Source organism: Agarivorans sp. TSD2052 (genome assembly GCF_023238625.1).
Classification (GTDB): domain Bacteria; phylum Pseudomonadota; class Gammaproteobacteria; order Enterobacterales; family Celerinatantimonadaceae; genus Agarivorans.
Genome location: NZ_CP096670.1, coordinates 2564947 through 2680289, shown reverse-complemented (window position 1 = coordinate 2680289; position 115343 = coordinate 2564947). Strand labels below are relative to the sequence as shown.

At 43.8% G+C, this 115343-nt stretch carries 98 protein-coding genes (2 of these 98 only partly in view); 53 read left to right on the top strand and 45 right to left on the bottom strand.

Features of this window, described 5'->3' with window-relative positions:
- The 5 genes from M0C34_RS12105 to M0C34_RS12085 form a co-directional block, all read left to right on the top strand.
- Nucleotides 1-2258: the 3' portion of a PAS domain S-box protein gene (locus M0C34_RS12105; protein ID WP_248711945.1), read on the top strand. The gene continues 850 nt to the left of window position 1, outside the view; only the last 2258 of its 3108 coding nucleotides appear in the window; its start codon lies beyond the left edge, outside the window; the stop codon is at nt 2256-2258.
- 14 nt (nt 2259-2272) lie between these two features.
- The gene (locus tag M0C34_RS12100; protein ID WP_248711944.1) at nt 2273-3703 is read left to right on the top strand and encodes a sigma-54-dependent transcriptional regulator; all 1431 of its coding nucleotides are present in this window, start codon (nt 2273-2275) and stop codon (nt 3701-3703) included.
- Nucleotides 3704-3987: 284 nt separating this feature from the next.
- On the top strand, nt 3988-6108 hold the full coding sequence (locus tag M0C34_RS12095) for an LruC domain-containing protein (RefSeq protein ID WP_248711943.1): 2121 nt from the start codon (nt 3988-3990) through the stop codon (nt 6106-6108).
- Between the two features lie 4 nt (nt 6109-6112).
- Complete coding sequence (locus M0C34_RS12090) at nt 6113-6655, top strand: hypothetical protein (protein WP_248711942.1); 543 nt, start codon at nt 6113-6115, stop codon at nt 6653-6655.
- A 15-nt stretch (nt 6656-6670) separates the two neighbouring features.
- The gene (locus tag M0C34_RS12085) at nt 6671-7723 is read left to right on the top strand and encodes a glycosyltransferase family 4 protein (protein ID WP_248711941.1); all 1053 of its coding nucleotides are present in this window, start codon (nt 6671-6673) and stop codon (nt 7721-7723) included.
- A gap of 147 nt (nt 7724-7870) precedes the next feature.
- Here M0C34_RS12085 and M0C34_RS12080 read toward each other — a convergent pair whose 3' ends face one another.
- On the bottom strand, nt 7871-8830 hold the full coding sequence (locus M0C34_RS12080; protein WP_248711940.1) for a GGDEF domain-containing protein: 960 nt from the start codon (nt 8828-8830) through the stop codon (nt 7871-7873).
- A complete protein-coding gene (locus tag M0C34_RS12075) occupies nt 8811-9872 on the bottom strand; it encodes a response regulator (protein ID WP_248711939.1) in 1062 nt (353 codons plus the stop codon). Before M0C34_RS12075 ends, M0C34_RS12080 begins: the two co-directional genes overlap by 20 nt.
- Nucleotides 9873-10163: 291 nt before the next feature.
- Between M0C34_RS12075 and M0C34_RS12070 the strand changes: the two genes are divergently transcribed.
- Nucleotides 10164-10736 (top strand): DUF922 domain-containing protein, encoded by a 573-nt coding sequence (locus M0C34_RS12070; RefSeq protein WP_248711938.1) that lies wholly within the window; start codon nt 10164-10166, stop codon nt 10734-10736.
- Here the strand turns inward: M0C34_RS12070 and mnmC are convergent.
- Nucleotides 10722-12749: a bifunctional tRNA (5-methylaminomethyl-2-thiouridine)(34)-methyltransferase MnmC2/FAD-dependent 5-carboxymethylaminomethyl-2-thiouridine(34) oxidoreductase MnmC1 gene (mnmC, locus tag M0C34_RS12065; protein WP_248711937.1), complete on the bottom strand. Its 2028-nt coding sequence runs from the start codon at nt 12747-12749 to the stop codon at nt 10722-10724. The genes M0C34_RS12070 and mnmC overlap by 15 nt on opposite strands.
- 114 nt (nt 12750-12863) lie before the next feature.
- Here mnmC and fabB point away from each other — a divergent pair, with 114 nt between their 5' ends.
- From fabB to purF, 10 genes are all read left to right on the top strand, one after another.
- Entirely contained in the window at nt 12864-14081 is a 1218-nt protein-coding gene (fabB, locus tag M0C34_RS12060) for a beta-ketoacyl-ACP synthase I (protein WP_248711936.1), read from the top strand.
- A 112-nt stretch (nt 14082-14193) separates the two neighbouring features.
- A complete protein-coding gene (locus M0C34_RS12055) occupies nt 14194-15318 on the top strand; it encodes a 4-phosphoerythronate dehydrogenase (RefSeq protein WP_248711935.1) in 1125 nt (374 codons plus the stop codon).
- On the top strand, nt 15318-16346 hold the full coding sequence (locus M0C34_RS12050; RefSeq protein WP_248711934.1) for an Asd/ArgC dimerization domain-containing protein: 1029 nt from the start codon (nt 15318-15320) through the stop codon (nt 16344-16346). The genes M0C34_RS12055 and M0C34_RS12050 overlap by 1 nt, the downstream gene beginning before the upstream one ends.
- Nucleotides 16347-16531: 185 nt before the next feature.
- Entirely contained in the window at nt 16532-18793 is a 2262-nt protein-coding gene (locus M0C34_RS12045; RefSeq protein WP_248711933.1) for a FimV/HubP family polar landmark protein, read from the top strand.
- A gap of 147 nt (nt 18794-18940) precedes the next feature.
- Nucleotides 18941-19729, top strand: coding sequence for a tRNA pseudouridine(38-40) synthase TruA (gene truA, locus M0C34_RS12040; RefSeq protein WP_248711932.1), 789 nt, complete (start codon nt 18941-18943; stop codon nt 19727-19729).
- Nucleotides 19730-19862: 133 nt separating this feature from the next.
- Nucleotides 19863-20795 (top strand): acetyl-CoA carboxylase, carboxyltransferase subunit beta, encoded by a 933-nt coding sequence (accD, locus tag M0C34_RS12035; RefSeq protein ID WP_248711931.1) that lies wholly within the window; start codon nt 19863-19865, stop codon nt 20793-20795.
- Between the two features lies 1 nt (nt 20796).
- A complete protein-coding gene (gene folC, locus M0C34_RS12030) occupies nt 20797-22059 on the top strand; it encodes a bifunctional tetrahydrofolate synthase/dihydrofolate synthase (protein ID WP_248711930.1) in 1263 nt (420 codons plus the stop codon).
- A 13-nt stretch (nt 22060-22072) separates the two neighbouring features.
- Nucleotides 22073-22600, top strand: coding sequence for an SPOR domain-containing protein (locus M0C34_RS12025; protein WP_248711929.1), 528 nt, complete (start codon nt 22073-22075; stop codon nt 22598-22600).
- Between the two features lie 75 nt (nt 22601-22675).
- Nucleotides 22676-23167 carry a CvpA family protein gene (locus tag M0C34_RS12020; protein ID WP_248711928.1) on the top strand — a complete coding sequence of 164 codons (492 nt, stop codon included), beginning with the start codon at nt 22676-22678 and terminating at the stop codon, nt 23165-23167.
- A 14-nt stretch (nt 23168-23181) separates the two neighbouring features.
- Nucleotides 23182-24705, top strand: coding sequence for an amidophosphoribosyltransferase (gene purF, locus M0C34_RS12015; protein ID WP_248711927.1), 1524 nt, complete (start codon nt 23182-23184; stop codon nt 24703-24705).
- Nucleotides 24706-24778: 73 nt separating this feature from the next.
- Here the strand turns inward: purF and M0C34_RS12010 are convergent, their stop codons facing one another.
- From M0C34_RS12010 to M0C34_RS11990, 5 genes are all read right to left on the bottom strand, one after another.
- Nucleotides 24779-25735: an alpha-L-glutamate ligase-like protein gene (locus M0C34_RS12010; RefSeq protein ID WP_248711926.1), complete on the bottom strand. Its 957-nt coding sequence runs from the start codon at nt 25733-25735 to the stop codon at nt 24779-24781.
- The gene (locus M0C34_RS12005; protein WP_371923072.1) at nt 25735-27258 is read right to left on the bottom strand and encodes an inactive transglutaminase family protein; all 1524 of its coding nucleotides are present in this window, start codon (nt 27256-27258) and stop codon (nt 25735-25737) included. Before M0C34_RS12005 ends, M0C34_RS12010 begins: the two co-directional genes overlap by 1 nt.
- 5 nt (nt 27259-27263) lie before the next feature.
- On the bottom strand, nt 27264-27980 hold the full coding sequence (locus M0C34_RS12000; RefSeq protein ID WP_248711924.1) for an ATP-dependent zinc protease family protein: 717 nt from the start codon (nt 27978-27980) through the stop codon (nt 27264-27266).
- 72 nt (nt 27981-28052) lie between these two features.
- The gene (gene cmoB, locus M0C34_RS11995; RefSeq protein ID WP_248711923.1) at nt 28053-29027 is read right to left on the bottom strand and encodes a tRNA 5-methoxyuridine(34)/uridine 5-oxyacetic acid(34) synthase CmoB; all 975 of its coding nucleotides are present in this window, start codon (nt 29025-29027) and stop codon (nt 28053-28055) included.
- Between the two features lie 121 nt (nt 29028-29148).
- On the bottom strand, nt 29149-29862 hold the full coding sequence (locus M0C34_RS11990; RefSeq protein WP_248711922.1) for a hypothetical protein: 714 nt from the start codon (nt 29860-29862) through the stop codon (nt 29149-29151).
- A 103-nt stretch (nt 29863-29965) separates the two neighbouring features.
- On the opposite strand from M0C34_RS11990, the gene M0C34_RS11985 reads away from it, so the two are divergent.
- Nucleotides 29966-31837: a methyl-accepting chemotaxis protein gene (locus M0C34_RS11985; RefSeq protein ID WP_248711921.1), complete on the top strand. Its 1872-nt coding sequence runs from the start codon at nt 29966-29968 to the stop codon at nt 31835-31837.
- A gap of 66 nt (nt 31838-31903) precedes the next feature.
- Here M0C34_RS11985 and chrA read toward each other — a convergent pair whose 3' ends face one another.
- Complete coding sequence (chrA, locus tag M0C34_RS11980) at nt 31904-33067, bottom strand: chromate efflux transporter (RefSeq protein WP_248711920.1); 1164 nt, start codon at nt 33065-33067, stop codon at nt 31904-31906.
- 139 nt (nt 33068-33206) lie between these two features.
- Here chrA and M0C34_RS11975 point away from each other — a divergent pair, with 139 nt between their 5' ends.
- Nucleotides 33207-34658 (top strand): hypothetical protein, encoded by a 1452-nt coding sequence (locus M0C34_RS11975; RefSeq protein ID WP_248711919.1) that lies wholly within the window; start codon nt 33207-33209, stop codon nt 34656-34658.
- A 52-nt stretch (nt 34659-34710) separates the two neighbouring features.
- Nucleotides 34711-35130 (top strand): HIT family protein, encoded by a 420-nt coding sequence (locus tag M0C34_RS11970; protein WP_248711918.1) that lies wholly within the window; start codon nt 34711-34713, stop codon nt 35128-35130.
- 72 nt (nt 35131-35202) lie between these two features.
- On the opposite strand, the gene cmoA is transcribed toward M0C34_RS11970, so the two are convergent.
- On the bottom strand, nt 35203-35931 hold the full coding sequence (gene cmoA / locus M0C34_RS11965) for a carboxy-S-adenosyl-L-methionine synthase CmoA (RefSeq protein ID WP_248711917.1): 729 nt from the start codon (nt 35929-35931) through the stop codon (nt 35203-35205).
- 250 nt (nt 35932-36181) lie between these two features.
- Between cmoA and aspS the strand changes: the two genes are divergently transcribed.
- Nucleotides 36182-37942 (top strand): aspartate--tRNA ligase, encoded by a 1761-nt coding sequence (aspS, locus tag M0C34_RS11960; RefSeq protein WP_248711916.1) that lies wholly within the window; start codon nt 36182-36184, stop codon nt 37940-37942.
- Nucleotides 37943-38037: 95 nt separating this feature from the next.
- Here the strand turns inward: aspS and M0C34_RS11955 are convergent, their stop codons facing one another.
- The 3 genes from M0C34_RS11955 to M0C34_RS11945 form a co-directional block, all read right to left on the bottom strand.
- A complete protein-coding gene (locus M0C34_RS11955; protein ID WP_248711915.1) occupies nt 38038-40509 on the bottom strand; it encodes a putative bifunctional diguanylate cyclase/phosphodiesterase in 2472 nt (823 codons plus the stop codon).
- A gap of 84 nt (nt 40510-40593) precedes the next feature.
- On the bottom strand, nt 40594-41799 hold the full coding sequence (locus M0C34_RS11950; RefSeq protein ID WP_248711914.1) for a TonB-dependent receptor: 1206 nt from the start codon (nt 41797-41799) through the stop codon (nt 40594-40596).
- Complete coding sequence (locus M0C34_RS11945; protein ID WP_248711913.1) at nt 41768-42232, bottom strand: type 2 periplasmic-binding domain-containing protein; 465 nt, start codon at nt 42230-42232, stop codon at nt 41768-41770. The genes M0C34_RS11950 and M0C34_RS11945 overlap by 32 nt, the downstream gene beginning before the upstream one ends.
- 375 nt (nt 42233-42607) lie before the next feature.
- On the opposite strand from M0C34_RS11945, the gene M0C34_RS11940 reads away from it, so the two are divergent.
- From M0C34_RS11940 to M0C34_RS11915, 6 genes are all read left to right on the top strand, one after another.
- Nucleotides 42608-43351 carry a YebC/PmpR family DNA-binding transcriptional regulator gene (locus M0C34_RS11940; protein ID WP_248711912.1) on the top strand — a complete coding sequence of 248 codons (744 nt, stop codon included), beginning with the start codon at nt 42608-42610 and terminating at the stop codon, nt 43349-43351.
- Between the two features lie 5 nt (nt 43352-43356).
- Complete coding sequence (gene ruvC, locus M0C34_RS11935; RefSeq protein ID WP_248711911.1) at nt 43357-43878, top strand: crossover junction endodeoxyribonuclease RuvC; 522 nt, start codon at nt 43357-43359, stop codon at nt 43876-43878.
- Nucleotides 43879-44008: 130 nt separating this feature from the next.
- On the top strand, nt 44009-46357 hold the full coding sequence (gene lon / locus M0C34_RS11930; RefSeq protein ID WP_248711910.1) for an endopeptidase La: 2349 nt from the start codon (nt 44009-44011) through the stop codon (nt 46355-46357).
- 213 nt (nt 46358-46570) lie between these two features.
- On the top strand, nt 46571-46843 hold the full coding sequence (gene hupB / locus M0C34_RS11925; protein WP_248711909.1) for a nucleoid-associated protein HU-beta: 273 nt from the start codon (nt 46571-46573) through the stop codon (nt 46841-46843).
- An 89-nt stretch (nt 46844-46932) separates the two neighbouring features.
- Nucleotides 46933-48822: a SurA N-terminal domain-containing protein gene (locus M0C34_RS11920; protein ID WP_248711908.1), complete on the top strand. Its 1890-nt coding sequence runs from the start codon at nt 46933-46935 to the stop codon at nt 48820-48822.
- 66 nt (nt 48823-48888) lie between these two features.
- Nucleotides 48889-49251: a DUF2850 domain-containing protein gene (locus tag M0C34_RS11915; protein WP_248711907.1), complete on the top strand. Its 363-nt coding sequence runs from the start codon at nt 48889-48891 to the stop codon at nt 49249-49251.
- A 52-nt stretch (nt 49252-49303) separates the two neighbouring features.
- On the opposite strand, the gene fabV is transcribed toward M0C34_RS11915, so the two are convergent.
- Nucleotides 49304-50509, bottom strand: coding sequence for an enoyl-ACP reductase FabV (gene fabV, locus M0C34_RS11910; RefSeq protein ID WP_248711906.1), 1206 nt, complete (start codon nt 50507-50509; stop codon nt 49304-49306).
- A gap of 386 nt (nt 50510-50895) precedes the next feature.
- Here fabV and M0C34_RS11905 point away from each other — a divergent pair, with 386 nt between their 5' ends.
- Complete coding sequence (locus M0C34_RS11905; RefSeq protein ID WP_248711905.1) at nt 50896-51756, top strand: PEP-CTERM/exosortase system-associated acyltransferase; 861 nt, start codon at nt 50896-50898, stop codon at nt 51754-51756.
- 6 nt (nt 51757-51762) lie between these two features.
- Here M0C34_RS11905 and M0C34_RS11900 read toward each other — a convergent pair whose 3' ends face one another.
- The 6 genes from M0C34_RS11900 to pspF all read right to left on the bottom strand — a co-directional run bounded on the left by M0C34_RS11900 (nt 51763) and on the right by pspF (nt 58036).
- Nucleotides 51763-52542 (bottom strand): peptide ABC transporter ATP-binding protein, encoded by a 780-nt coding sequence (locus tag M0C34_RS11900; RefSeq protein WP_248711904.1) that lies wholly within the window; start codon nt 52540-52542, stop codon nt 51763-51765.
- Entirely contained in the window at nt 52535-53542 is a 1008-nt protein-coding gene (locus M0C34_RS11895; RefSeq protein WP_248711903.1) for a peptide ABC transporter ATP-binding protein, read from the bottom strand. Before M0C34_RS11895 ends, M0C34_RS11900 begins: the two co-directional genes overlap by 8 nt.
- Nucleotides 53542-54429 carry an ABC transporter permease subunit gene (locus M0C34_RS11890; RefSeq protein ID WP_248711902.1) on the bottom strand — a complete coding sequence of 296 codons (888 nt, stop codon included), beginning with the start codon at nt 54427-54429 and terminating at the stop codon, nt 53542-53544. Before M0C34_RS11890 ends, M0C34_RS11895 begins: the two co-directional genes overlap by 1 nt.
- Complete coding sequence (locus M0C34_RS11885) at nt 54416-55381, bottom strand: ABC transporter permease (protein WP_248711901.1); 966 nt, start codon at nt 55379-55381, stop codon at nt 54416-54418. The genes M0C34_RS11890 and M0C34_RS11885 overlap by 14 nt, the downstream gene beginning before the upstream one ends.
- A gap of 3 nt (nt 55382-55384) precedes the next feature.
- A complete protein-coding gene (locus M0C34_RS11880; protein WP_248711900.1) occupies nt 55385-56983 on the bottom strand; it encodes an ABC transporter substrate-binding protein in 1599 nt (532 codons plus the stop codon).
- A 72-nt stretch (nt 56984-57055) separates the two neighbouring features.
- Complete coding sequence (gene pspF / locus M0C34_RS11875; protein ID WP_248711899.1) at nt 57056-58036, bottom strand: phage shock protein operon transcriptional activator; 981 nt, start codon at nt 58034-58036, stop codon at nt 57056-57058.
- Between the two features lie 169 nt (nt 58037-58205).
- Here pspF and pspA point away from each other — a divergent pair, with 169 nt between their 5' ends.
- The 7 genes from pspA (at nt 58206) to M0C34_RS11840 (ending at nt 65032) form a co-directional block, all read left to right on the top strand.
- Nucleotides 58206-58868, top strand: a complete 663-nt coding sequence (gene pspA / locus M0C34_RS11870) for a phage shock protein PspA (protein ID WP_248711898.1) — start codon at nt 58206-58208, stop codon at nt 58866-58868.
- Between the two features lie 8 nt (nt 58869-58876).
- Complete coding sequence (gene pspB / locus M0C34_RS11865) at nt 58877-59104, top strand: envelope stress response membrane protein PspB (RefSeq protein ID WP_248711897.1); 228 nt, start codon at nt 58877-58879, stop codon at nt 59102-59104.
- Nucleotides 59104-59478, top strand: a complete 375-nt coding sequence (pspC, locus tag M0C34_RS11860; protein WP_248711896.1) for an envelope stress response membrane protein PspC — start codon at nt 59104-59106, stop codon at nt 59476-59478. Before pspB ends, pspC begins: the two co-directional genes overlap by 1 nt.
- 259 nt (nt 59479-59737) lie before the next feature.
- A complete protein-coding gene (locus M0C34_RS11855; protein WP_248711895.1) occupies nt 59738-61210 on the top strand; it encodes a TyrR/PhhR family helix-turn-helix DNA-binding protein in 1473 nt (490 codons plus the stop codon).
- Nucleotides 61211-61440: 230 nt separating this feature from the next.
- Nucleotides 61441-62547, top strand: a complete 1107-nt coding sequence (leuB, locus tag M0C34_RS11850; protein ID WP_248711894.1) for a 3-isopropylmalate dehydrogenase — start codon at nt 61441-61443, stop codon at nt 62545-62547.
- A gap of 68 nt (nt 62548-62615) precedes the next feature.
- Nucleotides 62616-63794 (top strand): cystathionine beta-lyase, encoded by a 1179-nt coding sequence (locus M0C34_RS11845; protein ID WP_248711893.1) that lies wholly within the window; start codon nt 62616-62618, stop codon nt 63792-63794.
- A gap of 158 nt (nt 63795-63952) precedes the next feature.
- Nucleotides 63953-65032: a DM13 domain-containing protein gene (locus M0C34_RS11840; protein ID WP_248711892.1), complete on the top strand. Its 1080-nt coding sequence runs from the start codon at nt 63953-63955 to the stop codon at nt 65030-65032.
- A gap of 97 nt (nt 65033-65129) precedes the next feature.
- Here M0C34_RS11840 and M0C34_RS11835 read toward each other — a convergent pair whose 3' ends face one another.
- Nucleotides 65130-67970 (bottom strand): EAL domain-containing protein, encoded by a 2841-nt coding sequence (locus M0C34_RS11835; protein ID WP_248711891.1) that lies wholly within the window; start codon nt 67968-67970, stop codon nt 65130-65132.
- 243 nt (nt 67971-68213) lie between these two features.
- On the opposite strand from M0C34_RS11835, the gene M0C34_RS11830 reads away from it, so the two are divergent.
- Nucleotides 68214-69152: a DUF808 domain-containing protein gene (locus M0C34_RS11830; protein WP_248711890.1), complete on the top strand. Its 939-nt coding sequence runs from the start codon at nt 68214-68216 to the stop codon at nt 69150-69152.
- A gap of 169 nt (nt 69153-69321) precedes the next feature.
- Here the strand turns inward: M0C34_RS11830 and M0C34_RS11825 are convergent, their stop codons facing one another.
- The 4 genes from M0C34_RS11825 to pdsR all read right to left on the bottom strand — a co-directional run bounded on the left by M0C34_RS11825 (nt 69322) and on the right by pdsR (nt 73676).
- Complete coding sequence (locus M0C34_RS11825) at nt 69322-69954, bottom strand: hypothetical protein (RefSeq protein WP_248711889.1); 633 nt, start codon at nt 69952-69954, stop codon at nt 69322-69324.
- Nucleotides 69955-70067: 113 nt separating this feature from the next.
- The gene (locus M0C34_RS11820; protein WP_248711888.1) at nt 70068-70448 is read right to left on the bottom strand and encodes a hypothetical protein; all 381 of its coding nucleotides are present in this window, start codon (nt 70446-70448) and stop codon (nt 70068-70070) included.
- A 373-nt stretch (nt 70449-70821) separates the two neighbouring features.
- The gene (pdsS, locus tag M0C34_RS11815) at nt 70822-72984 is read right to left on the bottom strand and encodes a proteobacterial dedicated sortase system histidine kinase (RefSeq protein ID WP_248711887.1); all 2163 of its coding nucleotides are present in this window, start codon (nt 72982-72984) and stop codon (nt 70822-70824) included.
- Nucleotides 72984-73676: a proteobacterial dedicated sortase system response regulator gene (gene pdsR, locus M0C34_RS11810; protein WP_248711886.1), complete on the bottom strand. Its 693-nt coding sequence runs from the start codon at nt 73674-73676 to the stop codon at nt 72984-72986. The genes pdsS and pdsR overlap by 1 nt, the downstream gene beginning before the upstream one ends.
- A 233-nt stretch (nt 73677-73909) precedes the next feature.
- Here pdsR and pdsO point away from each other — a divergent pair, with 233 nt between their 5' ends.
- The 3 genes from pdsO to M0C34_RS11795 all read left to right on the top strand — a co-directional run bounded on the left by pdsO (nt 73910) and on the right by M0C34_RS11795 (nt 77631).
- Nucleotides 73910-74653 carry a sortase-associated OmpA-like protein PdsO gene (pdsO, locus tag M0C34_RS11805; RefSeq protein ID WP_248711885.1) on the top strand — a complete coding sequence of 248 codons (744 nt, stop codon included), beginning with the start codon at nt 73910-73912 and terminating at the stop codon, nt 74651-74653.
- A 26-nt stretch (nt 74654-74679) separates the two neighbouring features.
- On the top strand, nt 74680-76896 hold the full coding sequence (locus M0C34_RS11800; RefSeq protein WP_248711884.1) for a marine proteobacterial sortase target protein: 2217 nt from the start codon (nt 74680-74682) through the stop codon (nt 76894-76896).
- A gap of 114 nt (nt 76897-77010) precedes the next feature.
- Nucleotides 77011-77631, top strand: a complete 621-nt coding sequence (locus tag M0C34_RS11795) for a class GN sortase (RefSeq protein ID WP_248711883.1) — start codon at nt 77011-77013, stop codon at nt 77629-77631.
- A 117-nt stretch (nt 77632-77748) separates the two neighbouring features.
- Here M0C34_RS11795 and M0C34_RS11790 read toward each other — a convergent pair whose 3' ends face one another.
- The 3 genes from M0C34_RS11790 to M0C34_RS11780 all read right to left on the bottom strand — a co-directional run bounded on the left by M0C34_RS11790 (nt 77749) and on the right by M0C34_RS11780 (nt 80269).
- Nucleotides 77749-78975, bottom strand: coding sequence for a carbohydrate porin (locus tag M0C34_RS11790; protein WP_248711882.1), 1227 nt, complete (start codon nt 78973-78975; stop codon nt 77749-77751).
- A 434-nt stretch (nt 78976-79409) separates the two neighbouring features.
- A complete protein-coding gene (locus tag M0C34_RS11785) occupies nt 79410-80042 on the bottom strand; it encodes a DUF2959 domain-containing protein (RefSeq protein ID WP_248711881.1) in 633 nt (210 codons plus the stop codon).
- Entirely contained in the window at nt 80042-80269 is a 228-nt protein-coding gene (locus tag M0C34_RS11780; RefSeq protein WP_248711880.1) for a hypothetical protein, read from the bottom strand. Before M0C34_RS11780 ends, M0C34_RS11785 begins: the two co-directional genes overlap by 1 nt.
- A 224-nt stretch (nt 80270-80493) precedes the next feature.
- Here M0C34_RS11780 and M0C34_RS11775 point away from each other — a divergent pair, with 224 nt between their 5' ends.
- Nucleotides 80494-81627: an exonuclease SbcCD subunit D gene (locus M0C34_RS11775; RefSeq protein ID WP_248711879.1), complete on the top strand. Its 1134-nt coding sequence runs from the start codon at nt 80494-80496 to the stop codon at nt 81625-81627.
- Nucleotides 81627-84683 (top strand): AAA family ATPase, encoded by a 3057-nt coding sequence (locus tag M0C34_RS11770; protein WP_248711878.1) that lies wholly within the window; start codon nt 81627-81629, stop codon nt 84681-84683. The genes M0C34_RS11775 and M0C34_RS11770 overlap by 1 nt, the downstream gene beginning before the upstream one ends.
- A 49-nt stretch (nt 84684-84732) precedes the next feature.
- On the opposite strand, the gene M0C34_RS11765 is transcribed toward M0C34_RS11770, so the two are convergent.
- The 6 genes from M0C34_RS11765 to dinG all read right to left on the bottom strand — a co-directional run bounded on the left by M0C34_RS11765 (nt 84733) and on the right by dinG (nt 90183).
- Nucleotides 84733-85476, bottom strand: a complete 744-nt coding sequence (locus tag M0C34_RS11765) for an outer membrane protein OmpK (protein ID WP_248711877.1) — start codon at nt 85474-85476, stop codon at nt 84733-84735.
- A 315-nt stretch (nt 85477-85791) separates the two neighbouring features.
- Entirely contained in the window at nt 85792-85980 is a 189-nt protein-coding gene (locus M0C34_RS11760) for a DUF2496 domain-containing protein (protein WP_248711876.1), read from the bottom strand.
- 66 nt (nt 85981-86046) lie between these two features.
- Nucleotides 86047-86781, bottom strand: a complete 735-nt coding sequence (locus M0C34_RS11755; protein WP_248711875.1) for a YccT family protein — start codon at nt 86779-86781, stop codon at nt 86047-86049.
- Between the two features lie 11 nt (nt 86782-86792).
- Nucleotides 86793-87401, bottom strand: coding sequence for a primosomal replication protein PriC (priC, locus tag M0C34_RS11750; protein WP_248711874.1), 609 nt, complete (start codon nt 87399-87401; stop codon nt 86793-86795).
- Nucleotides 87380-88159: a TSUP family transporter gene (locus M0C34_RS11745; RefSeq protein ID WP_248711873.1), complete on the bottom strand. Its 780-nt coding sequence runs from the start codon at nt 88157-88159 to the stop codon at nt 87380-87382. Before M0C34_RS11745 ends, priC begins: the two co-directional genes overlap by 22 nt.
- The gene (gene dinG / locus M0C34_RS11740; protein ID WP_248711872.1) at nt 88159-90183 is read right to left on the bottom strand and encodes an ATP-dependent DNA helicase DinG; all 2025 of its coding nucleotides are present in this window, start codon (nt 90181-90183) and stop codon (nt 88159-88161) included. The genes M0C34_RS11745 and dinG overlap by 1 nt, the downstream gene beginning before the upstream one ends.
- Nucleotides 90184-90532: 349 nt before the next feature.
- Between dinG and M0C34_RS11735 the strand changes: the two genes are divergently transcribed.
- Nucleotides 90533-91504, top strand: a complete 972-nt coding sequence (locus M0C34_RS11735; RefSeq protein ID WP_248711871.1) for a porin — start codon at nt 90533-90535, stop codon at nt 91502-91504.
- A gap of 397 nt (nt 91505-91901) precedes the next feature.
- Nucleotides 91902-92981: a porin gene (locus tag M0C34_RS11730; protein ID WP_248711870.1), complete on the top strand. Its 1080-nt coding sequence runs from the start codon at nt 91902-91904 to the stop codon at nt 92979-92981.
- Nucleotides 92982-93044: 63 nt separating this feature from the next.
- Here the strand turns inward: M0C34_RS11730 and M0C34_RS11725 are convergent, their stop codons facing one another.
- Nucleotides 93045-93419: a TraR/DksA family transcriptional regulator gene (locus M0C34_RS11725; protein WP_248711869.1), complete on the bottom strand. Its 375-nt coding sequence runs from the start codon at nt 93417-93419 to the stop codon at nt 93045-93047.
- 188 nt (nt 93420-93607) lie between these two features.
- Complete coding sequence (locus M0C34_RS11720; RefSeq protein ID WP_248711868.1) at nt 93608-94546, bottom strand: tRNA-dihydrouridine synthase; 939 nt, start codon at nt 94544-94546, stop codon at nt 93608-93610.
- A gap of 431 nt (nt 94547-94977) precedes the next feature.
- Here M0C34_RS11720 and apt point away from each other — a divergent pair, with 431 nt between their 5' ends.
- The 4 genes from apt to M0C34_RS11700 all read left to right on the top strand — a co-directional run bounded on the left by apt (nt 94978) and on the right by M0C34_RS11700 (nt 98884).
- The gene (gene apt, locus M0C34_RS11715) at nt 94978-95523 is read left to right on the top strand and encodes an adenine phosphoribosyltransferase (protein WP_248711867.1); all 546 of its coding nucleotides are present in this window, start codon (nt 94978-94980) and stop codon (nt 95521-95523) included.
- A gap of 14 nt (nt 95524-95537) precedes the next feature.
- A complete protein-coding gene (dnaX, locus tag M0C34_RS11710) occupies nt 95538-97772 on the top strand; it encodes a DNA polymerase III subunit gamma/tau (protein WP_248711866.1) in 2235 nt (744 codons plus the stop codon).
- Nucleotides 97773-97843: 71 nt separating this feature from the next.
- Nucleotides 97844-98170, top strand: coding sequence for a YbaB/EbfC family nucleoid-associated protein (locus M0C34_RS11705; protein ID WP_248711865.1), 327 nt, complete (start codon nt 97844-97846; stop codon nt 98168-98170).
- A 288-nt stretch (nt 98171-98458) separates the two neighbouring features.
- Nucleotides 98459-98884 (top strand): DUF3010 family protein, encoded by a 426-nt coding sequence (locus M0C34_RS11700; RefSeq protein WP_248711864.1) that lies wholly within the window; start codon nt 98459-98461, stop codon nt 98882-98884.
- Nucleotides 98885-98965: 81 nt separating this feature from the next.
- Here the strand turns inward: M0C34_RS11700 and asnB are convergent, their stop codons facing one another.
- The 3 genes from asnB to M0C34_RS11685 all read right to left on the bottom strand — a co-directional run bounded on the left by asnB (nt 98966) and on the right by M0C34_RS11685 (nt 103189).
- Nucleotides 98966-100633 carry an asparagine synthase B gene (asnB, locus tag M0C34_RS11695; protein WP_248711863.1) on the bottom strand — a complete coding sequence of 556 codons (1668 nt, stop codon included), beginning with the start codon at nt 100631-100633 and terminating at the stop codon, nt 98966-98968.
- Nucleotides 100634-100827: 194 nt separating this feature from the next.
- Nucleotides 100828-102420, bottom strand: coding sequence for a cation:proton antiporter family protein (locus M0C34_RS11690; RefSeq protein ID WP_248711862.1), 1593 nt, complete (start codon nt 102418-102420; stop codon nt 100828-100830).
- Between the two features lie 19 nt (nt 102421-102439).
- Nucleotides 102440-103189 (bottom strand): HAD-IIA family hydrolase, encoded by a 750-nt coding sequence (locus tag M0C34_RS11685; RefSeq protein WP_305883127.1) that lies wholly within the window; start codon nt 103187-103189, stop codon nt 102440-102442.
- A gap of 132 nt (nt 103190-103321) precedes the next feature.
- On the opposite strand from M0C34_RS11685, the gene M0C34_RS11680 reads away from it, so the two are divergent.
- From M0C34_RS11680 to lpxM, 3 genes are all read left to right on the top strand, one after another.
- Complete coding sequence (locus M0C34_RS11680; protein ID WP_248711861.1) at nt 103322-104338, top strand: adenosine deaminase; 1017 nt, start codon at nt 103322-103324, stop codon at nt 104336-104338.
- A 67-nt stretch (nt 104339-104405) separates the two neighbouring features.
- The gene (locus M0C34_RS11675; RefSeq protein WP_248711860.1) at nt 104406-104735 is read left to right on the top strand and encodes an antibiotic biosynthesis monooxygenase family protein; all 330 of its coding nucleotides are present in this window, start codon (nt 104406-104408) and stop codon (nt 104733-104735) included.
- Nucleotides 104736-104825: 90 nt separating this feature from the next.
- On the top strand, nt 104826-105773 hold the full coding sequence (lpxM, locus tag M0C34_RS11670) for a lauroyl-Kdo(2)-lipid IV(A) myristoyltransferase (protein WP_248711859.1): 948 nt from the start codon (nt 104826-104828) through the stop codon (nt 105771-105773).
- 38 nt (nt 105774-105811) lie between these two features.
- Here lpxM and M0C34_RS11665 read toward each other — a convergent pair whose 3' ends face one another.
- The 3 genes from M0C34_RS11665 to M0C34_RS11655 form a co-directional block, all read right to left on the bottom strand.
- Nucleotides 105812-106495, bottom strand: a complete 684-nt coding sequence (locus M0C34_RS11665; protein ID WP_248711858.1) for a DUF2982 domain-containing protein — start codon at nt 106493-106495, stop codon at nt 105812-105814.
- 98 nt (nt 106496-106593) lie between these two features.
- A complete protein-coding gene (locus M0C34_RS11660; protein ID WP_248711857.1) occupies nt 106594-106890 on the bottom strand; it encodes a DUF1244 domain-containing protein in 297 nt (98 codons plus the stop codon).
- 140 nt (nt 106891-107030) lie between these two features.
- Complete coding sequence (locus M0C34_RS11655; RefSeq protein WP_248711856.1) at nt 107031-108020, bottom strand: DUF2333 family protein; 990 nt, start codon at nt 108018-108020, stop codon at nt 107031-107033.
- Between the two features lie 336 nt (nt 108021-108356).
- Between M0C34_RS11655 and M0C34_RS11650 the strand changes: the two genes are divergently transcribed.
- Nucleotides 108357-108911: a porin family protein gene (locus M0C34_RS11650; RefSeq protein ID WP_248711855.1), complete on the top strand. Its 555-nt coding sequence runs from the start codon at nt 108357-108359 to the stop codon at nt 108909-108911.
- 41 nt (nt 108912-108952) lie between these two features.
- On the opposite strand, the gene M0C34_RS11645 is transcribed toward M0C34_RS11650, so the two are convergent.
- Nucleotides 108953-109255, bottom strand: coding sequence for an ArsR/SmtB family transcription factor (locus M0C34_RS11645; protein WP_248711854.1), 303 nt, complete (start codon nt 109253-109255; stop codon nt 108953-108955).
- 106 nt (nt 109256-109361) lie between these two features.
- On the opposite strand from M0C34_RS11645, the gene M0C34_RS11640 reads away from it, so the two are divergent.
- Nucleotides 109362-110282 (top strand): permease, encoded by a 921-nt coding sequence (locus tag M0C34_RS11640; RefSeq protein ID WP_248711853.1) that lies wholly within the window; start codon nt 109362-109364, stop codon nt 110280-110282.
- 240 nt (nt 110283-110522) lie between these two features.
- Here M0C34_RS11640 and M0C34_RS11635 read toward each other — a convergent pair whose 3' ends face one another.
- Complete coding sequence (locus tag M0C34_RS11635) at nt 110523-111839, bottom strand: ferredoxin reductase family protein (protein WP_248711852.1); 1317 nt, start codon at nt 111837-111839, stop codon at nt 110523-110525.
- 312 nt (nt 111840-112151) lie between these two features.
- Complete coding sequence (locus M0C34_RS11630; RefSeq protein WP_248711851.1) at nt 112152-113822, bottom strand: SulP family inorganic anion transporter; 1671 nt, start codon at nt 113820-113822, stop codon at nt 112152-112154.
- A 307-nt stretch (nt 113823-114129) separates the two neighbouring features.
- On the opposite strand from M0C34_RS11630, the gene M0C34_RS11625 reads away from it, so the two are divergent.
- Together M0C34_RS11625 and M0C34_RS11620 are read left to right on the top strand one after the other, a co-directional pair.
- On the top strand, nt 114130-114309 hold the full coding sequence (locus M0C34_RS11625; RefSeq protein ID WP_248711850.1) for a hypothetical protein: 180 nt from the start codon (nt 114130-114132) through the stop codon (nt 114307-114309).
- A 9-nt stretch (nt 114310-114318) separates the two neighbouring features.
- Nucleotides 114319-115343 carry the 5' portion of an MFS transporter gene (locus tag M0C34_RS11620; RefSeq protein WP_248711849.1) on the top strand. 181 nt of this gene lie beyond the right edge of the window, so 1025 of the gene's 1206 nt are visible here — the first part of the coding sequence; the start codon lies at nt 114319-114321; its stop codon lies beyond the right edge, outside the window.

The window sequence follows — 115343 nt, the reverse complement described above, 5'->3', positions numbered from 1 at the left end:
ATGAAATTGTTGGCCAAGAACTGGCTAGTTTTATTGTGCCTGAAGCCTTTAGAGAAATGCATCGAAATGGCATGCAGCATTATAGAGATACCGGTGAAGCTCCCGTACTAGGGCAACGACTTGAGCTACCCGCACTACACAAAGAGGGGCATGAGTTTTTATCTGAGTTGACCATAAGTTCGGTAGAGGTGGGGGATGATACAATCTTTACTGCCTTTATGCGGGATATCTCCGATAGAAAGCGTACTGAGCAAGAGTTGAAGCTGGCCGCAGAAGCGTTTGATGCCAATGAGGCTATTTTTATCACTAACCATAATGCTCAAATCGTGCGAGTTAATCACGCATTTACTCGAATAACCGGTTACACAGAAGCAGAAGCTATCGGTCAGAAACCTTCCATTTTAAGCTCAGGCGAGCACGGCAAAGACTTTTATGACGACATGTGGGACAGCCTTAGAGAGCGCGGCGAATGGTCAGGAGAAATTGTTAATCGACGTAAAAATGGTGACTTATTACCTGAGTGGCTAAGTGTTTCATCAGTCAAAGATAACGAGGGTAAGCTGAGCCATTATGTCGCTCATTTTACCGATTTAAGTGCCCAAAAAGCAGTTGAAAAATCACTTGAGCGCGCTAAGCATGATGCCGAAGCGGCTAGTCTGGCTAAAAGCCGGTTTTTAGCCAGTATGAGTCACGAGATTCGCACCCCACTAAACGCTATCATCAATATGTATCAAATTCTTAAAGAAACTGACCTTAGCCTTGAGCAACAAGGGTTTGTTGATACGGGTAATGAAGCAGGCCATACCTTAATGGCTTTAGTGAACAATGTGCTTGATTTTTCTAAAATTGAAGCAGGGCAACTTGAATTTAATAATGAGTGGTTTTCGGCATCAGAAACGCTTAATAGTATAGTCAAATTGTTTAGTACTTCCGCTCAGCAAAAAGCTTTGCAGTTTGAACTGCACATTGATGATGACATCTTGCCTGAGTACTTTGGAGAGCCGCTCCGCTTTAGACAAATTGTATTTAACCTGATGGGGAATGCGATTAAGTTTACCCAAGAAGGAGGGGTGACTTTAGCCTTAAGCTCCACCCATCCTTATGGTATCGAATTGTTAGTAAAAGACACGGGAATTGGGATTGAGAAGGAAGATAAAGAACGCCTTTTTGAGGAGTTTTTCCAAGTAGAAAGTGGTGTCAGTAAACGCTATTCTGGTACAGGCTTGGGTTTAGCCATTACTCGTCAATTGGTTGAGAAAATGGGGGGCGAGATTCATGTGGACAGTGAGGTAGGGCGGGGAACAACATTTACTGTTAAGTTTCCATTTAGAGGGCGACATGCCCCTGCAATTCAACTTGATGAGGCGTTCGAACAACCCGTGCCGAGTGACCGTTCGGCTAACAACGCAACCGTGTTGTTAGTGGAAGACAGCGCGATGAATCGGACGGTAGTCACCCAGGTGTTAAAGGATTTTGTTAAAGAGTTGAGTTGTGCTGAAAACGGTCAAATCGCCGTCGAACTTTGTGCTGAGAACCACTATGATGTCATCCTTATGGATATGGCGATGCCAGTTATGGATGGTTTATCTGCCACCCGAAATATTCGGGAAATGGAAGGGCCTAATCAACATACTCCGATCCTGGCGATGACCGCCAACGCCTTTGCCGAAGATAAGCAAGCCTGTTTTTCTGCAGGTATGAATGATTTTATCACCAAGCCTATCGACATTCCTTTACTTAGGGCTAAACTGGTTCAGTGGTTTAATGATAAACCACAAATATTAGCGCCAGTTCAACCTCGTTTAGGCAATGATGATGGATCTGAAGCTATCGAACTTAAAGATGAACAGATGCTTATCGCGTCATCTTCTTCAGACTTGGTGTCGGTTGAACCCGAACAAGATTTATCGTTGCTACTTGATAGGCAGGTACTGAATCAACTGGTTAAAGATGCTGGCACCGAAGCATTGCCATTAATGCTATCGTTGCTGTATCAAGAAACCGAGCAGCAGTTAAGCAGTATTCAGCATGCACATCAACGGCGGGCTTTTAATGATATAACGCTAGCCGCACATACCATGAAAGGAAACGTGGCGACCTTTGGCGGTGAACGTTTACGCAAATTAGCGTTGGTCATAGAGCTTGCAGGCAAAGCGTCTGACCTGAAGGCTTTAGATGAACAAATACCAAAATTAGCTAACACCGTAGAGCAAACTATTGCCGCGATTAAGCAGTTTGAAAAAACAGTAATAGCATAGCCTAGGGAGATACTATGGGAACTGAGTTAAAAGCCTCGGTGTTGTTGGTAGAGGACAGTGAAACATTAGCCGCTACCTATAAAGCGTATCTTAGTAAAGAAAACTTAAAGTTGGAACGTGTCGCCACTGGCGGTGCTGCCATCGAATTTTTGTCTAAGCAGTCACCACAAGTGATGCTACTGGACTTAAACCTTCCTGATATGGGAGGCATGCAAGTTCTAGAATGGATGGTGGAACGTAGCCTGCCTACCTCGGTGATTATTATTACCGCGTATGGTTCGGTAGATATAGCGGTTGATTCTATGCGTTTGGGCGTGGTTGATTTCATTGAGAAACCCTTCGATGCGAGCCGCTTAAAGGTAACCGTTAATAATGCGCTCAACTTACACAAACTCAAATCTCTAGTCGAAGACTACCAAGCTGACGCTGGTCGCGACAGTTTTCATGGTTTTATCGGTGCGAGCTTGTCGATGCAGAATGTTTACCGAATGATTGAAGCGGTAGCACCTAGCAAAGCCACAGTGTTTATTACCGGTGAAAGTGGCACTGGTAAAGAAGTGTGCGCTGAAGCAATTCACAAACAAGGAGGGCGTGCTGAAAAGCCGTTTGTTGCGATCAACTGCGGTGCGATACCTAAAGATCTAATGGAAAGCGAAATTTTTGGTCATGTTAAAGGCGCCTTTACCGGAGCGTCAGCACAGCGCGCAGGGGCCGCTTCACAGGCCCATGGCGGTACCTTGTTCTTAGATGAAATCGGCGAAATGGACATGGATTTGCAAACCAAGCTGTTACGTTTTGTGCAAACGGGGCGTTTTCAAAAGGTGGGTGGAAGCCAAGAAGAGCAGGTGGATGTACGCTTTTTATGCGCCACAAACCGCGACCCATGGGAGGAAGTGCAAGCAGGGCGTTTTAGAGAAGATCTTTATTATCGTTTATACGTTGTGCCGATCCATCTTCCCCCTTTACGCGAGCGCGGTTTAGATGTGCCAGGCATCGCTCAAAAGTTCTTACGTCGTTATGCCAAAGAAGAGGGGAAACAGTTTCGTCGTTTTTCTAGTCTTACCGCCACCGTGATGAGCAATTATGATTGGCCCGGTAATGTACGCCAATTACAGAATGTTATTCGTAACATCTGCGTATTACATGATGGAAAAGAGGTATTGGCCAGCCAGCTTCCCCCTCCTCTTAATGTACTTGTACCCGAAGGTACCATTGGCAAAGATGGTCGCCATGCAGAAGAGTTAGAGGACCTAAGCAATAATGCGCAACTCACCGGGACTAGCCAATATCAAATCCAACCTTTATGGATCACTGAAAAAGAGGCGATAGAGCATGCCATTGATCATTGTGATGGCAATATCCCCAAAGCCGCTGAGTTATTAGATGTAAGCCCTTCAACCATTTATCGTAAAAAACAAGCTTGGGAAGAGGCTGAAGTCTCATAAGCCCTATGGCGAGTAATCATCTGTAAATAACGCCCTTTAATAGGGCTTTTTTGTAGGTCTAACATGGTTAGCGTTAGGCTGATGAGTATGGCTGGTTTTTACTTTAAGCCTTGCTCTTTTCGAGAATACCTCACTGTGTCATCACCTATTTGCAACTTGCGAATGGGCGCTTATTTCATTCTTTACCTATCTAATAATTCATAAAAATCATATGGTTATATTTTTGGCCTGGCTTTTGCTGAGTAGGTGTAATTGGCACTGTCCCCTAAACGATAGGATTGATTATGAAACTATGGAAACCACTGGCTTTTGCCGTTATCTGCTCGCCGTTGAGTAGTTACGGTGCTGCATTTTCAAGTTGCCCCACTCAAGCATTTTTAGTTCAACAAAATGTCGCTCAGTTATTTGGTGTAAACCTCGCCACTGGTTTTTATCAAACATTATCTACCGATATGGGCACCAGCGGTAAGCTAAATGCTATTGGTTTTAACCTACATGATGACTACTTATATGCCTGGAGTTATCAGCATGGAACCTTAGCAAGAATCGGTAACGACTACCAAGTAGAGCCCTTAGCATTAAACTGGAATGGCATTGATAGCAATGTGAACTTCTATGTGGGTGATGTGGCAGTAGACAATAATGCCCACTATCTCTATAGCAGTGGCTCTTCGCGTGGCTTATATCGTGTTCCGCTTGATGAAGGTGCTCCTGATTATCTTCAAATGGAGAGGGTGGTTGATGGTAGTACGTTAAATCTACGCATCTTCGACATGGCGTTCCATCCAGATAATGGGATGTTATATAGCGTAGATAACCGAGGCATATTATGGAAAGTGAATCCCAGTACAGGGGCCAGTGAAAACTTAGCCAATGTGGGGCAAACCGGCACCTTTGGCGCCGTATATTTCGATGTAGACGGTAACTTGTATATAAGCCGTAATAACGATGGGCTAGTATTTCAAATTGATATTGCTCAAGCCCAGCCCACGGCTGAACTGTATGCTCAGGGGCCAGCTTCAAGCAATAACGATGGCGCGCGTTGTGCCATTGCACCGATTGTTGCTGTTGACGATGCCACGATTGATTTTGGTGATGCGCCTGATAGTTTTGGCACGTCTTTAGCCAGCAATGGAGCGAGGCATCAATTGGTGGAAGGTGGTATTCGCTTAGGCAGCTACGTCGATGGTGAAGCTGATGCTTATGTTTACCCCAAAAGTGATGACAGCTCGCGGCTATTTGATGATGAAGATGGCATAGCTTTTGTGACTGATGTGCAAGTAGGCTTAGACTTTGTGATTCAAGTTGATAGCTCGGCCAGCGGTTACTTGAGCGCCTGGATTGACCTGAACGGTAACGGTGTATTTGATCTAGACGAACAGCTTATCACTGACCAAGCCGTCGTCGCTGGGGTTCAATCATTGTTAGTGACGGTGCCTGAAGGCTACGAAAGTGGAGACCGTTGGGCGCGTTTTCGAATTAGCTCGGCGGGTGGCAATGCCGCAACGGGCGGTGCACCTGACGGTGAAGTGGAAGATGTTCAGATATATGTAGGTGACTCGGCAACGCAAGTGAGTTATTACCCCAGTGCCGATGGTTATGCCACCGTAGCGTTTGAAGACAATTGGCCAGCAGCTGGCGATTACGACCTCAACGACTTAGTGGTTAATTTGCAAACCAAAGTACTCAGCTTTAGCAATGGCGATGTCGCGCGTATTGAGTTACAAGGCGAAGTAAGAGCGGTGGGGGCTAGCTTCCATAATGGCTTTGCTATACGCATACCAGGTATTGATAAATCTTTGGTAGACAGCGCTGCCATTCGTTATGAAATCAACGGCGAGTTGCAGCCAAGTAGTGTGCTAGACGCGAATACTAGCGATATAACCGCCATTATTGCTAGTGATGTACGTGACTATATTAATGATCAAAACCAATGTGATTTTTATAAAACGCAAGCAGATTGTCGTGGCGTTGGTCAATTACATTTTAAAGTACTGTTACCGATGTTGGAGGGGCTAGCTTCAAGCTCATTACCCAGTGCTCCTTTTGATCCCTTTATTTATGCTACCGAGCATAGTCGAGCGCCTTATTTTGCAAGCTCTCCGGGTCGTGGCTTAGAAATCCACGTTAAGAATCAACTGCCTACAGCTATGGCTAGCGATAGCTTGTGGGGCAGCTTTGATGATGTCTCCAACCCGTCGGCGAGCAGTTACTACCAAAATGAAAATGGCTTACCTTGGGCAATCATAGTGCCTTACAACTGGCAGTATCCTTTTGAACGAATCAGCATTGGTGATGCCTATCCGCTGTTTTTGGAATATGCGCAAAGTGAAGGCCAAGAAAATAGCCAATGGTATCTATTAGAAAACGCTCGTAGCGATTTAATCTACCAAGAACAGGACTAAAACCATGAACAAGAATCTAATAAATCCGATTAAGAAAACAGCATGTTGTATTGCACTTATGACCAGTTGTTCATTGTTATTGGCCTGTGGTGGCGGTGGCGGTGGCAGCGGTGCGGCAGAAATAATTGATAGTACCGAATCAAACCCTGTGCCAGATACACCGCCGATTGAAGAGATCGTTGTAGCGCCGAGCCCAGAGCCAGTGGTCACTCGACTGGAAGAGCTTCAAGTCGCAGAAAGCTTTACCTTTTCTAATCAACAAGAGATACAACTTACGGTTTATTATCCTTATCAAGCTTCTGAAAGAGCCTACCTAAATATCTGTACTCAATGGAAAAATGCTGAACAGAACGCGGTGGATTATGACTCTTGTTTGTGGCGTGGCCAGATAAGCCAAACGCAGTCAGACGTGTATTTTAGCTTACCCGCTCATGCCTCCTATTTGGTTGCAGAGGTATGGCAGGTTTCATCCGGAGATATGAGCAGCACTAGACAAACGCTCGATCTGAACGGTAGTAACTTGCAGGCGTTGACCTTTAGTTTTTAAATTGAGAACAGATTTATGCGTCCATATACCACCAGTGTTGTCCTCCCAAAGCCGCAGTGCATTTGGCTTTTTATAGACTCGCAAGCGGTTGGGGGGATAGAAACCCATGTTGCCAATTTGGCTCTGGCTTTAGCGAAAAGAGATCACTCTGTGTCTGTGGTTTTTTGGCAGTCGTACCAAGTACAGCACCCAATGATAGAATTGTTAAACCAACATCACATTGCTTGGGTGATGTTAGATGGAAGCATCGGTTCAATCATGCATGCTATGAACGACTATCCACCATGTTTAATTCATAGCCATGGCTATAAAGCGAGCATCATTAGTAGAATGCTTAGATTAATTAAACCCTTAAAATTGGTGTCTAGTTTTCATGCGGGTGAGATAAGCAAAGGCCGAATGGCGCTTTATGATTTTATAGACCGTTATAGCGCGTTACTGTCGCATAAACGGGTCGCGATAAGTACAGATATCGCGAATAGGATTGGCGCGCCTAGTAAGGTTATCGATAACTTTATTGATGTTCCAGCGAGTGCAGTATGCCAGTTGTCTAAGCGAGAGAAACCTACCATTGCTTTTGTCGGAAGGTTAACAGCAGTTAAGGGGCCTGACCGATTTTATCAGTTAGCTAAGCGCTTACCACAGTTTGATTTTGTGGTGTTTGGTGAAGGCGAGATGCGACCCAAAGAAGATGTCCTCGCGCTTAACAATTTGGTATTCCATGGGCAAAAAAATAGCATGGAATTACATTGGCGAAACATAGACTTATTGTGTATGCCGTCGCGTAATGAAGGCTTACCTATGGCGGCTTTAGAAGCGATGGGCAGAGGTATCCCAGTAATCGCGACTAATGTTGGGGGGCTGAGCCGGCTAATTGAGCACCAAGTTAATGGCTTTTTATTTAGTGGTTTTAATCTTGATTGCTGGCAAGCCTGTATCGTTGATTGGCATCAAGATAGATCTATGCAGGCTGCCATTGCGCGGCAAGCAAAGCGAACGATAAAGCAGCGCTTTTCGGCAGACGCAGTGTTACCGCAATTTGAGTTACTTTATCAGCAGCTGATTTAAACAGAAACAATCCAAATGAAGGTGAGTGACTCTTCTCTGGCACAAAATTCAACACGCGATACATGTGTAGATGTTAGAGTCACTTCTCAGCTTAATACCCTGCCTATATAGGCTCTATTTTAGACCCCCTATAGAGCCAACGCATTATTAGGGTTGGTATAAACTGGTTTGATTACGTCCATTATGCTTACTTTTATATAGCGCTTGATCTGTTTTAGCTAACCACTCTTTGGCACTGGCCGTTTGCTCGTTTAGTTCTGCGCTGCCTAAACTAATAGTGAAGGGGATTTCAACACCGTCGATTACCGGTTTAAGTTGCTCAATACTGACTCGCAAGCGCTCGCAAAATATGCTGGCATGTTGAGAATCTGTATCTGTGAGAATAACCCCGAACTCCTCACCGCCGTAGCGTCCAGCGATGTCAGTTTTACGCATCACCTTGCGTAAGGTATCGCCCACTAAAGAAATAATGACATCTCCGGCAGGGTGGCCATAGGTATCATTGACTTTTTTAAAGTGGTCAATATCGAACATCACTAAAGAGCTTGCTCTGGTATTACGTACCGAGCGATTAAATTCTTGCTCTAACCGATCTTGCCAGTAGCCTCGGTTATAAAGCTGAGTTAGCTTGTCGGTGCGGCTCAGAACTTTTAGCTCTTCGTTGACTTTTATCGCTTCGAGTTTGTTAACCGCGTTATCGGTAACATCATAAATGATTAAACTAATATGAGTGACAATACCGGTTAATGAGGTAAGCGGTATAATAGTGATATTTTGATACATAAAATCTACCGTGCCTGTAATAGGGCGGTAGTTTTTAAATGGGAATACATGGGGGCGTTGCTCCCAAGTAGTAAAGGCTCGATTCTTTAAGAAAAAAACCGAATCAATCTTATGTCTCAGCCAGTCTTCAGGTAAGTTGGGGAATAAGGTAAACAAGCCTTTACCTTGAGCTTGGTCAGGTCGCAAGCCGCTATGCGCTTCCATGAAATTGTTCCAAACTTGAACCTGATAGTTTTTATCTAGCACCACTAAGCCGACATCGATAGTTTGTATCATGTCTAGCATCCAGTGGAACTCATTCATTTCATTTTGGTGTTGGCTCATGATGCTCAAATAAGTAAGAAATTTTATTATTAAGTGTTGGCAAAGAATCTTCGGTAATCAACAGCAATAAATCACATTGAATATTGTGCTTTTCGATAGTGTAGTTGATTTCAATTGCTAAGGTTTTCTGCCAACGATGGGTATTATTATTGATTAAGTCGCCAATGTTACAGTGTTGCCCTAAAACAACGGGATGCCCTTGAGAGAATGAAAGATCAAGTTGGTCAGAGACGCCCTTCAAACAAGCCCCTATCAGAATATTGGCAATATCCATTAATACTTCTAACTGACCGTTATCGTCCAGTTCACCTTGATAGTTCATTAGCTTAGACATATCGCTAAAGCTAGAGTCATGGAAAAGTAATAGGGCTTCGCCGGCGATCCCTGAACCGATAAAACCTTGGCAAACCGCAGACATTTGTTCGTTTTCTTCGACTGAACTCAGAGCCATATGTAATTCACTGGTTTCAAGGATATTTACATTAGGGATGGGCAACACGATAAACGTATCTAGTAAACGCGCCAGTAAATCTGCCGCTCTACCCATAGCAACGTTAGCGATTTCTTGATAATGGTCTCGATAATCGACAATTTTAGGGCTAAGCGTATCGTTGACTGGTGCAGGCATTTTATCGAGAGCGGCTAAATCATTCTCGAGTTCGAGTAATTGCTGTGACTCTACGATGCCATAAGCAACCAAAATTTCGCCGATTTTTGCTTTATTGGTTGGCTTTTTAATAAAATCTAAAGCGCCCAGTTGTTTAACTCGCGCGTGAGCTTCAGGTTGGATATCACCAGACACGACAATGACAAGTGCCGGAAGGTCGTTACTTTGTACTTGTTCAAGTACCTCGTAGCCGTCCATAACGGGCATGTTTAAATCAAGAAAAACCACATCCCCTTTGCCTTCTCGGATCAAAGCTAGACCTTCCTGACCATTCTCAGCAAAGCTTATCTCCACGTCCCATCCCGGAGGGAGGCTTCGTGCCATTTGTTTTCTTGCGAGATTAGAGTCATCGCATATTAGAATCGGTAAGGGCATAATTTACTAGTAACTCTCCTTGTAGAGTGCATAGTATGAAGGTAAACCGCTGTGATGCTAAGAGTTAATAAAAAATATTCACTTTTCGTCTACGGCGCTTTGAGGTAATTCACAAAAACAGTTTTGTTATTAACCATAAAGGTAAGTTTAGTCGAGAAGTCATTGATTATTCGTTAAAGTTCATTGCAGATTACGTTATCCGCAAACTGCGAAATCAAATTACAATTCAGTATATAATAAACCTAGCTCAAGCTAGCAGAAAACGGAAATGGATTATTCAGAGGGTCGAATGTGAAACCAGGTAAATGGACTAAACACGGAATAATGCTTGTTTGCGTGTTGTTTTCGACCATTGGCCAAGCGGCGTCAGTACAAAGTCGAATTGAGTATTATGATGTGGGTGCTCATGATATGGGCCAACTTAGGGCTCAAATAAATAATCAAGGTCCCGAAAAGCAAGGGCGCCGATACAGCATCGCAGCTGAATATAGCTTCACTTGGACAGCAAGAGTTCAAGTGAGGGATCAGCGTTGCGAAGCCTTAGAACCAGATTTAGAATTGACGGCTGATTTAATCATGCCGCGCTGGATAAGCCAAAGCAAGGCTGAGTTTGGCGCTCAGCAGTCTTGGATCTCTTACATTGCTGCTGCTCAGCAATATCACCAACAAATTACCCGCCTTATTGAGCAAAGCGCTGGCAGGTTTGTGCAGCAGACTAGGGGCTTGAATGCCCCTGAATGTGAAAAGCTGGAAGCTCTAATTAATGCCAAAGGGCGCGCTGCCTTGGCGAATGCGCAGCAAAAAATACGCACTTACCAGCGTAAAACTCGTTATGGTCGCTCACTGGGCTTAACGGTACCTTAACTCTAAGGGGCGGTTTTTGATCAATCGACGGTTCCAAAATCGATGTGGATGTAAGCTGTCTAAGCTAGATTGTTTTAGCGGGATTGCTTCTCCGCAAAGCTGAGCTGCCAATAGTTCGGTTGCAAACGGAGCGCTGCAGATACCGCGCGAGCCAAAGCCTACGGCAATAAAGCAACGCTCATAATAGGGCGGTGTTTGCTGTTGCCATTGCTGTAAGTACTGTGGGGCATAAATGTTTTCAATGTCAGGCAGTGCTCCCAACAAGGGGAAATGGTCTCTTACCGCACAACGGATCGCAACTCGGCCTGCCACTTTGGCAAAACTGAGTTGTTGATTCCAAGCTTGAGCTTGGCAGTTTTGTAAGGATTGTAGATTGTCTAATCCTTCTTGCTCATCCATTATTTTACTGACCCCATTTCTTACGTAACTGGCTCCAATACAGTGTTGTTGTTGACTTGCAGGGGTTAAGTACCCTTCATAACAGAGCACTTTTGTTAGCGCACCTATTTTCGGGTTACTGTCTATATGGCTGACTTGTCCACGCACCGGCGTTAGCGGCAAATGCTTAGCTTGCTCGAGTTCTAGTAGCGAATGAGATTGACAGAAAACCACGTTGTCGTGTTGCTGAAGACCCTCTTTAAAGGTTAGCTCTACATGATGTTCAGTAGTATTCATAGCAACTAACTGCTGTTGATACTGGATGTCAAGTAAGCCGCTAAGGCTGGCGACCTTGAGTAAAGTATTTACAAGCTGTTTGGGGTTGACCCAACCAGCGAGAGGGTAATACAGGGCCTCATTGCTTAAGCTTACCCCCGCCAGTGAGCTGGCTTGTTTGCTGCTGACTAAGTGCACCAGTTCTACTGGGTAGGCTGCATCCAGTATGTTTTGATTTTTTTGCGCCGCTTTTTGATTGTAACTTAGCTGCAGTAAGCCACAGCGTTGCTGATCTAGCGGATAGCCTTGTTGTTCTAATTGGTCAGCAAGATGACGGTGGTAATTAAAAGCATGTTGAAAAAACTCGCTAACATTGGGTTGGTTTGGGCTAAGAAGGGGATAAACCGCCCCTTGTTTATTGCCCGATGCCTCGGCCGCAGCGGCGCAAGCTTGATCGTATATGGTGACCTTTACACCGCGCTTAACCAGTGCATAAGCGAGGCTAGCACCGGCAATTCCAGCCCCGATAATAGCAACACTTTCACCGGGTCTTATCGCCACTCGATGATATAAACGTTGATGTAACTCTGCCGGTTGCTTTGGCCCTATAAACTGACCCACTAACATTTCGCGTTTTCGGCCAAAGCCCTTGGCTCTTTTGGCTGCAAATCCTGCGCTGATTAATCCCCTTCGAACAAAGCCTGCAGCAGTGAAAGTGGCTACACTGGCATTGGCGGCTGATAGTTTTGCCATACCGTTGAACAGTTGTTGTGACCACATGTCGGGGTTTTTACTGGGGGCAAAGCCATCAAGGAACCAGCTATCTACCAAGCCGCTTCGAGTATTTGGAACTTCAGGCATATTTTCATGCACATCACCAATCCATAGGTCGAGTGTTATAGGTAGTGGCGAGTGAAAAGTTATGCGATGACACCCGAGTGTCATAATCGCGGGATAAAATTGAATCAATTGTTTTGAATATTCCGCCAATTCGGGCCACTGTTTGAGTGCTTGGCTTAGATCTTTTAGTGCTAAGGGGTGTTTTTCAAAACTAACAAAGTGCAGTCTTTTAACTGCTGAATTGGGGTTGTCAGCTAAGTGCTGTTGGTAATGCTGCCATGTTGCAAGAAAGTTTAAGCCGGTGCCAAATCCGGTTTCAGCTATTGTGTAGCAAGGGCTTGGATGGTTTAGCCATCTTTCAGATAATTGATTTTGTTCAATAAATACATAGCGACTTTCAGCTAAACCATTATCCACTGAGAAATATACATCGTCGTAATCGGTCGCCACAGGCGTACCTTCAGGGTTCCAATGGATGGTGGCGGTTGTGGCATTATTCACATTATCCGTTGAAGACAAAATTTAACCTCGAGTTTTACTAGAAAATTTAAGCGTACACGTGTACTCTCATCCGACCAGATTAGGCTGCAAAATCGGTAACATAGCAGCAAATACAACCCGTGAGACCATCTGATGAAAAGAGCAGTTATCACCGGGCTAGGCATTATATCTAGTATCGGTAACAATAAAGAAGAAGTATTAGCATCCCTTAAAGCAGGTAAATCGGGAATTACCCATTCGCCTGAGTTTGCAGAGCTAAAACTCCGCAGCCAAGTGTGGGGTGATCTCAAAATTAACCCTGCAGAACATGTCGACCGCAAAACAATGCGCTTCATGGGTGATGCTGCGGCGTTTTCTTATCTTTCAATGCAGCAAGCTATTGACGATGCAAACCTTGCCGATGAATTAGTATCCAACGAGCGAACAGGCTTGGTGGTTGGTTCAGGTGGCGCATCGTCTAAAAACCAAGTTGAAGCTGCAGATATTTTGCGTGCAAAAGGTGTACGTCGTGTTGGGCCTTATATGGTACCAAGAACGATGTCGAGCACTACCTCTGCGTGTTTAGCTACTCCGTTTAAAATCAAAGGTGTCAATTACTCAATTAGTAGTGCTTGTGCTACAAGCGCACACTGTATTGGCCATGCGCTTGAACTTATCCAACTGGGTAAGCAAGATGTTGTATTTGCGGGTGGTGGTGAAGAGTTGCATTGGACTTTAGCGATGGAATTTGACGCTATGGGTGCTTTGTCTACCAAGTATAACGATAACCCAGAACTTGCCTCACGTACTTATGATGCTGATCGTGATGGTTTCGTCATCTCTGGCGGCGGCGGTATGGTTGTAGTTGAAGAACTAGAGCATGCCTTAGCTCGCGGTGCTAAAATCTATGGTGAAATTGTAGGTTACGGCGCAACTTCTGACGGTTACGACATGGTGGCACCATCAGGCGAGGGCGCAGTTCGTTGTATGCGTCAAGCCATGCAGGGTTTGAAGGGTGATATCGATTATGTGAACACTCACGGTACCTCAACACCAGTGGGCGACGTTAAAGAATTGGGCGCTATTCAAGAAGTATTTGGCGGCAATAGCCCATTAATCAGTGCCACTAAAGCGATGACGGGTCATGCCTTAGGAGCTGCTGGTGTGCATGAAGCCATTTATTCATTGTTGATGATGGAAAATGATTTTGTTGCGCCAAGCATTAATATCGACAACTTAGATGAAAAAGCGGAAGGTTTAAACATTGTGGCTAACCAAGCCCAAACGGCTAAACTGGACCGCGTAATGTCTAACAGCTTTGGTTTTGGTGGCACCAATGCCACGCTGGTTATTGAACGTTTCCAAGACTAAATCAAGTTTGTTTAAAAAAAGCTGCCTTTAGGCAGCTTTTTTTTTATCGAATTTGTTACCCGTGTTAAGATTGCCGACCTTGAAATTCAGCATAGCTTTTATCACCTAGCCTATGAAAATAGTTGTAGACGAAAATATTCCCTTTGCCCAACAAATCTTAAGCCAACATGGCGATGTTATCGCTGTGGATGGCCGAACGATGTCGCCTGAACAACTGGTGGGTGCTGACGCTTTGTTAGTGCGTTCAGTGACAAAAGTGAACGCTCGGCTATTGGGTCAAGCCCAACAATTAAAGTTTGTGGGAACGGCTACCATTGGTACCGAACATATCGACCAAGCCTACCTCACCAGCCATCACATCGCTTTTGCTAGCGCGCCTGGCTGTAATGCCGTTGCAGTGGGGGAATATGTCACAACCGCATTGTTGGCGGCATCTGAACATCAGCAATCTAGTTTAGTCGGTAAAAGCATCGCCATTGTTGGTGCGGGTAATACAGGGAGCCAAGTGGCCAAGCGGGCCTCCGCTTTAGGTATGAACGTTATGTTGTACGATCCCCCTTTAGCAAAGCAGGGCTTATGTGACGGTTCGGTCAGTTTCGAGCAAGTATTAGCCGCAGATGTGATCAGTTTACATGTACCTTCAACCAAAGGTGGTGAACATGCTACCTACCATTTATTCGATAAAGCCGCTTTAGCTCAGTTGTCGGCAGAACAAATTTTGGTTAATGCTTGCCGTGGCGAAGTGATCGATAACAACGCTTTGTTAGCCTTGGCCGAGGCGGGCAAAGCACCGCTGCTGATATTAGATGTGTGGGAAGGCGAGCCGACGATAGTTAAGCCTCTGGTTCAGTATGCGTTTATCGCGACTCCACATATTGCCGGCTATAGCCTTGAAGGAAAAATGCGTGGTACCAGTATGATTTACCATGCCATGTGTCAAGCGTTGGGGCTTAACAGCAATGATATTAGCCAACAATTGTTACCTGTGGCTGACTTCTCTGAAATAAGCCTTAATGGTGAGCTAAGTGAAGCGCAACTGACTAAACTCACTCAACTGGTATATGACATATTTGCCGACGACCGACGATTTAGGTTGTACGGTTCAAACCCTCAGGGCTTTGATAAATTAAGAAAATTTTACCCGCAACGCCGAGAATTTAAGGTGTTACAGGTGGTCAACCAACATAATCAAGCCGCTTTAAGCCAGCTTGGTTTCAACCTTCGAGAGAACAAATAATGCAACAGTTTCATCATGTCGCAATCATTGGCGCTGAGAGTGAACAAAGCCAGCAACTTTTAAGCTTGTTAGAGCAGCGCGAGTTTCCGGCAGCTCAGATATTCCCTATTAATATTGACATTGTTGAACAAGATGATGATCAAGAGGATTTAGACGGGGGGCTAAAATGGCAAGGCGAAACCCTTGATTCAGCCGATGCAACGATGCTTAATTGGTCAGAGGTGAGTGTGGCTTGGCTACTATCAACTGAACAAGCAGCCATCGATATCGCTGAGCAGGCTCGCCAGTTGGGTTGTGTTGTGATTGACATGGTCAATGCTAATGAAAACGCGCTAAGCTGGGTTCATGCAGAGGTAAACCCAGAGCAAATTGCAGAGGGTTTAACCGAGCGTTGGTTGAATTGTCCAATTAGCCTAGCTGGCCAGTTGTCACTTCTGTTGCATATTATTCAGCAAGACGTTGAGCTAGAACGGGTTGAAGTGAACGCCATGCTAAGCGCTGCGAATAAAGGTAAGCCCGGTGTGGATGAACTTGCAGGACAGACGGCTAGATTACTTAATGGCTTGCCGGTAGAGCCCAAATTATTTAGCCAACAATTAGCGTTTAATTTGTTGCCCGAGCAAGGAGAAGAGTCTCTTCACGGAACGGGGAAATTTGAAGCCGATTTAGCAGAGCAATCTAAAGCCATGCTGCAAAGTCCTGAGTTAAACATAAATGTGAGTGCACAGCATGTGCCGGTTTTCTATGGCGATAGTTTAGCGCTGCACCTCTATGCGACATACTCCTTAGACCTTCTCAGTATTAAAGAGTGGTTAAGTAATCATCCAGCCTTTGAATTGGTTGAACAAGATATGGTTACTCCAGTGAGCAATATCGCTAACAATGACACAGTGGTATTAAGTCGACTACGTCAAAATCCAAACACTGAAAGTGGTGTTAATTTGACCTTGATGGCGAATAACCCGCTCTCTGGGGTAGTGGCAAACGCAGCCAAAATCGCAGAAACGTTAGTGAAACAATACATTTAAGCGAATTAGCGGTTTAGATTATTGGAGAGATGCCGATACTTTAGCTGAGGAAAAACGCAATAAAATGCGATCTACGTGTAAACTGTTAATAGTTTAGCTAGATCGCAATTTGTTAGCTGGTTATATTACAACAATAACAACGGATTGAAGTTATTCAGTCTAACGGAAGAACACAAGGAAAAACTATGGGGCGTAAGATTTCCCTCGTTGCGTTGTCAGCTGTTATATCGCTCACTACTCTCAACCCAGCAATTGGTCAAGAAAATGGAACCTTTTATGTGGAGCTTGTTGGGCCAGACGAAGTGGTCGGTGAGCCCGAGCAGCAGGTCTATGGGCCAGTTAGAAGTAACGACACGTTATGGGCTATTGCTAGTTTAAACAGACCTTCTCGCTCGGTTAGCGTATATCAAATGATGTATGCGATTTTGCAAAAAAATCCTCAAGCCTTTAATAACGGTAATGTAAACTCGGTTATTAATGGCAGTTATCTTACCTTACCTACACTTGATGAAGCTCAGTCGGTAAGCCATCAGATGGCCGTAGCAGCTATTGCACCGAAGAAAAAGGCGGTGGTAGCGACAACTCCCCCAGCAACAACTACTGCGACGACGGTGGTTGCTGTAGCGCCAGCTGCCACACAAGCAGTGACTAAACCTGCTGATGCTGCGGCATTAGAACAAACTCAACAAAATTTAGATACGCTTCGCGATAGGCTCGAATCGAGAATCGATGAATTAGAGCAGTTAAAACGTCAAGAGTTTGATGTGTTAAAACAGCAGATGGACGAGTCTAGCCAACAAATGGTAGGACTGGCTGAAGTCAACCATCGAATGAAAATGCGTATTCAAGAGTTAAGCGATGAACTGGCCAGTATTCGCGATGAGCTCAACGAGAACAGACGTAATCAAACCCAAATATTGCAATTATTGGAAAAACCAAAGCTAGAAGAATCTGAAATGAATAAAGATGCTTCTGGATTATCTAGTTTCTTGTCATCGCCATTGAACATTGGTTTAGCTATCTTTATCCCTCTATTGCTTATTGCCCTAGTCATTACTTTGATGTTTAGGCGTAAGGCGAAGCGTGAGCTAGAAGAGCAAGATAAAGAAATGGCAGAATCGACCCTCAATTTGATGGACGATGAAAATGATGAATTCTCACAGTTGTTTAGTGACAACCTAGAGCCTGAAGATGAACAAGCTCCAGACTTGAATGAGCAATTTGAAAATGACCAATTCGACAGTGAACCGGACCTAAGTCTTGACGAACCCATCGCCGAAACCAACAGCTTTGAAGATGACGTCGATGATCTAGAGCCCGAGATTGAAGAAGCAAGTTTCGAAGATTTTGCCGCTATTCAAGAAGACTCGATACCTGAAATCTCATTGGATGACAGTGAGATGTCAGCATTAGATGCCTTTGAGTCCGATGATTTAGTGCCATCTTTAGATGATGCAGAACCGGCTGGTAATGAACAAGTCGAAGACGATCTTAACTCGGTGATTAGTGCCGATGATTTAGCCGCTGCATTGTCGATGGACGATGAACAAGACTTATTTGAAGTATCAAGTAGCGATGACATTGATGATGCCGATGAGCTTTCATTTGAAGATGCTTTGAAGCAGCAACAAAACATGGAAGCTGAGTTATCAGAGGTCAGTCAACAAGAGAAATTTGACCTCGATAATATCGACTTGTCAGATTCAACAGAAGACGATGATTTTGACAGTTTATCTGCTGATGAAAGTAGCCTTGAAGACCTCACTGCAGAACTTGAAGATACCATTGAAAGTGCTTCTAGTAGTGACGAGAATGAGTCAGCAAGCTTTGATTTAGATGACGATGTCGTTGATTTATCTAGCATCGAGTTAGACGATCCGAGTGCGGTAGCTGATGATTTTGCTAGTCAGCTTGACAATGAAGAACCTACAACCGAACCCGATGTGTCTGAGCTTCATTTAACACCGAAAGGTGACGACACCGCCGAGCTAGCAGAGCTTGAAAAAGCCAATGAAGACGATTCAGCCCCCGTTACTGATGACGACATTGACAGTATGTTTGCCAGTTTTGGCAGTGATGCATTTAGTGAATCAGCCGAACCTAATGCATCCGATGACCTTCCTTCGCGAAGTGATATAGAAGAGCGAGAGTTTGTTGATATCGATATGTTATTAAATGAAGCCGACGAAGGGGCTAGTGATGATTCAGACCCTTACGACCAACCCAGCTTAGACGTTGAGCTTGACTCGTTCCCAGATATTTTACCTGAAGGCAAGTCTGTGGACGTTGATATGAATGCCGAGCTGGCTTCAAAATTGGATCTCGCCAGAGCCTATTTAGAGATCGACGACCAAGATGGAGCTAAAAAAATTCTCCAAGAAGTGTTGGTTAGTGACGATCAAAAACTGAAACAAGAAGCAGAGGAGTTATTAGCTCGTTTTAGTTAATTGTTATTGCTGTGGTCAAATCGTGGCCACAGCAAGCTCCTTTCACTATTTCTTTTCCTTGGAAAACGCTCACCTAAAGATAAAGCGGTGACTTTATACCGCCATTTTTTTATCATGTGCGGCAACAGACATTATTAGTGGTTTTTTATGCGCATCGCTTTAGGCATCGAATACGATGGTGCCGATTATTATGGTTGGCAACGTCAGTTAGACGTTCGCTCTATTCAGCAAGAGTTAGAGTCAAGTTTATCTATTGTGGCCAATTGCCCGATCCAGGTTCAGTGCGCAGGTAGGACCGATGCCGGTGTGCATGCTACCGGTCAAGTTGTCCACTTTGACTCGCCAGTTGAACGTAAAATGGCAGCGTGGACCTTAGGTGTAAACGCTAATCTCCCCAAAAATGTTGCAGTACGTTGGGCTCAGCCAGTGGGTGATGAATTTCATGCGCGCTTTAGTGCAACAGCACGTCGCTATCGTTATGTGATTTATAACGGCCGTTTTCGGCCTGCTATTTTAGGCCAAGGCTTGAGTTTCTATCATCAGCCTTTAGATATAGAATTGATGGAGCAAGCAGGTAAGGCCTTGTTAGGTGAGCAAGACTATACCTCATTTCGGGCTCTTCACTGCCAAAGTCACAGCCCTCGCCGTCGAATGGAGCACCTTACAGTAACGCGTTATAACGACTACGTAGTGGTCGATGTTAAAGCCAATGCTTTTCTTCATCATATGGTGCGAAATATAGTGGGCAGTTTAATTAAAATTGGCCAAGGAGATCGCCCGGTAGAATGGATAGCCGAGCTACTGGCCCTAAAAGACCGCTCTCAAGCTGCAGCAACCGCTAAAGCCGGGGGCTTGTATTTAGTGCAAGTCGATTACCCTAGCGAATTTAATTTGCCACAGTTGCCTATTGGCCCGCTATTTTTGCCAGCGAGTTAAAAAAACTGTACGAGAATTAAGGGTTAGACCAGTTTTAAGTAAAAAAGTGTGGCCAATTGTGGTTTAATTGCGGCCATTCAATGCATTCTGTTATTACGGCGTTATGAACGCCTACTGAGAAGTAAGGTTCCCGATGAGTTGGTTAGAGAAAATTCTTCCTAAAAGCAAAAGTGCTTCTGTTAAGCGACGCAATATTCCAGAAGGTGTGTGGACTAAGTGTCCATCATGTGAGCAAACCTTATACCGTGCAGAGGTCGAGCGTAATCATAATGTTTGCCCTAAGTGTGACCATCATATGCGGATTGGTGCGCGTGACCGTTTAGAAGCTTTCCTCGATCAGGATGGCCGTGAAGAGTTGGCCGGTGATTTAGAGCCGCGTGACAAACTTAAATTTAAAGATAGTAAGAAATATAAAGACCGTATCGCTGCTGCACAGCGTAATACCGGTGAAAAAGATGCCTTAGTGGTAATGAAAGGTGAATTGAAAGGTTTACCGGTTGTTGCTTGTGCCTTCGAATTCGCCTTTATGGGCGGTTCTATGGGGTCAGTTGTAGGGGCGAGATTTGTTGCTGCGGTTGATAAGTGCTTAGCCGAAGATCGTGCGCTTATTTGTTTTTCAGCAAGTGGTGGTGCGCGCATGCAAGAAGCCTTGTTTTCGTTAATGCAAATGGCTAAAACGTCTGCTGCTTTGGCTAGAATGCGCGAAAAAGGCTTACCTTATTTCTCTGTGTTAACCGATCCTACCATGGGTGGGGTGTCTGCTAGTTTTGCTATGTTGGGTGATATCAATATTGCTGAACCAAAAGCCCTAATTGGTTTTGCTGGCCCGCGTGTGATTGAGCAAACCGTGCGTGAAAAATTACCTGAAGGTTTTCAACGCAGTGAGTTTCTTTTAGAAAAAGGCGCTATCGACATCATCATTGACCGTCGCAATATGCGAGATCGAATTGCTGGCTTGGTGTCAAAAATGATGGGCATTGTTGAGGCTGAAGTAGAAGTGCTGGTAGCGACTGCAGAACCTACCGAAGATTTAGGCAAAGCGCTATCGGCTAACGAAAAAGAATAACATGCCAGAGTCAACACCTGCACAAAGCCGGTCTCTTACAGACTGGCTTTGTTATTTAGAAACTCAGCATCATAGTGCTATAGATTTAGGGCTAGAAAGAGTGGCTAAGGTAGCCAGTAGCGGGCAGTTATGTCATTCAAAGGCCACCGTCATTACCGTTGCGGGTACTAACGGCAAAGGCTCAACTTGTGCACTATTAGAACAAATACTCTTAGCCCAAGGCTATAAAGTCGGTGTTTATAGTTCTCCACATATCTTGGATTACCGAGAGCGAGTTCGTATCAATGGTCAGTTGCCAGAAGAACGCGAATTTTGTCGCTCTTTTACTGCGATTGAAGCGTTACGCGAAGATACCAGCCTAAGCTATTTTGAATTTGGCACTTTAGCCGCTATTTGGTTGTTTGCTGAATATAGTCTCGATTACGTTATTCTGGAAGTCGGCCTCGGTGGCCGCCTAGATGCGACCAATATTGTTGAACCTGACGTGAGTGTAGTGACCACCGTTGCCATCGATCATATTGACTGGTTAGGTGATGATTTAGCCCATATAGGCAGAGAAAAAGCCGGTATCTTTCGCCAGAATGGCAAAGTGGTTATTGGTGATGCAAATATCGTGTCTAGCGTACTAGAGTGCGCTCAACAACTTCGGTGTCAGCAATTGGCTGCGGGCATAGACTATAACGTTGAGTGTTTAGCTAATAGCTGGAGTTATACCAGCCAGGCATTGAGTTACCACAATTTACCTTATCCTTTATTGCCGCTCAGTAATGCGGCGACAGCAATAGCCACCTTGGAACAGCTAGGCCTTGATCTTGATATCGCATCACTTCAGCGCGCAATCAGTCAGTGGCAGTTAGCTGGGCGCTTACAAACCTTATCACAGCAACCTTTGGTTATCGCTGATGTTGCTCATAACCCTCAATCAGCAGATTATTTAGCCAAACAATTAACCCTTTTAGCCAAAGGGCGAAAGATTGTAGCGTTGTGTGCGATGCTCAATGATAAAGATATGCAGCAAACAGTGAGGCCGCTGTTATCGCTGGTTGATCATTGGTATGTCAGTGGCTTATCTGGCCCTAGAGGGGACGATGGCTCAGCATTGGCTGCCTGTTTAACGTCAGCGGCTAATGTGGTGCGGTTTGAAACCGTTGATATGGCTTATAATGCAGCATTGAGTGATCTAGATGAGCAGTCAATGTTAATTGTATTTGGTTCTTTTTTTACCGTAGCAGAAGCGATAAAATTGTCTTCAGCTCAAGCATAGCAGAGAGTATCTTTTGACTGCACAGTTTAAAAATCGTTTAGTGGGCACGATTATTTTGGTCGCATTAGGCGTGATCGTCATTCCTGATGTTCTGGACGGTAAAAAAAATCGTATTGAAGAAGAGTTTAATGCGATTCCTTTTGCGCCAAAGGTTGATTCTCTGCCTCCGCTATTAATTGACTTGCCTAGCGAACAGGGCCAAAAGGACAACTCATCTGAGTCAAATAATAGTGAAAAAGTGGCAAGCAACCAACAGCTTGAGCCCGAGGTGATACGCACTATAGACTTTGATAAACCAGCCTATATCGTGCAACTCGGTACCTTTAAGAACGCTGATAACGTCAGCCGTTTGGTGGCCAAATTGCGAGATGCAGGTTTTCAAGCCCATTCTTACCCCGAGCCTGCGGTAGAAGGGGAGTTGAACCGAGTGTTTGTTGGACCAAATGTGTCTCAAAAAACACTTGAACAGCAGCAGGCTAAATTAAAAGAACTCACCGGGCTGAGCGGCACGATTCGCCAATTTGACCCTTTATTCAAATAAGCCGGGAAATACTTAGACGCATTTTATTTTTGTTTCTGGTAGAATTCGCAGCGTTTTTCAACAAGTAGAAAATTTATGGCTTGGGTAGACTACGTCATTATCGGCGTAATAGTATTGTCGGCATTAATCAGCTTGGTTCGAGGCTTTGTCAAAGAGGCGCTTTCTTTAGTCTCTTGGGTAGCCGCGTTCTTTGTCGCTAGTCAGTTTTATCACGATCTATCCAGTTATTTTACTCTCATCGAAAATCCCTATTATCGCAGTGGCGTAGCCATTGTTCTGCTTTTCATAGCCACCTTGGTATTAGGTGCCTTAGTTAATTATTTATTTGGTCATCTTGTTAACTCCACAGGACTCACTGGTACCGATAGGGTACTGGGGATTTGTTTTGGAGCAATACGTGGTGCCTTAGTGGTAAGCGCATTACTGTTTGTACTGTCGTTTACTGGTTTTCCTGAGTCTTCTTGGTGGAAGGGCTCAATATTGATCCCCGAATTTACCGTGATTGTTCAGTGGTTTTTTGAGTTTTTAAAAGATTCTTCTAGTTTTTTAGATAACTACCAATCTTAATAAGGAAAAGCTTCATGTGTGGTATTGTCGGCATTGTCGGTGCTAGTCCCGTTAACCAGGCGATTTATGATGCACTAACTGTTTTACAGCATCGTGGTCAAGACGCTGCGGGTATCGTAACAATTACTGAAGGCATGTTTAAACAACGCAAAGCCAATGGATTGGTAAGAGATGTGTTTGAAGTGAAACACATGCAGCGTTTACGTGGCAACTTAGGTATTGGTCATGTTCGTTATCCAACTGCGGGCAGTTCTAGCGCAGCTGAAGCACAGCCTTTTTACGTTAATTCACCCTTTGGTTTAGCCCTAGCGCACAATGGTAATTTGACGAATGCTAAAGAACTACGCGAGCAAATGGCTAAAACGGCTCGTCGCCACATCAACACGACTTCTGACTCTGAAGTATTACTTAACGTGTTAGCTCATGAATTAGACCGTATTGTTAAAGATGAGCTGTGCGAGAAGCAAGTGTTTACCGCAATACGTGCGGTACATAAGCAAGTGCGTGGAGCGTATGCAGTGGCTGCCTTAATCATTGGTCAAGGCATGGTAGCGTTTCGCGACCCTAACGGCATTCGCCCCTTAGTATTGGGTAAAAAAGTGTGCGATGTCGATGCCAGCAAAATGGAGTACATGGTTGCTTCTGAAAGCGTTGCGTTAGACGCGGTCGGCTTTGAGTTTGTGCGTAGTGTTGCTCCTGGTGAAGCAATTTATATTACTGAAGATGGGCAATTATTCACTCAACAATGTGCTGAAAACCCAGCGCATAACCCGTGTATTTTTGAGTATGTGTATTTTGCTCGTCCTGATTCAATTATTGATAAAATTTCAGTATATGGTGCTCGCGTAAACATGGGGACCAAACTGGGTGAAAAAATTGAGCGCGAGTGGGATGATCTCGATATTGACGTGGTGATACCGATTCCTGAAACGTCTTGCGATACGGCCCTACAAATTGCTATGCACCTAGATTTACCTTACCGCCAAGGTTTCGTTAAAAACCGTTACATCGGTCGAACCTTTATTATGCCGGGGCAAACCCAGCGTCGTAAATCAGTGCGTCGTAAGCTAAACGCCATTGATGTTGAGTTTAAAGGCAAGAACGTATTGTTAGTTGATGATTCAATTGTTCGCGGCACAACCTCAGAACAAATTATTGAAATGGCGAGAGATGCGGGCGCTAAGAAAGTTTATTTTGCCTCTGCTTCACCTGAAATCCGTTTTCCTAATGTTTACGGCATCGATATGCCTTCGGCTAACGAATTAGTTGCTCATGGTAGAGAAGTTGACGAAATTTGCGAGCTGATAGGTGCAGATGGCCTAATTTTCCAAGACTTGGAAGACTTAATTGAAGCTTGTCGTCAAAGTAACCCTGAAATTCATACTTTTGAAACCTCAGTATTTAATGGTAAGTATGTGACCAATGATATTGATCAGGACTATTTGAACTACTTAGATCAACTACGAAATAATGATGCACAAGCGCTTCAAGCTCATGAAGAAGTAGCAAGTTTAGAGTTGCACAACGAAGATAGCTAAAGCCTATCATCGCTCAATAAAAAAGCACCTCATGGTGCTTTTTTTATTTGAGTTGACTGGTCTAAAACGAGGCTTAGCGAGAGAACTCTAGCTTACTGAACTCGACACGTTCGTTGGGCGTGCGTTGTATATTCAACCGTTGTTGTTCTTCAACAAGCTTTAAGCGTGGCAGAATACCTTCACCATTTGCTATCTGAATAGCCAGGCCAGGGCGGGCGTTTAGCTCCAGTAACATTGGACCATTTGAGCTGTCTAAGACCATATCAGTACCAAGGTAGCCCATGCCAGACATTTCATAGCAACTAGACGCTAGTTCAAGTAAACGCTGCCAATGTGGCACTATCAGCTCTTTTAACGGACGGTCGGTGTCTGGGTGTTTATCAATTGGCCTATCAAACTGAACCGCGTGTAAGGCTTTACCGGTTCCAATATCGATACCTACCCCAACAGCGCCTTGGTGCAAGTTGGCCTTGCCGTCAGAAGCCGCGGTGGATAAACGCATCATCGCCATCACCGGATAGCCTTGGAACACGATCACTCGCACGTCAGGTACGCCTTCGAAGCTAAACCCATCAAAACAAGGGTCAAACTCAATGAGTGCTTCAATTACCGCTACATCAGGGCTGCCCCCTAAAGAAAACAAACCAGCCAAAATATTCGAACAATGACGTTTTACATCTTCTTCGTGAGTAGGAGCGCCACTGGGTTTAAAAAACACCCCAGATTCTTGCTTAGTGATAACTAAAATACCTTTGCCACCAGAGCCCTTAGCGGGCTTGATAACGAAACCAGAGTGTTTATGCAACAATGGAATGATTGACTCAATGTCATGCTGAGTACGTACCACTCCTATCAATGCAGGAATGGTCACATTATCACGTTGGGCAATAATTTTTGTTTTTAACTTATTATCCACTAGCGGATAAAGTTTCCGCGGGTTATACCGGCTAATGTAGCCGGTATTACGTTGATTCATGCCCATGATGCCTTTGCGGGCTAACTTAAAGGGACTGGAAAATGGATTTATCATCAGTCCTCCTTATCCGCTAAAGGCTTAAAACGACGCAATTCTAATAGGCGGTAGCCAGTGTAGTTACCTAACACTAAAATAATACCCAAAACAATGAATTGGATACCCATAAAGTTGAAGGTGAGATGGCGAACATAATCGTTATTCATCGCCATAAATGCCAGTACCGCAACAAGTAGGCTGCCTCCGCCTTGCAATACTACTTCTTTAGGGCCTTCCTCTTCCCACAATATCGACATCCTCTCAATGGTCCAAGATAAAATAATCATCGGGAAGAAAGTGATTTTTAAACCTTCGGTTAAGCCCACTTTAAAGCTCATTACGCTGAAAATGGAGATAATCCCAATTACCGTAATAATCACTGCCGATATTCGCGAGACCAATAACAAGTTTAAATGAGAGAGGTAACCACGAATAACCAAGCCTACGCCGACGACGAGTATGAAACCGACTAAGCCTGTCACCAGCGAAGTTTGCATAAATGCCATTGCTATGAGCACAGGCATAAAGGTTCCAGAGGTTTTCAGGCCAATAAGCACACGAAGTAATACGACAATAAGCACCCCGATAGGGATAAGCAAAATGCCTTTAAATAGCGCTTGTTCTTCTAGAGGTAGGCTGTCAATGGAGAAGTTTAAGAAATCCGCTTCGCTAATTTTAGGGGCGACAGCTGCTTGAGCGCTTTGCTCAACTAGAAGCATAGAGAAGGTGACTTGTGAATCTTGGCCGCCAACCACTTCTAACATGCTATTGCCGTTGTATTCCCATAGCAGGGTATTATCTGGTCTACCTTGCGTACCGGTTTTTAAGTCGAAAACTTGCCAGTCATTTTCATCTTTAAATACTTGAATATATTCGGTGATACTTTGACGACGACGGCCGTCTTCTAGTTGTAAGCCACGAACAATTCTCGCTGGTACGTTGGCGTTATTTAGTAGGTCTACTACCAGTCGATTTTTCGGTTTGTAATCGAGAATCAGCCCGGTATTTTGGTTGCTTGTTGCTGTTTCGCCGGTTAATGCTTTAATCAGCTCACGGGTAAAGCTGTAGGCATCAGCCGACACTTCTTCTGCTTGTTTCGATAAGTGATTGGCCGCCGTTAGGTAAGGTTCTGGGTATTCAACGAACGGTGTATCTGGCATTTGCGGTTGGTAAATGTCAGCGGCTTTTGGGTCGACTAGAAAATCGACCTTGTAGTACATTTCTTGATGGCCGCTCGCTTCTCGCTTGGTCCAAATCGCTCTAGGATTATCTTGGTCATTAACAAATGACAAGCCATAAGCTAAAGAAGCGGTTGATTCATGAATACGGGTATAGCCCTGTTGGGTTTGGGGTAGGGCTAATACAGTCTCAACGCTATCGCCTTTAGCATCAAATTCTACTTTGGCTTCAATCGACCAAATTTGACGTTTTTCACCGGGAAACCAAGGCACTTCAAATTGAGTGTGGCGGTACATGGTCATGCTTATTCCTATCAGCATGCACAGGGTTACGATGAAATAGAATATATTGCGGGAGCTCATTGGCATTAATCCTTAAATGTCGGCTTTGCTTGAGTAAATTTTTGGCTTATATCAACCACACTAATGTCTCTTAAGAAACTACGCCCTAATAATACTGGATAACTTAGGTGGCTGCGGTCGGTTAGAGTAAATTGAGCATTTTCCGAAATAGGTCCAAGTTTAACTAGCATGGAAACTACTGGACGCTTATCTATGGTGTTGGTTGATGCTTGCGTGACTTCCGCGGTACGTATCACCGGGCGCTCAACCATAATATCGCTATCTATAGTTTTATGACGTAAGTTAAAACGAACCCAATTTTTACCATCTCGTTCAAACTTCACAATGTTGGTCGCATTTAATGAAGAGGTCGCCGCGCCAGTATCTATGCGCGCTTGAAAAGCCTGATTTTGTCCCTGAAGGCTCACCCACTCAGACTCCCCGAGTACCGTTTTGTTGCCTAACTTATAAGCGCTTTGTTTGTTACAAGATTGTGCTGAAGACTTACTATTAACGGCTACAGGAGCAGGCACTATTGCGACTATTTTCTCTTCCAGTTGGTCAAAACGCTGTTGATTAGTGGCGAGTTGCTCTGACATCGCTTCACATTGGCTAAGCACGTTAGTTTGTTGTGCAGAAAGCTGAGAGAGTTGCTCTAGTGCTTGATCATTTTGCTGGGACGTTGGTTGATTGGCGCAAGCTGATAGCGCGAGCGAGACTGCAATAACTGAAAGCTTTTTCATAGTATAAATCCATTAGGCAAAAGTAATAATAGCGGTTGATTCGTTTTTGTTAGCATAGCGTAACAACCTTGATTAGTCTGGGTTAATTGCAATAAAAACAGCACGTTTAGGCGCGGGTAACCCCTCAACTGTGAGCGTTTTGTCGCCTGGGTCAAGATAATCATCAAGAGACTCATGCGTCATCCAAGAGGTGCTACGTTGTTCTTCGGTGGACGTTACATCAACATCTACCACTCTTACATCAACAAAGCCCACTTTCTCAAGCCACAATTTTAATGCAGCGGTGCTTGGCAGAAACCATACATTGGGCATTTTTCCATAGCGCCCTGCAGGCACGAGAACTTGATTTTCGTCACCATCAACGACTAGCGTTTCTAGGACCAGCTCGCCGCCAGTGTGTAACTGGTCTTTTAATTGAATTAAATGGTCCATGGGTGAGCGTCGGTGGTAAAGCACGCCCATTGAAAATACCGTATCAAAGGCTCTTAACTTGGGTAATTCTTGAATGCCTAATGGCAACAAATGAACCCGTTGCTCGTTATTGGCGAAGTTGCGAATGGCTTCAAATTGCATGAGAAATAGGGTGGATGGGTCGATACCTACTACAAACTCAGCGTCATCGCCGAGCATACGCCACATGTGATAACCACTGCCGCATCCTACATCTAATACATAGCGGTGTTTTAGCGGTGAAATATGTTGACGAAGGCGTTCCCACTTCCAATCAGAGCGCCACTCGGTGTCAATGTGGATGCCATAGATGTCGAATGGGCCTTTTCGCCAGGGATGCAAATGGCGCAGCAAACTTTCAACTTTCTTTCTTTCTCCGGCCGGCATATCTTCGGCTTGACCAATACTGACTTTATCTTTCAGCTCGATATGAGTGGTAGTTTGTTGAGGGAGTTTATTCAGCACTCGCTGCCAACGAGGAAAATCGCCGTGGGCATGCTCTTTCTGCCAATCGCCCAATTGAGCGGGTAGCGTGTAGAGCCAATGTTTTAAACGGTTTTTAGCGATTATTTGGTAAAAATCAGAAAAGTCTATCATCGGTTACAAGAGTTTGATATTGCTTGAGTATATAAACCTAATTGTAGCAATGTTTACTTGATATAGGGGGATTTCTTAATTGTAAACTAAGCCATTCCCCCATTTTATGCGCTTTATCGTTTTATTTTTGCAAATCTGTTTTTATCCAAGCTAAGTGTTGCTGGTTATTGCCTTGCTGAACGCCGCTATCGCAAACTGCAACACCACGAGTCGCAATAATGAGCTGTCCTGTTTGGTGAACCTGAAGATCATGTTCTTGCAGAATGAGTAAGTCTGAGCCATTTAGAGGGGCTGCACTATTTATAAAAACGATTAATGGGCTGCGCTGCTTAATATAGTCTTCTTCTAAGAATGCAGGCAGTTGTTGTTGGTTGGTGATTGAGGCTGCTGCACTAGCCCACGTTTGTTGTTTGATACGCGCTAATGCTAAAAACGGTGCTGGTGTCAGTTGGCTTTGATTAGATTGATAAGCGTTAAACCACTCAAAATACTTGTTTTCCCAATGATAGCTGAACGCCATATCACTAGGTTTAATTGTGCTTTTACTGGTTGATTTGTTTAGCAGTGCGAAATCAAAATAAGGCTGAGTTGAGTTAACTGAAGGTAAATGAGCGACTAAAATACTCTCGTCAATCAGTGCCTTGGTTATCGGTTGCAATTGCTCCATATGAGCAAAAATTTGCGAAGAAGCAATACTAATAGTAGAAGCCGAACTTGAACAGTCATCGGTCAGTAATAAACTGTAATCTAAGTGTTGGACTTGTACTGTTGCATTCACCTGTGGTGACAACAAAAAAACACTTGCTGCAAGAATAGTTCTGCTAAAGTTATTCATATATATAGACATTTTTTATTAAGCTATTTTTATGCTAACACATAATTTTGATTAACTTGTGGCCTAAACAAAAATTTAGCCAAAGAACGATATTGAAAAAGGAATGATGATGGGACGTCTATCGATTAAACAGCGGCTGATTTTTACAGTGGTGATATTGTTAGCGGTGTTAAGTGGTGTGCAGGCTTGGTTTCAAGCTCGCAGCTTGTCTGAAGAAACCCTTCAGGATATTAGCAGAGATGCCAAGCAATTGGCCTTGGCGGCAACCGATCAAGTGAGTTTATGGTTTGATTCGAAGCTGACTATTGCCAAGGCGGTGAGTGTCGACTCAAAGTCAAAGCAATTTCTTTCCCATTTAGTTCAGGCGAAAGAAAGTGGTGATTTTATCTATTTTTACTTCGGTAGTAGTGAAGGGAAAATGACCATGGACGATCCTAATGAAGTGCTTCCAGATGGTTACGACCCGCGTACACGCCCATGGTACAAAGGGGCGGAGGCCAAGGGATCTTTTGTCTCAGCTCCTTATGTCGACGCAACTTCAGGGCAGATGGTTATTTCTGTTGCGCAAAAGGTAGCTGGCGGTGTTTATGCTGGGGACCTTGGCTTAGATGTTGTGACCCAGCGCGTACTTAACCTCGCGAATGACAATGTGTATCCCGTGATCGTAGATAAAGACGGTTTGGTGGTTATTCATGCAGACAAAAATTTGGTGCTGAAAAACGTGGCTGATTTATCGGCTGATTTTAACGCTAGCTTTATAGCGCAACTTGCTCGAAATTCGCAAATCAGTGATGTCGTCGTGAGTGGAAAAGATAGTTTAGTTAATGCAACCCCAATTCGTGGTACCGATTGGTACCTATTATTTGTATACGATAAGAACCAAGCGATGGCGCCAGTGGCAGCCATGGTTAAAAGCTCGGTGTTATTCGCGCTTGTGCTATTTGCAGTAGTGGCACTGGTGTTATTTAAGGTCATTAGCTCAGTGCTTAGTCCGGTCGAGGTATTGGGTGACGCAATTAAAGGGCTATCTTCTGGCGATGGTGATTTAACCAAGCGATTGAACTTTCAACGAGACGATGAAATTGGTTCGTTAGCAGGGGGGATCGACCGGTTTATCGAGCAGCTCCATGATTTATTGAAAGATATAGCTCAAGATGCAGATAACCTGCAACAGGCAGCGGCCTTAACTAGCACTTCAACGGCTGAATCTAACATTCAAATTGAGCGCCAACAGGCAGAGGTAACTCAAGTCGCAACCGCGGTAAATGAAATGGCCGCAACCGCCAACGAAGTGGCTAACAATGCAGAGCAAACCGCCGAGGCTGCAAGAGAGTCTGCAGAATCCTGTGGTCAAGGTAAGGTGTTGATTGGTCGTAACCAGCAGCAGGTTAACAGTCTCGCTGGCCAACTAGACAGTGCGGCGGCTACGGTTCAAGAATTAGAGCGTAATACTCGAGAGATTAGTGATATCTTGTCGACCATTCAAGGTATCGCAGAGCAAACCAACTTGCTTGCTTTAAACGCAGCCATTGAAGCGGCTCGAGCCGGTGAGCAAGGGCGAGGCTTTGCCGTCGTTGCCGACGAAGTACGTAATCTGTCACAACGAACCCAGAGTTCGACAGAAGAAATCAAAGCGATGCTGGAGCGTTTGCAAGGGAATACTGATAGCACCGTTAAAACCATGGATGAAAGTCAGCAATTAGTAAAAATCAGCGTAGAAGAAGCAACTCGAGCAGCTGAAATGTTAGATAACATTACTAACTCCATCACCCATATTAGTGATATGGCTACCCAGATATCCAGTGCTGCTGAGCAGCAAAGAGCGGTGACTGAAGAAGTGGGGCGGAATACTCAAGGTATTCAAGATGCTTCGTTGGAATTGGCTGAGCAAGCGGCGGGTAGTTCGCAGCGGGCTACAGAACTAGATGCTATCGCGGATAAATTGCATAGAGAAGTGAGTGCTTTCAAGATTTGATATTTATTTAAGGTGACCACCTCAGATGAGTAACAACGTAGCCTGCTTAATCGCAGGCTATTTTTTTTAAGCCAACAGCGCAATACCCGCCCCCCCTAAACTAATAAGCATTATGTACAGCGGAAGCTTTAATATTCGTAATATAAAAAAGCCCATCAGGGCTAATGTAATGTCTAGGCTAGAGTGCACTGCGTTAATAAAAATCGGTTGATAAAGGGCTGCGATTAACAAGCCAACGACCGCTGCATTCACCATTTGCATTGCTGCTGAGAACTTGGCCTTTTGGGCTAAAACTTGCCAAGCATCCGCAAAAGCGAGTACCAGTAAAAAACCAGGCAGGAAAATAGCAAAGGTGGCGGTAGCCGCGTAGCTTAAAGGCGTTTGGTCTCCGATTATTGCACCTAGATAACTGGCAATAGTAAACATTGGGCCGGGTACTGCCTGTGCTGCAGCATAAGCGGTAAGGAATTGCGCTTGGTTTATTTCGCCAGATAGCGCTTGTTGCAGGAGCGGAAGTACTACGTGCCCTCCACCAAATACCCAGCTACCCGCTTGGTAGAATTGACTAAAACTCTGCAAAATAGGGGGGGGATTTAGCAATGGCAAAACTAGCAGCAGACCAAATATCACCAGGTAAGCGAAGTTGATTGAACCTGTTTTTAACACCATCAACTCATTATTGGGTTTTATAAGCACGAGCCGCTTGTGTAATGCTAAACCGGCGAGGGCAGCGAGCATTAGGCAGACGAGTTGGGTACTTAACTGAGGGAACAGGAGTAGCCCTGAAGCCGTTACGAAACAAGCGCTACTAAGATAAATATTTGTGCAAAATTGGCTGAACATTAACCTAATAGCATCTACTACCACCACCAACGCGGCAATTTTTAAGCCTGCGATTAGGCCGATGATATAGGGGTGGTGATGACTGTAATTAGCCGCTAAGGCTAAGGTCAGCATTAATACGGCTGAAGGTAAAGTGAAGCCAATAAATGCAGCAACCGCACCCAACTTACCCGCTCGATGCAGGCCAATGGCAAAACCCACTTGAGATGAACCAGGGCCAGGCAAAAACTGGCTCAGAGCAACTAAATTGGCGTACTCTTGCTGGGTTAACCATTGTTTGTTATCAACAAACTCTTGCTTGAAAAAGCTAATATGTGCAGCAGGCCCACCGAAGCTCAGCAAACCTAAGCGAAAAAAGCTGAAAAACACGTCAAATATTGCGCTCATAGTATTATAGTCGAGTGAGAAGAACTTCGATTTTATGACGGATTTGTTACCGTTATATTGCGCCCTATAAACTAATCTCATTGGTTGACTTGAACATGTACAATACAAAACTGCTTAGTTAATCAGTCAAGGAGTGGCAGTGTACTTTATCCATGAGGCTAAAATGGTGGTAGCACTTGTTTGCCTGCTAGTTTTGCAAGCTTGTAGCGCAACTGCGCCTCAGTTAACACTCTCTTGTGAGCCTGCGCTTAAGCGTTTAGATAAGCTATTAGTCGAGAACGTTGGTACTTTGAAAGGTGAGCGTGTTGCCGCAACTGCGTGGTTGCGTTATGACCGTTTTATCTATCATTACCTAGAAAACTCGGCACTCCCGAGTGGGGCTGTTCAAGCAACGCTAATTGATTCTATGAGTGCTTTAGCGATTAGTGGTTTACAAGCAGAATGGCTAGTTTTAGAGACGAAATATGCCAAAGAGTGGCTGCAATCCAATCACGTTGTGGACGCTAAGCCGTTTATTGAACAGTGTGTTAGCCAACTTGCTAAGCAGTATAAAACCAACCCTGAACACATGGTTAGTTTATTGGCTAGTGTTCCTCCTGATGAGGATTATTCAAGCACTGCGAAGGTGTTTGGTTTGTATCCTATTAGCTCAAAAATATTTGCTAGTGCTGTAGTAAAAGAACAAACCAGTCTAAGGCATCAGTGGCAAGCAGCCAGCCGCTCGCCACTGTCTGGTTTTAGTGAACAAGACGTCGCACTATATATCCCTGCACAAAGAAGTCGCAAGCTAGACGCTGCCGCAGTTGAGTTTAATCAGTTTGGCCAATTAAGCGCGAAGCATCAACAAATGCAATTACTCGACTGGCACGCGCCGCAATGGTTGATTGAGAACTCGCAGGCAGACAATCTTCCTGGTTCACCATATTGGCGGCAACACCAGCTGGAGGTTGACACCACACAGCCTGTAAGTTTTTCAAAAATCAGCTACGGAAGGTTTAAAGGGCGCACCAGTATACAGCTCAATTATGTGCTGTGGTTTAAGCAACGCCCTAAACTCTCTTCTGTCGATTGGGTGGCAGGTCGGCATGACGCCTTGGTTTTTAGGGTTCATTTGAGTCCACAGTTGGAAGTGATAGCCTACGATAGTATTCACCTTTGCGGCTGTTGGTATACGTTGATGCTGCCTAAGGAACGAGCCTATGAGGCGATTCAAGATCCCAAGCAAGAGAGCGTTTTAATGTATCGGGTTGATACGGCAGAACAAATGCGTATTAGTGTTAGCGCAGATACTCACCAAATTATTAATGTTAGGCCTGTAGTCGATGATACCCTTCTGCTTGCTAGTCAACGGGAGTATCAACTTGCTCCTTGGGGAAATTTGCTTAGTTTAGAACACGAGCAGGGCTATCAAGCCATCTATGATCCGCAAGGTTATGTTTGGGGTTCCCAGCGTTTAGAGCGCTGGTTCTTCTGGCCTATGGGGGTTAAGCAACCTGGAACCTTGCGCCGTTTTGGCGATCATGCCATTAGTTTTGTTGGAGAGCGCTATTTTGACCAAGCCCATTTGTTAGAAGATCTGGGTGTGCAATAATATGCCGATAACAGCCCGATGCTGAAATTAAAACTATCAGGGAATCAATGATATGAGTTATGACAACAACAATATATTCGCTAAGATTATTCGCGGGGAAATGAGCTGTTTAAAGGTGTACGAAGATGAACATACCCTCGCATTTATGGACATTATGCCGCAGGCCGATGGCCATACTTTAGTGCTACCTAAAGAGCATGCAGAAACGATATTTGAGTTATCAGACGACGCAGCTGCAGCAGTGATTAAAACTGTGAAAAAAGTCGCGGCAGCGGTAAAACAAGCTATGGGCGCTGAAGGCATTAGTTTGGTGCAGTTTAATGGTGCGGCGGCAGGGCAAACCGTCCCTCATTTACATTTTCATATCATACCGGGCTCACTGGCTGAGGCCCGAAGCCATGCTCGCAATATGGTTGATAGTGAAAGCTTACAGCCTTTTGCCGATAAAATTGTCGCTATTTTAGCCCAGTAAATGCCCCTGAGACAAAAAATTGAGCTACGAGATTGTTTTAGTAGCTCGTATTTAGCGCTTGCTTGGTAAAAATTACTTAATTGCGACTAAAGAACCAAAGTTAAAGCACTGAAACCATAACTCGCTATCACTAAAACCAGCCTCTTTAAATCGTTGTTTATGCTCTTCAATGGTATCAGGAACTAACACATTATCTAAAGAACTGCGTTTTTGGCTTATTTCCAATTCACTGTAGCCGTTGGCCCGTTTGAAATCTAAGTGCAATTCGCTAATTAAATCTTGAATGGCCAGCGCTGAAAAATGAAATTTCTCGCTGACTACCAATAAGCCGCCTTTCACCATACCCGCATGAATTTTTCTCAGTAAGCTTAGGCGTTGGTCCTTTGGAATAAACTGTAAGGTGAAATTTAGTACAACCACAGACGCGTTCGTTATCTCTACATCGCAAATATCATCACAAATAACCGTTACAGGTGTAGAGGCTCTAAACGCTTCTAAGTGCTTTTGGCAACGTTCAACCATGGCTGGCGAGTTATCAACTGCCACAATTTCAACGTTCTCAAGCTTAACGGCTCGGCGCATAGCTAAGCTGGCAGCCCCAAGAGAACAACCTAAATCGTATAAGGTGGTATTAGCTTGATGAAACTGCTCTGTAAGATGGCCAATCGTAGAAATAATATTGCTATAGCCCGGCACTGAACGTTGGATCATATCTGGGAATACTTCTGCGACTTGATCATCGAAACGAAATTCACCTAGCTGGGTGATAGGTTGAGAAAATAATTTGTCTTTGCCTTGCATGGGGGCTCTCGTGCGGAAATTGATAGAATTGAGCGGGTAATGTGACCCTAAAGGCTATTGTAACTAGCCAAACCTAACTTGTCTTCGGCAATTTTACCCTTAAGGGCAGATTTATTGCTGTATCACTATTCTTATTTGTGGTCGCTTTCCTTTATACTATCGCCTTTTCTCTTGGCAAAAACTCATTATTGGTGTTTTTGCCAAGTTAGATTATTCAATGAATTTTAAAACGTAAAACGGGAAAGGCCAAATGCGCACTGTTTACTGCGGACAAGTTACCAAAGAGCTAGTTGATCAAGAAATAAATTTAGTCGGTTGGATTAATCGTCGTCGTGATTTGGGTGGAGTAATCTTCATTGATTTGCGTGACCGTGAAGGCATTGTTCAGGTGGTGTTTGATCCCGACCGTGCTGATGTATTTAATACCGCTAATAGTTTGCGTAACGAATTCTGTGTGCGCCTGAAAGGCCGCGTACGTGCTCGCCCTGAAAGCCAGATTAATGCTGACATGACAACCGGCGAAGTTGAACTGCTAGGCTTAGAGCTCGAAATTCTGAACCGTTCAGCGCCATTGCCATTAGATAGTAACCAAGATAACTCTGAAGAGCAGCGCTTAAAGTATCGTTATTTGGACTTGCGTCGCCCAGAAATGAATCAACGTTTGGTATTTCGTGCCAAGGTGACGGGGTTCGTTCGTCGCTTCATGGAAGAGAATGGCTTTCTAGATATTGAAACCCCAATTTTGACTAAGGCTACTCCTGAAGGCGCACGTGATTACTTGGTGCCAAGTCGTACCCATAAAGGCCAATTTTTCGCATTGCCTCAATCACCACAAATCTTTAAGCAATTGCTGATGATGTCAGGTATGGACAGGTACTATCAGATAGTTAAGTGTTTTCGTGATGAAGACTTACGTGCCGACCGCCAACCTGAATTTACCCAGATCGATATCGAAACATCATTCATGACGTCTGACCAAGTTATGGCGGTTACCGAGCAAATGATGCGTGAGTTGTTTGAAACGATGCTCGATGTTGATTTAGGTGTCTTTCCACAAATGACTTATGCTGAGGCCATGCGTCTATATGGTTCTGATAAGCCAGATTTACGTAACCCAATGCAATTAGTTGATGTCGCTGATTTGCTCAAAGACGTAGAATTTAAGGTGTTTTCTGGCCCTGCCAATGATGAAAAAGGCCGAGTCGCAGTATTACGTGTACCTGGTGGTGCTAAGCTTTCTCGTAAACAAATCGATGACTACGGTAAATATGTTGGTATTTACGGCGCTAAAGGTTTGGCGTGGATGAAAGTTAACCAGCTAGATGCCGGCTTAGAAGGCCTGCAGTCTCCAATCCTTAAGTTTCTAACCGAAGATGTGGCAACGGGAATTGTTGCTCGCTGTGAAGCCCAAGACGGTGATTTAATACTATTTGGTGCTGATAAAGCCAATGTGGTTTGTGAAGCAATGGGAGCGTTGCGTCTAAAAGTGGGTGAAGACATGGGCTTAGTGGCCGATGAATGGAAGCCTCTATGGGTGGTTGATTTCCCAATGTTCGAAGAAGTCGATGGCCAATTCCACGCGATTCATCACCCATTCACCGCTCCTGTTGCTGGTATTAGCGCTGAGCAACTCACTGAGTCACCGGCCGGGGTATTATCAAATGCTTACGATATGGTACTAAACGGTTGTGAGCTAGGCGGTGGTAGTGTGCGTATTCATAAGCAAGATATGCAAGCTGCGGCCTTTAAAGTGCTTGGTATTAGTGATGAAGAAGCGCAAGAGAAATTTGGCTTCTTGTTAGAGGCGCTACAGTATGGTGCTCCACCACATGCAGGCTTAGCATTTGGCTTAGACCGCATTGTGATGTTAATGACGGGTGCAAGCTCTATTCGCGACGTTATGGCATTTCCTAAAACGGCAACCGCTGCCTGTCCTTTGACCAGCGCGCCTAGTGCAGCTAACCCTGTTTCTTTGAAAGAGTTGGCGTTAACAATCACTAAGCCAGAGTAATGACTATTCACCACTAAAAAAGGCGAGCTTAGCTCGCCTTTTTTATTTTTACCGTAGCCGTCATATGAAGCTATAAGCAGTATGATAAATACTAACTAGGTGCTGTTAGAGCGACTCGACCCCTTGGGGAGCCGAAACAGTGGGTGCAAGTGTAATACTTCTCTATCTTTATCCAGTAAAGCGCCTTTACTATTACAATCGTTATAAAAAGCCAGTGCATCTGCCTTGGGCAGTGGTCGGCCAAATAAGTAGCCTTGCACTTTATCAAACCCATTTTTTTTCAGCCAATTAGCGTGGGCGAGAGTTTCAACCCCTTCAACCAAAATATCAAATTCTAAGGTATGCATCAGTTTGAGCATGCTTAATACAATGTTCTGAGTAGGAACTGATGTGATTGCGTTGTGGCCAAACTCTCGGTCAAATTTAATTTTGTCACAGGCCAAATTACTGAGGTAACTGAGAGAGGTGAAACCTTTACCAAAATCATCAAATGCAACTTTAATCCCCGCATTACGAATGTGGTTAAGTTGATTTTTAACTTGCTGATAGTTTTGCACCGCAACACTTTCCGTGATTTCAAGTTCTAGACAATTATTGCCAAGCTCTGAACTCTGGTACTTGGATATTAATTTCTTTGCAAAGTTTTCATCTTCAAATTGCCTTCCACTAACATTAAATGCGATGGTTAAACCTTCATATCCTAGCTGGTTGAATTCCTCCATAAGCGCCAAGGTTTTATCGATAACCCAATATCCTAGCGGCAAAATATGCCGACCTGCCTCTACGGTATCTAAAAACTGGCCAGGATTCATCAAGCCTTGTGTGGGGTGATTCCAGCGCAGGAGTAACTCGAATCCGGTGATTTTTTGTTGAACCATTGATACTTGAGGCTGCAGATATAACTCTAGCTCATCATTACTCATCGCCTGCTGAAATTGGTTTTCAATGGTGAATACCATGTCGTTTGCATAGGCTAACTCAATGTCGAAATGGGTGCAGCAGTTTCGGCCTTTTCGCTTGGATGAGTACATCGCTAAATCTGCATATTTAACTAATAGTTGCGGTTGATACTCCGCCTGTTTAGCGGTGGCTATGCCCACACTCAGTGTTACTTTCATCGATACACCAGAAATGGTGATTTCGCGGGCTATTTCTTGCGCCAAGCTATAAGCGAAGCCAAGCACACTGTCTTTATTTTGGCGATGGATAATCAGTGTGAACTCATCCCCTCCCAAACGGAAAGTGTTTGACGAAAATTGACTGAGTTGCATGATGCGTTTAGCAACTTGTACTAATAATAAATCACCAAAGTCATGGCCTAAGGTATCGTTGATGGTTTTAAAGTTATCTAAGTCGATATAAATGAGGCTCAATTCTTCATTGAGTTCTTCGGCTGTTTTAAGGGATTCACCTAACTGTTTTAAGAATGCGGTACGATTAGGTAATTCGGTTAATGGGTCTTCCATCGCCATCTTTTCCAATACTTTGGTATTGGCTGCAATACTCGAGTTCATCTTGTTAAAACGATCGGCTAGCTCTATAGAAATATTATCTAAAGAGTCGAACTCGTCATTAAACATATGTAGCGTATTTTGTGATTGGTAACCTTTGTTATTGAGAATGCTGGGTAAATTTTCAGTGTGATAGCGCAAACTGCTTAGCGGCCGTCGCATCAATACAAGCCCAACAATAATGCTTAGGCTCATGGTTAGCAGCAGTAACATGGCCAGTCGGTTTTCGAAACTGGTGGTTAATAAAACTTGTTCACTCCAGTCTTTCAGCACCACTAACCTTAAGGCCGAAGTAGCACTGTTTTTTATGGGGTAAAGCTTACCTACAATGGTTTTGCCTTCGACCATAAATTCCATATTGGCGTGATTACGGTATTCAATGGCGCTATTAAACCACTGTTGACTATTTCGCTGAGTATTGGTCGCCAGCAAAATGCTTTTGTAGATGGAACGATCTAAATCGATGATTGCGAGTTCAATGTTATCGCGCTGAGTTACGTTGATCAGAGCATCGGCGAGTTCTAATTGAAATGCCAATACTCCCTGTTCGGCATTGAGAGTACGAATTGGCAAGGAAATCCACAGGTGGCATGCAATATCGCATTGTAAAAGTTGCATAGGCCTAGCACGCGACGCGACTTGTTTTAGGAGTTCTTCTGGCGGTAATGAGTCTTTAGAGTGACAAGAATAGTCACCTTGGTTGTTTACGGTGCAGCCATTAGTTATCGGTAATAGCCATTGTAATTCGGGCAGATGTTTTGAAAGGTATACATCAAGTTGGTTGAGGTTTTCTGCGTTACTAAACAGCGACTGTGCTTCAAATATGTAGGTAATACTGTCACTTAATCGATTAATTTGATCATTGAACTCTAAGGAGTAGTTATCCAAATAGCTTGTTTTTAGTTCGGCTTGCTGACTTTGGTAACGCTCCATTGCGGTTAAACCAAAAGTGGCCACTAATACACCCGCCGCTAAAATCAGCATAACCGTCAATTTGAGCCGGACACTGACATAGCGTTTTTTTATATCGATTAAAGGGAACCGACTTAACTTCATTGGTCTACCACTCAGTTTACTTTTTTATTATTAGTGTTATTAAGAGAAAATGTCATTTGCTCTGTTTAAGCATAGAGCGAATTATCAAAAACGATAACTAAGTTGAACTGCAAACAGTCTCCAGTAACGTTCAGGATTGTTTTCTCTAGTGGGGTTTAAGTCGTTTACCGGGGCTAACATAGACGTGCCCGTGAACCAGTGGTGTTCGATTTTTAGCTGTAAATTACGGTGGAAATTCCAGCTGGCTCCGACAGTCACATCACTTAAGTTTCTTAGGTTTTCATCTATATCATTATCTACGAAATGACTGCGGTCATACCGAGCTAATAAATTCCATTGTTGATTGAGCATATAAATCATTTGAAGATAGTAGGCATTGATATCAGTGCTACCATCAAATGCGGGTTCAAGGGCTTCAGCGATGGCGTTTTTACCTTGAGCATAGGTGCCGCCGCGGCGCATCGTGAATTCGCTGGTTAACTCATACCGTTGTTGAGCATACTGTAATGAAAGGATGTATTGGTCAGTATCCATAGTGAAATCTAAAGGCGCATAGGTGATGTCACCATTAGGTGGAGTGGGAATACCAATATTAATGGCATCATTGAGATGACTTTTAAGGCGACGGTATTCAACAGCCACTAACCAATTAGCATTTGGCCGAGTGGAAAGGTGAATAGAGGTATTCCAATCGCTTTCAAAAGTCCCTCCTTGGTCTTGGCCAAAAAAGCGTCGGCTAAAACTTTCATCAAACGCTTCCTTACCGATCGATGCGGCTAAACTATACTGTTGACCGCTTTGGGTATAGTAGTCTAAGTCGGCGCGAATACCGTCGGCCCGAAGACTTTGCTCCTTTAGAATATGTGGATAAACCGAAGACGGCAGCAAGATGCTAGGACGAGTAAATGGCACATCGCGTGTTGCGCCATAAATACCATTAGCCAGCTTAAAACGGCCTAACTTAAAGCCTATTTCCCAATCTTCGTTAGTTTCCACCTGGTAATTTAGGCTTAAATAATCAACTTCTAAGCCCGTTTCAAACCAATCGCCACTTTCACGAGCGATAACTAAACCAGATACTGACCATCGAGGGTTTATGTACCAGTAGCCGTGCAGGCCAGCCTCAAATAGCGGTCCGCTATCACCAGAGTTATACCCGTAATAGTTGTTGGCGTTAACATCTATATAACTGGCCGAGACAAACCCTCCCCAAGATAATTTGGCATGGGCGGCATTAGGCAACAGCATGCCTAGAGAGCTACTCAACAAGAATAGAATGAAGTTCTTCATTGTTTACCTCTTGGCTTGAGTATCCAATCGCATTTGGATTGTCGAGAATTTTTTGCAGCATTGCTTGCTCTGAATCAACCTCTGTAGGCGCAATTGCGGTGCCCGTGTATATCTGTCTTTCCCAAATTCTGGTGAGCTGGTAAGGAAACAGTTTAAGAGCGCTTAAACAAAATTGTTTGTGCAATTCATCATTGCTGTTCATTACCACAATTTCTATGGCTTGGCCGTTTGGCCAATTTTTTTGACGTAACGAGAAGATAGAGCGGATGTTTTTAGTATTTAGTTCGAACTGATGAGTAGCATGGCCGACAACCCACACGTTGGCATGAAGAGGATTACTTACACTAATAATTAGAAATAATATAAGCGATTTATGGCCAAACAACTTGAGTTGCTTAAGCAGAACAAAAAATCGCCAACAAGTTGCAATCATAACCGTCCGTTGGTTGTTTATAATATCGATTCCACCTACATATTAACAATAGAATAAAATTATCAATAAGGTAAGGTAACTTAGTATTTAGGATGTTTTTAGTATTAAGGAATCGCTAAGTGATGGAATGTAAAGATTTTTTTATTCATTGATTTCAACGCAAATGCGGAAAGTTTCGTGCGCCATGATGGTGAAAATCACGATTGCTTGTCAAATTTTCTCTGTTAGTTAAAAATACCGCGCTGTAACGAAATATTTACCCACGACTTGTAAGTACTTATCGAATAGGCAATGGTTAATTCTCGTAATAAAGCTGTGCTTGCAGTGTTTATAATGTTTATTATTGCTGGATAGAATAAATAAAAGGAGATAATAGTGGCGGGGCATAGTAAGTGGGCCAATATTAAACACCGTAAAGCGGCACAAGATGCTAAACGTGGGAAGATTTTCACCAAATTCATTCGAGAGTTAACGGTTGCAGCTAGGGAAGGGGGGTCTGATCCTGATGCCAATCCTCGTCTCCGAGCAGCAATAGACAAAGCGCTGTCTAATAACATGACCCGCGATACCGTCAATCGAGCGGTTCAACGTGGCGCTGGAGAACTCGACGGGCAGCAACTTGAAACGGTTATTTATGAAGGCTATGGGCCAGGCGGTACCGCCGTTTTAGTGGAAACGATGACCGATAATCGAAATAGAACCGTATCTAGTGTCAGGCATGCTTTTTCGAAAAGTGGCGGTAACCTAGGCACTGATGGCAGTGTGGGCTACCTATTTGAGAAGAAGGGCATTATCTCTTACCCAGCGGGCACTGATGAAGAACGCGTCATGGATGCTGCTTTAGAAGCGGGCGCTGACGATGTGACAACCAATGACGATGGCAGCATTGATGTATTTACCTCTCCCAATGAGTTTGGCGAAGTAAAAGATGCGCTAGATGCGAGTGGGCTGTTAGCTGTTCATTCGGAAGTGACCATGATCGCTTCAACCCATGCTGAACTAGATGCGGCAACGGCACCTAAGTTGATCAGGTTAATTGATATGTTAGAAGATGATGATGACGTTCAAGAGGTCTACCACAACGGTGAGATTTCTGATGAAGTCGCTGCGCAGTTGTAAGCACAGTGAATATTGTATTAGGTATTGATCCAGGGTCGAGAATCACAGGCTATGGAATAGTCAAACAAGCCAACGGCAAAATAGAATACCTGGGAAGCGGTTGTATTCGCACCAGCGAAAAAGAACTTCCGTTACGCTTAAAACAAATACATGCTGGTGTCAGTGAAATTATTACTCAATTTTCACCTGATGAGTTCGCCATTGAGCAGGTATTCATGGCAAAAAATCCCGATTCAGCGCTCAAGTTAGGGCAAGCACGAGGCGCCGCTATTGTTGCAGCTGTTCGTCATGACTTACCTGTAGCGGAGTATTCTGCCAGACAAATAAAGCAAGCGGTCGTAGGAACTGGCGCCGCAGATAAATCACAAGTACAACATATGGTGGCGCAATTGTTGTCGTTATCCGCTAATCCTCAAGCTGACGCGGCAGATGCTTTGGCGGTGGCTTTATGTCATTGTCATACTAGGCAAAGCTTAATCAGCATGGCTGGTAAAGTCCGAGGAACAGTAAGGCGACGCTTACGCTAATTGATTGTTTGCTTAAAAAAGCAGCAAACAACGGTTTTTTTAGTAAAAATTCAACGGAACGAATTGAAACTTAAAACTTTGACCCAATATATTGCTGATAGAGTTTATTAGCTAAGGTAAAGAGGACGACATGACCTTAGAGCGTTCAGAACGTTTTGAAATTCCCGTATTACCACTGCGTGATGTAGTGGTATACCCACACATGGTTATCCCATTGTTTGTTGGTCGTGAAAAGTCTATTCGTTGCTTAGAAAGCGCGATGAGTCAAGACAAGCAAGTTTTGTTAGTGGCGCAGAAGGATGCCAGTAATGATAACCCTCAAGCAGAAGACTTATATACCGTAGGTACGGTAGCTAATATTCTCCAATTGTTGAAGTTGCCTGACGGTACTGTGAAAGTACTTGTTGAGGGCAGCCAGCGCGCCAAGCTAGAGCAAATTATTCAAGACGATGAATACTATGTCGCTTCTGCTGAATACATCGTGTCTGCTCAACCTGACGAGAAAGAACAAGAAGTCATGGTGCGCTCGGCGATTAGCCAGTTTGAAGGCTACATTAAGCTGAATAAAAAGATCCCACCAGAAGTGCTCACTTCGGTTTCTGGTATCGATGATGCCGCGCGCTTAGCTGACACCATGGCTGCTCATATGCCTTTGAAGTTAGAAGACAAGCAGTCAGTACTAGAGTTAGCCAGTATTCCTGAACGCCTCGAATATCTGATGGCGATGATGGAGTCTGAAATCGATTTGCTACACGTGGAAAAGAAAATCCGCGGTCGAGTCAAAAAGCAAATGGAAAAAAGTCAGCGCGAGTACTATCTCAACGAGCAGATGAAGGCTATTCAGAAAGAACTGGGCGAATCTGAAGATGGTCAAGATGAGTTTGAGCAGTTGTCTCAGCGCATTGAAGAAGCCAAGATGCCAGAAGAAGCTAAAGATAAAACTTTAGCAGAACTGAATAAACTTAAAATGATGTCTCCGATGTCTGCCGAAGCTACCGTAGTTCGTGGCTATGTAGATTGGATGTTAAGTGTACCTTGGGTGAAACGCTCTAAAGTTAAGCGTGACTTAGCTAAAGCTGAACAAGTCCTTAATCAAGACCATTACGGCTTGGAAAAGGTCAAAGAACGTATTTTAGAGTACTTGGCGGTACAAAGCCGAGTAAACAAATTGAAAGGGCCTATTTTATGTCTAGTTGGGCCGCCGGGCGTGGGAAAAACCTCTCTGGGCCAATCTATTGCTAAGTCTACCGGGCGGAAATATGTGCGCATGGCATTAGGTGGCGTTAGAGACGAGGCTGAAATTCGTGGTCATCGTCGCACCTACATAGGCTCTATGCCAGGTAAGTTGATTCAGAAAATGTCTAAAGTGGCGGTAAAAAACCCGCTGTTTTTGCTAGATGAAATCGATAAAATGGCTTCAGATATGCGTGGTGATCCTGCTTCAGCATTGTTAGAAGTGTTAGACCCAGAGCAAAACAACAGCTTTAACGATCATTACTTAGAAGTCGATTACGATTTGTCTGATGTAATGTTTGTTGCTACATCAAATTCAATGAACATTCCTGGTCCTTTGTTAGACCGAATGGAAGTGATTCGTTTATCGGGGTATACCGAAGACGAGAAATTGAATATTGCTAAGCAACATTTGATCAGTAAGCAAATTAAACGTAACGGTCTTAAAGATCACGAAATCACCATTCATGATAGTGCCATTATTGGCATCATTCGTTATTACACGCGTGAAGCGGGTGTGCGTAGTCTAGAGAGAGAAATTTCTAAACTTTGTCGTAAAGCAGTAAAAGAAATTCTGCTTAACAAAGACTTGAAACAGGTTGAAATTAGCCAAGACAATCTCAGTACCTACTTAGGCGTGCAGCGTTGTGATTACGGTAAAGCTGATGAGAACAACCGTGTAGGTATGGTGACTGGTTTGGCTTGGACAGAAGTGGGCGGTGATTTGCTGACTATTGAAACCGCCTCGGTACCTGGTAAAGGCAAGCTCACTTACACGGGTTCTTTAGGTGACGTGATGCAAGAGTCTATTCAAGCCGCTATGACCGTGGTAAGAGCGCGTGCCGACAAGTGGCGTATCAACAGCGACTTTTACGAGAAGCGAGACATACATGTACACGTACCTGAAGGGGCTACGCCCAAAGATGGGCCAAGTGCTGGTGTGGCAATGTGTACCGCTTTGGTATCGAGTTTAACCGGCAACCCGGTTAAGGCCGAGGTCGCTATGACCGGTGAAATCACGCTACGTGGTGAAGTGTTACCTATTGGTGGACTTAAAGAGAAATTGTTAGCTGCTCACCGTGGCGGAATTAAAACAGTTCTCATTCCACAGGAAAACGAACGTGATTTAGAAGAGATACCAGAAAATGTTATTGGTGACTTAAAAATCATACCCGTACGCTGGATTGAACAAGTGTTAGAGGCTGCTTTAGAGCAAAATCCTGAAGGCTTTGAAGTAAAAGCTTGAGTCAATGCAAATAAACGATATTCGATAGCAAAATAGTTCTTGCCAGCCTTCTTCAAGGCCTATAGCCTAAGGCTGGCATGGACGCCGTTGATAATAGTATTGATGGTGATGTTTTAACTATATATAGACTGACTAGCCTGGTTCTTGGTCGTGATAAAGGAGTACCTATTATCACGGTAAAAAGAAAAGGAATAACAACAAGGGGAACCCATTGTGAATAAAGCTCAACTCGTAGACAAAATTGCTGAAGGTGCAGATATTTCTAAGGCCGCTGCCGGCCGTGCACTAGATTCTTTTATCGAAGCGATTTCTGAAACTTTGAAAGAAGGTGATAACGTTGCCTTGGTAGGCTTTGGTACTTTCCAAGTGAAAGAACGTTCAGCCCGTACTGGTCGCAATCCGCAAACCGGTGCAGAGATTCAAATTGCCGCTGCTAACGTTCCTTCGTTTAAAGCCGGTAAAGCGTTGAAAGACGCCGTAAACTAATTGTCAGTAGTAGATATTTCTGCGGTCTGTCAAAGGCGCATCTTGGGGTGCGCTTTTTCATTATTAAATGTGGTAAAGAGTAAATAAGCATGTTGGAAAAGCTCCGTGAAGGAAGCCAAGGTCCGGTAGCCAAAATTATCCTCGGTCTTGTAATTTTATCTTTTGCTTTGGCTGGTGTAGGTAGCTATATAGCAACACCAAGTGAGCAATTGGCTGCTGAAGTAAATGGCGAAGCCATTAGCAGAGCCGAATTTGACCAAGCCTATCAAAACGAGCGTTCACGATTAGAAGGGCAATATGGTGCAGCCTTTAATCAATTAGCCGCTGATCCTGCTTACATGGCTCAGTTTAGACAAAATGTACTCGACCGCATGGTTAGCGAGCGTTTACTCAATCAAGCCGCAGAAAAATATGGGCTGCGAGTGAGTGATGCACAGGTTAAATCTCAGATATTGAATATGCCAGAGTTTCAAGTTGATGGCCGTTTTGATAATGACCGTTACTTAGCTGTATTGTATCGAGCTAATCTTCAGCCAAGCCAGTTTCGTGATTTGATTCGCAATGATTTGACCCGTCAGCAATTACAACAAGCATTGTTAGGCAGCGAGTTTGCCTTACCAAGCGAAGCTGAAATGTTGGTCAAGTTAAATCAACAAACTCGTGATGTACGCTACGTTACGGTTCCTGTTGAAAACTTTGCACAACAGCAAGCTCCAAGCGAAGAAGATTTGAAAGCTTACTACGAAGAACGTAAGAACACTTTTCAAACAGAAGAATCTGTAGATGTTGAATACATCGTTGTAGATACCAGTAAAATCGCCGAAGGCGTTGTGGTTGACGAACAAGACATTCAGCAATTTTATGATGCGAATAGCCAAAGCTATACTCAAGCGGAAAAACGCAAAGTAGCGCACATTCAAATTAGCTTTACTGATGACGAAGCGGCCGATAAAGCAAAGGCTGAAGCGTTACTCGTTAAAATTAACCAAGGTGAAGACTTCGCTGCGTTAGCCGCAGAAGCCTCTGATGAGACTTTCAGTGCAGAAAATGGCGGAGAACTCGGTTGGTTTGAAAGCGGAGTATTACCTACTGAATTTGATTCAGCCTTATTTGCGCTCGCAAATGAAGGTGATGTCAGTGAAGTAGTAAAAACAGAATCTGGTTTTCACTTAATCAAACTCATTGAGATCGAAACCGCTCAAGTTAAACCTTTAGATGATGTTAAAGTGCAAATTAGCCAACGCTTGCAGCAAGAACAGGCTCAAAATACGTTTTACGAGCAAGCACAGCGCTTAGCTGAAGTATCTTTTGAAATTCCTGACTCTTTAGTGGATGTGGCTAGTGAAACGGGTTTAACCGTTGAAACGGTTAAAGGCCTAACTCGCTCTAGTGCGAATGCGCTATTAAATCAACCACAGGTTATCAACCAACTATTTAATCCTGACTTTATTGCTGAAGGCTTAAATAGTGATGCTATTCAATTAGAAGATGATAGCTCTGTTGTTGTTCGTGTTATGGCTCATCAAGCCGCTGAGATTAAGCCTTTTGAGGAAGTTGAAGCTCAAATTGCGGAAGGTTTAACACAGTCTCGGTCAAATAAAGCCGCGCAAGATTATGCCGATAGCTTAATCGCTGCGCTGCAATCTGGTGAGGGCCTAGATGGTTTGTTATACGAGCAGAATCTTCAAGTTGACTCAAAAGTGAAGGTTTCTCGTGATAGCCAAGATTTTGAGCCTCAGGTGATTCGCCACTTGTTCATGATGGCAAAACCTAGTGAGCAAAAAGCCGCTAGCCGTATTGCCACTATGAATGGTGACCAATTGGTACTTCAAGTTACCGCTGTTAATGATCAAGATACAGTGGCGCCAGTTGAAACTGAGCGTTGGTTAGAGCAGTTAAGTAGCATTAAGGTTGAAGCTAGTTATCAAGTCCTTATTAATGTTCTAAAAAGTAAAGCAGAGATACAGTACTTGTTGTAATCTTTAATCTGGTTTACATTTTAAAAAAGGACGTTTTACGTCCTTTTTTGTTATAGGGAGGGGCGATTGAAAAAATCCATGGTGTTGATACTTGCCTTACTGGGTATTGGATTAGGCGTGTTGAGCTTTGTCTATTTCACTTACCCAGAAGTCATCGGCATCACCCCCGAAGCCACGAAAAATCCTTTGGTGGGCACTTGGGAATCAGAAAACGCCTTTTATGGAAAGAAAGAGCGCTTGGTGTTTGATGCTATTGGTCAACTTAAGTCAGGCAGTCGGGTTGCCACCAAATATGAAATAAATGGCAACAAGGTCATCGTAACATCAGCAGATAAAGTGGTGGAGTATCGAGTGGCAAAGGATGGGCAAAAGCTTGATGCCTATTTACCTAGAGTTGGCAGGCTACGCTATGTAAGAGTGAATAAATAAAGCCATCCAAGTCGACTTAGATGGCTTTATTGTTTAACGTTAGAAAGACTAACTATGCGAGTTCTACAATCTCAAAAGGAACAAGTGTGTCAACATCTTCTTCATAGTTAACCCCTTCAACGCCAAAACCAAACAGCTTTAAGAATTCAGTTTTGTAGTTGGCGTAATCAGTATGCTCTAGTAAGTTTTCGCTGGTAATTTTCGGCCAAAGGTCGACGCAAGTTTGTTGAATGTCTTCGCGTAACTCCCAGTCATCAAGGCGGAGCCTATTTTTGTCATCTACTGCTGGAGCTGTGCCGTCTTCTCGGTATAAACGCTGGTCGAACAGGCGGTATATCTGCTCCATACACCCTTCATGCAAACCTTGTTCTTTCATAATTTTAAATACCATAGAGATATACAAAGGCATTACAGGAATGGCCGAGCTAGCTTGAGTGACGACACTTTTAAGTACCGCAACATTAGCGCTACCATGCTTGGTGGATAGCTTTTCATTCAATGCGCTGGCAGCGCGATCTAAGTCCATTTTCGCTTTACCTAATGCGCCATCCCAATAAATTGGCCAAGTTAGGGCGGTACCAATATAGCTGTAGGCTACGGTTTTACAACCTTCAGCAAGTACGCCTGCTTCATCTAATGCTTTAATCCATAGCTCCCAGTCTTCGCCGCCCATTACAGTAATAGTGTCTGCAATTTCTTGTTCGCTAGCTGGTTCTACACTGGCTTCAATGATGGTGTCTTTATTGGTATCCACCGCGGTAGCTGTGTAGGTTTCGCCGATTGGCTTTAGGCTGGAGCGAATGACTTCTCCGGTATCCGGTAATTTGCGTACCGGTGATGCTAATGAATAGACAACCAGGTCAATTTGTCCTAAATCTTGCTTGATCAGCTCAATAGCGGCATCTTTGGCTTGATGAGAAAATGCATCGCCGTTAATGCTTTTTGCGTATAAACCCGCTTCATGAGCTTTCTGGTCGAAAGCCGCTGCATTATACCAACCTGCGGTACCGGTTTTTCTTTCTGTGGCGGGTTTCTCATAAAATACGCCAATGGTTGCTGCGCCACTACCAAAAGCGGCAGCAATTCGTGAAGATAAACCATAGCCACTTGATGAACCTACAACCAATACACGCTTAGGCCCATCTTTAACCACACCCTGTTGCTTGGTGTAATCAATTTGCTCTTGCACGTTGGCGGCACAACCTATCGGGTGGGTAGTAGTACATATAAAGCCGCGAATTTTTGGTTTAATAATCATCTTATGTCCTTAAACATGCTCGTTTGAATAACGCCGAAGTATGTTGTTTTATCAGCATTAAAATGCTGTAGATTCTAGCATGTTTATCAATAAAGTGGCATTCAGCTCGGCTGATCAGAGCAGTTAATAGAATAGCGAGAGTTTGTTGGCCAATTGGCGAGTAGATCGGTTATTAATTGCGCTTTCAGCTATTTGGCCACGGTTTATATTAAGTAAATGGCTGTGGCTTTGGTTTCCAATCAACCCAAGTTAGGGTAATTTAGTGATGCGTAAAGAAAAAGTGAATAGATAACCGTGCGTCAACTTAGTGAGTCGGTATCTATAGGGAACAGTTAACTACCACATGGACCTAGTTAAATTCACTTAAAGGAATAGGGATTAAGCGATTGAAAAGCAAGATATTACCAACGCGTATTGAAGGTAAAATAGTGGGCTTACCAACCAGTAAAACCACTCAGTACGCCGCCAAGAAAAAGGCTGATGAAATTGCCAGCCACTATGAGACCTATTTTAAACCAATCGTTGCTCTGAACGATGATGAAATAAACAGCGTGTATCGCCTTCGTCATGATGTGTATTGTGAAGAACTCAACTTTGAAGAGACCAATGAGCAAAAAGTTGAGCGAGACGAATTTGATGATTATTCAGATTACTGCTTGGTTAAACATTTATCGTCTAACTCTTTTGCCAGCACGGTGCGTTTAGTCTGTCCCTCAGGCTCTCAGTTATTACCGTTAGAAAAATATTGCGCTGGTGCTATTACCGATGAAGCCCTCAACCCCAGTAACTTTGCACGTAAAGATGTCTGCGAAATATCGAGGCTAGCCTTACACGCCACCTTTAGACGCCGTAAAACCGATAGGTTTAAAGACTCTGCGGTGGGTGGCATTAACGTCTCGGAATTGTACGAAGAGGAGCTCCGTTGCTTTCCTTTTATAACTGCCAGTATGTATTTAGCTGCGACCGTATTAGCCGAGCGACAAAATATTCGTCACGCGTATGTGATGATGGAGCCACGATTGGCGCGAAGCACCGCTTTATTGGGAATCAAAGTTAAGCAAATAGGACCTGTTGTTGAGTATCATGGACAGCGCGCTCCTTATTACATCACCTCAGACAGAGTACGTAGTAATTTGCCGATTACCTTAAAGCCACTGATGGATTATATTGAACGAGAAGTGAATAGTTCCTTATCTATACCCGAAGTGATGGGAGCCCAAGAATCGATTCTGTATCGGGGTAATTGATACAGTCTACTTATGAAATGCGTCTTGATAAGCCGACAGTAATCTGCGGCTTAACTCATGTTCTGGTTGAGAAAATAGTTGTTCTGTTTCTTTAAATTCAACGGCCTTACCGTGCTGCATCACTAATACCTTATCGCTAAAGTGACGAACTAAACCTAAATCATTTGATACAAAAATGTAACTAATCGCAAAACGCTGCTGTAGTTCTAACAGTAAATTAATGATTTGCGCTCTCACTGACACGTCAAGTCCAGCGATACTCTCATCAAAAACGATGATTTTGGGACTTAAAATCAGGGCTCTAGCAACCGCAATCCTTTGTTTTTGCCCACTCGATAGCATGTTTGGATAGAAACCGGCGTGTTCTTCCAATAAACCCACCAATTTCAAGGTAGAAATGACCTTCTGTTGTTGCTCTTCTGCGGACATTGCGGTGTTCAGACTGAGCGGGGCAGCAAGGATCCTTCCTATATTAGAACGAGGATTGAGAGAACTATTGGGATCTTGAAAAATCATTCTGATTAGTCTGCAGCGGCGAGTATAGTCACCAAAGCGTAATGCCTCACCATTAACGAAGATATCGCCATTGCTTGGCTTATTTATGCCGGCGATAACCTTTGCTAAGCTTGATTTCCCTGAGCCGGACTCACCGATGATGGCTAAGCTTTCTCCCATGCCCAACTCAAAATTGATGTTGTCTATGGCGGCAAAGCGTTGGCGACTTAACCAACCTTTATGGACATAAACATGTTGCGACAAATTACTTACGCGTAATAGGTTAGCCATTGCCATTAGCCTTCTTTTCTAGGTTGAGGGGGTAGTGGCATGCAAACTGATGACCTTTTATTTTTCTTAACTTGGGTTGAATAACGCACTCTCGCTGGGCTTTAGGGCAACGTGGTCCTAAGCGGCAACCAATGGGTAAATGTTGTAGCGCCGGAATAGACCCAGGCAAACCAGGCAGAATACTTTTTCGTGGAAAAGGCTGATTAAACTTAGGTACTGAATTGAGCAGGGCGGCAGTGTAGTGATGATGGGTATTGCCTACCACTTGTTCAGAACGGCCAACTTCTACCATCTGCCCACAATATATAACACTAATAGTATCGGCGAGATCTGACAGGGTATTCAGGTCATGGCTAATCAGCAAAATAGCGGTGTTGTTGAGTTTGTTTAGTTTATGCAGCAAGCGAAGTATCTGACTTGCGGTTGTCACTTCCATCGCCGTTGTCGGCTCATCAGCCACCAATAGTTTGGGTTGACCTGCAATGGCCATGGCGATCATTACCTTTTGGCACAAGCCGTCTGACAGCTCGTATGGGTAACTGCGCATGACTTTGTGGTGGTCTTTAACGCCGACTTTGTGTAACAAAGCTTGCGCCTGTTTCTTACGCCATTGAAAACGCCGCCAAAATCCACCCTTAATATTGTGACAAGGTATAGCTTCTTCAATCTGTTTGCCTACCTCTTCGGAAGGATCAAGACATGAGCTAGGCTCTTGAAATATCATGGCGATATCATTGCCTAACACTTTTCTACGCTGTCGAGCGGTAAGTGCGAGTAGGTCAACATCGCCTAAGCGCATGCGGTCTGCTTTTACGGTCCAGTTGGGTTTAGTTACCCCTAATAAGGCTTTAGCGATCAAGCTTTTGCCTGACCCCGATTCGCCGACCAGCGCTTTAATCTCGCCTTCTGCCATGGTTAGGCTGACTTTATCAACCGCTTTAACCACCCCGGCAGGCGTATCTATTTCAATCGTAAGATTACGAATATCAAGCAGTGCCATTAGTCCACGCCCTCTAGCATAGCTTGTCTAAGCCCTTCACCCACCATATTCACGCTTAAAATACTGGTCATAATAACGAAGCCCGGTAAGGTTACTGTCCAAGGGGCTGAGAATAACAAATCGTTGCTGCTGCCTAACATTGCTCCCCATTCAGGGAGAGGCGCTTGAGCGCCAATGCCAATGAAACCCAGGGCGGTAATATCGATTAAAGAAGATGAAAAGCTACGGTTTATTTGAAATACAATCGCATCCGCAATATTGGGTAAGATACCATTTTTCAAAATTCGGTAATTGGTCGCCCCATCTAAGCGAATAGCCACAATATATTCTTTTTGAATTTCGCTAGAAACCGTAATGTAAGTGAAACGAATAAACTGAGGAATTTGGGCGAGCGTGATGGCGATGAGGGTATTTTCTAGGCCAGGCCCTAAAAATGAAACCACCATAATAGCAATTAATAGCGAAGGGATTGATAACGCCGTATCCATCACATGGTGTAAAACGCTCGATTTTACACCATGGCTCATCCCGGACAAAACACCTAACGGAATACCGATTATTGCGGCGAATATCACCACGATAAGCCCGCTACCAAAAGTGAGTTGGCAGCCATAGATCAAGCGGCTCAATAAGTCTCGGCCTAAGTCATCGGTACCAAAAAAGTTATCTACATGACCCAACTTGTTCCATGACGGGGGCTGTAAGAGGTTACTGCCTTGGAAATCTAAGGGGTAGGGCGCAATTAGCGGGCCAAACAAGGCCAGTATAATAAAGCCGAGCAGCACCCATGCTCCAATCATTGCAATTGAGTTATTTTTGAACCGCAGCATGACCCTTTGTAAGGCACTGGATACGGTGGTTTCTGAGAATACATTATTGCTGAGCATAAACTTCTCTTCGGCGTAACGGGTGGATCAATGCAGTGAAAATATCGGTTAATACAAAGGTACAAATGACTAAAGTGGCGATCGCCAACATACCGCCTTGTATCGCAACATAATCTTGTTGGTAAATGCTTGAAATAAGCCAACGACCAATGCCAGGCCAGGCAAATACCACTTCCAGAACCATTGCCATTGTTAGCACATTACCAAATTGTAAGCCTAAGCTAGGAAGGATAGGCGGTAAGGCATTGTGCAGGGCATGGCGCATCACTATCTGCGTTTTCGACAAACCTTTAGTCGCAGCCGCTTTAATATAGTTTTGGCTCATTACTTGCGCCATTGAATTAGACAGTTGACGAATCACTTCCGTGGTGGGGACGACAGCAAGCACAATGGTGGGCAGAAGTAAGTGGCTTAAGATAGACATGAATGCTGGCCAACGAGCTTGCGGTTCAAGCCACATAACATCAATGATGCCAAATCCAGTAATTTGGGGGATTTCCAGCAATAGATTGTAACGACCAGAGACCGGAAACCAACCCAGTAAAACGGAAGAGTTCATCACCAATAATAGCGCTAGCCAAAAAACCGGGATGCTATAACCAATCATAGTCAGGCTTAAGATAGTGTTTCTGATCCAGTGTTGGTGATAAATACCCGCTAAAGTCCCTAAGGGGATCCCCACCAAGAAAGACAATAAAAATGCCGAGAAACAAAGCTCTAATGTGGCGGGTAGGAATACAATTAGCTCGTCAAATACTGGCTTGCCAGTAACGCTAGAAATACCCAAATCGCCGTTTAAGTTATGCCATACAAACTGTAAGTATTGGCTTATCCACATATCATCAGATTCAATCAATACGGATTGTTTTTGTTGAAAAACAAAAGCAATGATATTGATGATCAAAAAGGTAATGATCAGTAAATTAATACGCCTTAATAGATACCTTAACATCGGCTACTTCCTATACGCATTGTTAAAAGACACTCCGCCATAGGGGTTCCAAGTAATGCCGTTTAAGCTATTACTATAAGAATACATTTTTAGTGCATGGGTTAAGGGCAGCACCGGTACGTCGGTTTCAATTATTTTTTGAATCTGATAATAATTTCTAACCCGGTCAGCTAAACGGGTAGAGCTAATGGCGTCATCGAGTAACTGCTCAAATTGACCATTGCACCATCGACTGTAGTTATAGCCTTGTTCAACAGCATCACAAGAAAACTGTTGCCTAAAGAAGTCATCGGGATCGCTGTTATCTGTCGACCAACCAACCAACAGCATATCGTAATTTACACTAGGGCTGAGCAAATAGCGGCGCAGTACCGCCCAATCTAGTAATGTTACGTTGACCGTGTAGCCATCGTTGACTAAATCATTTCTAATTAGCTCAGCTGTTTTATGTGGCTGGGGGTTATAGCTTTTCGATTCATTTAACACCCACAATTCAATCGGAGTTTGTTTGGCTTTTTCTATATAGGGGTAAACCTGCTGATCTTTATTTGGAGAGCGTGCTTGATAACGGTAAGCCCAAGACGACGGTGACAGCATGCTATCGGCAATTTCAGCAGTATTTAAATAGACCGAATCTAGGATTCGTTGTTTATCGATTAAGCCAGCAACATTGCGGCGGATCCGAACATCAGCGAACGGGGGCTTTTGCGTATTAAAGGCTAGATACGAAACGTTTAAACCCGACTGCACCGAAACCAGCAAGTCATCTCGCTCTTTCAGTACCTCCAATTGGTTTGCGGCGGGCTGCGCCATTATGTCACATTGGCCGGTTAGCAGTTTAGCTAGGCGAATAGAGGATGTTGGCGTGATATCAAACACTAATTGCTGCATTGGCGGTGCGCCTCGCCAATGTAACCAATGCCGATAATAACGAATAAAGTGATCTTTACGTTGATTGGCAAAATAGAACGGGCCGCTACCAATGGGCAATTGGTCAAGTAAACCTAATTGATTTTTTTGCTGTAGCTTATCGGCATATTCGGCGGATAAAATAACGGCATAATCACTGGCTAGATTTGCTAAGAATGCCGCATCAGGGTGTTTTAAAACGAATTCGACTCGGCTGTCACTTAACTTGTTAAACTCACGAATGTTATTACCAAACCCGATATTGTTGAAAAAAGGGTATTCACCTTCAGCAAGTTGATACAAAGGATGTTCAGCATTGAGGACACGCTCAAAACTAAACATTACATCATCGGCATTTAGGTTACGGCTTGGTTTAAAATAATCGGTTTTATGAAAGTGAATGCCTTTTCGTAAATCAAATTGATAGCGCAGACCGTCGTCACTAATTTGCCATTTATTTGCGACACCGCCGATCAGTTGCTGGGTAACGGGGTCTATTTCAATTAAGCGATCGTATAAATGGCGAGATGTAACGGCTATCGCATTCACAGAGCTTTCTAATTGCGGGTTAAATGTATCTGGCGCTGATTCTGTACAGTAGACTAAACCAAGCTTTTTTACGTCTTGTTGTTGCTCGCAACCCAGTAGTAAAAACGTTAGGCACATCATTGTGCCTGAGAATAATGCGTTCATGAGATGCTGATATCCTGATAACTGCTTGATAATTTACCATTAACCATCTGGTCATCTCAACCAATGATACACCTAGCGGTGGGTATTAATCCTATGTTTTTTGATCAGACCCCGAAGTTGATGGTAGCTGATACCTAAAGCTTCTGCGGTTTGGGTTTGTTTATAGCGGTTTTTTTCTAATGATTCGCAAATTAGCTGTTTCTCAAAGTCAGCCACTTGTTGATTAAAGTCGCCTTCCCTGTGGGATACCTTTTCTGTTGAATCAGCTGCTGTGACGGGGCGCCATGGCGAGTCAAAAGGGTCGAAGTTAAGCTTACTAATAAGGCCATTTTCATTGCTGTTTTCTATTACCGCTCGCTCTACTACATTCTTGAGTTCACGAATATTGCCGGGCCATGGGTATGCTTCAAGTTGCGCCTTTACTGCCTGGCTAAGCCGAGGGGTATTAATAAAATTTAGCTCTTGAGCGATTTTTTTAGAAAAGTGCTCAGCAAGTAAGTTGATATCCTGCTTACGGTGACGTAGCGGTGGGAGGGTAATTACTGCAAAGGATAATCGGTCGAGTAAGTCTGCCCTAAAAGCGCCGAGTTCAACCAAACGCGGAAGGTCTTGGTTAGTTGCGCAGACTAAACGTACATCTACATCGAGGGTCTTATTGGAGCCAAGTCGTTCAATTTGGTTATACTCGATAGTTCGCAGCAGTTTCTCTTGTACCTCCATTGGCATGTTAGCGAGCTCGTCCAAAAATAAGGTCCCTTTATCGGCTTGCTCAAAACGGCCGATACGTTGTTGTGAGGCACCGGTAAATGCTCCTGCTTGATGGCCGAATAGCTCTGATTCAATTAAGTTTGGGTTTAAGCTTGCGCAGTTGAGGCTCAAGTAATGGCTGTCCCAACGTTCAGACAAATAGTGTAAACGGGCGGCTATTAATTCCTTTCCAGTGCCTCGCTCCCCAATCACCAAGATTGGTCTATTAAGTGGCGCGAGTAGCGATACTCTATCTAATACTTCTAAAAAACTGGGCGCGTTACCGAGTAAGCTAGGTGTTTCCATGGGTCACCGTGACTAAATATTGGTCAAAATAACTATATACATGCTGGTGATAATTGTCACTATTTATAAAATAACTTAAATATCAGTGCCTTAAAGAGTTGGCATGAGAGTTGTAATAGTAAAGCGGTACTGACAATAACTTTATTCTTCTCAATTAAGGGGAAATACCATGGGAATGTTTACACGTTTAACCGACATCATTAATTCCAATATTAGTGCCATGTTAGACAAGGCTGAAGACCCACAAAAAATGTTGCGTCTAATTATACAGGAAATGGAAGACACTTTAGTTGAGGTGCGTGCGAGCACCGCAAAGGTTCTGGCAGACAAAAAGCAGTTAATTCGCAAAATAGATAACTTACAGCAGCAGGCTGAAGACTGGCAAGGCAAAGCTGAACTCGCATTGAGTCGCCAACGTGATGACTTAGCTCGCTTGGCCTTGGTTGAAAAAAAGCATATTCAGGAATCAGTAAAGCAGCAACAACATGAGCTAACATTAGTCGATGATAGCTTATCGCAATTACAACAAGAGATAGAACAACTAGAGCTGAAACTCAGTGAATCGCGTAATCGCCAAGCAGGGTTGCTCGCAAGGCAAACTACGGCCAAAAATCGTCACGCAGTAAGGCAGCAGCTCGACAATGAGCGGGCATTAAAAACCCGCGAAAAATTTGAGCAATTCCAAGCTAAAATTGATCAACTTGAAGCGAAAGCCGAAGTGCTTGGTACCGACGGGAACAACCCAGACCTCAATAAACAGTTTGCTGAATTGAGCGCAGATGCAGAAATTGCTGAAGAACTCAGTAAACTCAAAGCTAAGTTAGAGCAATAGGAGACGCTATGCTTACTACTTTATTTGTCACTCCGTTAATTATATTTATGGCGATAGTGGCGCCGTTATGGCTAATTTTACATTACAAGAGCAAGCGCCAAGTTGAGCATGGTATTAGCGAGCAAGAGCGCGAGCAACTTACCGTTATTGCTGCACGAGCAAAAGAGATGTCGGCGCGTATTGGTGCTCTAGAAAGTATTTTAGATGAAAGCGTACCACACTGGAGGGACAGCTAATGTTTGACAAACCCTTATACCGTGACCCCGCTAAAGGGAAAGTAGCTGGTGTGTGTGCAGGACTCGCCCATAGCTTAGGTGCCGAAACTTGGTTAATCCGGATTATTGCTGTCACTGTTGCAATTACCAACTTGGGCCTATTTTTCATCATCTACGGGGCGGCTTGGCTATTTTTAGACAAGCGACCGAGCGACCAAGTGGGTGATGAGTCGGTAACGATTAAATCGAAAGTATGGCAACGCGGAGGTACGCCAAGCCAAGCAATTAAAGAGCTAGAACACCAATTTGATAATTTTGAACACCGGCTACGCAAGGTTGAAAAGGTAGTCACCGCTCGCGATTTTGAGTTACATAGTCAGTTCAAAAATTTATAAAGCAAAGGCAAAATTTAAATACCGAGTTCAAATAACTCAAGTGAATGTTAAATGACGCTTGGGTTAAACTCACTTTTTTGGTTAGACTAAAGAAGTGTAAACATATTTTTGCACCTGCAAAGCCGCAGGGCAATAGGGACTAGGAGAGCTTTTTGCGTTTAGTATGGATCGCTGGACAAGACGGAATGCGGTGTTGCTGTGAGTTTTTACAGGGGCCTAAAGGCCTGTCTCTATGGTTAAATAAAGACATGGGCGCGTCATGCGCATAGAGTTAAACTGCCAACAGAATACCCAAGTTTTTAGCGCTGTGTTAGGAGTGTTAGTTAAACACGGCCTTGCATTACAAGCCATGCAAAGTGTTGATAGCGGACATTTATTCCTTCATATCACCGAAATTGAACTTCCACTTACTCAGCAGTTACTTAGCGAATTTCGTTATTTACAAGGTGTTTCCGATGCGCGGATCGTGTCTGCTCTGCCTTCAGAGGTAGAGCATAAAGAAGTTCAAATCTTACTCGATAATGTTCCTTACCCAGTGGTGCTGATTGATAAGTCGGCTCAAATTCGTCAGTTTAATCAAGCCTTTGAACAATCTTGTGGTGATACCCCCCAACCACTTGCCAATAGCGATATCAGTAAGTTTTTACGGGGCTTTAGTGTTCAACGTTGGTTTGGTAGTGGTTCAGGTAAACGCGAATTAGTTGAAATTCAGCTAAGTGGTCGTGTTTATATGGCTGACATCATACCGCTGTCTGAAACATCCTTATTTTCACATTTGCCCGGTGCCATAATGCTGTTTAAATCAGCGCATTGGTTAGAGTCGAGTTTTGATTTGTCTCAGATAGAACTCGGTATCAGTGAAGGGCGTTTGGTGGCAAGTAGCGATGAAACCAACAATGTGCTTAACAGCCTGAAACGCCTAAATGAACATCCTATGCCTACTTTGCTGTTTGGTGAAGCAGGGGTTGGTAAGCGCTTTTTAGCTCGCTTGCTTAATGAGTTATCAATGGGCAGCGATGAACATTTTCACTGTGTGAGCTGCCAAAACCAAGAACATAGCTTATCAGAGCAGCTAGCAGAGATAGCCGCTGAAAAACCTAATACGGTTTTGTTGACCAATATCGAGCATTTAAAAAGTAGTGAAATAGAAGATGCCATTGTCTCGTTAACCGCTCCACAACTCGGCATTAAGCACTTACTTTTCTCTAGTCGTTATAGCCCTGATCAACTGGCGGCTATGTGGGGAGGGGATAGCTATTACTCAATGATTAAAAATAGCATTAATGTGCCGCCTCTTCGTCAACGTAAAGAAGATATCGTACCGCTTACTCAATCTTGGCTAGATTTTCAATATGCCAAGCATCAAGAGGTTGCGCCAAGGCTTAGCCGAGAAGTAAAACGCTACCTTAGTTCCCTTAGTTGGCCGGGCAATATTCCTCAGCTTTATCAGGTGCTGCAAAACTCTCTGGATATAGGCAGTATGAAATCTTGGCAAGTTAGCGACATTAAATATCATCACGAAAGAGTGGTGGACGATGTAAGCGTAGAAAGTTTGCTGCAGCAAGATTACCACTCAGCGATGGGGCAGTTTGAACATCTTTTGTTAAGCTACCATTACCCTCAGCATCCTAGTTCTCGACTACTCGCCAAGAAACTGGGCTTATCACATACCGCCATTGCCAATAAACTGCGTGAACATAATATTCGCAATAAAACTGATTTAGATAATTAGGGTCATTAGGCTGTTTTTACGGCGCGGCGCCCTTTTTATCTTTACATACAATGCCTGCATTACTGATATAACGGCCAAAAACCACGGCAAAAATCAATATCAAACCCTAGTCGCCACTAAGCACCTTGCCATGAAGAGTAAAAATTTTTGCTCGGTGGTTTACCCTAGCGCTGGTTTTGCTATCATGCGGCAACTAAAAAAATAAATTATGCAACGGAGACGCAAACACAATGAAGACCTATAAGATCGCCTTATTGGCTGGTGACGGCATCGGCCCTGAAGTAATGAAGCAAGCGGTCAAAGTACTTAAAGCGGTTGAAGCGCGTAACCCTGAAGTAGCATTTGAATTAAACGAAGCCCTATTTGGCGCCGTCGCCTACTTCGAAACGGGCAAATCTTTCCCCGCAGAAACCATCGCCATTTGTGATGAAGCTGATGCCATTTTAAAAGGTACCATCGGTTTAAATCACGAAGACTCTAAAAAGATCCCAGTAGACGAGCAGCCAGAGCGCGGTGCTTTGTTGCCACTTCGTCGTCGTTACAATACTTACGCTAACTTCCGTCCTGTTTACTTGCCTAAAGAATTAGCGCATTTTTCACCTCTTAAGCCAGAAGTTGTGGGTGAAGGCATCGATATTATGATCATCCGAGAGTTAGTGGGTGGTTTGTACTTCGGTGAGAAAGAAATGGGTAAAGACGAAAACGGTAAGCGTTATGTTAGAGAAGTCCTTGAATACGACGAAGACCAAATTCGCGATATTCTTAAAGTGGGCTTCGAAACTGCACAGCGCCGCAAAAAAGTACTACATAACATCCATAAAAGTAACGTATTAAAATCAAGCGTACTATGGAATGAAGTATTAGAAGAAGTTGCCGTAGATTACCCAGATGTAGAAGTTAAGCACATCTTAGTGGATGCAGCGGCTACCTACCTGTGCCTGAATCCTGGTCTATTCGATGTAATGGTAATGGAAAACATGTTTGGTGACATTTTAAGTGACCAAGGCGGCGGTATTTTAGGCTCTTTAGGCTTAATGCCTTCAGCCTGCATGGGGCCAGAAAAGTCTTACTACGAGCCATCTCATGGCAGCGCTCCAGATATTGCTGGTAAAAACATTGCCAACCCATACTCAATGATTGGTTCTGTAGCCTTAATGCTAGAAATGAGCTTTGGCATGGACAAAGAAGCTAAAAACCTATGGCACGCTATGAAGTCAGTATTTGCCAATGGTTACGGTACTCCAGACTTAGCTAAAGGCGACGATGCAAAACTTATCGACACCGATGCATTTGGTGATATGGTAGTAGAAGAGCTTAATAAAGCCCCTCGTGCTTAATCGCTCCTACTGTTAATAACCAGCCTACGGGCTGGTTTTTTGTTGCTGCTAATCTGGATTTAAGTACGATGAAAAAATCAACTAAAATAGTCAGCGCTGGGCGCGATAAAAAATGGACACAGGGCTTAGTTAATCCGCCTGTTTCTCGTGGTTCCACGGTGGTGTTCTCTAGCGTTAAAGAGATGAAACAAGCCACTGCCAAACGTCATGATAAAACCCTATTTTATGGGCGTCGTGGTACCCAAACTCATTTTGCTTTTCAAGAAGCAATGGTTGAAATCGAGGGCGGCGAAGGGTGTGCCCTTTACCCATGTGGAACAGCTGCCATTAGTGGTGCACTTTTATCATTTCTACAGCAGGGTGATCACTTACTGATGGTAGATACCGCTTACGAGCCTACCCGTGATCTGTGTGAAAAGCTGCTTACCCGCTATGGTATTGAAACCACCTATTATGACCCGCTAATAGGTGCGGGAATAAGCGCGCTAATCCAAGACAATACTAAGGTGATTTTTCTAGAGTCGCCAGGTTCGTTAACCATGGAAGTGCAAGATTCGCCGGCGATTGTTGCTGCTGCACGTGCTGCAGACCAAGACATTGTGGTAATGCTTGATAATACCTGGGCGTCACCGCTTAATTTTAGTCCCTTTGATTTTGATATAGATATCTCAATCCAAGCGGCCACCAAGTATATCGTGGGTCACTCTGATGTGATGTTAGGCACGGCCGTTGCTAATAAGCACTGCTGGGACCAACTTCGAGAAAACTCCTACTTACTGGGCCAATGTACCTCGCCAGATGATATCTACTTAGCAATGCGTGGCATGCGCACCCTTGGGGTGCGTTTAGCCCAGCACGAGAAAAATGCCCTACAGATAGCTAATTGGTTAGCGAGTCGAGATGACGTAGACCATGTTCGCCACCCGGCACTAGACAGTTGCCCAGGCCATGAATTCTTTAAACGAGATTTTCAAGGCTCGTGTGGTTTATTTTCATTTGTCATGAAAGGCGGTAACCAAGCGGCATTAACCGCACTACTCGATGGCATGGAACATTTTAAAATGGGCTATTCATGGGGCGGCTATGAAAGCTTAATTATGGGCGTGAACGGTGTTGATAAATTGCGAACAGCTACCCAGTGGCAAGCTAGCGGAACCTTAATCCGTGTGCACATTGGTTTAGAAGATACCGAAGATTTGATTGCCGACTTAGACGCGGGCTTAGCGAGGTTTAACGCTGAGTTGTAACATGATGTAGTGTCACTTAAAGCCACTTTTACTATAAAAATAGTTAAGGTGGCTTTTTTATTTGAAGTTATCACAATTTGATAACGTTTTTGATATCGGCTTGTTGAAGTAACAAAGCTTTGTTAGCGTTAAATAACAACGAAAGCAAAGGACTGCCCATGTTTAACCACCGTTTATCCTTTTTTCAAACAGGATTAGTTTTTTCTACTGCAATTTTGTTGAGTGCTTGTGGAGGAGGAGAGGGCAGTAACGAGCCTGCACAACCCTTAAGTGGCCAGCAGCTGTTTAACCAAGCCGATGTTAACGGTAATCAGTTTGCCTGCAGTACCTGCCATGCTACGCAAGAAAATAACCAACAATTAGACAGTAATCAGCTGCATCGACCAGCGCACCCGCTGTTTAATGCGGTCAAGCGCAATGCCTTTTATAACGGCAACTTCAGTGAACTGATTGATGCTGTAAATAACTGTCGGGTTGATTGGATGGATACCTCAAGTTATCGCGAAGATAGTGAACAGTGGACAGCGTTGCAGCAATATCTTGAAAGCTTAACTGATAGCACGACAGCCGAAGAAATTGTGTTTAACCAAGTGCCAGCCATTACCGACTTTAGTGGGGCGAATGCTGCGCATGGCGAGCAATTATTCAATCAAACCTGCGCCACGTGCCACGGTGAAAATGCCGTAGGCAGTAATCTGGCCAAAAATCTCAATGGCTCTGGCTTAAGCGCGGCACAAGTGGCAAGCAAAGTAAGAAGCTCTGGGCCTTCAGCAAGTGAGTACTTTAGTAACTTGGTTGAAGGGAATATGCCATTTTGGAGTGAACAACGTTTAGCTAACCAAGACTTAGCGGATATTGCCAGCTACGTTGAAAGTATTAATGCTAGCCAAACCTTTAGCTGTAACGCCGCAAATCACCCCAAAGTGGGCCAGGTCGCTATGCTCAGTACTCTTTCTCATGGTGTCAGTGGCAGGGTAGAGATTGTTGATAACTGTACGTTAGAAGTCACTGGATTTACCTATGACGGAGAAGGCCCTGACGTAGTGTTTTACGGTGCACCAACCAGCAATTACGAGCTAGGTGGTTTTGATATAGGTAGCACCATAAATGGACCAAGCTACGTTAACGACTCGCTTAGTTTGAGTTTGTCTAATGCTGGGCAACTGGATAGCTTAGGTGGCATTAGTGTTTGGTGTAAAGATTTTAGCGTCAGTTTTGGTGATGGTCTCTTTAACTAAATGCCTCAAACTATTGTTTAATGGTTATTTGGCTCAAACGGTATTGGAGCATGGCCGGTAACACAGCAACAGTGAGCTTGTCCCTCGCTGTTGGTGGTTAAAGGTTCGGTTCACAAGGCTTAGGTTTACCTATGCCGTAACCTTGCACGTAATCAACCCCAATCTCTTCTAGCACCGCTTGGATCGCCTGGTTTTCTACAAATTCAGCCACGGTTTTCATATTCATCATATGGGCGATAGCGTTGATTGATTCAACAATGGCTCGGTCAGTAGGCTCACTCACAATGTTAACGATTAAGCTGCCATCAATTTTTAAGTAATCCACCGGTAGGCTTTTTAGGTAGGTAAATGACGAGGCGCCGCTACCAAAATCATCTAAGGCAAACTTTATACCTAAGGCTTTCATTTCGCGCATAAAATCAAGCGCACGAGAAAGTTGAGAAATGGCCACGGTCTCGGTTATTTCAAAACAAATATTTTTAGGGTTCACCGAAGAGTTTTTCACCAAGTTGATAACGCTACTCACAAATTCATCATTGCTTAAACTAATACCCGACAGGTTAATTGATACCACCGTGTCACCATCAGGAAAATACTGGTGATAGCGCTCAAATACCGTTTCAAGTACCCATTGATCAATGATAGTAATCACACTGTGTTTTTCTGCTGCGGGTATAAATAGACTCGGTGGAACGGTTTTACCTTGATCATCTCGATAACGTATCAAGATTTCGTAATGCTGCTTGTTATTACCGGTGTCGAGTGACGAAATCACTTGTTTCACTAAGTAAAATTGTTGTTGTTCAATAGCTTGAGCGACATTAGCGATATAACCCATTTGCTGTTCTTCATCAAAAAGGTCATCGTTGTCTAAGTTAGCAATATACACTCTTCCACGGCCTTCCTCTTTGGCTTTATAACAAGACAAATCGGCTTTACTTAATAGTTCGGTTTCATTCAGTGAGCCAGTAACCGGAACCATGCCAATACTAATGCCAACGTTAAACATGCGTTGATTCCAAACAAAGCGATAGTCTTTTACTTGAGCGATGATGTCTTCGCATAGTGCCTGAGCCTCAGCGAGGGATTTATTCACCAAAATTAAGCCAAATTCATCCCCTCCCAAGCGGCCAATAATATCTTGCTTGCTTATGCATTGGCTTATCACCGTTGCTACTTCAGCTAACATCGCATCGCCAATTAAGTGGCCAGCGGTGTCATTAACCAATTTAAAGCGGTCTAGATCTAGAAAGCACAGGTAGGCGTCTAAATGGGGATCTTGATGTTGCTGAACATAAGATTTGAGCTGCTCGTTAAAGCTGCTGCGATTTATTAAGCCAGTGAGAGAATCATAAGCCGCTTGGTAAGCGAGTTTTTTGGTAAGCAAGTGTTCTTCGGTTATTTCTTTACTGATCCCTCTATAGCCAAGATAGGTCTTATTTTTATCAAAAATAGGTTTACCGTTAAGTAAGAATATTTTGATGTCTTTACTGGGCATTTTGAGCTTAAAGACCAAGTTACTTAGTGGTTGTTGGTAAGCAATCGCCTTTTCATAGCTTAACCAGGGGAAATTCATGTTGGGGTTAGTTCGGCATAGTTCAGAGATCGTGTGACCCATTAGCCGCTGTTCTGGTATGCCAAACAGGGTTTGGGTATCGCCAGATACATAACTAAAACGTTGGCCAGGGTCTGTTTCCCAAAAAATATTGGCGCCTGCTTTAGCTAAGTCACGATAGCGAGATTCATTTTCTGCTAGCAAGTGGCGGGTAATACTGCCTCTGCGAATAACCTCCATCAACAAAATGATGATAAAGATAGAGGCGATAAAAGCCGACGCCACAATGCGAACCATTAACTTATATTTTTCGTAAAAGGTTTCTTCTTTATTGATGATTCTTGCGTCGCTTGGCAAAGACTCAAGCGAGTAGTTGTGTTCTCGTAGTTTTTCCCAGTTATATATCCACTGGCTTTTGGCAGTGGTTATCGGCGGAATATTGGCAAGCGCTTCGCCCGCTAATATTCGTTTAACTAAACCCGCGGCCCGAGTAGCATGCTGTCTGCCATCTAATTCATCAGCGCCCACCGCACCATATTCAAGGGTAGTAATAGCAATGGTATACACAGGATTATTGGTCCAAGTGACTAGTTGTTCGGTGCCTTGGTTCCAGCTTAATAGCGCATTATTGTTACGCGGGCTAGTGAGTTGTCCTATTAATAACACCGGAATATTGCTGTTGAAATGGCTAAAAGTATCGGGGATGTTGTCTTCTATCAATTCTTCAATAATGTGGATTTTCTTGGGCGCTTCGGGTTGTCCAATGACCATTTTCGCTTTAGCTAAATTGGCTAAACCAGTAGATGTTTGGTCAACTATCAGGATCAATTCATCAATGCCGGTTTGTTGTTTTATGCTGACAATAGTGCCGGCAATATCTCGGTTTTCAAAGACACCTGTCATATTAGGGGTATTTATCACCTCATCGCTGACTCGGTTAATGCCTAAATACACAATGGGCACAGCGTTAAAAAACTGTTCTCGATGTTCACGAATCAAATTAAACGCTGGGTCGTCAGAGATAACAATCACGTCTAAATTAGTATTTGCATATTTGGTGTTTAAGTAGTCTAAGAAGCTAAGTTTAAATGGACTTTTAGGGTAGCGTTTTGCATCCATATATTCATGGAATAAACGGGTATCCGCATCATCTTTGAACGCGTTATCGAGACCTTGCTTAAGGTAGCCAGTCCAAAAGTGTTCATTATGGTAAGAGTGGATAACCAAAATATTGTTAGCCTGAACAGAAAAGCTTAGGCCGCTTAATAGCGCTAAACCTAACAATACAATTTTGATGTTATAAAGGGGTGTTTGCAATGCGGCTCCCTGCCTATCAATGTGCTTTGGTGACTTAGCATATTGGCAATACGATGGTACTGACATATTGCGCTACCTAGATAGTATAGATGCTAGCACCATACTCTGATAAATCGAGTCGACCGGGTGACAAATATTAAGTTGAGGGGGTAGGGGCTTACACCACGAGTTTGCTTATGGAGTTCACTATCGCGGTGTTAAGCAAGAGAGCTAGGTATAAGCTAATGACTACATTAACGCTAAACAGTACTAGCTGCTTTTAAAGCTCTCCGTTAGGATACCTTTAGTTTATATATTCCAAGGATTAGGATGGCTGGTTTAAGTTTAATAGCCTTACTCGATGATATCGCCACAGTGTTAGATGATGTGGCGTTAATGACAAAGGTGGCAGCAAAAAAAACAGCAGGGGTATTAGGGGATGATTTAGCGCTAAATGCCCAACAAGTCTCAGGGGTTAAAGCTGATCGCGAATTACCCGTGGTGTGGGCGGTAGCTAAAGGCTCGCTGCTTAATAAGCTTATTTTGGTACCTACAGCGTTAGCCTTAAGCGTATTTTTACCGGTAGCTATTAGCATATTACTAATTGTTGGTGGTTTATTTTTGTGTTTTGAAGGCTTTGAAAAGGTGTTTCATGTGTTGTTTCCTCATGGAGACGAAGAGCAACAACATAAACAGCAAAGGCTAAAAGCCAATTCAGACGACTCTATAGATTTGGTTGCCTTTGAAAAAGCTAAAATAAAAGGTGCCGTTCGCACCGATTTTATCTTATCGGCTGAGATCATAGTTATCGCTATGGGCAGCATGGTAGGGGCTAATTTGTTAACTCAGGGTATCGCCGTTTCTGGTATTGCCTTATTAATGACCATTGGCGTTTATGGCTTGGTGGCTTGCATTGTAAAACTAGATGACGCCGGTTTGTATTTACTGCAACAGGCTGAAGACAATAACGGCAGTAAACTACAGAAATGGCTTGGCCAAGCTTTATTAGGTTTTGCCCCATTATTAATGAAGTTTTTAGTGGTAGTAGGCACCGCAGCAATGTTTCTGGTGGGAGGAGGAATTTTAAGCCATGGTATCCCCTTGTTTAGTATGTATGCTCATCATATTCAAGATTGGGCCGCTGGCTTAGGCGCTATCAGCCAAATAGTTGCACCACTTCTGTTTGATGCCTCAATAGGCATTGTGGCAGGTGGTGGCGTGATGCTGTTGATAAATGCTGCGAAGCGGGTATTTGGCAAAGTGATGTAACTCATTTTTGGACAAAAGTTTGTTAGGTCATTCGCTTATTTGAAGGCGTTTCAGATTAACGAAAGTATAGAAAAGTCAGGGGTAGCGTTCCGCATAACGGGCTTTGAAAGATTTGGCTATAATAACGAGCGCAGCGAGTGAAGCCAAACTTTTAAAGTCCATGCGTTTGTTATGTGTGCCACTCGGTAATTCGTTTCTTTGAATTTTGATCAAAGCCTGACCTAGCAGTATTAATGATGATATGATCACTTCCGTGACTGGATCGTAGTCCCCAGAGATGAGCAGACCTACACATTACCAATAGAATTTCACCTTTAAGCGCTTTGGGTATCAATGTATATCTTAGGTAGTTTTGTGCAGCCCAAGCACTGGGTAAGCAACTTGCTATTCTTTCTACGTTGTCCATGCTCTTTGAAGCATATGGAATAAGGTTTATTACTGCGAGCTGCTTACTTGCTAACTTTACGTCTCCACCAAACAGGCTATTTGCTCTTTGTGAAAACCATTGCCCCCAGCCATTTAGTTCATAAGGATAGGGTTGCTCCCCATCTAGTTGTCTCATAAGCGTTTCACGATTGAGATTGCATGCAACCGTATCTAAGGATGGGGCATCCACACTTGGGTTTGCATAACAGAGAATGATTTTTGCTGTTTTAAGTGGGCCGAAAAATGGCCCCGGAGGAAAACTGTAGTTTAGATCTGACTTGTGATAATGCTTTAACTCAGCAAGTACCGTTTTATCATCGGGGTGAATGTGTTTTTCGCCTGATTCGACTTCTTTCCAAAATTCAAAAATGCTCATTTAACTCACTTCAGGTCCAAGTGGCACATAACGCCGCAACACAAAGAGCAACCTACGTATTGGCGACGAGCCGGTTTATGTTTACCGGTGATCTTTCATTGCCTTGTTATGCGCTAGCCATTTAATTGCCAGCTTTTATTACCTTGACAGTCATGCTCTTTAATAAGCCGCTGTTCGATGTCATTTATATTCTCAGATTCCGAGATGTTGCAAAGGAAAGATAAAGTGATTCTATGGCCACAACGAGTAGCTTCAGCTAAGGCACGATGCACTTTTCTATAGCCTTCGGGATTTGACTTCCGATATGGTTGATTTTGTAGAAGGCGGCGAACATTTCTCTTGTAGTGCCTCTTTGGCCTTTTACTACCACCTTTGGCTTTGCCTAAATAGCAACCAGTAAGGGCACCATCTTCGCCATGGATTTCCCACATGTAGATTAGTGCCTTGCCTTCATTTACTTTATTGGTGAGAGTTTGAAATTCCATATATCGCATAACAGCTTCTTAAGAGGAAAAGTGCATTGTTTAAACAAGGAATTTTTCCTCTTGTCATTGAATTAAAAAAGATTATCACCTTTTCTAAGCTACATCAGCCGCCTAGCTCTAAAGTAACAAAAAAATCAGCATAAAAGGATGCGAGCCCTTGTGGAAAGGAGGAATTACAAATCACCTGTGTGTACTCCTAAGAGATTTGCCCACAAAATATGGGTGCATAGGTTTATTAGGAGTAGACCAGAGGGAATTGTAACACGTAACGGTGCAAAAATGAGCCAGCAAATTATTTCTGGCCCTATAAACAGGCACTTGAACAAGCAGCCTAACTATAGATTGTTGCTTTTGTTAGCGCTCAAATTCAGTGTGCTAACTGTTACCCTAAAGGCAGCCTTACACAAAACTCAACGCCACTGTTATCGGTAAAGTTTCGCGCGCTTATTGTGCCACCATGAAACTCGGCAATTAACCGTGCTATGTACAGGCCCAACCCTAAGTGTGGTTTTTGTTGGGCTTGTTGGCTACGAATAGACACCATCGACTCAAATATTTGTTCAACCATGTTATCAGGCAGGGTGGGACCATGGTTGCTAATCAGCAATACGGCATCTTTGTTGTCTTGTTGAAAACTCACGGTAATAGGTTTGTCTGGCAAGCTGAATTCCATGGCGTTGGCCACTAACTTGTCCATTAGTTGGGCGATATACTCGGGTACGCCAACAATATTGAGTGTATTAGGGCTTATGTTGCAATCAAAGGCTTGTTCTGGGTAAGTATATTGGTAACCCTGCATACAACCAGACACCACTTTAGACAACGGAAAGGTGCTGGTTTCGGCCTGCGACAGGCTTTGTTCTAGCCGTGTTGCTTCACTCATGTTGTTGAGGATCATGTTTAAACGGTTCACCCCTTCTTGGGCTCTATCTACGTATTTTTGGGTATCTTGATCAAGCGTTTGCAGGTTTAAGTGCTCCAGAGAAGATCGCACTACAGCAACAGGTGTGCGCAATTCATGAGATAAGCGCGAAGACATATTTTCTAAATAGTGGGTGTATTGGCTTAAACGGCTAACTATGCTGGCAAAGCTACGAGACAAATCGCCAATCTCGTCACGGTCTTTTGAATCGGGTAAGGTAGCAGTTACTCGCCCTTGGCTATCAATGGCTTTTTCTGCTTGGTCGCGTAATTTACGGATACGGCTAGAAATGCTTGAGGCAAACAAAAATAGCGATAAAGTACCCACGCCCATCACCAACAAAATAATGTTAAATAGGCGCTCTAAAGCGCGGTTACGCAAGGTGCGAATGCCGTTGGTGGTTTCTTCGGCCACCACCACGCCCATGACTTTATCGTCTATCCATATGGGGCTGGCAGCGGCTAATACCACTGCTCGACCATCGGGGGTTAAACGCCAAGTAGAGCCGGGTTTTCCGCTAAGGGCTTGTTGAATATGGCTACCTTCTAGTTGGGTAGAGTCTTGCAAAGAATCAACAAAATCTTGCGGCGGCTTGGTGAGTATTTTGTAGTACAAGGGGTGCAGGTATTGTTTGGTAAATTGGCTCCACCAAGAGTCGCTGTTTTCAGGGCTTAAACTACGCGCCCAAATGCTTTTAGTACTGCGAATATCCCCAGATTTAGCCAATACCCGCCCATGTTTATCCACCACCCAAATGCGCGAGCTATTGTGGCTCATGCCTTTAATGATGCTTTCTATCTCAGGGGAGGGCACCAACACCGTACCCAAGTTATCTACGGTATCGAGTGCTGATGTGCCAACTACCGACACCAACTCACGTTTAGGCGTACGGTTAATATCGTAGATAGAAAAGCCCAGCTTACTGCCTACCATAGACAAAGGGATCCGCAGTTCAATATTGTAGCCCTTAGGCGTTTTTAACCATTGGCCTTGAATTTTTACCTCAGGTTTTACTGGGGTATTTAGGCTTGGGTCTAACGGTAATTCAAAGGCGTTAATCCAGCCATCTTCGGTGGTGGCTACAATGTAGCGCCTAAACTCGCCGTCGGGTGCGAGTGTGGCTATGGCTAAATGGTCATTGTTATCAACACGCAGGGTATTTTTACCGCGATAAACAACATCTTGGTCGGTGACTTCAAAGTAGGCATATAAATAACGGCCAAATTTACCCACCATGTGGGTAAATTCGCTAGTAATAGGGGTATCGGGATCGGCTTGATAAATGACATGGTCTTCGCCATAGCGCAGCATGCGGTGTTGGTAATCTTGCCAGTCGTTTAGTTTTCCGTCTAGTTGTATTGGCCCAGAAAGCGGGTAGGCGTATAAATCTCGGCCTTTTTGTACTTGGCTTAAAAAGCTGGCTTGGCTATTAAACAGTTTGGGGCGCTCGTGCAGGGCGGTAGCGAGGGCCTGAGTGGTGCCTTCTAAGGTTTTTTCTTGGCCTAGGCGTAGGTATTTTTCCATTTCCCATACGTACTGGTAACCCAGCCACGGTAAACACAGTAGAAATAGTGACAAAATGGTGACTTTAGCACGAAGGCCTATAGGCAATACCGGTAGCATTAGGCAACACTGTCCCAGCGATAACCCATTCCATACACGGTGTCTATACACTCAAAGTTTGGGTCAACCACTAAGAACTTTTTACGAATGCGCTTTACGTGCGAAGTAATGGTGCTGTCATCAACAAAAATCTTGGCTTCGGTCATTAGTTCTTGGCGGCTGCGCACATGACCTGGGCGTTTTGCTAACGCATGCACCATCCAAAATTCGGTCACTGTAAGCTCAATGGTTTGTTGATTCCACAATACTTGCATGCGATTTCCGTCAATCGCTAAAGGGCCACGCTCTAGCAGGTTATCTTCTAACTGCGCAGCACCTAATAATTCCGAGCGGCGAAATAAGGCGGCGATGCGAGCCACCAAATGCGGAAAACTAATATCTTTGGTGAGGTAGTCATCGGCCCCTAAACGTAAACCACATACGGTGTCAAAATCACTGTCACGCGCGGTAAGGAAAATAATCGGCAAGCTGCTCGACATGGCGCGCAGCGATTGGCACAACGAAAAGCCGCCGTCGATTTCATCTTCTAGGCCAATATCAATAATAGCCAAATCAGGCAAACGGGTGGTAAAGGCGGCCAATGCACTAGGGCGATTGGCATAAGCTTGCACGCTATAGCCTTGTTGCTGTAATACGTCTTTGTAGTTTTCGCGGATGGCCGCTTCATCTTCTACGATAGCAATTCGTTTCATGGTTTTTACTAAGTTATAAGCTGCTGACTTGCATAGACTATACATGATTTTCTCAGCACTTTGGTGGGCTGAGGCAAATTGCCATTTTGTTGCCACAATTGATAAGCGAACTGCCACTTTTAACGCCCCTCAGTGCCATTTCAGTCCTGTTTAATGAAGTCATCGAAAGGCTTGGCGCATCCAAGCCAATCTAATCAACTCACTGATTAACCATACTGAAAAGGAAACATTCCATGAAAAAGCATCTAATTGCCTTAGCCGTTATCAGCACCCTTAGCTTATCTAATGCCACCATCGCTAGCGAAAGTTCAGATCAAACCATCAGCCGCAACGGCAAAACAGAAATGATTGGTTTTGGCTCTGGCGCGGCGATCGGTGCTTTGGTTGGCGGCCCCGTTGGCGCGTTTATTGGTGGGTTTACCGGGGTGTGGATTGGTAAATCGGTCGCCGACGAGCAAGAGCTTGGTGCTCAACAATTGCAGTTGAGTCAGCAGCAAGATGAGATACAAGTACTGGCTCAACGTAGCGAACAACTTGAGTCTCTTACTCAGCAGCACGTGCGGCTCAACTCACAGTTAGAGCAATTGAAAGAGGCTCAGCAGCAAAAACTAGAAGAGTTAGCCATTGGTCTAAACGTACAGTTTAAAACCGGCTCATCGCTAATAGAACCTCACTTTAAACAGCAATTAGATGACGTCGTATACGCAATGTCGCTATCGCCAGACTTACAGCTCAATTTAACCGGCTATGCCGATCGCCAAGGAGACTCAAGTTACAACCAAGCATTATCTGAGCAGCGTTTAGCGGAAGTGAGAAGCTATTTGATCAACCAAGGTATCGCAGAGTCTCGACTTAATTCGCAAGCCTTTGGTGATAGTGCGCCATTAAGCGCTGAAGCTAACTTAGAAAATAACTTTTTTGACCGCCGAGTCACCTTAAAACTGATGTCTGAGCGCGGCATGTTAGCAGCCCAATAATCACTATTGCTAAGGGAGGTAGCCTAATGAAAATTGATGTAGTACGTACAGCCACTCATTTCTGCCATAGCGTTTCGGTTGGTGGTGCCATCATTGTGTTATGGGCGGCTTTTATGTCGCCCAGCCAAGCTGCAGAGCAAGGTGACAAACAAGCCGCAGAACGGGATGAAATACGCCAAGGCAGCTTAGTGTTTATTGACGCAAATGGCCAACGCCAACAGCGTTTACCCCTGCATACTGACGTTGAAATGACAGTATCAGGATTAACCAACCGAGTGACGCTAAGCCAAACCTTTGTTAACCAAAGCCAAGATTGGGTAAATGGCACTTATATGTTTCCTTTGCCTAATCAAGCTGCGGTTGATCAAATGCAGCTTATTATTGGTGAGCGCGAAATAGAAGGCCAAATTCAAGAGAAACAACAAGCTAAACGCACCTTTGACACGGCTAAGAGAGAAGGTAAGCGAGCAAGTTTAGTTGAGCAATTGCGACCTAATATTTTCACTACAGCGGTAGCCAACCTTGGCCCTAATGAAACGCTGAAAGTCACCATTAGTTATCAGCAACAAGTGGCATACCAGGATGGGGAGTTTAGTTTGCGTTTTCCTATGGTAGTTAATCCGCGTTATACACCGCAAATATTTAGAGACCAAATGGCAAATAGTTTGACTGATGAGCAAGGCAACAGTTTGTCGCTTGCTTCGTTGATGGAGCAGTCATATCAGCCATCGCCTAGCAGTCGTTATGATGATGTTGTGCAACTAATGCAGCATAGCTTTCGCCAATATGCACAAGCTGAGCAACAAACACCTCCGTTAAAGGCAAATATACACATTTCCCTAAATAGCGGCTTTGAGTTAGACACCTTGCAAAGTGAATATCATCCTATTGCTAAGACAGTACGCGATGATGGCAGCATCGATATTCGCTTATTAAACACTGATGCTAATCGTGACTTTGTATTGAAATGGCGACCTATTATTGGTTCGCGACCCGAGGCCGCGGTGTACAGTCAGCATGGGCTTACTCATCAACCCCGTGGTCAGTTAAACAAAGACGATTACGCGCTGCTAATGCTTATGCCTCCGCAAGGCGATAAGGCCGATCTACTTAATGTGCCGCGTGAGCTAGTGTTGGTGATAGATACCTCTGGATCTATGTCGGGTGAGTCAATGATTCAAGCCAGAGAGGCGTTGCATGAGGCCTTACGCGGCTTAGACAGTAACGATTATTTCAATATTATTGAGTTTAATTCGAACTACCGCCGCTTTCTGGCTAAATCCGTTGTGGCTAATAGTCACAATTTGTACCAAGCCAAAGCATTTATTAACGGCTTACGCGCTGATGGCGGCACCGAAATGTTTGGCGCATTACAGGTAGCACTAAGCGATGCCAAGCAGAATGAGCAATCACAGAAACGGTTACGCCAAGTGATCTTTATTACCGATGGCTCGGTGAGTAATGAAGCCGCGTTGTTTGAGCTCATCAATAACCAACTGGGTGATAGCCGCTTATTTACCATTGGGATCGGTTCAGCACCCAATTCCCACTTTATGCAACGCGCCGCCGAGCTAGGTAAGGGCACGTTCACCTATATTGGTAAGCAGAGTGAAGTTAAACACAAAGTCACTAGCTTGTTTGAGAAAATCGCGCACCCGGTAGTGAGTGACGTTCAACTTGCCTTTAGCGACGGTACCGTGCCTGAATACTGGCCTGCCAATATCCCTGATGTGTATCGCGGCCAACCTTTGATGGTGAGCATTAAATTCGCGAGTGGCTCGCAGCAACAATTGGTGATTAGCGGCAATATTGGAGAGCAATTCTGGCAGCGTAATGTCAATCTGCAAAGTGCTAATTATCCAGCTAGTCAACAAGTCGCAGGCTTAGATTTATTGTGGGCGCGTCAACAGATCGCCGCCTTAGAGTTAAATAAAAACGCTGCCAATAAGCCGCGAGTAGACAAGCAAGTATTAGCGCTGGCACTTAAATATCATTTAGTTAGCTCGCAAACAAGTTTGGTGGCCGTAGACTTAAGCCCTGCTAAACCTCAGGGGATAACTGCGCTAGACAAACAGCTTGATGGGGGCATGCCTAAAGGTTGGCAAGCGGGTGGCGTATTACCCCAAACGTCTACCTCTAGCCGATTAACCATGCTAGTTGGATTGCTGCTGTTAATGGTGGCACTTGGATTGATTTATCAACAAGGTAGGGCTGGCGCAAATCCACCGTTGCAGCAGCGTTGACCCGCTAATGGCTCAATGCGTTGATGCGGGCACCAAGCTAGGCCCGCATTAGCCAGCCCCTACAGCCCCTACCTTTTCACCTCAGATACCATTGCCTAACTGTAAGGATTTGATATGAGCATCAGCTTTTTGGCAAAACACCCTGTGCCTTGCGCGTTGTTTCTACTTGGCTTGTTAGTGTTAAGCCATGGCGCATACATTCAAGCAAAGGCCTATTTAGCACAATTTTTAATTGCTCAAGCTTGGCAGCAAACCTTAGATGACCAACAACCCCATAAACCTTGGCAATGGGCCGATACTTACCCCGTCGCCAAGCTTAGTTTTGTGACAAAACAAGAAAGTATCGGTTTCAAACACCAAGTAGACTCTGTGTTTGTATTAGCGGGGGCGTCGGGGCGCACCTTGGCTTTTGGCCCTGGCTTAGTATTGAGCGGGGCAAACATAGGTGAGGTCGGCAACACCGTGATAGCGGGTCATCGCGATACCCACTTCGCTAACTTAGCCGCCATAAATAAAGGCGATCTACTGCAAGTTGAAGACAATAATGGTGGCGTATTACTGTATCAAGTGGTGAATACTCAAGTTGCTCATCAAAGCGATACGCATTTTATGGCGCCTAGCGACGATAACCGCTTAACCCTGATTACCTGTTATCCCTTTAATCAGCTCAGTGGCGGGGCAGAGCAACGCTACATTGTAGAGGCGCTATTGGTCAAGCAGCCCACAGCTATTTAGTTTTGTAGCTAATCAGACCTTACTTAGCGTTTAATTCATTTTGATGATTTACGGGTGATACTTTTTAAAGTATCACGCTTTAAATTAAAGCTAATTATTGGCGTGCTAGGTAGAAAATTAAAGCATGTAACGGTGGCGCAGCCCAAAGATTGTATCACCAGCTTTTCTTACTCCTCGTGTGGCAGACTTGGTGAAGTAATGTTGGATATCTGGCGCGATACTTAATCGATTCGTCACTTTAAAGTCATAGTACAACTCAATCGATTTTTCGTTTCCATAGTCTCGACGAATACGGTCGATAGGCTCTACTTCAGCGTAACCAATTCCCAATACATCTTGGTTATTTATTAAATCATTGATGACAATTCCTGCTACTGCAACCGCTTTTGTTTTAGCAGCATAACGTTGATATGAGCGATTGTAACGGGCGAATAATCCGACATTTCCAATGCCTTGGCTCATGCTAATTGATATGGTTTGGCCAGCTCTGTTCGCATCTATTTCGTTTGGTGACGTAATTGTGCTGGTGGTATCGTCTATATCAGCTAGGCTGATTTTAAATTCACCACTGCCAAAGCTGAACTGAGGGGTGAAGCCAAACTCTAAATGACCTACCATTTTACCGTCGGTAAAACTACCAAAATCAATGTCTTTGCCATTGGGTTTAGCATCGTTAAAACCAGCCTGGGCATAGGCCCAGTTGTTTTGAATGGATACGGTTGCTCCTAAGGCGCGCTGCCCACTTGTCCAACTTAAACCTTGATGTGAGAAAGCAGATGCCATAAATGTACTACGGTCATCACTTAAGTATTTATTAGTTGCCCATAATCGGGTGGTATATAAGTGGCCTAATCGATAAGTAAGGTGCTTATCGAGTAATTGGTGTTCCCACCAAAATCCGTTGATGGCGGTAATGTTTTGATCAGGGCCGGTCATCCCTCCATTTGGCTGACTAGGTCCTAACCCTACATCGTCGGCAAATTTACGGGTGTAGCTATTGTTCAGCATATTCACCATTACACCTGCAAATATTAGTTTTCCATAGCCATCTTCACTTTCCCAAAAACGCTTTTGAATGATTAAGTCAGTTTCGTTGTCGAGGTAGTTGTTCCCATAGCCATCTGTTTGAGCTATAGGGGCAGCTTGAATCTGGTAGTCTAAACCATAGTTTACCGATAAGTTTTTTTTCATCTCTTGGTAATTGCTTAATTCATCAACCCCTTGGTAAAGAGGTTGATGATTGTATGGTGAAACATCTTTTGATAGGTCGTCGAATTGTTGAGCTTGTGCCGAAGCGGCAAATGCCAGCAAAGTGAAGTGTAGGAATGGAAAATAACAACGCATATCAAGTCTCAATAAGCAATAAATGTGGACTTATTGTTTATTTAAACTTGCCTTTTGGGCAGTAAATTACTGTTTACTGATTATAAATCAGAACCTTAGTAAATTAATTTAAGGCTGGTGTTACCTAAAGTTACTTTTGTTCGGCGAGTTTTGTTATCTAGTTAATTCTATGCACGCTATCCAATGAGTTTATTTATGTGGCATTGGGTATATTAATTACTTGCCCTTTTGGTATATCCCCCTCAGCCTGTGTTGAAAGTGATTGCTACTTGCACGGTTTGCTAACTAAAAACCGGAAAACTCTCTTCAAATTTTGAATATTTGAGACACAAGGTAAAAAATTGTGGGGGGAAAGCTGCAGGCGTGCCAGACTTCATCTATAACATTGCTTTGGCCAGCAGAGTTTTCTGCTGGCCCTGTTGTTAGGTAATGACTTACTTCATCGTTGCGATAAATTTGTCAGACTCTGCAATTGCTTTGCTCATTTGCTGAATAACATCGGCCACTTCTTGTTCTAAACGAGTAAACTCTTTACCCACTGCGCCAATTGCCCGAGCATTGAGGTTATGTTTTAAGTACAGTTGATTGTCGTTTAAACGGCTTAGTACTGGCTGCATTTGGGCTTCCGCTCGGCGCATGGCTTTAAGCATCGCTGCATAACGCTTACGTGTGTCGTTCAGTTGTTGTTTACTCTCGGCTTTTAGGCTGGTGGACTGGTATTGTTCTAGCTCTTCTTGCCATTCATCAAATAGGGCCTCAGCGACACTGTCTACTTCGTCAATTCGTTCGCTTACGGTTTCGGCAGCCGCTTTAGAGTCTTGGTATTGCTCGTTGACATCATCGTAGACAGCTTCCAAATCACCACCATCAAATTGGGTGAGGCTTTTAAGTTGCTCTAGCGCCGATGTGAACTGTTGCTGCGCATCCTGTTGGCTTTCTTGCGCTTCTTCGACCCGATCTACCAATATTTCACGTTTGTGATAACCCACTTTTTCCATGGCTGAATAATATGTCGACTCACAGCCAAATAAAAAAACGACCAAAACGAGAGATGTGAATATTTTCATTAGCTGCCTCCTGGCTTAAAGCGCGCCGCATCGACAATGGCCCAAATATGAACGATCACCGCAATAATAACAGGTACGATCAACCACCAAGCTAGGTAACCGCCACCGGTAATAACAAAAAATAGAAGGGCAGGCAAAAAACGCCCTTGTACTAACTGGCCAAGACCTGGAATAAAAAAGCTACATATAGCGGCAAGTACATTGCCAGTTGAACCTTGCTCGGACACGCTTCATCCTTGGGTATTTAGTGAGTAATTATCGGTATGTTGCCAGACTATTTGCTTGCGTGCGAGTTTCAATAATCGATTTTACTTAAAAGCTGCAATTTTTCGCGACAGTATAGCGTTGCAACGGGCTTATCGATTGCTATCAATCTGCGGCTTGGCGATAATAAGCCCCAGCGTTGTTTGAGAAACATCTGTTTTCTCATTTACTTACCCACGGATATTGAATGAAATTTCTCCACACTTCAGATTGGCACTTAGGCCGGCAATTGCATAACCAATCTTTACTCGAAGATCAGCAATATGTGCTGGAGCAAATTGTCGAACTTGCTCAGCAACATAGGGTAGATGCATTGCTCGTAGCCGGTGATATTTTTGACCGCTCTGTCCCCCCTAGCCAAGCAGTAAAAGTGCTGGATGATATTCTGCACCGCTTTATTAACGAGTTAGCGATACCGGTCATTATGATTGCCGGTAATCATGATGGAGCGCAACGCTTGGCTTTTGCCGCTAGGCATATGCGAGACTTACATATAATAGGGCCTTTAACAGACAGCATTGAACCGATAACGCTTAGCACCAAAGCCGGTGATACAGTGCAATTCTATGGCTTGCCTTACGCAGAGCCAGCCACCGTTAGGGAAGTATTTAACTGCGAAGCGACATCCCATCAAGAGGCGATGCAAGTATTACTAGAGCAAGTGACGGGACACGACAGCCAAGGCCATAACAAAGTCGTGATCGCCCATTGTTTTCTGGACGGTGGTGATGAATCTGAGTCAGAGCGGCCCTTAAGTATTGGCGGAGCTGACAAAATAACGCCTAGTTTATTTAGTGATTTTGCCTATGTGGCACTTGGCCATTTACATGGCCCACAGTATAAAGGCGAGCAGCATGTGCGCTATTCGGGGTCACCATTAAAGTATTCTTTTAGCGAACAACATCACGCTAAATCGATTACTTTGGTTGAACTCATTGGTGAAGATTGCCAGATAGAATTACTCCCGTTAAAACCTTTGCGCGATGTGCGAATTATTGAAGGTATGTTGGTTGATGTGCTTAAAGCTGGCGAGATAGATCCTAATAAAGACGACTACTTAATGGTCAAGCTCCTTGATAAGTCAGCCATATTAGATGCCATGGGCAAGCTTAGATCCGTTTACCCCAATGTTTTACATTTAGAACGTACTGGTTTAATGGCAGAAAACAGCCAGCTTGTGCAAAATCGCGAACATGTAAAAAAGGGTGAATACGCCATGTTTAATGACTTTTTCTCTCAAGTATCGGGTGAAGACCTCAGTGATGCTCAACAAAGCCTGCTTAAAGACACCATCGAAACCTTGCACCGTGGAGACCAATAATGCGCCCAATTAGTTTAAACATGAGCGCCTTTGGCCCCTTTGCGGGGAATGAGTTTATCAATTTTAGTCTGTTAGGGCGCAACCCCCTGTTTTTGCTAAATGGGCCAACCGGTGCCGGTAAAACCACAATTTTAGATGCCATGTGTTTTGCCTTATACGGCAAGAGCACCGGTGACGAGCGTGAAGCCGCACAAATGCGCTGTGATTTGGCGGATGAATCACTACTTACCGAAGTCAGTTTTGAGTTTGAACTGGGGGATCTGCGTTATCGGATCCGCCGAGTGCCAGAGCAAGCAAGGCTTAAAAAGTCGGGAGACGGTTACACCCAACAAAAACCTGAAGCGCAGTTAGTTCGCATTGAACAAGACGGTAGCGAGAGTTTACTGGTGCCTGCAAAAGTCTCTGAAGCTAATAGTGAAATAGAACGTTTAACCGGGCTAGACGCAGACCAATTTCGGCAAGTAATGGTATTGCCGCAAGGGAAATTCCGTCAGCTATTGATGGCCGATTCTAAAGAGCGAGAGAAGATCTTTAGCCAGCTGTTCCAAACCCATATTTACCGCAGAATCGAAGAGAGTTTAAAAAGTCAGGCGGCTAGCATTCGTAGTGCGGCAACCGAACAAAAAAACATTCGTGAAGGGATATTGCAAAGCGCTAACCTCAGTGAAGAATCCAGCCTAGAGCAAGAGCTAGACCAGTTAAAGCCAGCTCTAGAAGCGGCCTTGGCAGAGAAAAAACAAGCTGCAGAAAGCTGTGATAGTGCTAGCAAGCAATTTGAAGCAGCTAAGTTACTCAGCGCAGACTTTACAGAACTCACAGCCTTGAAAGCCGCAATGGCAGAGTTGAATAAACAAAAATCTGGGGTTGAGAAACAGCAACAGCAATTGGAACAGGCCAGAGCTGCGCTAGCCATTGAGCCCTTTGATAAAGCTAAGTTACAACGCTTTAATGAGGCGAAACAAGCCAGTTTGGCGCAAAGCCAATCTGAAGCGGCGTTAACCAATGCCAAGCTAGAGCTTAAAGAAGCCGAGCAGCAATTTGCATTGCTTCCTGAAAAACAAACACTGTTAGGTTCAGCTGAAGAACAGCAACGTGTGTTGTTAAGCTTTAAACCGCTTATCGCAGAGCTAGAACGATTAACCACTGAACTGAAGGTCAATAAAGACAAATTAAGCCTACAAACACAGCAAGGTAAGCAGCTAAATCAACAGCTTGGTGACATTGCGGCTGAAAAAACAGCCTTGCAGCAACAGCAGGTGGCGCTTCGTCAACAAGCCGATACTCAAGTAGAGCAACAAAAGGCCGTCAGCGCGGCTGAACACAGTTTGCAGTTAGGCCAACAGTTAACCAAGCTGGATGAAACGTTGGCAAGCAACCAACAGCTTATTGAGCAATCTATTGCTCAAGGTCAGCGCATGGCATCTGAATATAACGCTGCCCAACAACACGCCAACCAAATTCAGCTAAGCTGGCACCAAGGACAAGCTGCCATCATGGCGCAGCGCTTACATGCAGGCGATGCTTGCCCAGTTTGTGGCAGTATAGAGCATCCGCAATTAGCTCAAAGCCTCCAGCAACTCCCTACAGAGAGTGATGTAGAGCAAGCTCGGTTGCTTGAACAGCGTGCACAAGAAAAACTGAGCGAGGCGCGTCAACAGCATAAAGCCTTAACGGTGCAACAAGCGGCATGGAGCGAACAACATAAAGGCTTGATTCAGCAACTAGCCAATAAAGCTCAGCTCAGTGTAGAGCAGCTAAGTGCTGAATTGCTGCACGCTAAGCAGGCACTAGAAGCCGCCCAGCACGCGCATGCTAAAGTGACAGCATTACAAACTCAGCTGGAACAAAATGCGCAGTCAGAGCAGGTAACCCAGCAGAACATTGAGCAAGCTAGGGAGCTTTACCAACAAATAAGAAGCCAAGTAGATGTATTGCAAGGGCAGCTGGATCAGGCTCAACAACGTTTACCCGAGCAATACCGAGAAGCCAATTTGCTAGAGCAGGCTATTGAGCTTCAATTAGCAAAAGTAACCCAGTTAAAACAAACTATTCAGCAATTAAATGATAGCCATGCTAAAGCGCGAGAAGCCTTGACCGCGGCACAGGCGGCTGGGCAGGCGGCACAGCAAAACTTAAAGCTGGCCCAAAACGCCTTAGCAGAAGCGCAACAGATATTTGCAAAACAGCTAGAGCAATCTAGCTTTGCCAATGAAAATGCGTTTAACATGGCGTTGATTAGTGACCAAGAGATTGCTGAACTTGATGCAGCAGTAGCGAGTTTTAATCAGCAATACACCACTAAAACGGCGCAGTTTGATCAGTTAAAACAAAAATTGAAAGGCAAAAAGGCGCAAGATTTAGTCGCGCTAGAGCAAGCACTGAAGGACTTAGTTGAAAAGCGTAATCAAACTGATACTTTATGGAACCAGCTAAATAGTCGCACACTTAACTTAAGTGATATTCAACAGAAACTGTTGGCGGCAGATAAAAATGCAGAAGGCTTACAAGCCAAGTACCAAGTGGTTGGAACCTTGGCCGATGTTGCCAATGGCCAAACCGGAAACAAAATCAGCCTGCAGCGCTTTGTATTAAGTGTGCTGTTAGATGATGTGTTGTTGCAAGCTAGTCAGCGCTTACAGTTAATGAGTAAAGGGCGTTATCAGCTTATTCGCAAAGAACAGCGAGCCAAGGGTAATAAAGCGTCTGGCTTAGAGCTTGAAGTTGAAGACAGCTATACCTCTAAAGTGCGCTCGGTGGCCACCTTAAGTGGTGGCGAAAGTTTTATGGCCGCTCTTGCTATGGCCTTAGGGTTATCTGATGTTGTACAAGCCTATGCGGGTGGCATAAAACTCGATACCTTGTTCATTGATGAAGGCTTTGGCAGTTTAGATCAGGAGTCACTAGATTTAGCGATTCGCACACTGATTGATTTGCAAAGTTCAGGGCGAATGGTGGGGGTTATTTCTCATGTAGCTGAAATGAAAGAACAAATCACCAGTAGAATTGATGTAACTAAAAGCGGCAGTGGAAGTGCAATACAGCTTATTGTTCCTTAAATGAAAAAGCCAGGCTTAGCCTGGCTTTTTGCTCATCACGTTTGCAAACTTAGAAGTTGTAACGTAGTGAGTAAATTACAGCATTTTGGTTACCGATAGTGCCTAGCTTGTTGTAAGCATAGCGGTATTGAATACCCGTTGTTACGTGGTCTGTTGCATCCCACCAAAACGCTAGAGCGCCGTTTGCTGATACGTCGTCGTTTTCACCAGAGATATCTGTGTAGTCAGACTTACGAGCGAATTCAGATTCGTGCCAGTTAGAGATCCAGAATTTTTGATCCCAAGCTGTGAAGTTATATACTGCAGTCCAACCAAGCATACCACCGTTAAAGCCAGTGAAACCATCGTTCCAAGCTGGGTTAGTGATTGTCATATGTGCGCCAATCCAAGGCGTGAAGAACCAACCATCACCTTGTAGGCGGTATTGGCCACCTAGTACGGTATTGTTTGCCGAAAAGCTTTGTGAGTCAGTGGCATAATGCTGAGCATATAGACGGAAGTCTGAATCAGCAATTTTGTATGCAACGCTACCTTTGTATGCTGTACGTAGTTCGCTTGAACCATCTTGTACGTTTTCTAAGTCGAAGAAACCGTATAATTCACCCCAGTCAAAACCTGCACCGCCTTCTAATTCTAGGTAGGCAAAATCTTCTTGGAAACCAGTGCGGTCTTGGGTGTTTTTTGACCAGTCAAGGTAGTTAACGCTAACGTTACCAAACCCGTATAAATATTCTGCGCTTGCTGGGGCACTCGCTAATAATGCAGCAGCTGAAAGTAGTGCGATTTTTTTCATTTGGTAGTTCCTTGTTCACATTTAGGTGAATTACCGTGGTGTGTATTGTTTTGAGTTCACGGAGGATTTTATAGAGGAAGCTAAACAAAGTTCAGTGCTATATCACAAATAACAGCCTATTTTTTAAGCGAATGAGTTATAGTTACCGAATATGTTTAAAAGAGTGTTGACTATTGCTGAAAAAAGTGTGCAAAGTTATTTGATGAAAGTGTTAGTAGTGAGTGTTACTTGTTACGCTGAATTAGCAATCGGTAGTAGTGGTATCTCAGTCAATTTTTCAATCATGCCACGTATTACAGAGTTCATAAGGGGGGGCTAAACGCCGCTATTACGTGCAGTCACATCGTGGTCGTTATCGTTATTGGCTTGCAGTTTTTGTTGGCAATCGTTGGATACAATTGCTAAAGCATCAATCGCTGTTTGAGGGTCAATATGGTTTTCTTCGAGCAACTGAATGAGGTCAACGGCTAACTGAACATGCTTAGGGGCAGAGGCGAGTGACATAATTATCCTGAATCAAAGTGGAGAGGGAATAAGGCCTGAATGATAAGCGTAATTCAGGCCTTCATGTTATTGCTGTTGAATGACCCAAATTTGAAACTGTTTACGGGTGGCTGCATCGGCTCGTTGGTACCAAAACTGTAGCATTTGCAGCTCTGTGTTATCACCAGCGGGCACCATCATCTCACTATCGCTTACAGGGGGCTCTACGCTATCACTGGCCACTACCGCTGTAGCAGCCACTGCTGCAGTGTTAGTAGAGCTGGTTACTGCGGTTTCTGCTTTTGGAGTCGTACTCGCAGCTACAGCTGCTGTAGCCGCCACGGCAGGGGCGTTACCTGCTTGTGTGGCTTCTATTTCTGCGATTTCTTCTAAGTAATCACGAGAAAATTGAACACCTGGCTTCATCGGGAGTAGGTAATGGCTCTCATTCACTTTGCTGCCATTTTTGTCGCTGAGTGTAAATGTAGGCTTTGCCGCGTATTTCTTAGCGCGATTTATGCTTGTTTCCTGTTTTGCCTTTAGCACTATGTCTTGGCCTTGCTTAATATCAAGATTAATGACAATAGGTGTAGATTTAATAATCTCAGAATTATTACTAGAGCCAACGTTATCGCTGTAACGAACAACCACTTGGTGCGAGCCCGTGTCTAGTTTAGCTTTGGTTTTACTGAAAGCGCCGGTCGACTGTTTATCAACATACATAATTTCAAAATGACTGGGTGTAGAAAAGCTTGCCGCGTATGCGCTCCAGCTTGCTAAAAAAACAAGAGATAAGCTTAAAACCTTAACTAAGAATCGCATGAATTACTCCTTTAACGGGACTCTAATTGATTAATTTTCTGTTCTAGTTTCCAAGTAGTTTTCTGACACTCACCTAAACGACTCTTTAAGCTGAGGATCTCGGCGCTTAGTCTAGCAGTATCTGTCTTGGGATTACTACGAATAAGTACTTGGTTTTTTTCCGCAATTTTTTGTTGTAACTGTTGCTCAAATTGCTTTTGCTGTAATAGCTTGTCTTGCAGTTGCGGGCGGTCGCCTGAATTAATTATTTTCTCAAGTTTTTTCTGCCAACTGGCTACGCGCTGCTGTTGGGGGATGAATTGGCGCTTCTGGTAGCGTTTTACTTTGTCTATTTGGGTTTGCAACATGGCAAATTTGCCAACAAATCGATCACAGTAGATTTGCAGTAGTTCTATATCTTTACTGAGTTGGCTTAAATGATAAATATGTAATAGGTCGCGTTCAAGCTCACGAACATAGTCGCTAAACAAGTCACTTCGGCAGCTGAAACGTTCGTCTAAGACTGCCATTTTTGCATAAGCGCTTCTTTCACCTTGCAGGTCGCGTTGATCGGCTTGTAGCCTTAATTGCTCAAGTTTTATGCTTAATTTTTTTAGTTCTAACTGAACCATGCTTGCCATGCTAATTTGCCTGCGATAACCATTACTACAGTAATAAATACTGGGCGGATAAATTTGGCACCAAAATGAATCGCTGAATGAGCGCCAACCACGGCACCCAGCATAATGCTCACTCCCATTGTTAAGCCAATGGCCCAATTCACATGACCTAAATACACAAAGGTAATAAAAGAAACAAAGTTGCTGGTGAAATTCATCGCTTTGGCTAGGCCTGATGATAGCAAAATATTCATTTTATACATGGCCATTGATGATACGGTCCAGAATGCGCCCGTACCTGGCCCAGCGACACCATCGTAAAATCCCAAGCTAAAACCTTGACCAAGCATTTGCTTAGTGAGCTTTTTGTTGGCTTCGGGTAGCACAGCCTGACCGTCTGCTTGCTTCCTATTAAAGATGGTATACACCGCGGTTGCCATAATCACTAACGGCAGAAGTTTCTCCAACCATTGCGTACTAATGAAATCGACGATAAAGGTGCCAAAAAAAGCACCAATTGCAGTCGCGATAAAGCTCCAGAACCAAAACACCGGATTAAATAATTGTTTTCGGTAAAACGTCCACGCGGCGGTACTTGAACCAAAACTTGCCGCAAGCTTGTTGGTTCCCAATGCAATGTGCGGTGGAAGGCCAATACTGAGTAGCGCTGGAATAGTCAGTAAGCCACCACCACCTGCGATGGCATCAATAAAACCGGCGGTTAAGCCTATTCCAATAATAAGGAATAAAACAGAAGGGTCGAGTCCCAATTCCAGCATTAATTATCACTTCTTTTATATGGAGGTAATGCAGCCAGTAATTGGCTGCCATAGCGGCGAGAACTTAGCCGACTATCAAGCAGCACGATTCTACCTGAATCACTTTCTTTTCTCATTAACCTTCCGCAGCTCTGTACCAGTTTTCTACTCGCGCTAGGCAAGGTCAGTAACATAAACGGATTTTGATTGCGGCTTTCGAGTAACTCCGCATGGCTAGCCATAACCGGTTCGGTAGGCACTGCAAAAGGGAGCCTAGCTATAATTAAGTCAGTTAACAAGTCTCCGGGCAGATCGATACCTTCACTAAACCCAATGGTGGCTAAAATTGTACTAGTTTGTTGTTGTTTTATGCTGGCGCGGTGTTTTGCAATGACTTGTTGGTTGGTTAATTGGCCTTGAATCCACAGATTCTCTAAATTGTGCTGTTCTAATTGTTGTGCGACTAGGTCTACCAAGCGGTAAGAGTTACAAAGCACCAAAATGCCACCTTGATGTTGCTGAGCCTTAATTATGTACTCGGCAATATCGCTAGCAAAGTTTGGCTGATCGGGTTCGGCGATATTGTTGGGAACGTCAAGCGTCACTTGTTGATAGTTAAAAGGAGAGGGGAGTTTTATCAGCTGCTCACTCGGTAATTTTGCTAAACCGATTTGGGCTAAGTAGTAACAAAAGTTACCAAGTGCACTTAAGGTGGCTGATACCGCAATCACCGAAAAAGCATCTTGCCACAATAAGTGTTGTAAAACCCCGCCAATCTCAATCGGTGAACTACAAATCATTATTTCTTTTTCTTTACGACTAAACCAAAAAGCATAGTTCTTTTGATTATTTTCATTGGCGTAGCTATAAAGGGTATCAACCCAAGATTCGGTTAAATGTTGTAATATACTTAAGCGGCTAAGTAATCCCTCAGCTTGGGATGATTTTAACTGATTATCGGCCACACTTTCTTGAATTAGGCCTGCGAAGGTTTGTAGGCTGACGGTCAGTTTATTGGCTTCTTTATGGTAGTTACTTGCGATATTAGTGATAGCGCTGGGTGTTTTAGCTAGGGCAAAACGCCAATGACCGCTTTGATCGAAGGCTTCTTTATGAAGGGTGGCTATATCTTTCAGTTTATTAAAGCAACGATGAAGTTCAGTACAGGCTTCTTTTAGCCTTAAACTGGCACTGGCTATACCGGAAGGGTTGATTAAGCTGGCTAGCTCTTTGTCTAGTGCTCTAATACTGTCAATTTCTTTTAAGGCGTGTTGTAGGCCTAGTTGATTAGCACTGGCGTCGCGCGCAATGTCGGGAAATTGATGCGCCTCATCTAGTATATAAATGCAATCTTCTGCTGCAGGTAGAATGTGGCCACTACCAGCATGTAAGTCGGCCAGTAAAAGGCTGTGATTAGCGACGATGACATCGGCTTTTTTAAGACCTTTACGGGCTTTATGGAACGGACAACTTCTATGCCGGGCAGATTGCGCTGAACAACTTAAGCCATCTACTACAACATGCTGCCATACCTGCCAGGGTATTTGGCTAGGCCAGGTATCTCTATCGCCATCCCACTTTCCTTGTTGAAGAGCAACGGCCATCCGTTTTACCAGATCAAGGTGTTTTGGCGTTAAGCCAACTTCTGGCGCAATCGCCGCAACCAGTTTATGAGCGCAACAATAACGTTGACGACCTTTAGCTAAACAAAATTGAAATTCTCCGTGAGCGGCAAGATGGACTAAAGGTATGTCGCTATCAATCAACTGTTGCTGCAACGCAACCGTCGCTGTAGAAATAACCACTTTCTTATTTAAGGCTCTTGCTAAAGGAATTGCTGCCAAAAGATAAGCCAGAGATTTACCGGTACCGGTGCCAGCTTCAGCCAAAAGGACCCGATTTGATTTATCAATGTCGCCCGCGATTGTTTTGGCAATTTGAGCAATCAAAGCAGTTTGTGCAGGTCTAACCACAAATGTTGGATTTTGCTCCTGAAGAGTGCGATACCAGTGGCGAATTCGTTGCTTGTTTTTGTCCGTTAACATGAATTTCTCAATCTAGTTAAGCTCTTATCTGTGAAGCTTATCGTCTATTGCTAGTGGGGGTGGAGATATATACCGACATAATACACTGGAAAAAGGTCAAATATTTAACTTTACTGCTGTTAGAGGTGGATCACGTTTTTTTGGGGAATACACACCGTTATCACCGCTAAGAATAGTTTAACCGCTTTAAATGCACGTAGATACGGGGTTTTACGTGATTTTATAAAAGTTCAATTTTTTATTGCAATAATTTTTCAGCTTGATAATGTATTGGCCAGACAGTGAGAAATCACTGTCGCACAGGGAATTTAAGGAACAAGTGTTTAATTGCTAAGAAGGCACAGGAAAAATGAAAAAAACTATTCTAGCGGTAGCAATACCAGCATTATTCGCAGCATCAGCTCAAGCTGCAACAGTATATGACGCAGACGGCGTATCTGCAGATGTTTACGGTCGTATGCAGTTTGATATTTCTGACAGCGGCGAAAATACAGACGGTACTGGTTCAGCGCGTATGGGCTTTAACGCTAAGTCAGTAATCGCTACAGGCGTATCTGGTGTTGCTAAAGGTGAGTGGCAATTAGCTTCAGAATCAAGTAACGCAACTAAATTCACTGCGCGTCACTTATACGCTGGTTTTGAATTTGATGATGCGGGTACTGTAGTATTCGGTCAATCTGATACTGCTTTCTACCAAGCTGTAGCAGCAACTGATATCTTCAACACCTACGGTTACGAAGCTTTCTCTCTAATTGAAGATGGCCGTCAAGAAGGTCAAATCATCTACTCTGGTGAGTTCGGTGGTTTCTACGTTGGCGCATCTTACCAGTTCCGTCGTCCAGACTTTTCTATCAGCATCGGTAACCCAGAAGATCCTGAATATGTAGAAGTTGGTAACCTAGATTCAGGTTACGCTGCTACTATCGGTTACAACTTTGACTTCGGTCTTGGTGTTTACGGTGGTTACCACGTAGAAAAATTTGAAGAAGCAGACAAGAAGAACATGGCTCTTTCAGCTTCTTACTCTTGGGAAGACCTATACTTAGGTGCTGCCTTCGTAGGTACTGACCTTGACGGTTCTAAACTACAAGGTTACGACCTAGTAGCTTCTTACGACATTAACGCTACTACTATCTACGCTGGTTATGCAGCTCAAGAAGGTAAAGGCGACCTAAGTGATTTAGGTGATACTGCTGATGCAGCTAAACTAGGTGTTGCTTACAAGTTCAACAGCAACATGAAAGTTTGGGGCGAGTACTTGGTTGACGGTCTAGAAGATGCTGATAACCAGTGGACTGTTGCAGTACAATACAACTTCTAAGTTGTTTTAATGAGTTAAACATCTTTGGTGTTTAAACATTATATATAAGCTCGCTTCGGCGAGCTTTTTTGTGTGTGTTTTTCTCATTTAGTTTCTCATGGCCCCACCAATTATTGTTTGAGTTGTCACTTACTTTTAGTTGTTGCCGATAGCGACTTATTCATTTTGCTTATATCTACTAGTCATTGATTAGATGAAAGTTTTGCTTTATTGCTTATTGCGTTCGGCATAAAACCAAAAAGTTCACTTTTTTTGTAGAAAAATCTTGAATTAAGTCTGATTATCAGCAAATATGTCGGCCGTAAGAAGGACTTTACTGCTAAGGAAGCCATTCGCAGGACATTAGAATGGATCATGGAAGAGATAATGTATTAATCTCAAAATAGGCAGTGGAACATTGAATAAGACAATTTTAGCAATCGCAATTCCAGCATTATTTGCAGCTGGTGCAACTAACGCCCAAGAAATTTACAACGACGGCGAAAACGCATTCTCAATTGGCGGACGTCTTAACCTTATGGTTGAGTCTGCGAATGAAGATGGAGAGCGTGACGCTCGTGCAGAAGACAACTCATCGCGTATTAACCTAAACTTCTCTCGTGAATTAACCAATGGCTTCGCTGCACGCGCTACCATGGAATATGGTTTAGACAACCCAAATGGCGATAGCAGTAACCCTTTCTTCAATCGTTTAGGCTTTTTAGCGTTAGATCACGATGATTATGGCTCACTATCTTTCGGTAAGCAGTGGTCTACTTACTACAGTGTTGCAGGTAATACTGATGTATTTTGGGTATACGGCGGCACATCTATGGGTATCTACGATGGCGCAACTGGCATTAACTCTGATGGTGAACTTACTGGTGGCCACGGTGTTGCTGGCACAGGCCGTGCAAACGACGCATTACAATATAATGGCAGCTTCGGTGGTGTTAACTTAAGCGGTCAATACCAATTCGCAGATCAAAGTAATGGCCGCAAAGACAGCTACTCGGGCGCTATTTCTTATGACTTTGATTTCGGCCTTAATGTTGGTACAACCTACCACCAGATGAACCGTACAGCTGACGCAATGAGTGATGTAAAACGCTCAAGTGGTGGCAATTCTGGTGATGCAAAACTAGCTGCTCTAGCTGCAACTTACAATCAAGGTCCTATTTACGCTGCAGTAACCTACGGTGAATTTAAAGACCACGTTTCTTTTGATGGCGAAACTGTTTCAGAAAAAGCTATCGGTCATGAAGGTGTAGTTGCTTATACACTAGACATGGGTCTCCAGCTTTACACTGGTTGGAACGTACAAGATGACAAAGCTGCTAATTCTTTAGGTGAACTTAAAGAAGGTTACGTTGGTGCAATGTATGATTGGAATAATATCTTACTTTATACTGAATACCGTAACAGCAAAGAAAAAGACGTTGTTGGTGTTAAAACCGACGATAACCGCCTAGCTGCGGGTGTTCGTTACAACTTCTAACTTTATCGAGTAGAAGTAAAAAGGCCACCGAAAGGTGGCCTTTTTGTATCTGCAGTATTCATGCTAAAGCGCAAAGCTTTCACGCCGCTTGGTGAGTCGATGCTTATCACTACAAATCTGACAACGTTGAGTGCTAGGGTCGTTATTTAATCGCTCAATCTCAATAACTTCCTCGCAATCACTGCACAGTCCGTACAAGCCTAGATCTACTTGGCAAAGAGCCGCGTCTACGCGTTGCAATTGTTTTAGCTGAGCATTTAACTCTGAAAATTGTAATTTTAAAGCCTGATCGATGAGCTGTTCGTTACTCAGGGATTGCAGCTTCTCAGCGGTTAACTGCAAACTGGTTTTTTCAGAAGCAGTTAAAAATGAGATTATTTCAGACTTTAACTGCTCTAATTGCTGCGTTAATCGCAGTTGATAATCTCTAATTTCCACATCTACGCCCAAATAATAAGTGAGTTTGCAGTATAAACAGCCAGCTAACTGACAGGATATGATGTGAATCAAACCAGCAGCCTATAAAGTTATATAACTACTTTTATTAGGGTTTTGTTGATCTATTACAGAAAACGGATATTTGATACGAGGCTTCTTATCAGTTGCTATGAATGGTAAAGGGTCACTTAGTCTTCCTGTTGTTCCCTAATCGCTTTAATAATTGATGGCGTATCTTTAAAGCTACGTATGGTTCTAAATAGCTGGTCTGCTTCAGGATAATAGCCCGTTAAATAGCGCAGCCATTGCTTTACCCGACTTTGGTAGTATTTGGCTTTTTCACTCGTGATTTCATGTTGCGAATAGCGAATAAGCAATGCAATTACTGCCTGCCACGCTAGGGGCTGTTCTTCTCCGCGAACTACTTTGGCTAGGTTCGGAATGGTTAAAGCGCCTCGGCCAATCATTACATCGTCGCAGCCGCTTGCTGCTTGGCATTGCAAATAGTTTTCTCTATTCCATACTTCACCATTGGCAATAATAGGGATAGAGAACTGTTGCCTCACTTTTTTGATGTAATGCCAGTGAGCAGGGGCTTTGTAACCATCAAGTTTAGTTCGAGCGTGAATGGTTAATTCATCAGCGCCGGCTTCTTGAACCGCTTGAACAATCTCAAAACAGTCGTCCTTGTTTTCCCAACCTAGGCGGATTTTGGCTGACACGGTATGTTGCTTGGGCACTGCTTGGCGAACGGCTTTTATCACGTCATAAATTGATTGTGGAGCTTTTAACATTGAAGCCCCGCCACAACTACCAGTAACGGTATTGCTTGGGCAACCAAAATTCAAATCTAGCCCATGAGAGCCTAACGCGATGGCGCGAGCGGCATTTTCGGCCATAGGTTGCGGGTGCTGACCTAATAACTGAACTCGCACAGGAGTCATGTTGTCTATGTACCCGTCTTGATATAACTCGGGGCAATACTTATAGAAAACTTTGTCCGGTAAAGCGGTTGTGGTGACGCGAATAAACTCAGTGACACACCAGTCATATCCGCCACAACTAGACAATAGCTGACGCATAGACGCGTCTGCGACACCTTCCATTGGGGCTAACACAACTCGCATAACGAACCTTCACTGAAAAGGGCGCCATTCTAACGGTTTGGGCTGTTAGTCGCTAGCTATATTCTAGTTAGATGGAGCAAACTACGTTGCTAAACCCTAAAGTTAACACCCTTTTTTTGTGGGTATTTATTGGCTATATAGTTTAGTATAATTGATCTAGATCAATGTTGATTGAAATTAGTTTTAGGATGTTTTCCAAATGGACCAGCAGTTTAAAGAAAGTTATAACGTATTCTATTTCCTAGGTTTTGTAGTGGCTTTACTGATACCAACCTTGCCGTTAAGCCTGTCTCTAGTTAAAATTTTAGCTTAATTATCCCTCTCTTTTGCTTGAAGCTGCTCGTTGCTTTATCGCTATAAACTGAGATAATTAAAGATTGTAAATAGCGCCCACCTCGATTGGGCGTTTTTTTTGGAAAATGGAAGCCGGTATGAGCAGCTCTAACCTTGAATATATTAAAAGTGCAATCAAAACTATCCCTAACTACCCTAAAGAGGGAATCCTATTTAGAGATGTCACTAGCCTAATTGAAGATCCGAAAGCATTTGCTCTGGTTATTCATGAATGGCAACAGCGCTTTGAAGACTTAGGTATCACTAAGATTGTTGGTACTGAAGCTCGCGGGTTTATTTTTGGTGCCCCGCTTGCCTTAGCCTTAGGTGTTGGCTTTGTACCGGTGCGTAAACCTGGAAAGTTACCGCGACAAGTGATTGGCGAAAGCTATGAGCTCGAATACGGCATGGATACCCTTGAAATTCATACCGACGCCATTAAGCCTGGTGATAAGGTGCTTTTAGTAGATGATTTAATCGCCACTGGCGGTACCGCTGAGGCTTCAGTGAAATTGATTCGTCAACTAGGTGGCGAAATAAACTACGCGGCTTTTGTGATTAATTTGGTAGACTTACCTGGCGCTCAAAAATTAACGACCTTGGGCGTAGAATCAACATATTTAGTTGAGTTTGAAGGCGAATAGGACTTTTATATTTAATGAATTACCAAGCACTAGCAAGAAAATGGCGGCCAAAAACCTTTCAACAAGTGGTTGCACAGCAACACGTTCTTGCGGGCTTAATTAATTCTTTAGACCAGCAGCGCCTGCACCACGCTTATTTGTTTAGTGGTACGCGTGGTGTGGGGAAAACTACCATCGCGCGCTTGTTCGCCAAGAGCTTAAACTGTGAGCAAGGTGTATCATCTCAGCCCTGTGGAAAATGTAGCAATTGTATAGAAGTTGACCAAGGTAATTTTGTTGATTTATTAGAAATAGATGCCGCATCTCGAACTAAAGTTGAAGATACCCGTGAACTATTAGATAACGTGCAGTACAGCCCAGCGAAAGGGCGTTACAAAGTTTACCTTATCGACGAAGTTCATATGTTATCGCGCCATAGTTTTAATGCTTTACTTAAAACGCTGGAAGAACCACCTGAACATGTTAAGTTTCTACTGGCTACTACTGATCCCCAAAAGTTGCCGGTAACGGTATTGTCCCGCTGTTTACAGTTTCACTTAAAAGCGTTAAACGAAGATCAAATCTCCAAGCAATTGGCTCACATTCTCGATGCAGAGCAAAGAGCCTATCAACCTTCGGCACTAAACGCATTAGCCCATGCTGCTGATGGCAGTATGCGCGATGCTTTGAGCCTTACCGACCAAGCTTTGGCTTTGTCTAACCAACAACTTGAATATCAGCAAGTACTAGACATGTTAGGGGTGCTTGATCCCCATCAGTTACGACAACTGCTATGCCATGTTGTTGCAGGGCAAACAGAGTCGGTATTTAGCAAAGTATCTGAACTAGCGAGCTTGGCTCCCGATTATGAGTACTTACATCAGCAACTAGCTGAAATTATTCATAAGGTGTCGATGGCGCAGGTTTTACCTGCTAGCCAATCAGATGAAACTATTCAAATGTTGGCTGAGCAATTAGATGCTCAGTTATTGCAGTTGCTTTATCAAATAGTGATTACAGGCAAACGTGATTTTGCTTATGCGCCTAATCCCAGAGTCGGCTTTGAAATGACCGTATTAAGGATGTTGGCTTTTCAACCGGTTAGCGCAGAAACGGCGCTGGTTGGTGAACCATCGATAAACGCATCGCCCTCTAATGCGGAGCTTGAAGATAGTAGCTTGGTCAAGGAGCAGCAAGAGATATTAGAGCAGGCCACTCAACAAGGCTATCAGTTGCAGCCCCAACCTGCGCAAACAACTCATGAAACTCCTCTTGTAGAACAAGATAAAGCCGAACGGGAAAACCAAAGAGAACAAAGTATTGCTAAGTTGAAAACTCAGCTTAGAGCAGATGATAAGCAATCATCGCCAGACAAACGGGTACAAAGTAAACCGATTGTTGATGCACCTAAAGTCGAGCCTCACACCACGCCAGTCGAAGCTGTGTTACCCGCCGCTTCAATACCGGCTAGCTCTGCTAATAGCGAGCAGTCAATCACTCAGACAAGTGAACTCAATGAGCAGCTGCCGCCAGTTGATGATAGTTATTATGCTCAATTAGCCGACAGAGATGATGAGCAAGCAGAGCATGATCCCACTTACTCTGTAGACTATATGCCCTTGGATGTTGAAAGTGCTTCAGCCCCTGCCGCTTCAGTCGCACCTGAGCAGGCTACGCCGATTGAAGATACTGCGTCGTTATTGCAATTGCGTAGTCAGCTTAGAGGGCGGGGCAAATCCGAAAAAAAGTCTGAAGGGGCGCAAGCCTCACTAAATATTGATCGATTAGCGACTTCGACGTCGCAAGCGAATATAGCCGATGGTGTTGGCCATTCTATTGAAGAGCCACTGCAAGCCGCAGAAAAGCCAAGTTTTCAAGCGCAAGCTAGTGATGAAAATGAACGTTGGGCAGAAATGGTAAATTATATGGAGTTAGGCCCTATTGCTCGCCAGATTGCGATCAATTCCCTTTATAGTTTTGATGGGACTAACGTCGGCTTATTACTAAAGCCAGACTTATCCCATCTACCTAAACCAAGTTCCCTGACAGAGCTAAAACAACAACTTTCAGTTTGCTTAAAAACCGAGGTTGAATTGCGGATTGAAGTCGGTGAAGACTTAGCACAAAAGACGCCTTTAGAGTTACAACAGCTGCTTCATATTAAGAATACCGAAGCAGCCGTTCAACGTTTACTCGGCGATCAGAATATACAGATCCTTCAGCAACAGTTTGGGGCTGAATTAGACAAAGAAAGCGTGAAATACCACTGAACAACTTGATTTCCGACATTATTACCGATGTAATGTCGCTGTTATAACTAATAGAAGAGAAGAGTGTAGTTATGTTTAAAGGCGGAATGGGTAACCTAATGAAACAGGCGCAGCAAATGCAAGATCGCATGCAGCGCGCTCAAGAAGATATCGCTAAAATGGAAGTTACCGGTGAAGCTGGCGCAGGCCTTGTTAAGGTGGTTATGTTAGGTAACCACAATGTGCGCCGAGTTGAGCTAGACGATAGTTTAATGGAAGACGATAAAGATATGATCGAAGATTTGTTGGCCGCTGCGGTTAATGATGCAGTGCGCAGAGTCGAAGAAACCAGCAAAGAAAAAATGGCTGAAGTAACAGGTGGTATGCAGATGCCTCCTGGTATGAAAATGCCATTTTAATCTGACCAATACTTAATGCTGATAAAAAAGGCCGCTAAGCGGTCTTTTTTAATGGCTGACAGCTAATACAACGATTTCTCATAATTTGAGCATTGTTCAGGGTGAAGGTCGAGACTCAAAGCGTAATGGATTTTGTGATTAGAATAAGCTTTTAACCAAATTCATGGCTAGTGTTGTTCGGTTTTGCTGCGCAATAACTAGATTGTACAATTAGCCGCTTTGGTAAAAGTTCTCTCTGCTTTGTTGTCAGCATGTTTTATACTAATTTTTTTATACTTGGGTTTTATCATGAAAGTTTGTGGCGTCGAAATAAAAAGTAACGAAGTAATTGTTAGCCTGTTGACCTTAGAAGACGGCTTGTTTTTAATACCTGATTGCCGGGTGCGACGATTAACGCTCACTGATATTAATAGTACCCAGCACCTTCGCGAATTTCAGTTTGCTTTTACTAAACTTATGAGTGACTACAAAGTCGAAGTGGTTGCTATTAAGCAACGACCAATGAAAGGCAAATTTGCCGGTGGGGCAGTAGGTTTTAAAATGGAAGCCGCCATTGAGCTGATTGCCGACCTTAAGGTTGAGCTGATCTCAGCACCACAATCTAAGCAAGTACTAAAAGATAACCCCATGCCTGTTGAGTTTACTGCAACTGGCTTAAAAGCCTTTCAAGAAGTTTCTTTTACTGCCGCTTATGTTGCCTGCATGATTCAGTAATACACTTCAATTCGCCAATAAAAAAACCGATGCTGCGGCATCGGTTTTTTGTTTTTAGCGGTGGTTCAAGCTAAAAAGTGTTTAGTAGGCTTCGTTGTGTACTGACAGTACCGCGCGTCCAGAAGGATCGGCGTTATTAGCAAAGCTGGCGTCCCATGCAATCGCCTCAGGCGTTGAACAGGCTACAGATTTACCGTGAGGTACACACTCTGCCGCCGAGTCTTGTGGGAAGTGCTCTTCAAACATGCTGCGGTAGTAGTAAGCTTCTTTAGTATCTGGAGTATTAATTGGGAAGCGGAATGCCGCATTAGCTAATTCTTGATCAGATACTTCCAGTTCAACTAACTCTTTTAAACTGTCGATCCACGAGTAACCAACACCGTCAGAGAACTGCTCTTTTTGACGCCATGCCACTTCAGCGGGTAGGTAACCTTCAAAAGCTTCACGAACAATATGCTTTTCGATTTTATCGCCAGCACACATTTTCGCTTCAGGATTGATGCGCATGGCAACATCCATAAACTCTTTGTCTAGGAATGGTACACGGCCTTCAATGCCCCAAGCAGCAAGCGATTTGTTAGCTCGGTTACAATCGAACATGTGTAACTTCTCAAGCTTACGTAAAGTTTCCTCATGGAATTCTTTAGCATTTGGCGCTTTATGGAAGTATAAGTAGCCACCGAATATTTCGTCAGCGCCTTCACCCGACAATACCATTTTGATACCCATGGCTTTAATTTTACGCGCCATTAAGTACATAGGAGTAGACGCACGGATAGTGGTTACGTCGTAGGTCTCTAGGTGGTAGATAACGTCTTGAAGCGCGTCGATGCCTTCTTGAACCGTGAAGTGAATTTCGTGGTGAACAGTACCTAAATGGTCGGCCACTTTTTTGGCTGCAATAAGGTCTGGAGAACCCACAAGGCCAACCGCAAAAGAGTGTAGCTGTGGCCACCACGCTTCAGAGTTGTCGTTGTCTTCAATGCGTTTGTCCGCGTAAATCTTAGTAATAGCAGAAATGACTGAAGAATCTAAACCACCAGACAGCAATACACCGTAAGGTACGTCACACATTAGTTGGCGTTTAACCGCTGCTTCTAAAGCAACTTTTACATCTTCCACGCTAGCATCGTTGTTTTCTACGTTGCTGTAATCCATCCAGTCGCGTTCATAGTATTTAACGGGCTCGCTGCCATTTTTACTGTATAAGTAATGGCCTGGAGGGAACTCACTAACGGTTTTACAGATAGGTGTAAGAGCTTTCATTTCTGAAGCAACGTAAAAGTTACCGTGCTCGTCGTAACCAGTATATAGCGGAATAATACCGATATGGTCACGACCAATAAGGTAAGCATCTTCTTCTGCATCGTATAAACAAAAACCAAAAATGCCGTTTAAGTCGTCTAAGAACTCAACGCCTTTTTCTTTGTATAAGGCCAAAATGATTTCACAATCAGACTCTGTCTGAAATTCAAAATCTACATTTAACTGAGTTTTAAGGTCTTTGTGATTGTAAATCTCGCCATTAACAGCAAGAGCATGCGTTTTCTCGGGATTATAAAGAGGTTGTGCGCCAGTATTCACGTCAACAATAGATAAACGCTCATGTACTAAGATGGCATTTTTTGAAGTGTAAATACCTGACCAGTCTGGGCCACGGTGGCGTAAACGTTTTGACATCTCTAGTGCTTGCTTACGCAATACACTGAGGTCCGATTTAATGTCTAGAACTCCAAATATGGAACACATACTCTTCCCTTAACTACTTTGTGTTTGCTCTCGAACAAATGGTACTTCGCCATTTATCCAAATATTGCCTTCAATTTGCCAAGATCAGAAATTATTGCAAGCCCTGAAAGGTATTTTTTGCTAAAAAAAGCCAGAAATCGATGAATTATTAACAAACTGGCTATTTTTATAAGTCTTTCTGTAAAATTTAGGCCTTATTCTGGTGGTTTATTGTTAGCAATTAACTGCGCATGTACGTGATCGGCAAAACCCGCACCTGCTTCATTGTATAAGTTGAACACTTCATCTGCACCAAGCCGTTTTAGCTTTTCAGCGTCATCTGCAAACTGAGCGATTGCCGCAATTTTTGCATTAAACGGTCCTTTTTGCAGCTGTTTTAAAGCGTATTGATTACCGTGGTGATGAGGCATGGCTAACAACACTAATTTTAAGTCGGTAGAGGGGGCCAGTTTTTCCCAAAAGTCGGAATCTGTGGCATCACCTTGAATAACCGCTCGACCACTTTCAATTTGATGTTGAATTTTTTCTAAATCGGTATCAATACCAATCACTAAGTCAGGATAATACTGTTGCAGCATATCGTAGGCGCCTTCACCAATTCGGCCCATACCCAAAATGACTACCTGCATTTGCCCAAGTTCAATGGGTTGATCTTCAAGGTGTAGTTTACTGCGCTGCAAGCGTTTTAGCGCTGGTCGAATAAACTGGTAAATGATGTCAGCGTTTTTATGTACGGGCGCTGCCACTAAGAAACTAATCGCCACCGCGAGGGCTAAGGTAGCCATCCAGGAGGCATCAACCCATCCTAACTGCACCGCAACCGCGGTCACAATTAATCCAAACTCACTGTAGTTTGCTAAACTCATCGCGCCTAAAAAAGACGTGCGCGAACGTAATCTAAATATCAATAGATAGAGGAGATAGAAAGTAGATTTTACGACCAGTAAGCCAACTAAAAATAACGCTATATAAATCGACTCTACACTCAGTTCACTCGATAGACCGATGGAGAGGAAGAAAGCCACCAAAAAGAGCTCTTTAAAGCTGAATAGTGCTTTGGCCATACCACTCGCCGCGGGATGCCCGGCTAACAACATACCTATCATTAGCGCCCCTAAATCAGCTTTTAAACCGACCAGATCGAACAGTTGTGCGCCGAGTACAAAAGTGAGGAAAAACCCCAAAACTAGTTGTAACTCACCATGGCCAACTCGGTTGAGTAAACGATAAAGCAGTGGCCTTAATGGCAGTAAAATTAACAACAGCGGGGCGTACATGGTGGGGAGCTTGCCAGTAGTCGCTGCTAAGAACACCACGGCGAAGATATCTTGCATAATCAATACACCGATGGCTACTCGGCCATACAGCGCATTCATTTCACTTTTATCTTCTAATACTTTTACAGCGAATACGGTGCTTGAAAAACACAGTGCAAAAGCGAGTACTAAAATACCATTGCTGGAGAGTTCACTAATGCTGCTAATACCAAACCATTTTACCGCTGAAAGGGTGCCTACAAATAGCAGCATGTTGGTACCTAAATGCGCGGTAGCTGTTCCCCATACTTCTCGTTTGAAAAGGGTTCTAACGTCGAGCTTTAAGCCTACAGTAAAGAGCAGCAAAGTAACGCCTAAGTCAGCGCAGGTAGAAATAAGTTCGTTTTGCTCAAAGCCTATTTCACGCAGCAGAAACCCTGCAGCTAAAAAGCCAATCAATGGCGGTAAATGAGCCAAATGAGCGAGAAATCCCGCCAAAAAGGTGATTGTAATTAGTAATGAGATATCCATTGTTACCTAGTTTTTATATTTATACGATGTCGATAGCGGCCACATTGGGAAAAATATAATTGGGTCTAAATGGCACCATATCGATGTCTTGTTCACTACTTACCCCCGACAGCACTAGAATGGTTTCTAAGCCAGCTTGAAAGCCCGCTAATATATCGGTGCGCAGATTGTCGCCAATAATGACAGTGTCTTCAGCATGGGCGCCAATTTTGTTTAATGCGGCGCGGATAATCCAAGCGCTAGGTTTGCCTACAACGAAGGGCTGGCGACCGGTGATTCTTTCAATGGGGGCGCATAAAGAGCCGCAGGCTGGGCTCATGTTGGGGCCGTGGGTGTCTGGATTAGTCGCAATAAATTGTGCCCCTTGAGCAACAAATTTGGCAGCATGTTGAATCATATTCCAGTTATAGTTTTTGGTTTCTCCTACTACTACAAAGTCAGGGTTGATGTCGGTAATGGTGAAACCTGCACTATACAGTTCGTGTATTAAAGCCCCTTCGCCAATCACGTAGGCTTTGTTGCCATCTTGTCTTTTCAAAAAATCAGCCGTCGCCATCGCTGAGGTATAGAAACAACTCTCTGGAATATCGACCCCTGCAGTTTGAAAGCGGTTTTGTAAGTCTTGTGGGGTCTGTGCTGGGTAATTGGTTAGAATTACCAATTTGGTCTTCTGTGCCAGTAGACGTTCGATAAATGCTTTGGCTCCGTCGATTAACTGGTTGTCGTGTAACAACACTCCATCAATGTCACAAATGACTGCTTTACTCATTATTCTTCCTTAGAACCAGAAATATCACTAATTTAGGGTAACGTAGAGTGCCCAAAAAGCGCTAGGAAAAAATAACTTATCAGCAACAATAGTGAGAATCTTTGTTAAGCTCAGAAGAAAAAGGAGTAATTGATGTCTAATAAGTCCGAATTTATTAAAAAAATACCTAAAGTTGAACTTCACTTACATATAGAAGGTAGTTTAGAGCCTGAGTTAATGTTTAAGTTGGCAGAGCGCAACAATATAGTTTTACCTTATCCATCGGTAGATGCCCTTAAACAGGCTTACCAATTTAGTAACTTGCAGGAGTTTTTAGACCTCTATTATCAAGGGGCTGAAGTACTGCAAACAGAGCAAGATTTCTATGATTTGGCTTGGGCTTATTTCGAAACGTGCCAACGTGATAACGTATTACATTGTGAAGTATTCTTTGACCCGCAAACTCATACCGAACGAGGGGTAGCGCTTGCTAATGTTATTAGCGGCTTAGTCAGGGCTAAACAACAGGCCAAGCAACAATATGGTATTACCTGTGAGTATATACTGTGTTTCTTACGTCATTTATCACAACAATCTGCCATTGACACCTTAAACGCTTGTAAACCGCATTTGCAGCATATTATTGGCGTGGGTTTAGACTCCAGTGAACAAGGGCACCCCCCTGAAAAATTTCAGCAAGTCTTTGCCATGGCTAAAACTCTTGGATTACAACGTGTAGCGCATGCTGGAGAAGAAGGGCCTGCCAGTAATGTCACTAATGCTTGGAAGCTACTCGATGTATCTAGGATCGATCATGGCGTTCGTTGTTTAGAAGATCTTGAGCTAGTGAAACAGTTGGCAACTGCCAAAATGCCATTGACCGTTTGTCCGTTTAGTAACGTAAAACTAAAAGTAGTAAAGCAGTTGGCTGACCATCCATTACCCAAAATGTTGCAACATGGTTTGGCGGTAACGATTAACTCTGATGACCCCGCTTATTTTGGTGGGTATTTGTTAGACAACTTGCAAGCTTGTGCTGATACCTTTGATTGGAATATACAGCAAATAGCCGATTTAAGTACTACGGCTGTGCAGGCAAGTTATGCCAGTGACCAGCGAAAAACTGAGTTAAGTCAATTAATTGATAACTGTGTAGCAGAGTTTACTTAGTCAACTTGTGTTTTTTGACTCGCTGACACCATAGTTAGAGATGTATTAAGCGTTAAGGAGTGTGCCGATGTACGTAGTGTTATTTCGTTGGAAATTAAATGAAGAACATCTTCAGTCTTTTAAAGAGGGATGGTCGGAAATCATTCACTTTAATATCGATAAATGCGGGGCTTTAGGTTCGCGCTTACACAAAGCGTCTGATGGTACTTGGATATCATATTCGCAATGGCCAAGCCGTGAGCATTGGATTAGCTCTAAAGAGTTTGAACCACAGGTGCAAGATGCGCGATCAAAAATGCGTAAAGCGATTCTATGGCAAGATGAACCACTACTAATGGCACCGCAGTTAGACCATTTTGTTTCGTCTAACCTTGATGCAACCCATTCAATATTATGAGGTGCTTGGCGTGCAGACTTGCTTTACCTGCTAAGGCCAGTAAACTGACGCGCAGTTTAAAAATATCTATGTGGGTTGTGTTCTATCGCTATGTCTAAGTTTGAGTCTCAAGCATTTTCTATTCCTTTCTCAAAGGCTTGGTTAGCCCCTAAATACTGGGGCTCTTGGCTACTCGGCGGTCTAATTATTTTGTTTGCGTTTGTTCCGGTTAAAATTCGCGATCGGATCGCAGTAGCTATTGCTAATAAAATCTTTAACTTAAAGGCCCTAAAAAAGCGCCGGGCTATTGCAGATACTAATTTAGAGTTATGCTTTCCAGAGATGAGCGCCTACCAGCGTGAGCAGGTCATGCTGAAAAACATGCAGATTTTTGCTCAGCTTATTTTGGGGGCGGGCGAAATGACCGTTCGTTCTAAACGCTACTTGCAAGACAGAATAGTGGTTGACGGTGAAGACAATATTAACAAGCTGCTAGATAACAACGAACGCTTTATTATTTTGTTGCCACATACCTACCCAGTGGACTTTTTGGGCACTTACTTTTGTACTCGTGGCCATGATATGTGCACCATGTTCAAGAAAACCGGTGACCCGATTGTTGATTGGGCGATGGCGAAACAACGCACCCGATTTGGTGGCGTTATTTTTGAGCGAGATGCGGGTATTAAAACCTTGATTAAGGCTGTACGAGCGGGTTTTGGCTGTATCTACCTACCAGATGAAGACTTTGGCCCTGAAGCCAGCCTAATGACACCATTGTTTGCTACTCAAAAAGCCACCTTGCCCGTGCTAGGGAAGATGACTAAGTTGAGTGGTGCTAAGGTGGTGCCTATCTATGCTGGGTATGACAGCGAGTCACATAAAGTTAAATTGTATATTCACCCACCAATGCAAGACTTCCCAAGCAACGACGTTGCTAACGATACCTTGCGTATGAATCAAGAAGTAGAGAAACTCATTTTGCGCTCACCAGAACAATATATGTGGACATTGAAATTGCTGCGCACTGTTGAAGGTAGTGATAAACCTAGGTATTAGTAGGTTAAAATGCCTCGCTGTATCACTAGACATGTTATCTAATGATGACTTATCGCACTATTTTTGTAGTTGCGTACCAGAGCCACAAAATCTTCTGCTTCTCTATCTAAAATGGTTTGGTCAATTAATAAATCGTAGCCGGTTAACTCACGTAGTTTTTTCATGCGATTGGCAAACATGCCGGTAAGCCCGGTATAAATTTTGCCACTGGCAGACTTAAAATAGTCGTCTTCAATCAAATGGTCACTCACATGACTATCTTGGCAATGTTGGCAACTGCGTCTTAGTGATGCCAGTAAGGCTGCACGTTGCTCGGTGAGTAAATGGGCTGATAGGCGAGGTGATAAACTGTCCAGTAGGTAATCAGGATCGTTTAAGCGCAATCCTACGTAGTTCATATCATGCCAATTTAAACCGTCATGTAAGCGCGGTATATCGATCCTTTGAAGTTTGTCCCAAGGCAAACACCAGCCGCCATAACGATGGTGAAACTGCAAATGGTCATAACAAAGCACCACTGAGTAAACCGGTTGTAACAGTTTTTCTACGCCTACTCGGATCCCCAAATAAGCGAGAAAAAACAGCATTGAAGCAACAATCGATACCAACACCGCAGGCACATAAAGTGTGCTAACAGCCAGCAACGCGAGCAATGAACCTGCCAACACCAGGGTTTTGGCGTTGTTGCCAGCCTTGCTTTTAATCCATATTGATTTTGGCATCTACTCACCTCAATCATCGTTGGTTTAGTTAACTATACGGACCGGATGAGTAATGCGCTCATTGCAGCTCAAGTTTTAGGGTTTGTTCGTTCCGTTGCTTATTTGGATTTAGCGGCTTCTTTTGCTTTGAATATGGCCATTTGCTCGTCGGTAGCGGGCAATTGGTGATGCTCTTTCCATTGTGAGTAGGGCATTCCGTAGACTTTTTCGCGAGCTTGTTCATAGCTTAATGTTTCACCCTGCTCTTCGGCAGCGCTTACCATCCATTTAGCTAAACAATTACGGCAGAAATCAGCCAAATTCATCAGTTCAATATTTTGCACTTCTTTGTGTTGGTCTAGGTGTTCTAGTAAGCGCCTGAAAGTGGCCGCTTCAATTGCTTGTTGCTTGTCCATGAGCGTTATATCCAAAAAGAAAAGTTAGGGCAGTGTAAATCGACAAAAGCAGCGAATCAACGCTGCTTTTGTTGTGGGTATTTATTCGTAACGGTTGAGCGTTGCAATTGGTGTTTTAAAACCATCAACGGCTAAGGAGCCTAACCATTGGTAAGCAAGTTATTTAAGTTAATGATGGCGGCATTAGCTCTAGATATATAGTTAGCCATCACCAAAGAATGGTTTGCAACTAAACCAAAGCCTGTACCATTCAAAATCATCGGACTCCAAATCGGTTCTTGGGTAGCCTCTAATTCACGGACAATTTGGCGAACCGCAATGGTGGCGTTTTTCTTCTCTAACACCCCTTTAAAATCTACTTCAACCGCTTGGAAGAAGTGCAATAGCGCCCAAGCCTCGCCACGAGCTTCATAAAATACATCGTCAATCTTCCACCAAGAAGTTTTTACCATGGTTTCTGAAGGCGTAAATGTCGACTGCTCAGCGCCTTCCTCACCAACTAAGCTGGTATTTAGTCGCTCACGGCCTACGGATGCGGATAGCTTTTGAGACATACCGCCAAGCCGAGATTGCACCTCGTTTAACCAAGTCACTAAGTTATCGGCCCTGGCATAAAATTGAGCATTGGGATCGGTAGGGTCAGCGAGTTGGCGGCGATACTCTAATAGGGCCTTGATCGCTTCTTGGTATTCGCCCTCTGCGCTGGGTAACTGCCAACTAGTGTGGTCAATGTTAAACTTGGGTTGGGCTATTTTTAGCTGAGCATGCTCAACTGATTGAGCTTGAGAGCGACTAAAGTCTTTACGCATAACCAGCGATAAATCACGTACCTGGTTTAACGCGCCTAGTTCCCAGCTAGGCATGTTGTCCATGAATACACTGGGCGGCATTTTGTCATTACTGAGATAACCGCCTGGTTTATCTAATAGGGTTTGAGCCACAAAAGCCAAAGCGGTAGTCGTCGCATAGCCTGTCACCATCTCTTGCCCATCAGCTACCGCCTGTTCTTGCGAGTATAGCTTGATGTCGATGCGCTCAGGTTCGGAGCTCCAGATAACGGCAACAATGTAATTAATGATTAAAAATATTAAGGCAAAAATAACTACTTTACGGCCCGTTAATTGGAACATCGCTAAATCCTCTCATTATCTATTCTGTTCAGCATAGTCAACTTAGCAATTTAATCAATAGCTTAACTAGATTCAATCAGCATAACTATAGATGAATAATGCAAGGGGAAATCGCTAAATCACTCAACAATAGCCATCTTGTAAATGTGTCTTATGCAGCCCATATTAGAGCGTAAATAGCTAAAGAAATGACTGTGTTTAAAACCACCCTAAGCGGCAGGCGCTATCGCTAATTGCTGCTGATGGCTTGTTTCAATTTAGCACAAATAATGAGACTATTAGCTCACTTAAAAACATACAAGGAGGTAATAAAATAAAGGTTTAAAGGTGTTTCAGGTGTTGTTTTTTCCAATCATTAGTCGTAAATCTAGGTTCATTTCTTTTTTATTAGTCGCTACGTTTTTATTGTTTAGCACTCAACCTAAAGCCAGCACGGCTACAACCATCCCTTGGGCGGCCGCCTTTATCGATTATCAGCAAGCCACTGATGATATGTTGGGGATTACCATTGCGGTAAACCACTATGATAAAAACTACTCTCGCTGGGGCTACTATCTGGGTTATGCAAAATCTAAACAACAAAGCCTGCCATTAGACGCCCCCGCACAAGGTCAGCGTGATTTAACCATGCTACGGATTGGACTTAGTTACAGTTTATCTAATGATATTAGTGTTTACGGTGGTGGGGCCTTGCTTGAAGACACGCAACAATACACCGATGGCATTACGCTATTTTGCACCGACTGTGAAGCCGAGTGGCATACTGATACAGACAAAAGGTGGGGCGGTGAAATCGGTTTACGTTATGCGCCGACCAAGCATCTTATATTTGGCATCGGTTATAACTCGGCGATAGAGGGCGGGGTATTTAGTCTCGGATATCGCGGCTAATGAGCGCTTATAAAGCTCTTTACCGAAAGTTTTAGAGGTAGTTACCCTTGCTCTAGTTGTTCGTCGGCACAGCATTCATCTTGTAAAAAGCTAATCACTGTTTGTAACTTATCGAACTCGGCTATGCAAAATAAGGTTCGGCCCTCGCGCCTTTGCGATAATAAGCCTGCAGACACTAAACCGGCTATATGGTGAGATAAAGTAGAGCCAGGTATCGATAACTGCTCTTGCAGGCCACCCACTGCGATACCTGCATGGCCAGCTTTAACCACTCGTCGAAAAACATTTAAACGAGTAGGGTGACCTAATTCCTTAAGGGCTTTAGCAATTGTGTCGGTATTCATTTTAGGCTCCGCTTATTTATATATTTCGATATTACTAGAAATAACTTGATCATTCTAGCCGCTGCCTTTATATTTCGAATATTCTAGAAATATGGGTTTATTTGAAATGTTATTTATAAATAGCGAAATGGTTATGCAAGCACTAAACATGTTTGCTTTCTTGGCACTAGAGCTAAGCGTGTTGTTTTTAGCAATTAGTTACTTAGTGGGAGTACTGCAGCACTACATCTCTCCAGAAAAAATCCAACGCATACTGAGTGGAAAAAATGGCAGTGGTTATTTGGTGGCTGGTTTTCTGGGGGCGATTACACCATTTTGTTCGTGCTCTACCATTCCTTTTTTAAAAGGCTTACTTAGAGCGAAGGCGGGCTTTGGCACCATGATGGTGTTTTTGTTTGCCAGCCCCTTACTAAACCCCATCATTATTGGTTTGTTTGCGGTAACGTTCGGCCTAACGGTGAGCGTGTTCTATTTTGTCATCGCGATGGGTGTTTCAGTGGTTGCCGGATACAGTTTAGAGAAACTAGGTTTCGAAAAATATGTCAAAGCCGAGGCTTATCTTAGCCCAGAAAAAAGCTGTGCAGGCTCGACGTGTGGCGCTAATACCATAACGACACCAAGCAAGTGGCAACTTATTTGGAATAGTACGTGGGGCGATTTTAAGAAAGTATTACCTTACCTGCTTGGTGGTATTGCAGTGGGCTCTCTTATTTATGGTTTTATGCCAAGCGAGTTCGTCGCTAAATTTGCCAATGATGATAATCCTTTGGCAATACCTGTGGCGGCGGTGATTGGTATCCCCTTGTATCTTCGTGCTGAAGCGGTGATTCCTTTAAGCGCAGCATTAGCGGCAAAAGGCATGAGTTTAGGCGCGGTGATGGCTCTGATTATTGGTAGTGCTGGCGCCAGCTTAACCGAAGTTATTTTACTCAAATCTATTTTTAAAAACCCAATGATTGTGGCTTTTTTGATGGTGATTTTGAGTATGGCAATAAGCGCTGGTTTCCTCTACAACGTTATCTTCTAAGCTAAGAAGGAGCGAGCTTAATCTGCGCTTGCTACCACAAAAAACTAACTAATGTATGTTGTTTTACTGTAGTTACTCGGTGCTTTCCTTTAGGGCCCAAATAAAATGGACCTGTGTTTATAGCTCTAGTACTTGTTAAAGGTTTAGGTGGAAACTGAATTGTTCTAGATCTTAGATAAACTCTCAGTATATTGATGACAATTCAGTCCCTAGCTTAGCCATTGTGGCTAGTATAGGCGTTTAGCGCATTTCAAATAGCTCTTCATGGTAGTGTGCTAAGTTGTAACCTTGTTTGCTCAAATCTCGCTTGATTGCGGCAGAGAACTGAACCGGCCCACAGAACCATATTTTGCGTGTGAGTAAATAATTGATCTGTTGCTGCAATGTTTCAACGCACAATAAAGGTTCCTGTTTATCGACAATGGTAAGCGTAACATTGGCGTTAACAGCTTGCTGCTGAAGCTCGTCAATAAGCAGTTCATCTGGCGTATCGGTGCAGTAATACAAGTCAGTTTTAACATTATTCATTGAGGATTGACGCTCCTCCAAGATGGCCTTAAAGGCGGCAATGCCAATTCCTCCGGCTAACCATAGTTGTGGATCAGGGTCGCTAAAATTAAAACAGCCGTAAGGCCCTTCAACTTTTACCGCTTGGCCGATGCTAAGCGTATTTTTTAGGGTTGAGGTAAAGTCACCCAACTCTTTAATCATAAAGCGCATATTGCCACTTTCTGAATAGGCTGACGCAATAGTAAATGGATGAGGTTCTTCACCAGGGAATTGCACAAAAGCAAATTGACCACTGTGATGACCACGCCAACGAGGCACATTAAGCTGTAGATCTACGACTTTATTTTGCGCCGAAAAGTTAAAACTGGCGACCTTAGCAAGGTAGTGTTTGGATTTACCAATACGCCCCAATAAGCTGTAAACTGCGGCAAGGCTGCCGGCGGCTATCAGCGTTAAACAAAAGTAGGTAATCGGGTAGGGCCAATAACTGTGTTTAATCAGTATTGCCGAGTGGAAAGCGATCACTAAAAACGCAACTGACATGAGCTTATGAGAGAGCTTAAAGCCTTTATAGCGAATAAGGCCGACAACAGCGACAATAGATAAAACCACCAAGGTGTAAAAGGCCAATTCCCCTAGCTGCTCGGCTAAACCTCGTAGTGGTTTAATGAGGGCATAAAAGGAATCAGGGTTATTGGGGCCGCCACCCTTAATGGGGCGCTCTAGTAGGCCAGCCCCCACTAAGTACTTAGGCACAATGGCGATGAGCCAGTGAACGGCACCAGTTGATACAGCTGCGATACCGGTCCATTTGTGTAAGCGGTAGGATTTATCTAAGCCGTGGGTAAATTGTTCAATTAACGGCAAACGTAAGGCCAGCAGCATGGTAAGGCTCATTAAAGTAACCGCAATCATCCCGCTATACTGGACAAAAGCGGCACGCCATTGGAAGAAGTTATCGTAAGGCAATAAATGGGCCTCTGCGTGAAACCACATGCCTGTAATTACTGCTATAAGCAGCGCTGCAGTTATCTTAAATTTTCTCATGATGGGCCTCACTCTTCTCTAAGTATTAAGTATACGCGGGCCTATATAAAGCAAGGTAAACAGGAGTAAAGAAGTGTAAACATGGCTGATTTTCGCTCTAGGCTTAATCTACCGAGTGAGTTCTATCTCAGGGGAAAGAGTGGGGCGGGGAAGAGAGTATCGAAGTGAGTCAATTATCACAGTTGTGAACCAAGCTAATCTGCAAGTGAAAAGTGAGTAAAACAAGCATTGAATTAAGCTTAATGATTTAGTCAGTTAAGCTTAATTCACGTGTTGCCAGCCTGTTAGAGTCACAGGGACATGTTTACAAACCTAACTCACACTCAATGGCTTGATTTCAGTCGCTACATGTTTAAGAGCGGCTTGCAAAGCTTGCTCTCTAAACGAGTAAACATTGTCGTCTGAGATTAATTCCAAGATATTAAATTTTTCTAATTGTTGGCGTGTTTGGGTGTTTGGACACAGCAGTAAAACTTCACAATGAGCATCTTGGGCATCTTTAATCGCATTTTCTAGCGCCAAGCCTACGGTGACATCGATCATTGGCACGTCGGTTAAATCTAAGATCATTACTTGGTAATCAGCAATGCTAGAGTGTTGGCGCGATATCGCTTTTGATACACTAAAGATCATTGGCCCAGACAAGTAGAAAAACAACACCTTACCGTCAGCTTGATCTAACAGTGCCCGCTCACTGTCGGTGAGAGGAACATCATTTTCATCTGCATCACTGATCGCCTTCACTTGGCGGGCTTGCTCTCTGCTTAGCTTCTCAATGATGATGATATTAGAAATAAATACACCTAGTCCAACAGCGGCAATGAGGTCAACAAAAACGGTCAGTAACATCACCCCATACATGATGGCCATGCCTTGGATGCTGACTTTGTGAGCGCGTTGAATAAAGCTCCAATCTAGAATGTTGAAACCCACGTAAACAGCGATGCCGGCTAATACTGCCATAGGGATAGGTTCGGTAAGCCCACCCGCCACCAGTACCACTAACGCCAGTACCAATGCACGCACCATGCCCGAAATGGGGGAGCGCGCACCCACCTGAATATTGGTGACGGTGCCCATGGTAGCACCCGCTCCAGGTAACGCACCGAATAGACCAGAAATCATGTTGGCTAAGCCTTGGCCGCGTAGCTCTTTATCTGAATCGTGCTCTTTTCGGGTTAAGGAATCTCCAATAACGGCGGTAAGCAGGGTATCTATACAGCCTAAAGTACCTAATACTAAGGCATCAATCACCATGGTGGTAAACATCTCAGCATTAAAATGAGGTAGCACTAATGAAGGCAAACCAGCCGGAATTTCACCGATACGGCGAATACTTTCGCTATCAAATAAAAATACCGATATCAGGGTAACGGCCACTAATGCTACCAGTTGTGCAGGCACGTATTTTCTATATTTTTTAGGGAAATAAAACAATACTGCTAAGGTCAGTAAGCCTAAAAATAGCTCACTAAAATCGATGTTTTCTAAGGTTTCTGGTAGCGCTGACAGTGTGCCTACTACTCCACCAGCGGGTGCTGAGTGACCGAGTAGGGGAGACAATTGCAAAATGATTAAGATCACGCCAATTCCAGACATGAAACCTGAAATTACGCTATAAGGCATTAAAGTGACGTATTTGCCCAGTTTTAGGGTGCCCAATAGTACTTGAAAAGCCCCTGCCATCATTACCACCGTAAATGACATCGCCATACCCGTTTCTGGATACTTAGCCATCATACTGGTTAGTACCGCTGTCATGATAACGGTCATTGGGCCGGTGGGTTCAGAGATAAGGGTGTTTGAACCGCCGAACAAGGCAGCAAAAAAGCCCACCATTATCGCGCCCCAAAGGCCTGCCTCAGCACCCGCACCAGAGGCAACACCAAAGGCGAGAGCTAAGGGTAAAGAGATAATAGCAGTGGTTACACCGCCAAAGAGATCACCTTTGAGATTAATATTGTCAAAACGATTTCCGAGCACAACTCATATCCCTGTTAAAAAAAATCGCGTAATGTTAGCAAATGTTTTCCCACAAAAGAATCTCGCTAAGCAAGCTGTTTTTTCGCTAGGGCATATAGTTAACACAACGCTCAAGCAGCAATAAGCTCTCCTAAATTGAGCCTAAGCAACGCAGTTAAAGTGATTGGCTTCATTGTTGGCTATCACGCACTATTCCAATCAGTTCGTATATATGCATAAAAATCATAAGCTACCTTACATATCGTCATTTGATTCGCCCTTGCCAATTATCTAGTATGCCGGCCCTTATTTCCCTTAGAAGTGCGGTATGTTTTCACAATCTATGTTTGGTGAGCTGCTCAGAATAACCCTTTTATTAGTTTTAAGCTTAAGCGCTGTACACCATTATCAACCCTTGTTAGACCTGCTTGCCGAGCAAGCAATAAATAGCGGCTGTCACCAGCAAACCGCAGAGTCAGCTAACCATGATTCTCACCACCATCATTAAGAGCATTGCATGAGTATTTTTCGTTTTCCAGTATTGGTTTGGCTTGGCATTGGGATACTAATTGTCAGTTTAGGGATCCGGCAATCGTTTGGTATTTTTATGATACCCATCTCTGAACACTTTCAAACCGGGCGAGAGCTGTTTAGTTTCACCATTGCACTGCAAAACTTACTATTTGGTGTATTTCAGCCTTTTGTCGGTATGGCATCAGATAGATGGGGAGCCAAACGGATCATCATTGTTGGAGCTATTGCCTACGCACTAGGCTTAGGCTTAACCTCTATCGCGACCACGCCAAGTATATTGTATTTATCCTTAGGCGCTTTGGTGGGGCTTGGATTGAGTGCCACCAGTTATGTCATCATCCTGGGGGCGGTGGCCAAGGTTGTACCCGCCGAGCATGCCAGTAAAGCTTTTGGCTTAACTACGGCAGCAGGTTCCTTTGGTATGTTTGCTATGATACCTGGCGCGCAAACCTTATTGCAGCAGTTTGACTGGCAAACTGCCATGCAGGTATTTGCCATGTTATGTGCTTTTATCGTGGCTTTTGTATTGTTTATGAAACCTGATAAGCCAGCAACGCCGCAAATACAGGTGACTGCTCAACAAACCTTAGCCGAAGCCTTAAAAGAAGCTTTTTCTCATCAAGGTTACTGGTTAATTCATGCCGGTTTTTTTGTTTGCGGTTTTCATGTCATGTTTATAGCTACCCATTTGCCTAGCTACTTAGCGGATAAAAATTTGCCTGTGTCTAGTGCCGCGATGGCGCTGGCCTATGTGGGGGTTTTCAATATTTTTGGCTCGTATTTTTGGGGCATGATGGGCGATAAATTTAATAAGCGTCATGTGATGTCAGCCTTATACTTTTTCCGTGCGTTAGTGATTGCCGGATTTGTTAGTTTACCGATTACAGAATACTCGGCTATTGCTTTCGGTGCAGCCATTGGTTTTTGCTGGTTAGGCACGGTGCCGTTGACCTCGGGCTTGGTTCGTCAGATATTTGGGGCGCGTTACCTCGCTACCTTGTATGGTTT

Bases quoted from the DNA above. Each gene is read 5' to 3' on its own strand.
- M0C34_RS12100 (WP_248711944.1), top strand. From the start codon at position 2,273: ATGGGAACTGAGTTAAAAGCCTCGGTGTTGTTGGTAGAGGACAGTGAA.
- M0C34_RS12095 (WP_248711943.1), top strand. From the start codon at position 3,988: ATGAAACTATGGAAACCACTGGCTTTTGCCGTTATCTGCTCGCCGTTG.
- M0C34_RS12090 (WP_248711942.1), top strand. From the start codon at position 6,113: ATGAACAAGAATCTAATAAATCCGATTAAGAAAACAGCATGTTGTATT.
- M0C34_RS12085 (WP_248711941.1), top strand. From the start codon at position 6,671: ATGCGTCCATATACCACCAGTGTTGTCCTCCCAAAGCCGCAGTGCATT.
- M0C34_RS12080 (WP_248711940.1), bottom strand. From the start codon at position 8,830: ATGAGCCAACACCAAAATGAAATGAATGAGTTCCACTGGATGCTAGAC.
- M0C34_RS12075 (WP_248711939.1), bottom strand. From the start codon at position 9,872: ATGCCCTTACCGATTCTAATATGCGATGACTCTAATCTCGCAAGAAAA.
- fabB (WP_248711936.1), top strand. From the start codon at position 12,864: ATGAAAAGAGCAGTTATCACCGGGCTAGGCATTATATCTAGTATCGGT.
- M0C34_RS12055 (WP_248711935.1), top strand. From the start codon at position 14,194: ATGAAAATAGTTGTAGACGAAAATATTCCCTTTGCCCAACAAATCTTA.
- M0C34_RS12050 (WP_248711934.1), top strand. From the start codon at position 15,318: ATGCAACAGTTTCATCATGTCGCAATCATTGGCGCTGAGAGTGAACAA.
- M0C34_RS12045 (WP_248711933.1), top strand. From the start codon at position 16,532: ATGGGGCGTAAGATTTCCCTCGTTGCGTTGTCAGCTGTTATATCGCTC.
- truA (WP_248711932.1), top strand. From the start codon at position 18,941: ATGCGCATCGCTTTAGGCATCGAATACGATGGTGCCGATTATTATGGT.
- accD (WP_248711931.1), top strand. From the start codon at position 19,863: ATGAGTTGGTTAGAGAAAATTCTTCCTAAAAGCAAAAGTGCTTCTGTT.
- folC (WP_248711930.1), top strand. From the start codon at position 20,797: ATGCCAGAGTCAACACCTGCACAAAGCCGGTCTCTTACAGACTGGCTT.
- M0C34_RS12020 (WP_248711928.1), top strand. From the start codon at position 22,676: ATGGCTTGGGTAGACTACGTCATTATCGGCGTAATAGTATTGTCGGCA.
- purF (WP_248711927.1), top strand. From the start codon at position 23,182: ATGTGTGGTATTGTCGGCATTGTCGGTGCTAGTCCCGTTAACCAGGCG.
- M0C34_RS12010 (WP_248711926.1), bottom strand. From the start codon at position 25,735: ATGATAAATCCATTTTCCAGTCCCTTTAAGTTAGCCCGCAAAGGCATC.
- M0C34_RS12005 (WP_371923072.1), bottom strand. From the start codon at position 27,258: ATGAGCTCCCGCAATATATTCTATTTCATCGTAACCCTGTGCATGCTG.
- M0C34_RS12000 (WP_248711924.1), bottom strand. From the start codon at position 27,980: ATGAAAAAGCTTTCAGTTATTGCAGTCTCGCTCGCGCTATCAGCTTGC.
- cmoB (WP_248711923.1), bottom strand. From the start codon at position 29,027: ATGATAGACTTTTCTGATTTTTACCAAATAATCGCTAAAAACCGTTTA.
- M0C34_RS11990 (WP_248711922.1), bottom strand. From the start codon at position 29,862: ATGAATAACTTTAGCAGAACTATTCTTGCAGCAAGTGTTTTTTTGTTG.
- M0C34_RS11985 (WP_248711921.1), top strand. From the start codon at position 29,966: ATGATGATGGGACGTCTATCGATTAAACAGCGGCTGATTTTTACAGTG.
- chrA (WP_248711920.1), bottom strand. From the start codon at position 33,067: ATGAGCGCAATATTTGACGTGTTTTTCAGCTTTTTTCGCTTAGGTTTG.
- M0C34_RS11970 (WP_248711918.1), top strand. From the start codon at position 34,711: ATGAGTTATGACAACAACAATATATTCGCTAAGATTATTCGCGGGGAA.
- cmoA (WP_248711917.1), bottom strand. From the start codon at position 35,931: ATGCAAGGCAAAGACAAATTATTTTCTCAACCTATCACCCAGCTAGGT.
- aspS (WP_248711916.1), top strand. From the start codon at position 36,182: ATGCGCACTGTTTACTGCGGACAAGTTACCAAAGAGCTAGTTGATCAA.
- M0C34_RS11955 (WP_248711915.1), bottom strand. From the start codon at position 40,509: ATGAAGTTAAGTCGGTTCCCTTTAATCGATATAAAAAAACGCTATGTC.
- M0C34_RS11950 (WP_248711914.1), bottom strand. From the start codon at position 41,799: ATGAAGAACTTCATTCTATTCTTGTTGAGTAGCTCTCTAGGCATGCTG.
- M0C34_RS11945 (WP_248711913.1), bottom strand. From the start codon at position 42,232: ATGATTGCAACTTGTTGGCGATTTTTTGTTCTGCTTAAGCAACTCAAG.
- lon (WP_248711910.1), top strand. From the start codon at position 44,009: ATGACCTTAGAGCGTTCAGAACGTTTTGAAATTCCCGTATTACCACTG.
- M0C34_RS11920 (WP_248711908.1), top strand. From the start codon at position 46,933: ATGTTGGAAAAGCTCCGTGAAGGAAGCCAAGGTCCGGTAGCCAAAATT.
- fabV (WP_248711906.1), bottom strand. From the start codon at position 50,509: ATGATTATTAAACCAAAAATTCGCGGCTTTATATGTACTACTACCCAC.
- M0C34_RS11900 (WP_248711904.1), bottom strand. From the start codon at position 52,542: ATGGCTAACCTATTACGCGTAAGTAATTTGTCGCAACATGTTTATGTC.
- M0C34_RS11895 (WP_248711903.1), bottom strand. From the start codon at position 53,542: ATGGCACTGCTTGATATTCGTAATCTTACGATTGAAATAGATACGCCT.
- M0C34_RS11890 (WP_248711902.1), bottom strand. From the start codon at position 54,429: ATGCTCAGCAATAATGTATTCTCAGAAACCACCGTATCCAGTGCCTTA.
- M0C34_RS11885 (WP_248711901.1), bottom strand. From the start codon at position 55,381: ATGTTAAGGTATCTATTAAGGCGTATTAATTTACTGATCATTACCTTT.
- M0C34_RS11880 (WP_248711900.1), bottom strand. From the start codon at position 56,983: ATGAACGCATTATTCTCAGGCACAATGATGTGCCTAACGTTTTTACTA.
- pspF (WP_248711899.1), bottom strand. From the start codon at position 58,036: ATGGAAACACCTAGCTTACTCGGTAACGCGCCCAGTTTTTTAGAAGTA.
- pspA (WP_248711898.1), top strand. From the start codon at position 58,206: ATGGGAATGTTTACACGTTTAACCGACATCATTAATTCCAATATTAGT.
- pspB (WP_248711897.1), top strand. From the start codon at position 58,877: ATGCTTACTACTTTATTTGTCACTCCGTTAATTATATTTATGGCGATA.
- pspC (WP_248711896.1), top strand. From the start codon at position 59,104: ATGTTTGACAAACCCTTATACCGTGACCCCGCTAAAGGGAAAGTAGCT.
- M0C34_RS11855 (WP_248711895.1), top strand. From the start codon at position 59,738: ATGCGCATAGAGTTAAACTGCCAACAGAATACCCAAGTTTTTAGCGCT.
- leuB (WP_248711894.1), top strand. From the start codon at position 61,441: ATGAAGACCTATAAGATCGCCTTATTGGCTGGTGACGGCATCGGCCCT.
- M0C34_RS11845 (WP_248711893.1), top strand. From the start codon at position 62,616: ATGAAAAAATCAACTAAAATAGTCAGCGCTGGGCGCGATAAAAAATGG.
- M0C34_RS11840 (WP_248711892.1), top strand. From the start codon at position 63,953: ATGTTTAACCACCGTTTATCCTTTTTTCAAACAGGATTAGTTTTTTCT.
- M0C34_RS11835 (WP_248711891.1), bottom strand. From the start codon at position 67,970: ATGTCAGTACCATCGTATTGCCAATATGCTAAGTCACCAAAGCACATT.
- M0C34_RS11830 (WP_248711890.1), top strand. From the start codon at position 68,214: ATGGCTGGTTTAAGTTTAATAGCCTTACTCGATGATATCGCCACAGTG.
- M0C34_RS11825 (WP_248711889.1), bottom strand. From the start codon at position 69,954: ATGAGCATTTTTGAATTTTGGAAAGAAGTCGAATCAGGCGAAAAACAC.
- M0C34_RS11820 (WP_248711888.1), bottom strand. From the start codon at position 70,448: ATGCGATATATGGAATTTCAAACTCTCACCAATAAAGTAAATGAAGGC.
- pdsS (WP_248711887.1), bottom strand. From the start codon at position 72,984: ATGCTACCGGTATTGCCTATAGGCCTTCGTGCTAAAGTCACCATTTTG.
- pdsR (WP_248711886.1), bottom strand. From the start codon at position 73,676: ATGAAACGAATTGCTATCGTAGAAGATGAAGCGGCCATCCGCGAAAAC.
- pdsO (WP_248711885.1), top strand. From the start codon at position 73,910: ATGAAAAAGCATCTAATTGCCTTAGCCGTTATCAGCACCCTTAGCTTA.
- M0C34_RS11800 (WP_248711884.1), top strand. From the start codon at position 74,680: ATGAAAATTGATGTAGTACGTACAGCCACTCATTTCTGCCATAGCGTT.
- M0C34_RS11795 (WP_248711883.1), top strand. From the start codon at position 77,011: ATGAGCATCAGCTTTTTGGCAAAACACCCTGTGCCTTGCGCGTTGTTT.
- M0C34_RS11790 (WP_248711882.1), bottom strand. From the start codon at position 78,975: ATGCGTTGTTATTTTCCATTCCTACACTTCACTTTGCTGGCATTTGCC.
- M0C34_RS11785 (WP_248711881.1), bottom strand. From the start codon at position 80,042: ATGAAAATATTCACATCTCTCGTTTTGGTCGTTTTTTTATTTGGCTGT.
- M0C34_RS11775 (WP_248711879.1), top strand. From the start codon at position 80,494: ATGAAATTTCTCCACACTTCAGATTGGCACTTAGGCCGGCAATTGCAT.
- M0C34_RS11770 (WP_248711878.1), top strand. From the start codon at position 81,627: ATGCGCCCAATTAGTTTAAACATGAGCGCCTTTGGCCCCTTTGCGGGG.
- M0C34_RS11765 (WP_248711877.1), bottom strand. From the start codon at position 85,476: ATGAAAAAAATCGCACTACTTTCAGCTGCTGCATTATTAGCGAGTGCC.
- M0C34_RS11760 (WP_248711876.1), bottom strand. From the start codon at position 85,980: ATGTCACTCGCCTCTGCCCCTAAGCATGTTCAGTTAGCCGTTGACCTC.
- M0C34_RS11755 (WP_248711875.1), bottom strand. From the start codon at position 86,781: ATGCGATTCTTAGTTAAGGTTTTAAGCTTATCTCTTGTTTTTTTAGCA.
- priC (WP_248711874.1), bottom strand. From the start codon at position 87,401: ATGGCAAGCATGGTTCAGTTAGAACTAAAAAAATTAAGCATAAAACTT.
- M0C34_RS11745 (WP_248711873.1), bottom strand. From the start codon at position 88,159: ATGCTGGAATTGGGACTCGACCCTTCTGTTTTATTCCTTATTATTGGA.
- dinG (WP_248711872.1), bottom strand. From the start codon at position 90,183: ATGTTAACGGACAAAAACAAGCAACGAATTCGCCACTGGTATCGCACT.
- M0C34_RS11735 (WP_248711871.1), top strand. From the start codon at position 90,533: ATGAAAAAAACTATTCTAGCGGTAGCAATACCAGCATTATTCGCAGCA.
- M0C34_RS11720 (WP_248711868.1), bottom strand. From the start codon at position 94,546: ATGCGAGTTGTGTTAGCCCCAATGGAAGGTGTCGCAGACGCGTCTATG.
- apt (WP_248711867.1), top strand. From the start codon at position 94,978: ATGAGCAGCTCTAACCTTGAATATATTAAAAGTGCAATCAAAACTATC.
- dnaX (WP_248711866.1), top strand. From the start codon at position 95,538: ATGAATTACCAAGCACTAGCAAGAAAATGGCGGCCAAAAACCTTTCAA.
- M0C34_RS11705 (WP_248711865.1), top strand. From the start codon at position 97,844: ATGTTTAAAGGCGGAATGGGTAACCTAATGAAACAGGCGCAGCAAATG.
- M0C34_RS11700 (WP_248711864.1), top strand. From the start codon at position 98,459: ATGAAAGTTTGTGGCGTCGAAATAAAAAGTAACGAAGTAATTGTTAGC.
- asnB (WP_248711863.1), bottom strand. From the start codon at position 100,633: ATGTGTTCCATATTTGGAGTTCTAGACATTAAATCGGACCTCAGTGTA.
- M0C34_RS11690 (WP_248711862.1), bottom strand. From the start codon at position 102,420: ATGGATATCTCATTACTAATTACAATCACCTTTTTGGCGGGATTTCTC.
- M0C34_RS11685 (WP_305883127.1), bottom strand. From the start codon at position 103,189: ATGAGTAAAGCAGTCATTTGTGACATTGATGGAGTGTTGTTACACGAC.
- M0C34_RS11680 (WP_248711861.1), top strand. From the start codon at position 103,322: ATGTCTAATAAGTCCGAATTTATTAAAAAAATACCTAAAGTTGAACTT.
- M0C34_RS11675 (WP_248711860.1), top strand. From the start codon at position 104,406: ATGTACGTAGTGTTATTTCGTTGGAAATTAAATGAAGAACATCTTCAG.
- lpxM (WP_248711859.1), top strand. From the start codon at position 104,826: ATGTCTAAGTTTGAGTCTCAAGCATTTTCTATTCCTTTCTCAAAGGCT.
- M0C34_RS11665 (WP_248711858.1), bottom strand. From the start codon at position 106,495: ATGCCAAAATCAATATGGATTAAAAGCAAGGCTGGCAACAACGCCAAA.
- M0C34_RS11660 (WP_248711857.1), bottom strand. From the start codon at position 106,890: ATGGACAAGCAACAAGCAATTGAAGCGGCCACTTTCAGGCGCTTACTA.
- M0C34_RS11655 (WP_248711856.1), bottom strand. From the start codon at position 108,020: ATGTTCCAATTAACGGGCCGTAAAGTAGTTATTTTTGCCTTAATATTT.
- M0C34_RS11645 (WP_248711854.1), bottom strand. From the start codon at position 109,255: ATGAATACCGACACAATTGCTAAAGCCCTTAAGGAATTAGGTCACCCT.
- M0C34_RS11640 (WP_248711853.1), top strand. From the start codon at position 109,362: ATGTTATTTATAAATAGCGAAATGGTTATGCAAGCACTAAACATGTTT.
- M0C34_RS11635 (WP_248711852.1), bottom strand. From the start codon at position 111,839: ATGAGAAAATTTAAGATAACTGCAGCGCTGCTTATAGCAGTAATTACA.
- M0C34_RS11625 (WP_248711850.1), top strand. From the start codon at position 114,130: ATGTTTTCACAATCTATGTTTGGTGAGCTGCTCAGAATAACCCTTTTA.